At 70.9% G+C, this 113,911-nt stretch carries 105 protein-coding genes and 1 pseudogene (2 of these 106 cut by a window edge); 59 read left to right on the top strand and 47 right to left on the bottom strand.

Translation table 11 applies throughout. The annotated features are described in order from the left end of the window. Positions 1-262 carry the final stretch of an aminotransferase class V-fold PLP-dependent enzyme gene (locus BMY97_RS28620; protein ID WP_091622339.1) on the top strand. It extends 1,466 nt beyond the left edge of the window, so the window shows 262 of its 1,728 coding nt (coding positions 1,467-1,728); the start codon falls outside the window, past its left edge; the stop codon is at positions 260-262. A gap of 423 nt (positions 263-685) precedes the next feature. Here the strand turns inward: BMY97_RS28620 and BMY97_RS28615 are convergent, their stop codons facing one another. Next, entirely contained in the window at positions 686-1,837 is a 1,152-nt protein-coding gene (locus BMY97_RS28615; protein WP_091622557.1) for a macrolide family glycosyltransferase, read from the bottom strand. A gap of 281 nt (positions 1,838-2,118) precedes the next feature. Between BMY97_RS28615 and BMY97_RS28610 the strand changes: the two genes are divergently transcribed. Genes BMY97_RS28610 through BMY97_RS28590 form a run of 5 tightly spaced genes read left to right on the top strand, consistent with a single transcriptional unit; the run spans position 2,119 to position 6,102 of the window. Then, positions 2,119-3,021 (top strand): ABC transporter ATP-binding protein, encoded by a 903-nt coding sequence (locus BMY97_RS28610; RefSeq protein ID WP_091622336.1) that lies wholly within the window; start codon positions 2,119-2,121, stop codon positions 3,019-3,021. Beyond that, complete coding sequence (locus BMY97_RS28605) at positions 3,018-3,752, top strand: ABC transporter permease (protein ID WP_091622333.1); 735 nt, start codon at positions 3,018-3,020, stop codon at positions 3,750-3,752. The genes BMY97_RS28610 and BMY97_RS28605 overlap by 4 nt, the downstream gene beginning before the upstream one ends. Positions 3,753-3,811: 59 nt before the next feature. Beyond that, positions 3,812-4,468, top strand: coding sequence for a hypothetical protein (locus BMY97_RS28600; protein ID WP_091622330.1), 657 nt, complete (start codon positions 3,812-3,814; stop codon positions 4,466-4,468). Continuing rightward, positions 4,465-4,782 (top strand): winged helix-turn-helix domain-containing protein, encoded by a 318-nt coding sequence (locus BMY97_RS28595; RefSeq protein WP_091622328.1) that lies wholly within the window; start codon positions 4,465-4,467, stop codon positions 4,780-4,782. The genes BMY97_RS28600 and BMY97_RS28595 overlap by 4 nt, the downstream gene beginning before the upstream one ends. Before the next feature lie 3 nt (positions 4,783-4,785). Continuing rightward, positions 4,786-6,102, top strand: a complete 1,317-nt coding sequence (locus BMY97_RS28590; RefSeq protein ID WP_091622325.1) for a DNA polymerase IV — start codon at positions 4,786-4,788, stop codon at positions 6,100-6,102. Between the two features lie 4 nt (positions 6,103-6,106). Here the strand turns inward: BMY97_RS28590 and BMY97_RS28585 are convergent, their stop codons facing one another. After that, complete coding sequence (locus BMY97_RS28585; RefSeq protein ID WP_091622322.1) at positions 6,107-6,988, bottom strand: LysR family transcriptional regulator; 882 nt, start codon at positions 6,986-6,988, stop codon at positions 6,107-6,109. Positions 6,989-7,028: 40 nt separating this feature from the next. On the opposite strand from BMY97_RS28585, the gene BMY97_RS28580 reads away from it, so the two are divergent. From BMY97_RS28580 to BMY97_RS28565, 5 genes are all read left to right on the top strand, one after another. Further along, the gene (locus BMY97_RS28580) at positions 7,029-7,376 is read left to right on the top strand and encodes a hypothetical protein (RefSeq protein WP_245787543.1); all 348 of its coding nucleotides are present in this window, start codon (positions 7,029-7,031) and stop codon (positions 7,374-7,376) included. Further along, positions 7,373-8,116 carry an SDR family NAD(P)-dependent oxidoreductase gene (locus BMY97_RS28575; RefSeq protein ID WP_091622317.1) on the top strand — a complete coding sequence of 248 codons (744 nt, stop codon included), beginning with the start codon at positions 7,373-7,375 and terminating at the stop codon, positions 8,114-8,116. The genes BMY97_RS28580 and BMY97_RS28575 overlap by 4 nt, the downstream gene beginning before the upstream one ends. Positions 8,117-8,187: 71 nt before the next feature. Then, complete coding sequence (locus BMY97_RS28570; protein WP_091622314.1) at positions 8,188-9,174, top strand: amidohydrolase family protein; 987 nt, start codon at positions 8,188-8,190, stop codon at positions 9,172-9,174. A gap of 22 nt (positions 9,175-9,196) precedes the next feature. Then, positions 9,197-9,421 (top strand): hypothetical protein, encoded by a 225-nt coding sequence (locus BMY97_RS47875; RefSeq protein WP_218156901.1) that lies wholly within the window; start codon positions 9,197-9,199, stop codon positions 9,419-9,421. A 222-nt stretch (positions 9,422-9,643) separates the two neighbouring features. Then, a complete protein-coding gene (locus BMY97_RS28565) occupies positions 9,644-9,895 on the top strand; it encodes a hypothetical protein (protein ID WP_091622312.1) in 252 nt (83 codons plus the stop codon). A 56-nt stretch (positions 9,896-9,951) separates the two neighbouring features. Here BMY97_RS28565 and BMY97_RS28560 read toward each other — a convergent pair whose 3' ends face one another. The 5 genes from BMY97_RS28560 to BMY97_RS28540 all read right to left on the bottom strand — a co-directional run bounded on the left by BMY97_RS28560 (position 9,952) and on the right by BMY97_RS28540 (position 15,433). Beyond that, positions 9,952-11,055 (bottom strand): glycoside hydrolase family 88 protein, encoded by a 1,104-nt coding sequence (locus BMY97_RS28560; RefSeq protein WP_091622309.1) that lies wholly within the window; start codon positions 11,053-11,055, stop codon positions 9,952-9,954. Between the two features lie 99 nt (positions 11,056-11,154). Beyond that, complete coding sequence (locus BMY97_RS28555; protein WP_245787542.1) at positions 11,155-11,823, bottom strand: FadR/GntR family transcriptional regulator; 669 nt, start codon at positions 11,821-11,823, stop codon at positions 11,155-11,157. 1 nt (position 11,824) lies between these two features. Then, entirely contained in the window at positions 11,825-12,871 is a 1,047-nt protein-coding gene (locus tag BMY97_RS28550; RefSeq protein WP_245787541.1) for an ABC transporter permease, read from the bottom strand. Beyond that, positions 12,868-14,403 carry a sugar ABC transporter ATP-binding protein gene (locus tag BMY97_RS28545; protein ID WP_091622307.1) on the bottom strand — a complete coding sequence of 512 codons (1,536 nt, stop codon included), beginning with the start codon at positions 14,401-14,403 and terminating at the stop codon, positions 12,868-12,870. The genes BMY97_RS28550 and BMY97_RS28545 overlap by 4 nt, the downstream gene beginning before the upstream one ends. A gap of 67 nt (positions 14,404-14,470) precedes the next feature. Next, the gene (locus tag BMY97_RS28540) at positions 14,471-15,433 is read right to left on the bottom strand and encodes a substrate-binding domain-containing protein (protein WP_245787540.1); all 963 of its coding nucleotides are present in this window, start codon (positions 15,431-15,433) and stop codon (positions 14,471-14,473) included. A gap of 408 nt (positions 15,434-15,841) precedes the next feature. Between BMY97_RS28540 and BMY97_RS28535 the strand changes: the two genes are divergently transcribed. Then, positions 15,842-16,978, top strand: coding sequence for a CapA family protein (locus BMY97_RS28535; protein ID WP_091622302.1), 1,137 nt, complete (start codon positions 15,842-15,844; stop codon positions 16,976-16,978). A gap of 1 nt (position 16,979) precedes the next feature. On the opposite strand, the gene BMY97_RS28530 is transcribed toward BMY97_RS28535, so the two are convergent. From BMY97_RS28530 to BMY97_RS28525, 3 genes are all read right to left on the bottom strand, one after another. Next, entirely contained in the window at positions 16,980-18,008 is a 1,029-nt protein-coding gene (locus BMY97_RS28530; RefSeq protein ID WP_091622551.1) for a family 2 encapsulin nanocompartment cargo protein polyprenyl transferase, read from the bottom strand. A gap of 10 nt (positions 18,009-18,018) precedes the next feature. After that, the gene (locus tag BMY97_RS49195; protein WP_281246934.1) at positions 18,019-18,147 is read right to left on the bottom strand and encodes a hypothetical protein; all 129 of its coding nucleotides are present in this window, start codon (positions 18,145-18,147) and stop codon (positions 18,019-18,021) included. Positions 18,148-18,237: 90 nt separating this feature from the next. After that, positions 18,238-19,179: a cyclic nucleotide-binding domain-containing protein gene (locus BMY97_RS28525; protein ID WP_245787539.1), complete on the bottom strand. Its 942-nt coding sequence runs from the start codon at positions 19,177-19,179 to the stop codon at positions 18,238-18,240. A 489-nt stretch (positions 19,180-19,668) separates the two neighbouring features. Here BMY97_RS28525 and BMY97_RS28520 point away from each other — a divergent pair, with 489 nt between their 5' ends. The 3 genes from BMY97_RS28520 to BMY97_RS28510 all read left to right on the top strand — a co-directional run bounded on the left by BMY97_RS28520 (position 19,669) and on the right by BMY97_RS28510 (position 23,460). After that, positions 19,669-20,430, top strand: coding sequence for a bestrophin-like domain (locus BMY97_RS28520; RefSeq protein ID WP_091622296.1), 762 nt, complete (start codon positions 19,669-19,671; stop codon positions 20,428-20,430). 5 nt (positions 20,431-20,435) lie between these two features. Further along, positions 20,436-21,734 (top strand): DUF6923 family protein, encoded by a 1,299-nt coding sequence (locus BMY97_RS28515; RefSeq protein WP_091622294.1) that lies wholly within the window; start codon positions 20,436-20,438, stop codon positions 21,732-21,734. A gap of 91 nt (positions 21,735-21,825) precedes the next feature. Then, entirely contained in the window at positions 21,826-23,460 is a 1,635-nt protein-coding gene (locus tag BMY97_RS28510; RefSeq protein WP_091622291.1) for an esterase-like activity of phytase family protein, read from the top strand. 7 nt (positions 23,461-23,467) lie between these two features. Here the strand turns inward: BMY97_RS28510 and BMY97_RS28505 are convergent, their stop codons facing one another. Further along, positions 23,468-24,484, bottom strand: coding sequence for an autoinducer 2 ABC transporter substrate-binding protein (locus BMY97_RS28505; protein ID WP_091622287.1), 1,017 nt, complete (start codon positions 24,482-24,484; stop codon positions 23,468-23,470). 169 nt (positions 24,485-24,653) lie between these two features. Between BMY97_RS28505 and BMY97_RS28500 the strand changes: the two genes are divergently transcribed. The 4 genes from BMY97_RS28500 to BMY97_RS28480 all read left to right on the top strand — a co-directional run bounded on the left by BMY97_RS28500 (position 24,654) and on the right by BMY97_RS28480 (position 28,447). After that, positions 24,654-25,061, top strand: a complete 408-nt coding sequence (locus BMY97_RS28500) for a DUF6153 family protein (protein ID WP_245787538.1) — start codon at positions 24,654-24,656, stop codon at positions 25,059-25,061. 57 nt (positions 25,062-25,118) lie between these two features. Continuing rightward, the gene (locus BMY97_RS28495; RefSeq protein WP_091622284.1) at positions 25,119-25,667 is read left to right on the top strand and encodes a DUF305 domain-containing protein; all 549 of its coding nucleotides are present in this window, start codon (positions 25,119-25,121) and stop codon (positions 25,665-25,667) included. 945 nt (positions 25,668-26,612) lie between these two features. Then, entirely contained in the window at positions 26,613-27,068 is a 456-nt protein-coding gene (locus tag BMY97_RS28485) for a DUF4396 domain-containing protein (RefSeq protein WP_091622278.1), read from the top strand. 2 nt (positions 27,069-27,070) lie between these two features. Next, positions 27,071-28,447 (top strand): HNH endonuclease signature motif containing protein, encoded by a 1,377-nt coding sequence (locus tag BMY97_RS28480; protein WP_091622275.1) that lies wholly within the window; start codon positions 27,071-27,073, stop codon positions 28,445-28,447. Between the two features lie 14 nt (positions 28,448-28,461). On the opposite strand, the gene BMY97_RS28475 is transcribed toward BMY97_RS28480, so the two are convergent. Then, positions 28,462-29,697: a glycoside hydrolase family protein gene (locus BMY97_RS28475; protein ID WP_091622272.1), complete on the bottom strand. Its 1,236-nt coding sequence runs from the start codon at positions 29,695-29,697 to the stop codon at positions 28,462-28,464. 113 nt (positions 29,698-29,810) lie between these two features. After that, positions 29,811-30,239 (bottom strand): MerR family transcriptional regulator, encoded by a 429-nt coding sequence (locus BMY97_RS28470; RefSeq protein WP_091622269.1) that lies wholly within the window; start codon positions 30,237-30,239, stop codon positions 29,811-29,813. Positions 30,240-30,402: 163 nt separating this feature from the next. Here BMY97_RS28470 and BMY97_RS28465 point away from each other — a divergent pair, with 163 nt between their 5' ends. Then, the gene (locus BMY97_RS28465) at positions 30,403-31,119 is read left to right on the top strand and encodes an SDR family oxidoreductase (protein WP_091622267.1); all 717 of its coding nucleotides are present in this window, start codon (positions 30,403-30,405) and stop codon (positions 31,117-31,119) included. Between the two features lie 74 nt (positions 31,120-31,193). Here the strand turns inward: BMY97_RS28465 and BMY97_RS28460 are convergent, their stop codons facing one another. Continuing rightward, positions 31,194-34,226, bottom strand: a complete 3,033-nt coding sequence (locus tag BMY97_RS28460) for an AfsR/SARP family transcriptional regulator (RefSeq protein ID WP_245787537.1) — start codon at positions 34,224-34,226, stop codon at positions 31,194-31,196. Between the two features lie 143 nt (positions 34,227-34,369). Between BMY97_RS28460 and BMY97_RS28455 the strand changes: the two genes are divergently transcribed. The 3 genes from BMY97_RS28455 to BMY97_RS28445 all read left to right on the top strand — a co-directional run bounded on the left by BMY97_RS28455 (position 34,370) and on the right by BMY97_RS28445 (position 37,849). Further along, the gene (locus BMY97_RS28455) at positions 34,370-35,023 is read left to right on the top strand and encodes a hypothetical protein (protein WP_091622261.1); all 654 of its coding nucleotides are present in this window, start codon (positions 34,370-34,372) and stop codon (positions 35,021-35,023) included. 33 nt (positions 35,024-35,056) lie between these two features. Further along, the gene (locus tag BMY97_RS28450; RefSeq protein ID WP_091622258.1) at positions 35,057-36,613 is read left to right on the top strand and encodes an alkaline phosphatase D family protein; all 1,557 of its coding nucleotides are present in this window, start codon (positions 35,057-35,059) and stop codon (positions 36,611-36,613) included. Between the two features lie 114 nt (positions 36,614-36,727). Further along, entirely contained in the window at positions 36,728-37,849 is a 1,122-nt protein-coding gene (locus tag BMY97_RS28445) for a hypothetical protein (RefSeq protein ID WP_091622255.1), read from the top strand. Here the strand turns inward: BMY97_RS28445 and BMY97_RS28440 are convergent. The 3 genes from BMY97_RS28440 to BMY97_RS28430 form a co-directional block, all read right to left on the bottom strand. After that, positions 37,806-39,260, bottom strand: coding sequence for a sensor histidine kinase (locus BMY97_RS28440; protein WP_245787536.1), 1,455 nt, complete (start codon positions 39,258-39,260; stop codon positions 37,806-37,808). The genes BMY97_RS28445 and BMY97_RS28440 overlap by 44 nt on opposite strands. Beyond that, positions 39,257-39,946, bottom strand: coding sequence for a response regulator transcription factor (locus BMY97_RS28435; RefSeq protein ID WP_091622253.1), 690 nt, complete (start codon positions 39,944-39,946; stop codon positions 39,257-39,259). The genes BMY97_RS28440 and BMY97_RS28435 overlap by 4 nt, the downstream gene beginning before the upstream one ends. Before the next feature lie 110 nt (positions 39,947-40,056). Further along, the gene (locus tag BMY97_RS28430) at positions 40,057-41,346 is read right to left on the bottom strand and encodes an MGH1-like glycoside hydrolase domain-containing protein (RefSeq protein WP_091622250.1); all 1,290 of its coding nucleotides are present in this window, start codon (positions 41,344-41,346) and stop codon (positions 40,057-40,059) included. A gap of 100 nt (positions 41,347-41,446) precedes the next feature. Between BMY97_RS28430 and BMY97_RS28425 the strand changes: the two genes are divergently transcribed. From BMY97_RS28425 to BMY97_RS28410, 4 genes are all read left to right on the top strand, one after another. Next, positions 41,447-42,631 carry an ROK family protein gene (locus BMY97_RS28425; protein WP_245787535.1) on the top strand — a complete coding sequence of 395 codons (1,185 nt, stop codon included), beginning with the start codon at positions 41,447-41,449 and terminating at the stop codon, positions 42,629-42,631. Positions 42,632-42,919: 288 nt separating this feature from the next. After that, positions 42,920-44,890: a S53 family peptidase gene (locus tag BMY97_RS28420; protein ID WP_091622244.1), complete on the top strand. Its 1,971-nt coding sequence runs from the start codon at positions 42,920-42,922 to the stop codon at positions 44,888-44,890. Positions 44,891-45,000: 110 nt separating this feature from the next. Then, positions 45,001-46,386 (top strand): purine-cytosine permease family protein, encoded by a 1,386-nt coding sequence (locus BMY97_RS28415; protein WP_091622242.1) that lies wholly within the window; start codon positions 45,001-45,003, stop codon positions 46,384-46,386. Positions 46,387-46,576: 190 nt separating this feature from the next. Then, entirely contained in the window at positions 46,577-48,130 is a 1,554-nt protein-coding gene (locus tag BMY97_RS28410; protein WP_091622239.1) for a M4 family metallopeptidase, read from the top strand. A 325-nt stretch (positions 48,131-48,455) separates the two neighbouring features. Here BMY97_RS28410 and BMY97_RS28405 read toward each other — a convergent pair whose 3' ends face one another. Continuing rightward, complete coding sequence (locus BMY97_RS28405; RefSeq protein WP_091622237.1) at positions 48,456-48,911, bottom strand: hypothetical protein; 456 nt, start codon at positions 48,909-48,911, stop codon at positions 48,456-48,458. 216 nt (positions 48,912-49,127) lie between these two features. Between BMY97_RS28405 and BMY97_RS28400 the strand changes: the two genes are divergently transcribed. Genes BMY97_RS28400 through BMY97_RS28385 form a run of 4 tightly spaced genes read left to right on the top strand, consistent with a single transcriptional unit; the run spans position 49,128 to position 52,892 of the window. Further along, a complete protein-coding gene (locus BMY97_RS28400) occupies positions 49,128-50,186 on the top strand; it encodes an ABC transporter substrate-binding protein (RefSeq protein ID WP_091622234.1) in 1,059 nt (352 codons plus the stop codon). A gap of 10 nt (positions 50,187-50,196) precedes the next feature. Next, the gene (locus tag BMY97_RS28395) at positions 50,197-50,988 is read left to right on the top strand and encodes an ABC transporter ATP-binding protein (protein WP_091622232.1); all 792 of its coding nucleotides are present in this window, start codon (positions 50,197-50,199) and stop codon (positions 50,986-50,988) included. Continuing rightward, complete coding sequence (locus BMY97_RS28390) at positions 50,975-51,868, top strand: ABC transporter permease (RefSeq protein WP_091622229.1); 894 nt, start codon at positions 50,975-50,977, stop codon at positions 51,866-51,868. Before BMY97_RS28395 ends, BMY97_RS28390 begins: the two co-directional genes overlap by 14 nt. Positions 51,869-51,902: 34 nt before the next feature. Beyond that, positions 51,903-52,892, top strand: a complete 990-nt coding sequence (locus BMY97_RS28385; protein WP_091622226.1) for a YdcF family protein — start codon at positions 51,903-51,905, stop codon at positions 52,890-52,892. 69 nt (positions 52,893-52,961) lie between these two features. Here BMY97_RS28385 and BMY97_RS28380 read toward each other — a convergent pair whose 3' ends face one another. Further along, the gene (locus BMY97_RS28380; RefSeq protein WP_091622224.1) at positions 52,962-54,815 is read right to left on the bottom strand and encodes a DEAD/DEAH box helicase; all 1,854 of its coding nucleotides are present in this window, start codon (positions 54,813-54,815) and stop codon (positions 52,962-52,964) included. A gap of 230 nt (positions 54,816-55,045) precedes the next feature. Between BMY97_RS28380 and BMY97_RS28375 the strand changes: the two genes are divergently transcribed. The 6 genes from BMY97_RS28375 (at position 55,046) to BMY97_RS28355 (ending at position 61,111) form a co-directional block, all read left to right on the top strand. Then, on the top strand, positions 55,046-56,767 hold the full coding sequence (locus tag BMY97_RS28375) for an acyl-CoA dehydrogenase family protein (RefSeq protein ID WP_177231588.1): 1,722 nt from the start codon (positions 55,046-55,048) through the stop codon (positions 56,765-56,767). A gap of 199 nt (positions 56,768-56,966) precedes the next feature. Continuing rightward, the gene (locus tag BMY97_RS48675; protein WP_245787534.1) at positions 56,967-57,146 is read left to right on the top strand and encodes a hypothetical protein; all 180 of its coding nucleotides are present in this window, start codon (positions 56,967-56,969) and stop codon (positions 57,144-57,146) included. 44 nt (positions 57,147-57,190) lie between these two features. Beyond that, complete coding sequence (locus tag BMY97_RS28370; protein ID WP_245787533.1) at positions 57,191-58,627, top strand: purine-cytosine permease family protein; 1,437 nt, start codon at positions 57,191-57,193, stop codon at positions 58,625-58,627. 104 nt (positions 58,628-58,731) lie between these two features. After that, a complete protein-coding gene (locus tag BMY97_RS28365; protein WP_091622221.1) occupies positions 58,732-59,448 on the top strand; it encodes a GntR family transcriptional regulator in 717 nt (238 codons plus the stop codon). Next, positions 59,445-60,866, top strand: coding sequence for an amidase (locus BMY97_RS28360; RefSeq protein ID WP_091622218.1), 1,422 nt, complete (start codon positions 59,445-59,447; stop codon positions 60,864-60,866). Before BMY97_RS28365 ends, BMY97_RS28360 begins: the two co-directional genes overlap by 4 nt. A gap of 26 nt (positions 60,867-60,892) precedes the next feature. Further along, positions 60,893-61,111 (top strand): hypothetical protein, encoded by a 219-nt coding sequence (locus tag BMY97_RS28355; protein WP_091622215.1) that lies wholly within the window; start codon positions 60,893-60,895, stop codon positions 61,109-61,111. 53 nt (positions 61,112-61,164) lie between these two features. Here the strand turns inward: BMY97_RS28355 and BMY97_RS28350 are convergent, their stop codons facing one another. After that, the gene (locus tag BMY97_RS28350; RefSeq protein WP_091622213.1) at positions 61,165-63,570 is read right to left on the bottom strand and encodes a Tex family protein; all 2,406 of its coding nucleotides are present in this window, start codon (positions 63,568-63,570) and stop codon (positions 61,165-61,167) included. 307 nt (positions 63,571-63,877) lie between these two features. Between BMY97_RS28350 and BMY97_RS28345 the strand changes: the two are divergent. Then, positions 63,878-64,768: pseudogene (locus BMY97_RS28345) on the top strand (chitinase); the annotation flags it as partial. 175 nt (positions 64,769-64,943) lie between these two features. Here BMY97_RS28345 and BMY97_RS28340 read toward each other — a convergent pair. Beyond that, the gene (locus tag BMY97_RS28340) at positions 64,944-66,419 is read right to left on the bottom strand and encodes a flavin-containing monooxygenase (RefSeq protein ID WP_091622210.1); all 1,476 of its coding nucleotides are present in this window, start codon (positions 66,417-66,419) and stop codon (positions 64,944-64,946) included. 73 nt (positions 66,420-66,492) lie between these two features. Then, positions 66,493-67,587: a winged helix DNA-binding domain-containing protein gene (locus BMY97_RS28335; RefSeq protein WP_091622207.1), complete on the bottom strand. Its 1,095-nt coding sequence runs from the start codon at positions 67,585-67,587 to the stop codon at positions 66,493-66,495. A gap of 80 nt (positions 67,588-67,667) precedes the next feature. Between BMY97_RS28335 and BMY97_RS28330 the strand changes: the two genes are divergently transcribed. Beyond that, positions 67,668-68,726: an AraC family transcriptional regulator gene (locus BMY97_RS28330; protein WP_091622204.1), complete on the top strand. Its 1,059-nt coding sequence runs from the start codon at positions 67,668-67,670 to the stop codon at positions 68,724-68,726. Here BMY97_RS28330 and BMY97_RS28325 read toward each other — a convergent pair. Then, positions 68,653-69,318: a TetR/AcrR family transcriptional regulator gene (locus BMY97_RS28325; RefSeq protein WP_091622202.1), complete on the bottom strand. Its 666-nt coding sequence runs from the start codon at positions 69,316-69,318 to the stop codon at positions 68,653-68,655. The two genes, BMY97_RS28330 and BMY97_RS28325, sit on opposite strands and share 74 nt — an antisense overlap. 172 nt (positions 69,319-69,490) lie before the next feature. On the opposite strand from BMY97_RS28325, the gene BMY97_RS28320 reads away from it, so the two are divergent. Continuing rightward, positions 69,491-69,826 (top strand): hypothetical protein, encoded by a 336-nt coding sequence (locus tag BMY97_RS28320; protein ID WP_091622199.1) that lies wholly within the window; start codon positions 69,491-69,493, stop codon positions 69,824-69,826. 31 nt (positions 69,827-69,857) lie between these two features. Here the strand turns inward: BMY97_RS28320 and BMY97_RS28315 are convergent, their stop codons facing one another. Genes BMY97_RS28315 through paaI form a run of 3 tightly spaced genes read right to left on the bottom strand, consistent with a single transcriptional unit; the run spans position 69,858 to position 72,123 of the window. Then, positions 69,858-70,451, bottom strand: coding sequence for a TetR/AcrR family transcriptional regulator (locus BMY97_RS28315; protein WP_091622197.1), 594 nt, complete (start codon positions 70,449-70,451; stop codon positions 69,858-69,860). Beyond that, positions 70,448-71,731: a phenylacetate--CoA ligase PaaK gene (gene paaK / locus BMY97_RS28310; RefSeq protein ID WP_091622194.1), complete on the bottom strand. Its 1,284-nt coding sequence runs from the start codon at positions 71,729-71,731 to the stop codon at positions 70,448-70,450. Before paaK ends, BMY97_RS28315 begins: the two co-directional genes overlap by 4 nt. Next, positions 71,728-72,123, bottom strand: a complete 396-nt coding sequence (gene paaI / locus BMY97_RS28305; RefSeq protein WP_091622540.1) for a hydroxyphenylacetyl-CoA thioesterase PaaI — start codon at positions 72,121-72,123, stop codon at positions 71,728-71,730. The genes paaK and paaI overlap by 4 nt, the downstream gene beginning before the upstream one ends. 199 nt (positions 72,124-72,322) lie before the next feature. On the opposite strand from paaI, the gene paaZ reads away from it, so the two are divergent. Genes paaZ through paaE form a run of 6 tightly spaced genes read left to right on the top strand, consistent with a single transcriptional unit; the run spans position 72,323 to position 78,055 of the window. Then, positions 72,323-74,350, top strand: a complete 2,028-nt coding sequence (paaZ, locus tag BMY97_RS28300) for a phenylacetic acid degradation bifunctional protein PaaZ (RefSeq protein WP_091622191.1) — start codon at positions 72,323-72,325, stop codon at positions 74,348-74,350. Beyond that, positions 74,347-75,354: a 1,2-phenylacetyl-CoA epoxidase subunit PaaA gene (gene paaA, locus BMY97_RS28295; protein WP_245787532.1), complete on the top strand. Its 1,008-nt coding sequence runs from the start codon at positions 74,347-74,349 to the stop codon at positions 75,352-75,354. The genes paaZ and paaA overlap by 4 nt, the downstream gene beginning before the upstream one ends. Further along, the gene (gene paaB, locus BMY97_RS28290) at positions 75,354-75,638 is read left to right on the top strand and encodes a 1,2-phenylacetyl-CoA epoxidase subunit PaaB (RefSeq protein WP_091622188.1); all 285 of its coding nucleotides are present in this window, start codon (positions 75,354-75,356) and stop codon (positions 75,636-75,638) included. The genes paaA and paaB overlap by 1 nt, the downstream gene beginning before the upstream one ends. Next, the gene (gene paaC, locus BMY97_RS28285; RefSeq protein WP_091622186.1) at positions 75,635-76,492 is read left to right on the top strand and encodes a 1,2-phenylacetyl-CoA epoxidase subunit PaaC; all 858 of its coding nucleotides are present in this window, start codon (positions 75,635-75,637) and stop codon (positions 76,490-76,492) included. Before paaB ends, paaC begins: the two co-directional genes overlap by 4 nt. Next, positions 76,486-76,977: a 1,2-phenylacetyl-CoA epoxidase subunit PaaD gene (paaD, locus tag BMY97_RS28280; protein WP_091622183.1), complete on the top strand. Its 492-nt coding sequence runs from the start codon at positions 76,486-76,488 to the stop codon at positions 76,975-76,977. The genes paaC and paaD overlap by 7 nt, the downstream gene beginning before the upstream one ends. A gap of 1 nt (position 76,978) precedes the next feature. Beyond that, positions 76,979-78,055 (top strand): 1,2-phenylacetyl-CoA epoxidase subunit PaaE, encoded by a 1,077-nt coding sequence (gene paaE, locus BMY97_RS28275; protein ID WP_091622180.1) that lies wholly within the window; start codon positions 76,979-76,981, stop codon positions 78,053-78,055. Here the strand turns inward: paaE and mptB are convergent. Beyond that, the gene (gene mptB / locus BMY97_RS28270) at positions 78,043-79,500 is read right to left on the bottom strand and encodes a polyprenol phosphomannose-dependent alpha 1,6 mannosyltransferase MptB (RefSeq protein ID WP_091622177.1); all 1,458 of its coding nucleotides are present in this window, start codon (positions 79,498-79,500) and stop codon (positions 78,043-78,045) included. The two genes, paaE and mptB, sit on opposite strands and share 13 nt — an antisense overlap. Before the next feature lie 73 nt (positions 79,501-79,573). On the opposite strand from mptB, the gene BMY97_RS28265 reads away from it, so the two are divergent. Next, entirely contained in the window at positions 79,574-80,248 is a 675-nt protein-coding gene (locus tag BMY97_RS28265) for a response regulator transcription factor (RefSeq protein WP_177231596.1), read from the top strand. Then, the gene (locus BMY97_RS28260) at positions 80,241-81,746 is read left to right on the top strand and encodes a sensor histidine kinase (RefSeq protein WP_245787531.1); all 1,506 of its coding nucleotides are present in this window, start codon (positions 80,241-80,243) and stop codon (positions 81,744-81,746) included. Before BMY97_RS28265 ends, BMY97_RS28260 begins: the two co-directional genes overlap by 8 nt. On the opposite strand, the gene BMY97_RS28255 is transcribed toward BMY97_RS28260, so the two are convergent. The 4 genes from BMY97_RS28255 to ccrA all read right to left on the bottom strand — a co-directional run bounded on the left by BMY97_RS28255 (position 81,743) and on the right by ccrA (position 85,982). Then, positions 81,743-82,858 carry an adenylate/guanylate cyclase domain-containing protein gene (locus BMY97_RS28255; protein ID WP_091622171.1) on the bottom strand — a complete coding sequence of 372 codons (1,116 nt, stop codon included), beginning with the start codon at positions 82,856-82,858 and terminating at the stop codon, positions 81,743-81,745. The two genes, BMY97_RS28260 and BMY97_RS28255, sit on opposite strands and share 4 nt — an antisense overlap. A gap of 3 nt (positions 82,859-82,861) precedes the next feature. After that, positions 82,862-83,311 (bottom strand): universal stress protein, encoded by a 450-nt coding sequence (locus BMY97_RS28250; protein ID WP_091622168.1) that lies wholly within the window; start codon positions 83,309-83,311, stop codon positions 82,862-82,864. A 58-nt stretch (positions 83,312-83,369) separates the two neighbouring features. Then, positions 83,370-84,512, bottom strand: coding sequence for a coiled-coil domain-containing protein (locus BMY97_RS28245; RefSeq protein ID WP_091622165.1), 1,143 nt, complete (start codon positions 84,510-84,512; stop codon positions 83,370-83,372). 129 nt (positions 84,513-84,641) lie between these two features. Further along, entirely contained in the window at positions 84,642-85,982 is a 1,341-nt protein-coding gene (ccrA, locus tag BMY97_RS28240; RefSeq protein WP_091622163.1) for a crotonyl-CoA carboxylase/reductase, read from the bottom strand. A 200-nt stretch (positions 85,983-86,182) separates the two neighbouring features. Between ccrA and BMY97_RS28235 the strand changes: the two genes are divergently transcribed. Beyond that, on the top strand, positions 86,183-86,551 hold the full coding sequence (locus BMY97_RS28235) for an SPW repeat domain-containing protein (protein ID WP_091622160.1): 369 nt from the start codon (positions 86,183-86,185) through the stop codon (positions 86,549-86,551). A gap of 31 nt (positions 86,552-86,582) precedes the next feature. Next, on the top strand, positions 86,583-87,167 hold the full coding sequence (locus BMY97_RS28230; RefSeq protein ID WP_091622157.1) for a TetR/AcrR family transcriptional regulator: 585 nt from the start codon (positions 86,583-86,585) through the stop codon (positions 87,165-87,167). 13 nt (positions 87,168-87,180) lie between these two features. Here the strand turns inward: BMY97_RS28230 and mce are convergent, their stop codons facing one another. Beyond that, the gene (mce, locus tag BMY97_RS28225; RefSeq protein ID WP_091622154.1) at positions 87,181-87,648 is read right to left on the bottom strand and encodes a methylmalonyl-CoA epimerase; all 468 of its coding nucleotides are present in this window, start codon (positions 87,646-87,648) and stop codon (positions 87,181-87,183) included. A 150-nt stretch (positions 87,649-87,798) separates the two neighbouring features. On the opposite strand from mce, the gene BMY97_RS28220 reads away from it, so the two are divergent. Next, positions 87,799-88,986 (top strand): acetyl-CoA C-acetyltransferase, encoded by a 1,188-nt coding sequence (locus BMY97_RS28220; protein WP_091622535.1) that lies wholly within the window; start codon positions 87,799-87,801, stop codon positions 88,984-88,986. A gap of 4 nt (positions 88,987-88,990) precedes the next feature. After that, on the top strand, positions 88,991-89,956 hold the full coding sequence (meaB, locus tag BMY97_RS28215; RefSeq protein WP_091622151.1) for a methylmalonyl Co-A mutase-associated GTPase MeaB: 966 nt from the start codon (positions 88,991-88,993) through the stop codon (positions 89,954-89,956). A 54-nt stretch (positions 89,957-90,010) separates the two neighbouring features. On the opposite strand, the gene BMY97_RS28210 is transcribed toward meaB, so the two are convergent. After that, entirely contained in the window at positions 90,011-91,024 is a 1,014-nt protein-coding gene (locus tag BMY97_RS28210) for a trypsin-like serine peptidase (protein ID WP_245787529.1), read from the bottom strand. A gap of 135 nt (positions 91,025-91,159) precedes the next feature. Here BMY97_RS28210 and BMY97_RS28205 point away from each other — a divergent pair, with 135 nt between their 5' ends. Then, the gene (locus BMY97_RS28205; RefSeq protein ID WP_091622148.1) at positions 91,160-91,903 is read left to right on the top strand and encodes a peptidylprolyl isomerase; all 744 of its coding nucleotides are present in this window, start codon (positions 91,160-91,162) and stop codon (positions 91,901-91,903) included. Between the two features lie 4 nt (positions 91,904-91,907). On the opposite strand, the gene pdxR is transcribed toward BMY97_RS28205, so the two are convergent. Then, positions 91,908-93,293 (bottom strand): MocR-like pyridoxine biosynthesis transcription factor PdxR, encoded by a 1,386-nt coding sequence (gene pdxR / locus BMY97_RS28200; protein WP_091622146.1) that lies wholly within the window; start codon positions 93,291-93,293, stop codon positions 91,908-91,910. 46 nt (positions 93,294-93,339) lie between these two features. On the opposite strand from pdxR, the gene BMY97_RS28195 reads away from it, so the two are divergent. Together BMY97_RS28195 and BMY97_RS28190 are read left to right on the top strand one after the other, a co-directional pair. Further along, positions 93,340-93,804 (top strand): carboxymuconolactone decarboxylase family protein, encoded by a 465-nt coding sequence (locus BMY97_RS28195; RefSeq protein ID WP_091622143.1) that lies wholly within the window; start codon positions 93,340-93,342, stop codon positions 93,802-93,804. Then, on the top strand, positions 93,801-94,541 hold the full coding sequence (locus BMY97_RS28190; protein ID WP_091622140.1) for an isocitrate lyase/PEP mutase family protein: 741 nt from the start codon (positions 93,801-93,803) through the stop codon (positions 94,539-94,541). Before BMY97_RS28195 ends, BMY97_RS28190 begins: the two co-directional genes overlap by 4 nt. Positions 94,542-94,602: 61 nt before the next feature. Here BMY97_RS28190 and BMY97_RS28185 read toward each other — a convergent pair whose 3' ends face one another. The 11 genes from BMY97_RS28185 to BMY97_RS28135 form a co-directional block, all read right to left on the bottom strand. Beyond that, positions 94,603-96,234: a solute symporter family protein gene (locus tag BMY97_RS28185; protein ID WP_091622138.1), complete on the bottom strand. Its 1,632-nt coding sequence runs from the start codon at positions 96,232-96,234 to the stop codon at positions 94,603-94,605. Continuing rightward, entirely contained in the window at positions 96,231-96,590 is a 360-nt protein-coding gene (locus tag BMY97_RS28180) for a DUF485 domain-containing protein (RefSeq protein ID WP_091622135.1), read from the bottom strand. Before BMY97_RS28180 ends, BMY97_RS28185 begins: the two co-directional genes overlap by 4 nt. Positions 96,591-96,662: 72 nt before the next feature. After that, the gene (locus tag BMY97_RS28175; RefSeq protein ID WP_091622132.1) at positions 96,663-98,408 is read right to left on the bottom strand and encodes a sodium/solute symporter; all 1,746 of its coding nucleotides are present in this window, start codon (positions 98,406-98,408) and stop codon (positions 96,663-96,665) included. A 67-nt stretch (positions 98,409-98,475) separates the two neighbouring features. After that, positions 98,476-98,835 carry a DUF485 domain-containing protein gene (locus BMY97_RS28170; RefSeq protein ID WP_091622129.1) on the bottom strand — a complete coding sequence of 120 codons (360 nt, stop codon included), beginning with the start codon at positions 98,833-98,835 and terminating at the stop codon, positions 98,476-98,478. Positions 98,836-98,887: 52 nt separating this feature from the next. After that, on the bottom strand, positions 98,888-99,643 hold the full coding sequence (locus BMY97_RS28165) for a LytR/AlgR family response regulator transcription factor (RefSeq protein WP_091622127.1): 756 nt from the start codon (positions 99,641-99,643) through the stop codon (positions 98,888-98,890). Continuing rightward, positions 99,640-100,701 (bottom strand): sensor histidine kinase, encoded by a 1,062-nt coding sequence (locus BMY97_RS28160; protein ID WP_091622124.1) that lies wholly within the window; start codon positions 100,699-100,701, stop codon positions 99,640-99,642. Before BMY97_RS28160 ends, BMY97_RS28165 begins: the two co-directional genes overlap by 4 nt. Before the next feature lie 140 nt (positions 100,702-100,841). After that, a complete protein-coding gene (locus tag BMY97_RS28155; protein ID WP_091622121.1) occupies positions 100,842-101,840 on the bottom strand; it encodes an ABC transporter substrate-binding protein in 999 nt (332 codons plus the stop codon). Positions 101,841-101,870: 30 nt separating this feature from the next. Beyond that, positions 101,871-102,920 (bottom strand): ABC transporter permease, encoded by a 1,050-nt coding sequence (locus tag BMY97_RS28150; RefSeq protein ID WP_091622120.1) that lies wholly within the window; start codon positions 102,918-102,920, stop codon positions 101,871-101,873. Continuing rightward, a complete protein-coding gene (locus BMY97_RS28145; protein WP_091622117.1) occupies positions 102,917-103,681 on the bottom strand; it encodes an ATP-binding cassette domain-containing protein in 765 nt (254 codons plus the stop codon). Before BMY97_RS28145 ends, BMY97_RS28150 begins: the two co-directional genes overlap by 4 nt. 4 nt (positions 103,682-103,685) lie before the next feature. After that, positions 103,686-104,723 carry a class I mannose-6-phosphate isomerase gene (locus BMY97_RS28140; RefSeq protein ID WP_091622115.1) on the bottom strand — a complete coding sequence of 346 codons (1,038 nt, stop codon included), beginning with the start codon at positions 104,721-104,723 and terminating at the stop codon, positions 103,686-103,688. Continuing rightward, complete coding sequence (locus BMY97_RS28135) at positions 104,720-105,703, bottom strand: LacI family DNA-binding transcriptional regulator (RefSeq protein ID WP_091622112.1); 984 nt, start codon at positions 105,701-105,703, stop codon at positions 104,720-104,722. The genes BMY97_RS28140 and BMY97_RS28135 overlap by 4 nt, the downstream gene beginning before the upstream one ends. A gap of 392 nt (positions 105,704-106,095) precedes the next feature. On the opposite strand from BMY97_RS28135, the gene BMY97_RS28130 reads away from it, so the two are divergent. From BMY97_RS28130 to BMY97_RS28120, 3 genes are all read left to right on the top strand, one after another. After that, complete coding sequence (locus BMY97_RS28130) at positions 106,096-109,275, top strand: GH92 family glycosyl hydrolase (protein ID WP_218156900.1); 3,180 nt, start codon at positions 106,096-106,098, stop codon at positions 109,273-109,275. A gap of 80 nt (positions 109,276-109,355) precedes the next feature. Beyond that, positions 109,356-111,746: a GH92 family glycosyl hydrolase gene (locus BMY97_RS28125; protein ID WP_091622109.1), complete on the top strand. Its 2,391-nt coding sequence runs from the start codon at positions 109,356-109,358 to the stop codon at positions 111,744-111,746. Between the two features lie 303 nt (positions 111,747-112,049). Next, positions 112,050-112,421: a DUF3817 domain-containing protein gene (locus BMY97_RS28120; RefSeq protein ID WP_091622106.1), complete on the top strand. Its 372-nt coding sequence runs from the start codon at positions 112,050-112,052 to the stop codon at positions 112,419-112,421. A 66-nt stretch (positions 112,422-112,487) separates the two neighbouring features. Here the strand turns inward: BMY97_RS28120 and BMY97_RS28115 are convergent, their stop codons facing one another. Next, on the bottom strand, positions 112,488-112,988 hold the full coding sequence (locus tag BMY97_RS28115) for a MarR family winged helix-turn-helix transcriptional regulator (protein ID WP_091622103.1): 501 nt from the start codon (positions 112,986-112,988) through the stop codon (positions 112,488-112,490). 88 nt (positions 112,989-113,076) lie between these two features. Here BMY97_RS28115 and BMY97_RS28110 point away from each other — a divergent pair, with 88 nt between their 5' ends. Then, on the top strand, positions 113,077-113,382 hold the full coding sequence (locus tag BMY97_RS28110) for a thiamine-binding protein (RefSeq protein ID WP_091622100.1): 306 nt from the start codon (positions 113,077-113,079) through the stop codon (positions 113,380-113,382). 323 nt (positions 113,383-113,705) lie between these two features. Here the strand turns inward: BMY97_RS28110 and BMY97_RS28100 are convergent, their stop codons facing one another. After that, positions 113,706-113,911, bottom strand: the 3' portion of a protein-coding gene (locus tag BMY97_RS28100) for a hypothetical protein (protein ID WP_177231586.1). It continues 184 nt past the right edge of the window; 206 of the gene's 390 nt are visible here — the last part of the coding sequence; its start codon lies beyond the right edge, outside the window; it ends in the stop codon at positions 113,706-113,708.

Below are 113,911 nucleotides of genomic sequence, written 5' to 3'. Positions count from 1 at the left end.
GCCGGGCGCCGCGCAGGCCGAGACCCCGCAGGAAACCTTCCCCCCGGACGTCGACAGCCTCCAGCGCTTCCTGGTGACCCGCGCGATCGGCAAGGCGGGGATCCCGGTGGAGCTGATGAAGAAACGCCACAAGGCAGCGGTGGTCCGCGAATTGGACGAGGCGGGTTTCTTCCTGATCAAGGACGCGGTCGACCACCTGGCGGGTCAACTGGACGTCACCCGGTACACGATCTACAACTACCTGAACGAAATCCGCGGCTGAGGGTCCTGAGCTTCGCTCGCTGGTGGTCACGAGTCCTGGACGGCCATCGCAAGAATCCTTACGAATTCTTCGAGTTTCAAACGACCCTGCTCCTCGCGGGAGGCCAGGATGCGAGTCGCCGCTGCCGACTCGACCGTCGTCGCTGTTGCCTGGACGAGAGGAACTTCCATCGCGCTTCTGGTAGTCCTCGGCGAGCCAGTCGACGAGGTCGGCCACGACTGCATCGATACTGGCAGTCTTCTTTGGGCAGCTGATTCGATTTGATGGCTTTTTGCCGACGGTTGCCGCGCGCCAGGACTTGTCGGCCGCCCCAGCACATAGTGCACCCAGGTACTTGGCCGTACCGCTGAGTCAGTGAAATGCGGAGAAGGCTTCGGCGATACCGAAACCAGTACCGCCGAAGCCTCTGCGCAACGAAAACCGCTACTTCAGAAAGGACTCCACCGCGTCCGCGGCAGTGGAGACGCCGCCGTTGGCTCGGGACTCGGCCTTCAGCGCCGCCAGGCGGGCGGCGACCTCCGGGGCCGAAGACACCGCGTCGACAGCCTCACGAAGGGAAGACGCGGTGACCTCGGCGGCCGGCAGGTGACGGCCGACGCCCAGGGAGTCCAGCAGGGCCGCGTTGCCGAACTGGTCGACGGCCTGGGGGATCGCGACCGTCGGCACGCCGAACCACAGTGATTCCGTGCAGCTGCCCATGCCGGCGTGGGTGATGAACGCCGACGCGGTCTCCAGTACCGCCAGTTGCGGCACGCTTTCGTGTGCCTCGAACGAGTCCGGCAGCGGGCCCAGGTCCTCGGCCGACACGTGTTTGCCCACCGAGAGCACCACGTGCCAGCCCGAGTCCGCGAACGCCGTGACGCAGGCCCGGTAGACGTCGAGCTGATCGGTGAACGCCGTGCCGAACGACACCAGCAGCACCGGCTTCCCGTCCGCGGGCGGGGTCCAGCTCCGGTCCGCCAGGCGCAGCGGGTCCAGGCACGGGCCCACGAACCGCACGCTCGACGGCACCCGCTCCGCGTTCGGCTGCATCGCGCGCGGGATCAGCGAGAGGACCTGAGCCGGGTGGGCGATCCAGTCCCAGCCCTCGGCGATGATGCCGTTTTCCTTCAGCCACTGGGTGTACGCGCGGTTGTAGTCCATTCCGGACGGTGACGACCGCAGCGGGCCGAGCACTTCGGCCATGTCCTCCTCATAGCCGTCCCACGCCACCAGCGACGGCGACAGCTGCACGGCCGGGACTCCGTAACGCTCGCCCAGCAGCGGCGCGCCGAGGCCGCCGATGTCGTACAGCAGCAGGTCCGGGCGGTCCTCGTCGAACCGCGAGGTGAGCTGCGGGTGGATGGCGATCGCCTCGTCGAGGAAGACCCGCATCGCTTCGGCCGGGTCTTCGGGCCACGCCGTCTCGCCGAGCGGGAAGATCGTCGGGTGGGCGACGACCTCGGCCCCGGTCGGCTCGACGAGGCCGGCGAGCGGCTCGCCGACGACGTAGCTCACGCGGTGGCCGCGTTCGACCAGCTCCCGGATCAGCGCCAGCGACGGGTAGACGTGGCTGGGCGCACTGCAGCCGACCATGACGATGTGCTTGCGCAATGAACTGTCCTTTCCGGACTCAAACGGAAGGACGGCGCGCAGGAGTGGGGCCGCCCGGTGGGCGGGCGGCCCGGAGAGTCACGCCGTCTCAGTGGCTGCGGAGGCGCATGAAGTAGGTCATGGGCGAGACGCTAGCCCGGCCGCCGGCGGTGATCAACCGGATTTTCCGCACACCGCCCCGCAGCTAGGACTTTCCAAGACAGCGAACTTTGTGTTACAAAGTGCAAGCAAGGTTTGCGACGCAAAGTCCTGGGGGAGAGAAGATGAGCGAGGCGTTCAGCCTACGGGGGCTGACCAAGAGATTCGGCCCGGTGCTGGCGGTGGACAACCTGTCCGTCGAGGTCAGCGGGGGTGAGGTGGTCGCGCTGCTCGGGCCCAACGGCGCGGGCAAGTCGACCACCGTGGACATGCTGCTGGGGCTGACCCGCCCGGACGAGGGGCAGGTGCGGGTCTTCGGGGCCGAGCCGCGGGAGGCGATCGACAGCGGGCGCATCGCGGCGATGGTGCAGAACGGGTTCCTGCTGCGTGACGTCACCCCGGCCGAGCTGGTCGGGCTGCTGCGCTCGATGCACCGCAAACCGCTGCCGGCGAAGGAGGTCTTCGAGCGGGCCGGGATCACCGAGTTCGCGAACCGCCGCTGCGGCAAGCTTTCCGGCGGCGAGCTCCAGCGCGTCCGGTACGCGCTGGCGCTGACCGGCGACCCGGAGCTGCTGGTGCTCGACGAGCCGACCGCGGCCATGGACGTGGACGGACGGCGGGCGTTCTGGGCGTCGATGCGCGAGTTCAGCGCGTCGGGACGGACAGTGCTCTTCGCGACGCACTACCTCGCCGAGGCCGAGGACTTCGCCGACCGCGTCGTGCTGATGCGCCACGGCCGGGTGGTCGCCGACGGGCCGGTCGCGCAGGTCCGCGCCGCCGTGTCCGGGCGGGTGCTGCGGGCCGTGGTGCCGGGTGCGGACGAGGCCACGCTGGCGGCGCTCGAAGGTGTCACCACCGCGCGCGTCCAGGGCGGGCGCGCCGAGCTGGCCTGCGCCGACTCCGACCTGGCGATCCGCGCCCTGCTCACCGCCTTCCCGCTCGCCTCCGACATCGAGATCACCGCCGTCGGCCTCGAAGAAGCTTTCCTGGCCTTGACCGCCGACGAGCCGGAAGGAGCGCTCCGATGAACTTCGTCTACTTGCGACTGGAGATCCTGCGGATCGTCCGGAGCCCGCAGTTCGCGCTCTTCACCATCGCCGTGCCGCTGGGCATGTTCCTGTTGTTCGGCGGCCTGTTCGGGGACCTGGCCGGGCCGGACGGGATCAAGGCGAGCGTCACCACGATGATCAACATGGGCGCGTACGGCGCGATGGGCGGCGCCCTGTTCACCGGCACCCGCGTGGCCACCGAGCGCACCGACGGCTGGCAGCGGCAGCTGCGCCTGACGCCGATGCGCGGGCCGGGCTACCTGTTCGTGAAGATCGCCTCCGCGATGGCGATGGCCCTGCCCGTGCTGCTGGTGATCTTCGTGGCCGGCGCGCTGCGCGGGGTCGACCTGACGGCCGCGCAGTGGGTGCTCAGCGGGCTCGGGCTGTGGCTCGGCGCGCTGCCGTTCGCGGTGCTGGGGCTGCTGCTCGGCCTGTTCGGCAAGGGCGACACGGTCGGCGCGATGACCGGGGCGCTGATGCTGCCGCTCGGCGTCTTCGGCGGGCTGTGGATGCCGCTGTCGATCATGCCGGAGTGGATGTCGACGGTCGCGCACTTCTTCCCGACGTTCTGGCTGGGCCGGGTCGGCACCGTGGCGGTGACCCACGAGACCGGGCTCGGCCTGGCCGCCGCCGTGCTCGCCGCGTGGCTGGTGGTGCCCGCGCTCGTGGTGGTGCGGCGGTTCCGGCTGGACACGGCCAAGGTCGGCTGACGTGGCAGGGTAGCTTCCGTGCTGTATGTGGGGTCAGCACGGTGGGAGGGCGAACCAAGGTGGAAGACGACGAGACACCGCCGCTGTCGGCGGAGGAGTCGCTGAGCCTGATCGCCCGGCAGAACGAGCGGATGCGCCGGGAGCTGGGGGCGAGCCCGGCGCGGCTGCTCGGGGTATGGGCCTTCGCGTGGCTGGTCGGCTGGGGACTCGTGTACCTGTCCGATGCCAGCCACGCGAAGCCGCTCATGCCGGGCTGGGCCGCCTCGGTGGTGGTGGCGGTGCTGTTCGTCGCCTCGATCGTCTACTCCATCTTCTACGGCACCCGGGTCAACCGCGGGATCCGCGGCCCGTCCCAACTCGTCGGCGCGATGTACGGCTGGAGCTGGATGCTTTCGTTCGGCGCGCTGACGCTGATCAACCTCCGCGTGATGGCGCTGGGCAAACTGGACCCGTCCACGATCTCCCTGCTGTGGTCGGGCACCTCGCTGCTGGTCACCGGCGCGCTCTACCTCGCGGGCGGGATGCTCTGGCAGGACAAGCTGCAGTACGGCTTCGGCGTGTGGATCATCGTCTGCAGCGGGGCCAGCGTGCTGGTCGGCGTCCCGGGCAACTTCCTGGTGCTGTGCCTGGCCGGCGGCGGCGGGTTCCTGGTCGCCGCGCTCGTCTACTACGTGCGTGAGCGCCGTGGCCGGCCGCTCGGGACGAGGCGAAGGTGACGGAGTCCGGACTGCCCGAGCTCGACCCGGTCATCCACGCCCAGGCGCGGCTGCGGGTCACGGTCGCGCTGGCCGGCCTGCGCTCGGCCGACCAGATCACCTTCCCGCGGCTGCAGCAGCTGCTGGAGATGACGGCCGGCAACCTCTCCACCCACCTGCGCAAGCTCGAAGACGCCGAGTACGTGCAGATCACCAAGGCCCACGAGCACCGCACCCCGGTCACCCTGGTCCGGCTGACGGCCAAGGGCCGCGCCGCGTTCGAGGCCTACACCCAGGCGCTGCACCGGCTGCTGGACGCCACCGGCGGGAGCTGACGAGTGCCCCGCTGGGTGATCCACCTCGACCTGGACGCCTTCTTCGCTTCAGCCGAGCAGCTCACCCGGCCCACGCTGCGCGGCCGCTCCGTGGTGGTCGGCGGCACCGGCCCGCGTGGCGTGGTGGCCGGGGCGAGTTACGAATCACGTGAGTACGGCGTCCGCTCGGCGATGCCGATGTCGCAGGCCCGGCGGCTGCTGCCCGCGGGCGCGGTGATCCTGCCGCCGCGGTTCCGGCTCTACGAACGGCTGAGCAAACGGGTTTTCGACGTGGTGTCCTCGGTCGCGCCGGTGCTCGAACGGATCTCGCTCGACGAGGCGTTCGCGGAGCCGCCGTCCTTGGCCCACGCCACGATCGACGAGGTCACGGCGTTCGCCGAAGACCTGCGCGCGCGGATCCGCGCGGAGACCGGACTGACCGCGTCGATCGGCGCGGGCATGGGAAAACAGGTCGCGAAGATCGGCTCGGACCGGGCGAAGCCGGACGGCCTGCTGGTGGTGCCGCCGGGCGCGGAGCGGGAGTTCCTGGCGCCGCTGCCGGTGCGGGCGCTGTGGGGGATCGGCCCGGTGGCCGAGGCGAACCTGCGCACCATCGGCGTGAAAACGCTGGGGGAGCTGGCGAATCTGCCGGAGTCCGACGCGGTCGCGACGCTGGGCGGCGCCGTCGGGCGTGAGCTGCGCAAGCTCGCTGGCGGTACGGACGACCGGCCGGTGGCCGAGCGCGGGGAGGCCAAGCAGGTCAGCGCGGAGACGACGTTCGACGTCGACGTGGTCGACCTGGCCCGGCTGCGCGCCGAGGTTCGCCGGATAGCCGTGGGCGCGCATGCTCGGCTGGTCAAGGCCGGCCGTGTCGCCCGCACGGTGGTGATCAAGCTGCGGCACACGGACATGAGCACGGTGACGCGGTCGGAGACCACGGCCTCGCCCACCGACGACCTCGAACAGCTCGCCGCCACTGCGGAGCGTCTCCTGCTGGACCCCGCCCAGTTCGGCGGCGTGCGGCTGGCCGGGGTGGCGTTCAGCGGGCTTTCGGTGCCGCACCAGGACGCGCTGTTCACCCTCACCGTGCCCGCCGCGTCGGAACCAGTGGTCGCCACGGAGCCTTCTCCCGGCGGCGCCGCCCCCGTGTCTTCGAGCGGCTGGCGGCCCGGCGACGACGTGGTGCACGCGGAGTTCGGCACGGGCTGGGTGCAGGGCGCGGGGCACAACCGGGTGACCGTGCGGTTCGAGACGCTGGCGTCGGGGCCGGGCGTGGCGCGGACGTTCGAGCAGTCCGACCCGGCGCTGACCCGCGGCGAGCCGTGGGACTGTCTGGAGTAGACGGTCAACCCCGGGCTTCGAGCGCGGCGGCCACGAACGACGCGACCAGCGGCCGCCGGTCGTGGCTGTTCCAGGCCAGCACCAGACGGCTGGGCGGGGCGTCGGCGATCGGGACGGCGAACAGCCCGGGCGGGACCGGTTCGACCAGCGAGCGGGGCAGCACGCCGATCAGCCGGCTCACCGTGATCAGCTGCAGCAGCTGGACCACGTCGGTGATCTCGGGACCGGCCTCTTCCGGCTTGCCCTTCCGGCGCGGCAGGATCTTCTCGTCGGGACCGTCGCTGGGAACCCCCTTCCAGCGCGGCAGGATCTCACCGTCCAAATCGGACATCCGCACCGAGGAGCGCCCGGCCAGCCGGTGCCCGGACGGCACGATGGCCACGCGGTCTTCGACGTGCAGCGTCTCGTGGTCCAGGCCGTCGAGCTCGTCGAACGGCGCGTACAGCAGGCCGACGTCGGCCCGGCCGTCGCGCAGGAAGTCGGCGCGGTCGGCGGGACCGCTGAACAGGATGTCCACCCGGCGCGCGTCCGGCTGGTGGGCGTACTCGCCGAGGATCCCGGACAACAGCTGCGCGTCGCCTCCGGGTTTGAGCACGAGCCGCAGGTGGGCCTGGGTGTCGCCGGCGCGCCGGGCGTTGCGGACCGCGGCGCCCACCGCGTTCAGCGCGTGCCGCCCGTGCTCCTGCAGCGCCTCGCCGGACGGGGTGAGCGAGACGTGCCGGCTGGAGCGGACGAACAGCCGGACGCCGAGCCGGCTCTCGATCCGCTGGATCGCCTTCGACAGCGCCGGCTGCGCGATCGAGAGCCGGGCGGCGGCCCGGCCGAAGTGCAGCTCGTCCGCGACCGCGATGAAGTACTCCAGCTCTCGCGTCTCCAGTTCGACCATGCCTCCAGGTTATCGCCGGATAGCCAATGGATCTTGGACGATGTGGTCTTTTCGCGCCGATAATTTCCGTATGATCAACCATACGATGATCGTTTCCTTCGATCAGCCCCTCCCGGACAGCGAGCTGGATCAATACCTGGCAGACGTGGAACGGGCCACGCTCGCGACCGGTCTCGCGCAGTCGGTCGTGAGCCGGCGCCACCTCCCGATCCCCGGCGAGGAGGCCATCCCGGCGCTGATCGCGACCGCGATCGTGCAGTTCGCCGTGGCCGACACCGAGACGCTGGCGAAGGCGTTCGCCGACCCCGGCCTGCACGAAGTGATCGAGCGCTGGCAGTCGCGGCACCCGTACAAGGTTGCCTGGGCGAACCACGAATCGCTGTCATGAGCGACGTTCGCAAGAGGGGGCTGGTCACCGGTGCCGGCAGCGGGATCGGCCGCGCGGCGGCGCTGGAGCTGGCCCGGGGCGGCGCCGCGGTGGCCGTGCTCGACATCGACGAGCCCTCGGCGGCGGAAACCGTTGAGCTGATCGGGAAAGAGGGCGGGGAGGCGCTGGCCGTCACCGTCGACATCGCGGACGAAGACTCCGTGAAGGCGGCCATCGAGCGCACCGTCGAGGCGTACGGCGGCCTCGACTTCGCCGTCAACAACGCCGGCCTGGCCTCACACCACCGGCAGCTCGACGAGATGACCCTGGGCGAGTTCGAGCGCGTGCTCGGCGTCAACCTGGCCGGGACCTTCCTGTGCATGAAGTACGAGCTGCCGTGGCTCAAAGGCGGCGGCGCGATCGTGAACGTCGCGTCCAACGGCGGCCTGTACGCGATCCCGCACGCTCCCGCCTACGTGGCCGCCAAGCACGGCGTCGTCGGGCTCACCAAGGTCGCCGCGGTCGACTACGCGGCCGAGGGCATCCGGGTCAACGCCGTCTGCCCCGGACCGACCCGCACCCCGGGCTTCGACGACGTCGCGGCGGGCACCGACATGATCGCGTTCCAGGAGGCGATCACCCCGCTCGGCCGGTTGGCCACGCCCGAGGAGGCCGCCGCGGCCGTCGTCTGGCTCTGCTCGGACGCCGCGGCGTACGTCACCGGGATCGCCATGTCCGTGGACGGCGGGCGACGGGCATGAGTGGGTCAGGCGGGGAGGCGGCAGCGCAGTGTAACCACGAGTCGCCCCCACTCATGCCCCATGGACGCCGCGTGAAGGTCATCGCGGTTGAGGAACACCTTTCCACCGAGGCGTTTCTGCGCACTGCGCACGCGTTGGACGTGATCGCGGGCGACGAGGCCGAAATGGCCTTGATGCGCACGGTGGAGGAGTCCCCGGTGCTCCGCGCCCGGCTCGTCGACGTCGACGCCCGGCTGCGGGAGATGGACGCGGCCGGCCAGGACATGGCCGTGCTGAGCCTGAATCCGCCCGGGGTCCAGCCCTACCCGGCGACGGATGCGGTCCCGCTGGCCCGGGCGTTCAACGACGAGCTGGCGGCGATCGTGCGGCGGTACCCGGGCCGGTTCGGCGGGCTGGGCACGGCGGCGCCGCAGGACCCGGCGGCCGCGGCGGCCGAGATCGAGCGGGTGATGGGCCCGCTCGGCCTCAACGGGATCATGATCAACTCGCACACCGGCGGGCGGTACCTGGACGAGCCGGAGTTCGCGCCGCTGCTGGCGGCGGCCGAGGCGAGCCGGGCGCCGATCTACCTGCACCCGCGGATGCTCGCCGCCTACCGCGATTACGGGATGTCCGGGGCGGTCTGGGGCTACCAGGCCGAGGCCGGGCTGCACGCCATGCGGCTCATCCTCAGCGGCACCCTCGATCGTTACCCGGGTCTGACCTTCGTGCTCGGGCACCTCGGCGAAGGCATCCCGTACTGGCTGCGGCGGATCGACAACCGGCACGCGTTCGCCGCGCGGACGGCCGGGGCCGCCACCTCGATGCCACGCCTTTCGCTCACGCCGAGCGAGTACTTCCGGCGCAACTTCGTGCTCACCACCAGCGGCATGGACGATCCGGACGTGCTCGGGCTGGCCGTGGGCGCGGTCGGCGAGGACAACGTGATGTTCGCGATCGACTTCCCGTACGAGGACCCGGCGGCGGCCGTGGCCTTCCTGCGGAACGCGCCGCTGACCGAAGACCAGCGGACCGCGCTCGGCCACCGCACGGCCGAGCGCGTGTTCCGGCTCACCTGATCTTCGCCGGCAACCTGGCGGGATGCCCCACGACGGACCCGGCCGGCTCGCGGAGTCCCTTCGCGCGCGCCGGTCCGTGATCGTCCCGGCCTCGTCCCCGGGGGCGCCCGCCAGGTTCCCGGTCTCCGGCGCGAAGAGGTCGCGCTGCTGGCCCGCGCCCTTCCCCTCGGCCACGACGCCCACCGGCACCTGGCCGACCTCGCTTTCCTTGCGCAGCGCGGACTTCCGCCGGGAGTGGGCCCGTTAGGACGTCCATCGCAAGCGCAGCGCAGGGAAGGTCTTCCACCATGCGATCGGCCGCCTGGAGCCGACCCAGCTGACCGTGTCGGAGTCCGAGCGGCGGCTGCATTCCCTCGAACCGGGGTAGTGGTCGCGCACCCACCCCGGACGGCCCGGTTGTTCCTAACGTCGAAGGCCTGCTGAAGGCGGGCCGAGAGGTGCCCGCCGTTCGCCGTCCGGCATCGGGCCGGTGGCCGGGCTGTATCACCTGGAGCAGGAGGGCCCGGAGATCCGCGAAGTCCAGGGCCAGCGGGACCTGAGCCTGGCCGACGTGGCCCAGGTGGTCGCCCGCCTGTCCGGACGGCCCGAACTGCAGGTCGCGCACGCCATCAACTCCGGGCACACCCGCGCCCGGCAGCCACGCACCGCGCGCACCACCACGCCCACCAGCATCGAGCAGTTCGTCACGGCCACGCTGCTGCCCGCACTCGGCCGGAGCTGACCCTGGGCTCGTGAGTGTTCATGACGGTCAGAACCGGCACAAACACTCACGAGTCCTCAGGCGGCGGGCGGTGCGCAGCCCGGCGTCAGGTCCGCGACCTGCTGGCCGGCCAGCAGGAACGCGCCCACGCCGTACGCCGCGGTGTCGGTGGCCTTCGCCGCGCCCGGGCCGGATGCCTCCGGCTGGACGTAGCCCACGAAGCCGTCAGACCGCTCCGCCTTGGTGGACAAGGCTTTCCACGCGCGGTCGACCACGGGCTTGAACCAGCGAGTGTCCAGCACGCCCGCGTTGATGCCCCAGGCGATGCCGTAGGTGAACAGCGAGGTGCCGCTGCTCTCCGGGCCGGCGTGGTCGAACGGGTTCAGCAGGTTCGTGTTCCAGAAGCCGTCCGGACGCTGCACCAGGCTCAGCGTCGTCGCCATCTTCTTGAACACCCGCAGGTACTCCGGCCGGCGCGGGTCGTTCGCGGGCAGGGCCTGCAGCACCTTCGTCAGCCCGGCGAGCGCCCAGCCGTTGCCGCGCGACCAGAAGTCCCGCGCGCCTGCGTCGTGGCGCCAGAGGCCGGTCAGCTCGTTGAACAGGCCGGCCTGCTTTTCGGTGTGCTGGAACAGCTTCTGCATCGCGTCGAGCGTCGCTTCGCTCTGGTCCATGACCCCGATGCGGGCGAACGAGGGCATGGCCATGTTCAGCGCGTCCACGGTGTCCCAGTAGCCGGTCTGTCCGGATTGGACACTGGTGACCTCGTCGGCCAGCCGCGAGCGCAGGTCGGCGAGGATCGGCGGCTCGGGGTGGAAGTAGGTGTACAGGTCGAGGTAGGCCTCGCCGGCCGCCTCGTCCCCGGCCGCGAACGGCTGCCCCGGCGTCTTCGGCAGCAGGTACTTGTTCGCCTCGCCCCAGGGCAGGGTCTGGTGGTTGGACACGCCGGTGGTGCGGACCACCGCGAGGTTGCCGACGTGGAAGGTCGCGTTCTGCCAGTCGGCGGGGGCCAGGTCGGTGCCGTTGGCGACCCAGTAGTCACCCGCCTTCACCATCGCGTCGGCCACCGCGCACTGCGCCGACGGAACAGACGGAACAGAAGCGGCCGCCACCGCCGGAACCAGCCCGCCGGCCGCCACCGCCGCGGCGAGCACGGCAAAGCCACGGATTCCCGGGAAACGCATTTCAGCGTCCTCCTCAAGAGCTCACGGCGGCGGAGGCCACCGGGTCCGGCGGCCTCCCGGGAGCATGGTTGTGGCCGGCTGGGCGTGTCAAGGTGCCGTTCAGCGGTACTGGGCCAGGGTTTCCAGCAGCCGGGACGCCGCCTGCTCGGCGCCGTCGGCGTCTTTCGCCAGCACCTTGGTCAGCACGCGGGAATGCGCGAGCAGCGTTTCGCCAGGGGGCTCCGGCACGGCGCGCACCGCGGCCAGCACGGGCACCTGGAGCTGGGCGAACAGCGAGTTGCCCGCCGCCCGCACCAGCGCGGCGTGGAACAGCGGGTCGGCCTGCGCGAAGGCCTCGGCATCGCCCCGTTCGACGGCGTCGGCCATCAGCCCGTACGCCGCCGCCATCGCGGAAAGCTCCTCGGGCAGCCGGTGCCGAGCCGCGAGCCGCGCGGCCTGCGGCTCCACCAGCCCGCGCAGTTCGAACAGGTCGCCGAGGTGCTTCGGCCCGTCCGGGCCGCCGACCCGCCACGCGATCACGTCCGGGTCGATCGCGTCCCACCGCTCGGGCGGCTGCGGCCAGGTGCCGACGCGCGGGCGCGCCGCCACCAGGCCCTTGGATTCCAGCACCCGCAAGGCTTCCCGGACCACCGTCCGGGAAGCCGAGAAGCGGCGGCCCAGGTCTTCCGGCACGATCGGCTCGCCCTGGGGGAGGCCGCCCTCGACGATCAGCCGGCCGAGCGCTTCGACGAGCCGGGCGTGCAGGCCCGCCCCTGGCGCCGCCGCCACCTCAGGCCGGGAGACCGACGCGGCGCTCCCCGCTGCGCAGCTGCTGCAGCACCACGGCGACCACGAGCAGCGCGCCGTGCGCCACGTTCTGCCAGAACTGGTTGATGCCCAGCCCGGACATGCCGTTGTCGAGCACGCCGAGGATGAACACCGCCAGCACGGTGGAGACGATGGATCCCTTGCCGCCCTTGAGCATCGTGCCGCCCAGCGCCGCGCCGGTGACGGCCTGCAGCTCCAGGCCCTCCGAACCGGAGGTCGGCTGGCCCGAGCCGGTGCGCGCGGTGATCAGCACCCCCGCGATCGCCGCGACCACGCCGACCAGCGCGTAGACGCCGATGATGTAGCGGTTGATGTTGATGCCCGCCAGCCGCGCCGCGGTGTCGTTGCCGCCGATGGCGAAGATGTTGCGGCCGATGTCGGTGTACTTGAGCAGGAAGTGCAGGATCGCCGCCACGATCAGGAACACCCAGACCAGCGTCGGCAGCCCGAGCACGGTGCCCTTGGCCAGGAAGATGAACAGGTCGTCGGCGCCGGTGTAGCCCTGCGCCTTGCCGTCGGAGACCACCTGCGCGATGCCCTTGTACGTGGCGAGCGTGGCCAGCGTCGCGACCACCGGGTTGACCCGGCCGAAGATGATGATCAGGCCGTTCACCAGCCCGCACGCGATGCCGGTGCCGACCGCGGCCAGGATGCCGATCGCGGAGCTGCCGGTGGCCGTGAACGCCATCGCCGAGATCACCGACGCCAGCCCGGCCATGGAGCCGACCGAGATGTCCAGCGCGCCGAGGATGATCACCAGCGTCTGGACCAGCGAGAGCAGGCCCATGATGGTGACCGCGCTGCCGATCAGCAGCAGGTTGTTGGTGCGGAAGAAGTTGTCGTTGAGCGTGGACAGCACGATGATCAGCACCACGAGCGTGATGATCAGGCTGCTGTTCTGCACGCCGATCCCGCTCAGCACCCGGCGGACCGGCGAGACGCGGTCCGGGCCGGGCGCGCCGGGGGTCGGCTGCTCCTGTGCGGGGCTGGGACGGGTCGGGGTGCTCACGCGCCCACCTCCTGGATGTCTTCGGCGGCCGGCTCCGTCGCCGGAATGGCCAAGGTGAGTACGGCTTCTTCGGTCGCTTCGTCGCGGTTGAGCTGGCCCGCGACGTGGCCGGCGCGCATCACGACAATGCGGTCGGCCAAGGACAGGACTTCGGGCAGGTCCGACGAGATCACCAGCAGCGCGATGCCCTCGGCGGCCAGCCCGTCGATGATCCGGTAGATCTCGGCCTTCGCGCCGACGTCCACGCCGCGGGTCGGCTCGTCGAGGATCAGCAGCTGCGGGCGCCGCGCGAGCCACCGGGCGAGCACGGCCTTCTGCTGGTTGCCGCCGGAGAGCTTGCGGACCTCCTGCTCCATCGACGGCGTCCGCACGCTCAGCTCGCGGATGTACTCCGCGACGAGCTCGCGTTCCTTCGCCCGCCGGATCACGCGGAAGCGGCGCAACCGGTCGAGCACGGCGATGGAGACGTTGTCGCGCACCGAACGCTGCATCAGCAACGCGTCCGTCTTGCGCTCCTCGGGCGCGAAGCCGATGCCGGCCTTCACCGCGTCTCCCGGGTTTCGGGCCTTGAGCGGTTTTCCGTCCAGCTCAACGGTTCCCGAGCGCACCGGCAGATCGCCGACGATCGCGCGCGCCAGCTCGGAGCGCCCGGCGCCGACCAGCCCGGCCAGGCACACGACCTCGCCCGCGCGGACCTCGAACGAGATGTCGTCGACGTCGTCGGTGGTCACGTTTTCCAGGCGCAGCACCACCGCGCCGGGCTCCGCGCTCTCGCGGCGCTCCAGCGCGGACAGGTCCCGGCCGATCATCATGCGCACCAACTGGTTTTCGTCGGTCTCGCTCGCCTGCTGGACGCCGATCAGCTTGCCGTCGCGCAGCACCGCCACGCGGTCGGCGAGCTGGAAGATCTCCTTCATCCGGTGGGAGACGTAGACGACGGCCACGCCGGAGTCACGCAGCCGGCGGATCAGCCGGAACAGCGCCTCCACCTCGTGCTCGGACAGCGAGGACGTCGGCTCGTCGAACGCGATCACCCGCGGCGGGGTGGCCGCGGTGAGCACCCGCAGGATCTCGACGAGCTGGCGCTGCGCGGCGGAAAGCCGGCTGCCGAGCGTCGCCGGGTCGAGCACGCCCTCGAAGCCGTACTCAGCCAGCGCCTCGTACGTCCGCTGGTTCAGCGTGCGGCGGTTGAACACGCGGGCGCGCGTGGGCAGCTCGCCGACGAACACGTTCTCCGCCACGGAGACGTGCGGGATGATCTCCGGCTCCTGGTAGATCACGCGCACGCCCGCGGCCATCGCGGCGCGCGGCGTGTCGAACGCGACGGGCTCGCCGTCGATGCGCAGCGTGCCGTCGTCGGGGCCCTGATCGCCCGAGAGCACCCGCAGCAGCGTCGACTTGCCGGCGCCGTTCTCGCCCATCAGCGCGAGCACCTCGCCGGAGCGGAACTCCAGCGTGACGTCGTCGAGCGCGGTGACGCCGGAGAAGCGCTTGCCGATGCCTTCCGCGGTCAGCGCGGTGGAACTGGACATGTCCGACCTTCCTCGACTCATGCGTGGTGGCGCCGGCTCGCACCGGCGCCACCACCCACGACGGCTATCAGGTGCAGTTGACGCCGGCCTGCTTGAAGTTGTCCTTGTTCACGATCTGGGTCTTCGCGATGGTCTCCGCCGGCAGTTCCTTGCCGTTCTTCACCTTGTCGAAGAGCACCTGGATCGCGGTGCGGCCAACCTCGGCGCCCGAGATGTAGAGCGAGGACTTGTTGCCGGTGTCCTTGCCCGCGGCCCAGTCCTTGCAGTCGAGGTACGCGCCGAGCCCGACGCCGATGATGTTGTTCGCCGCGACTCCGGAGTTGGCCAGCGCGGTGACCACGCCGGTCTCGTTCTCGTCGTTGCAGCCCCACACCACCCAGTGCTTGACGCCCGGGTTCGAGCTGATCACCGCGCCACTGCGGTTCTGCGCGTCGACGGGGGAGTTGTCGGTGCCGACGTCGATCACCGGGACCTGCGCGCCGGCGTCCTTCTGGAAGGCGGCCTTCGCGCCGTTGACCCGGTCCGTGCAGACGGTGAGGTCCTGCTTGTACGCGCTGATGATCTTGGTGTCGGCGGCGGTCCAGCCGGCGGCCTTGAACAGCTTCGCGGCCTCCTGGCCGACGGAGGTGCCCATCTGGGTGCCGTTGAAGCCGACGAACGCCGCGTTCTTGCCGGAGCCGTCCTTGATCACGTCGTCGGAGGCGACCAGCGGGATGCCGGCGCTCTTCGCCTTGTCGATCACCTCGGGGCCGATCGCCTGGTCCGGCACCACGATCGCGATGCCGTTGGCGCCCTGCGCGACGGCGGCGTCCAGCTCGGTGATGGCCTTGTTGGCGTCCTGGCCGAGGTTCACCACCTTGAGGTCGGCGCCCAGCTCCTTCGCCTTCTCCTGGGCGCCCTGCGCCTGTTCGACGAAGTACTGCTGGTCACCCTGCTTCTGCAGGTAGTACAGCGTGATCTTGCCGTTGGCCGGCGCCTGCTGGGCGGGCGCGGCGGTGTCCTGCCCCGACGAGCACCCGGCCAACACCACACCGGCAATCAAACAACAACCAACAACGCTCCAGGTGCGTGACCTGTGCGGGTATGTGGACATCGAGCGCTCCCAAGGGGGCCGTGGACGAGTGTTGCCTACGCGTAAACTTCGAGTGACTCGTATTACAAGACACCGGATCGGGTGACGTCAACTCCAGGTGGGCCAGCAGTTAGCGGACAGATACCTACGGAGAGTCACCATGATGCTCACGAATGCCAGCGAATTATCGTATTTTTTCCGGGTTGACCAGGGTGGGCGACGAGCTGCGGTTCGGCTGGAGTCTTCGGTCGCTGGTGGGTTTTGTTGTTGACTTAGGTTTGATTACGGTCCGCTATGACAGGCCGGGCTTCCTGTCCGGTGGACATGCGGCAGGATGTGCCGCGCAGCCGGGCAAAGGGGGCGAACATGGCACACGCGCGCCGGAGCGCGGTATTGGCAGGCGTCGCGCTGCTGCTGGCGGCGGCGGGATGCTCAAGCGGTGGCGCGGTGACCGTGCCGGACACCAAGCCGGAGAGCTCGGTGCCCGCGTCGTCCGCGCCGGCCTCGCGGGACTCGTTCACCGTGGTGGCGACCGGTGACGTGCTGATCCACCCGAAGCTCACCGACCAGGCCGAGGCCGACGGCAACGGCACCATCGACTACCGGCCGCTGCTGGCCGGGGTGAAGCCGCTCGTTTCGGGCGCCGACCTCGGGATCTGCCACCTGGAGACGCCGCTGGCGCCGGAGGGCGGGCCGTACAGCGGGTACCCGTCGTTCAGCGCGCCGCCGGAGATCGTGGACGCGCTGAAGGACACCGGTTACGACACCTGCTCCACCGCGTCCAACCACACGCTCGACCAGGGCCAGGCCGGGATCACCCGCACGCTGGACAAACTCGACGCGGCCGGGATGAAGCACACGGGCTCGGCGCGCTCGGAGAAGGAGGCGTACACCCCGCTGATCCTCGACGTGCACGGGGTGAAGGTGGCGCAGCTGTCGTTCGCCTTCGGCTTCAACGGGATCAAGCGCCCGGCCGGGAAACCGTGGCTGGCCAACCAGATCGACGCCGACGCCATCCTGGCCGCGGCCCGCGCGGCCAAGCAGGCCGGCGCCGAGGTGGTCATCGCGAGCCTGCACTGGGGCGTCGAATACCAGCACGAGGTGACCGACGACCAGGAGAAGCTCGCGAAGGAGCTGACCGCCTCCCCGGACATCGACCTGATCGTCGGCCACCACGCGCACGTGGTGCAGCCGTTCGAAAAGATCAACGGCAAGTGGGTCGCGTTCGGGCTGGGCAACGAGATCGCCCGCCACGACGAGCCGCGCGGCTCCACCGAGGAGGGCACCGCCGCCCGGTTTCGCTTCACCCGCGTGAACGGGCACTGGGCCGTCGACAAGGCGGAGTACGTGCCGACCCTGATCGACCTCGGCCCGCCCATCCGCCTGCGCGACCTGACCGTGGGCCCGGTCTCCCCGCGCGGGCAGCAGGCCCTGACCGATACCGACGAGGTGATCCTCTCGCGCGGTGCCGGTGACCAGGGCCTGACCCGCCCGCGCAGCTGACTCAGTGGTCCCGGCGGGTGATCAGGCGGGCCAGCGCCGTGAGTTCCGCGGCGGCGCGCGGGGTGGGCCCGGCGTCGGCCAGCGCAGATAGGCCGACGGCGACCAAGGAGTCGGCCTGGGCGCGGCTCCACTCGCGCCCGCCGGCAGAGTCCACAAGGGACGCTGCGCGCGCCAGTTGCCCTTCGGACAGCGGGGCTTGTTGCTTGTACAGCGAGGCCAGCTCCCGGGCCGCCGGGGTGCCCGACGCCAGCGCCGTCACCACCGGCAGCGACTTCTTCCGGTTCTGCAGGTCGGAGTACACCGGCTTGCCCGTCGCCGCCGGGTCGCCCCAGATGCCGAGCAGGTCGTCGACGTGCTGGAAGGCCAGGCCGAGCGAGTGGCCGAACACGCCGAGCCGCTCCACGTGCTCGCCCCGGCCGCCGACCACCAGCACGCCGAGCGTGCACGCGACGCCGATCAGCGCGCCCGTCTTGCCCTCGGCCATCCGGACGCACTCCTCCGGCGCGACGTCGCCACGCCGTTCGAACGACACGTCCTCGCTCTGTCCCTCGAGCAGGTCGAGGACCGCGCGGCCGAGCAGCCGGGCGGCGTCGGGGCCGTCCGCGGACAGCACGTCGAAGGCCAGCGTCAGCATCGCGTCGCCGGCCAGGATCGCCGGGCCGGTGCCGAAGACCGTCCACGCCGTGGGCCGGTGGTGGCGCGTTTCGTCGCCGTCCATCACGTCGTCGTGCAGCAGTGAGAAGTTGTGCACCAGCTCGACGGCGACCGCGGCGGCGACGGCGTCCGACGGGTCGCCGCCCGCCGCCTCCGCGCACAGCAGCACCAGCGCCGGCCGCAACGCCTTCCCGCTGCGGACGTGCACCGGCTGTCCCGTCTCGTCCCACCAGCCGAAGTGGTAGCCGGCGATCTGGCGCATCGACTCGGGCAGCCGGTCCACCGCCGACCGCATCAGCGGCTCCCACAGCGCCCGGCTCCAGGCCAGCACCTCGGCGACCTCCCGGCCGCCGGTCCGCGCGTCCACAGTTGTCATGTTCGTCCCCTCACCGGTGCCGGGCACTGCGCCCGATCTCCACGTCGCCGAGCACACCCGGCGCATCCGGCATCACCGCCGCCGCCGAGTGGTGGGCCCGTTCGGTGACCGGAATCTCGTCGCACGGCGACAGCGGCACGCCGCGCCAGGCGGTGTCCGGCGTCGGCGGCCCGGTGCGAGTGGTGATCGGTGCTGCTGAGGCTCGCCGTCGTGGTCGGGATGGCCATGGTCAGTCACCCCGGCCGATCTCGGCGTTCTCCAGCACCGCGAGCGCGTCCGGCACCAGCACGGCGGCCGAGTAGTAGGCGCTGACCAGGTACGACATGATCGCCCGCCCGCTGATGCCCATGAACCGCACGTTCAGCCCCGGCTGGTACTCGTCCGGCAGGCCGGTCTGGCCTTCCTTCCACACCAGCGCCGGCAGGTCGTCGAGGTCGTCCGGGGTCGGCGGGCCGGTGCGGGTCCGGATGCGCTGCGAAAAGTCCGCGTTGTGCAGCAAGCCGAAGTCGGTGTTGTTGACCAGCTCGTGCTCCTGGCGCTCGCGCAGCGCCTCCACGGTGAGCCGCAGCTGCTGCTCGATCTGGTTCATCGGCTGGTTGTAGAGGTCCGCGACGCGGCTGTGCACCCGCAGCACGGTCTGCGCGACACTCAGCTCGTACTCGCGCGGCGAGCTGTCGTAGTCCACGAACGTGCCGGGCAGCCAGGGCTCGCCGTCGTGGCCGGAGGCGACGTCGATCACCGCCTCGCCGTGGTCGTTGGCCGTGCCCGCCTCGTCGGCCGCGGCCGTCTCCAGGTGCGCGCGCAGTGTCTCGGACTGGTCCAGCACTCCCCGGAACTCGTTGCGGGGCAAGGAAAGCACCGTGCACGCGGTGATGGCTTTCGCGGTGAACTCCCAGATCCCGTCGTCCGCGGTGAGCGCGCCTTCGCCGAAGTAGCCGCCGTCGGCGAGAGTGCCGAGCACGGTCTGGTCGCCGTACGCCCCGGTGCCGATCTTGCTGATCTTGCCGTGCGCGACGAGGAACACCTGGTCGGCTCGGTGGCCGAACTCGACCAGCGCGTCGCCGGGCGCGCACTCGTGCTGCACGAAGTGGCCGGCCAGCTCAGCGAGCACGTCCTCGTCTTCGAACCCGCGCAGCGGCGCCAGGGTGCTCACGGGGTCCGTGACGGTCACAGCGGAAACCACCTATCGTCGACTTTCGGGCGCGAACGGTCCGGTGCTGAATGAAGATCGTCTTTGTTGTGCGATTACCCCGGCCGGAGTGGCGGAATCAACATATCAAGCCGACTGGCCGGAACAATCACACGATCGGGTTCCGGGAAGTTGTTCACCTGTTTGCCGAACAACAATCGGACATATTCCGGCTAAATGATCTTGCCGGACTCCGGCGTCGGTCACCGACGGTTGGCCGGCGTCACCCGGTCGGGAATCTCTGGGGAAAATCGCTGTATTTTCCCAGGAGGGAAGGGTTCTCCGGCGCGGCCGTGGGCAGGTCCGGCTGCTCCGTTCCAGCGATTCGCGGGGCCGACCGGGGCCACTCGACGGAAAAGGACGGGCTCGTCTTGTCGCCCGCTATTCGCCTGACTAGCTTGAGCGGAGTCCGTCCGGGCCAATTCGCCGAATGGTGGCACGGGGCAGTGGTGTGAGGGTGAAAGGGTGCGGATGAACGTCTACCTGACCGGGATCTTCTGGGTGGTCGGTGCCGCCGTGGTGGCGGCGGTGATCGGCTATCTGGTGAGGCGTTTCGGCTGGGACGAAGGTCGTCGTGACAACAACGACGCGGCCGGGCAGGTGTTCACCATCGTCGGCGGTCTGCACGCCGTGCTCGTCGCCTTTGTGCTCATCTCGCTGTTCGACAACGTCAGCACCGCGCGCGACGGCTCGTACACCGAGGCCGACGGCCTGGTCGCGATGAGCTGGGCCGCTGACGCGCTGCCCGGTGACACCGGCCCGAAGGTCCGGCAGCTGGCTTCGGCGTACGCCACCACGGTGCAGCGCCAGGAGTGGCCGCGGCTCGCCGACGGCGGCACGATGCCCGACACCGGCTGGAACCAGCTCGGCCAGCTCAGCAAGACCATCGCGGGCGCGCAGGCCGACGACGACTGGCTGAACGACCGTAAAAGCGAGGCGGCGAACCAGCTCTGGCAGGTCTACCAGGCTCGTCAGGCCCGGCTCACGGCCTCGGCCGGCAGCCGCGTCAGCTCCGTGGTGTGGTTCGCGCTGATCCTCGGCAGCTTCATCTCCGTGCTGCTGCCCAACCTCTTCGGCGGCACGCGCATGGCCGCGCACCTGGTGATCGTGTCCACTTTGGCCGGTACGATCGCCTTGCTGCTGTACGCGATCTTCCAGTTGCAGAACCCGTTCGCCGGCGGGGCGAACCTCCAGCCGGACGCGTTCGCCTCCGCGCTGGCCCGGCTTTCCTGACCGCCGTGCGCCTCGTCCGCCTCCTGCCCCCGCTGGCCGCCGCTGTCGTCGTTTCGGGACTGCTGGCCGTTTCCGGCCTGCTCGGCCCACCCGGCCGGACGTCCGCCGCGGCGCCGTCCGGCTGCGACATCCTCCAGGTGGAGAACGAACTCCCCGGCGCGTCCTCGGTCGTGCGCCTCACGGCGCCCGACGGGATGCGCCGCGAACTCGGCGAAACCGGCTACGCGCTGAACGCGATCGCCTACTCCGCCGAGCAGGACGTGGTTTACGGCGTCGCCGACGCGCCGCGCCACGGTGTGTTCCGCGACGGCGCCCACGCCGTGGAGATCTCGCGCTCCGGGCAGGTCGCCGACCTCGGCCCGGTCGGCCGCCAGGGCCGCCGCGGCGGGTGGAGCTGGGCCACCGGCGCGACGGCCGGCGCGATCGACGGCAGCACCTGGTACCTCCAGCGCGCCGACGATCTGTACACAGTGGACATCGACCCGGCGAGCCCGGACTACCTCACCGTGACCGGCCGGGTGCAGCTGCGGCCCGTGGTGCTGGCCTCCGGCGTCGACGATTTCGCCTACGACCCGGCGTCCGGAATGCTGTACGGCGTCTCCATGTCGTTCGCGGGGCACGGCCGGGTGGTCACGATCGACCCGCGGACCGGGCGCGTGGAACCGGTGTCAGGCTTGCGTTTTCCGGCGGCCAACGCGTACGGGGCGGTGGTGCTGGGACCGGACCACACGTTGTACGCGACCGCGAACCGGATCGGCTACCGCAGCGTCACGTATCGGCTGCCCCTCGACGGCTCCGGTCCGGCGGTGGAGATCAGCACGGGGCCGCCGTTGGTCAGCTCCGATGCCGCGGGTTGTCTGGTCTCCTCGGCGCCACCGTCCTCTTCGCCACCGTCCTCTTCGCCACCGTCTTCTTCACCGCCGCCGTCGTCTTCGCCCCCTCCGTCGTCCTCGTCGAGCCCGCCGCCGTCCTCGTCGAGTTCGCCGCCGCCGTCGTCCCAGAGCCCCACGCCGTCGCCGTTGCCCCCGCTGCCTCCGCCGCCGGACGCGCCGGTACTCGTGGAACAGCCGTCGCCGCAACCGCGATCGGTCGGCCCGACGCCGTCCGAGTCCCCGGCCCCGACGCCGTCCGCGACACCGACGCCGAGCCCGACGCCGTCCGGGCACCCCAAGCCCCAGCCGAGCGCCGCGCCGGTCGACAACACCGCGGCCCACGTCAAGGAGCAGCGCCGCTGGGGCCTGACCGTGCTGATCCTGGTGCTCGGCGTCGGCGCCGCCGTCGGTCGGGTGAGACGCGGCCGTTAACCGGGGTTTCGCCTCGAAGACGGCCACCGTCCAACTCGGCCGCGAAGACTCCTCCTCCGGCGTCACCGGACGTCGGAGGAGGAGAACACGGATGAAGCGCGTGAGATTCGGGGTTGTCGCGGGGCTGCTGGCCCTGCCGCTGGTGGCGACCGGCACCGCATCGGGGGCAGCGCCGGGCAATGGCCACCAATCCGCCGCCCGCGACGACCACTACCGGGCGCGGTCCGGCCAGACCCTGCAAGTCCGCGGCGACGGCGTGCTCGGCAACGACGCACTCGGCGCCCACGGCCGCACGGTCGCTTCCGGCGGCGCCGTGGTCCGGCACACCGCGCCCGCGCACGGCTCCCTCGCGATCGGCGCCGACGGCACGTTCCGCTACACCCCGGCGCCCGGCTTCCACGGCCAGGACACCTTCACCTACACGGCGACGGACGCCGTCCGGCTGTACCCGACGAACCTGCCGCCGCTCGCGACGGTCGGCGGCGTGCCGCTCACCGGCGGCGCCTTCGGTTCCGCGCTGACGCCGGTGCCCGGGGCGCCCGGCGAGTTCTACGGCCTCACCGACCGCGGCCCCAACGTCGACGCCCCGGACGGGTCCAAAGTGGAGCCGCTGCCCGCGTTCGACCCCGCGATCGGCCGGTTCCGGCTCCGCGACGGGAAAGCGGTGCTGGAGAAGCGGATCCCGCTGCGCGCGGCCGACGGCTCGCCGTACAACGGGCAGGTCAGCACCACCGCCGACACCGGCGAGAAGATCGTGGACCTGAACGGGAAACCGCTGCCCGCGTCCGCGAACGGGTACGACTCCGAGGGCCTGGTGGCCCAGCGCGACGGCACGTTCTGGGTGTCGGACGAGTACGGCCCGTTCATCACGCACTTCCGCGCAGACGGCCGCGCGATCGAGCGGCTCTCGCCGTTCGACGGCTCGCTGCCGAAGGAGCTGAAGTACCGCGTGCCGAACAAGGGCATGGAAGGCCTCGCCCTCACCCCGGACGGGCGGACGCTCGTCGGCATCATGCAGTCCGCGCTGCAGCAGCCGGACCTGACCAAGAAGCCCGGCAACGTCACCACGCTGCGGATCGTCACCGTCGACCTGAAGACCCGCGCGACGCACGAGTACCTCTACCTGCTCGACAACCCCGACGACACGGGAACGGCGGTCAGCGAGATCACCGCGCTGTCGTCGACGAAGTTCCTCGTGGACGAGCGTGACGGCCACGTCGAGCCCGCCGCGTACAAGAAGCTGTTCGAGATCGACCTGTCCGGCGCGACCGACGTCGGGCCGGGGGAGAAGGTGAAGGACGCGCCGTACGACGCGGCGAAGGGCGGCCTGCTCGTCGGCGCCGACCAGAAGAGCATCGACGCCTACGTCGGCAAGGACACCACCGACGAGGCCGTGAACGACCTCGCGAAGGTGGGTGTGCGGGCCGTGTCGAAGAAGCTGTACCTCGACCTCGGCGCGCTGGTCACGAACCTCGACCCGGCCGGCGGCTTCTTCGGCCACGACAAGGTGGAGGGCGTCGCGACCACCGACGGCGGCCGGACCCTGGTGATCAGCAACGACAACGACTTCGGCATCGACGCGGTGGCGAACACGGCCGCCCCGTACACCCTGCACCCGAAGACGCTGCCGGACGGCCGCCAGGACGACGGCGAGTACCTGGCCGTGGACACCACGAAGCTGCCGGCGCGCACCAGCACCGCGACCGTGACGATCGACGTCCGCTGAGGCCCGGTCAGTACTTGTACTGGTCCACATTGTCCTGGGTGATCCGCAGGGGGTCGCCCAGGAGGATGGTCTTCGTGGTCGCGTCGTACTTGACCGTCGGCAGCTCGAGGCTGACGTTGTTGCTGGGGCCGAGCGGCTTGCCCTGCGCGAGCTGCTCGGCCGTCCACGCGGTGAGGTAGCCGAGCGCCTGGACGTCCCACAACACGGACATCGAGGACGAGCCGTCGAGCAGGTACGGCTTCATCGTCTGCGGCGTGCCGACGCCCACTGTGTACACCTGGCCGATCTTCTGCTGGTCGCGCACGGCCTGCGCGACCCCGGGCGCGGCCGTGGTGCACTGCCCGATCAGCCCGGCCAGATCCGGGTGCTGGACGAGGATCTGCTTCGCGAGCGTCGTCGCGGTGGCGGTGTCCTCGCCGGCGTACACGGTGTCGACGATCTGCGCCCGGGGGTAGTGCTCAGCGGTGTACGCCTTCTCGACGGCGGTCCACGCGTTGAGGTTCGCCGCGGTCGCCCCGCACGAGACGATGGCGAACTTGCCGGCGCCGCCGGTCTTGGCCATCAGCGCGTCGACCAGCGCGGTGCCGACCCCGTCGGCGGTGGCCTGGTTGACGAACACCTCGCGCTGCGAGCCCGCCGCGTCGGTGTCGGTGGTGAGCACGTGGATGCCCTGCGCCCGCGCGTCCGCGATCACGGGCGCGAGCGCGGCGGGGTCGTTGGGCGCCACGGCGATCACGTTGAAGTGCTCGGTGATCAGGTCACGCAGGATCGCCGTCTGCGCGGCGGGGTCGACCGTCGCGGGCCCGCGCTCGACCCACTGCGCGCCCAGCTGCTGCGCCGCGTTCAGGCCGCCGGTGTTCATCGCGTCGAAGTAGGGGAGGCCCGCGACCTTCGGCACGAACGCGATCTTGACCGGCGCGTCCGGCGGCGCCTGCCCGAGCCCGCCGGAGCAGCCCACGAGGACGGCCACCACCCCGAGCAGCGCCACGACGCCCAGCACAAGCGTCTTCGTCGGCCCTCGCATCCCCACCATTCCTTCTGTTTAGCGGTCTGCACGGTGGAGACCTGGAGGCAAGGTAGGGGAGACCGCTCACGGGGGTCAACCGGTTGTGTGCAAAGGGTTACTGAAGTGAGTTGATCGTGGCCGTGGCGCGGTTGGTACCCGTTCGGGGTATGGGTTAGGGTGATCGGCGATGACACCCCGTTCGGCTGCTGCCCCGGTCGCGTTCCTGGCGCGCTGGATGCTGCTCGGCGCGGTGATGCTGGGGGTGGTCGCCATGCATCACGTGGCGGCGCCGGACGGTGCTGACATGCCGATGGCCGGTGTCTCGATGACTGCCGTCTCGGTGGCTGGTGTCTCGATGACCCACGGCGTTGAGGCTGCCGCACCGGCCGGGATGGACGGTGCGATGCACTCGATGCTGCACCTCTGCCTGGCCGTCTTGCTGGCCGTCGCGGGATTGCTGCTGGCCGTCCTGCTGATGTGGCGGGCAGGCCGTCCGACGATCGCGCGCCGCCCGGGAACGGCGGGTGACGCGCGCCCACCGCCCTGGCGGAGCGGCAGAGACCTCCTCACTGCCTCCTGTGTGCTGCGGATCTGAGTGGACCGGTTTTCCCGTGTCCCTGGCTTTCGCTGTCCCTCAGTGAGGAAGAAACTCATGAAACGCAAGTTCCTGGCGGGCCTCGTGCTGCCCGTGATCGCCGTGGTGCTGGCCGGCTGCTCGCAGCCTGCCCCCGCCTCACCGCCCGCCCACAACGCCGCGGACGTCACCTTCGCGCAAGGCATGGTCCCGCACCACCGGCAAGCGGTCGAGATGGCCGCGCCCGTGCCGCAGCACACCGCGAACCCCCGGCTGATCGATCTCGCGACCCAGATCCAACAGGCCCAGCAACCGGAGATCGACCAGCTCACCGCCTGGCTGAAGACCTGGGGCGCCCCACCGCCCGCCACGGGCGAGATGGGCGGAATGGACCACGGCACGTCCATGTCCGGCATGGTCGACACCGCGGGCCTGGACCAGTTGCGCGACCAGGCCTACGACCGCAAGTGGCTGGAACTGATGATCCAGCACCACGAGGGCGCCATCACCATGTCCCGCACCGAGCTGGCCCAAGGCCAGGACCCCGGCGCGAAAGCCATGGCCCAGCACATCACCGACACCCAACAAACCGAAATCACCACAATGAAATCCCTGCTCGGCAGCTGATTCCCTGAGCTGCTGGGCCCCTGGATTCCCTGGGACGGTTGGGGCCGGCTTGGCATCTCTTGTCGCCTCCGCGGCCCTTGGCAGGCATCGGCTTCGCGGGGTTCGATCCGGACTCCGCGAAGCCGCTGTGCTGCCGTCACTGCTACGCGCTGCTCTGCGTCGCTGCTGGGCTACTAAGTAGCGGGGCTGCCGCGCGGTCACGCCACTGTGCTGCGCTGCACTGCTGCCACGCCACGCCACTGCTGCCACGCCACGGCACTGCCGCCACGCCGCTGCGCTGCACCGTTTCACTGCCGCTGCGCCATGCCGGGAAGTCGCTGTGTCTTCGCATAGCTAGGCGGCCGCACCGCAGCGCCGTGCCGCCGCACCGCCGCACCGCCGCACCGCCGCACCGCCGCACCGCCGCACCGCCGCGCCGCGCCGTGTCGCCACGCCGCACCGCCGCACCGCCGCACCGCCGCGCCGCGCCGTGTCGCCACGCCGCGCCGCGCCGTGCCGCCGTGCCGCCGTGCCGCCGTGCCGCCGTGCCGCCGTGCCGCCGTGCCGCCGTGCCGCCGTGCGGCGAAACCACCGCACCGCCGTGCGGCGAAACCACCGCACCGCCGTGCGGCGAAACCACCGCACCGCCGTGCGGCGAAACCACCGCACCGCCGTGCGGCGAAACCACTGTGCCGCGAAGCCGCTGCACCGCCGCAGTGCTGCGTCGCCGTGCCGCGTCGCCGCGCCGCGAAACCGCTGCACCGCCGTGCCGCGTAACCGCTGCACCGCCGTGCTGCCTCACTCCGCCGCACCGAAGCCGTCGCGCTGTGGTGTCGCCATGCCGCGAACTCCGCCTCCTGTCCCCACCGCCCCACCGCCCCACCGCCCCACCCCCCCCCGCGACCCAGCCGTGCCCCGTGTCACCAAACCTGGCCACAAATACCCCCATGGGGTATCTTCCACACCATGACCACACATCAACACGGCACGTCCTGGTCCACCGCAGCCCAGGCAACGCTGCACTGCCTCACCGGTTGCGCCATCGGCGAGGTGCTCGGCATGGTTCTCGGCACCGCGTTCGGCCTGCACAACGCGGCCACTGTGGTCCTGTCGATCGTGCTCGCGTTCGTTTTCGGCTATGGCCTGACAATGCGCGGCGTCCTGAAGTCCGGCCTGGCGCTGTCGGCCGCGTTCAAGGTCGCGCTCGCGGCGGACACGGTGTCGATCGTGGTGATGGAGATCGTCGACAACACCGTGGTGGTCGCCATTCCCGGCGCGATGAACGCCGGCCTGGCGAGCGTGTTGTTCTGGCTGTCGCTGGTGATTTCGCTGGCAATCGCCTTCGTGTTCACCGTGCCGGTGAACAAGTGGATGATCGGCCGCGGCCGGGGGCACGCCGTCGTCCACGGCCACCACATGTAGCCATGTGGGTGACGACCATACGTTCGATCAGACAGTATTCTGACGGAGTGAGTACCACCACAGACACCCACGAGGTGTGGCAGCTTTCGGATACGGAGCTGACCACGTTTCTCCTGGCGTGCGAAGAAGAACTCCGGCGCGATCACGCGGAGATGCTCGGCCTCGTCAACGAGGTCGAGCGACGAGGGCTGGGCCGCGCACTGGGGTTCAAGGACACCGCCGCGATGCTGCGGGAGACGCTGCGGGTCTCAGGCCGCGAGGCTGCCACCCGGGTCGCGCACGCACACGCGACGAGGCCGTCCTCTTCGCCGACCGGGGCGCCACAACCGGCATCGCTGGCCGCGACCGGGCAGGCCCTGCTAGAAGGGGTGATCAACCGAGAGCACCTCCAGACCATCGTGAACCTGTTCGCCACCTGCCCGGCAGCGATCGGGCCCGGGAACCGCGCCGCGGACGAAGCCACCCTGATCTCACTGGCCAGGCAGGCGGCGCCGGAAGCCCTGCGGACCGCGGGACGGCGATTGCTGGCTTACTGGGGCGACTACGCCACCCCGCCCGACGACCGGCAACGCCGTGAGCTGCGCCCGTCGCGACGGCTCACCATCACCCACCGCCCCGACGGCAGTGCCCGCTTCGCCGGTGAACTCGACCCGGACGCCACTGCCGTCCTCGACGGCCTGCTCGGGCCGCTGGCCAAACCCCGCCGTGACCCCGATACCGAGGGTCCCGATCCGCGCAGTGCGGCCGAACGCCGCGGCGACGCCCTTGCCGACATCCTCGAACTGGCGGCTCGCTGCGATGACCTGGCTGTGCAGGGCGGCGAGCGGGCGGTAATGATCGTCACGGTCACCCTGGCCGAGCTCGAAGGCCGCCTGACCGACACGCTGTCCACCACTCCCGGCGGCCTCGACGCGCTGCGTCGGCAGGCCTGCGAAGCGAAGGTGGTGCCCGCGGTCTTCGGCGCCGAAGGTCAGCCCTTGCACCTTGGACGCACCACGCGACTGGCGACACCGTCCCAACGACACGCCCTGGCCTTGCGCGACAAGGGATGCGCCCACCCCGGGTGCGACCGCAGCCCGAAATGGTGCATCGTCCACCACGTGATCCCCTGGTCGGAGGGCGGACCCACCGACCTGCCGAATCTCGTCCTGCTCTGCCCTGCCCACCATCGGATCGTCCACCACAGCGCCTGGACGATCCGGATGCGGAACGGTATCCCCGAGTTCCTGCCACCACCGTGGCTCGACCCCGATCGCACGCCGCGGCGCAACCACGTCCACGACGCCGTGCCACCACGGCACCGGCAGACACGACGTCGGAGGTTTCACTATGGACGGACGGCTGCCGCCTCCTGTCGCAAGACTGTGCGGGTGCAGTGATGCCGTCCGGCCGGTCAGACGCTGGAGAGGTCGATCGCCTGGCTCAGCTCGCGTGGCTTGAGCACTCGCAGGATGCCTTCCAGCAGGTAGTAGTCCGCGTACGGCAGGGAAATCTCGATGCCGTCCTCGGACGGCCGGTTGCGGGTGCAGCGGGCGACCACGGCGTCGGCGCGAGCGGAGTTGGTGGTGAGGCAGGTTTTGGCTGTCGCCTCCAGGATTCTCAGGCCGGCATCGCGGTACTTCGGCTGCTTCGAGGCCGCCGCCAGGTCCAGCAGGCCGCAGGCTGTGACGACGCCGGCGGAGGCGTCCTTGATGTCGTTCGGCGCCTGCGGGGCGAGGTAGTCCCAGACCGGCACGCGGTCCGGTGTCAGGGCGCCGAGGGCGTAGTCGGCCAGCCGCTGCGCGGTGGTGAGGAACTGCTTGTCGCCGGTGCGCCGGTAGATCGTGGTGAAACCGTAGACGCCCCAGGCCTGCCCGCGCGACCAGCACGAGGACGGGCTGTAACCCTGCACGGTGTTCGGGCCGATCTCGGCGCCGGTGGCCGGGTCGAAGTCGAACACGTGCGGCGTCGAGCCGTCCGGGCGCAGGAAGACGCGCTGCGCCGTTTTCGCGTGCTCGACGGCGATGTCGAGGTACTTGCCGTCGCCGGTCTGCCGGGTCGCGAAGTCCAGCAGGTCCAGGTTCATGATCGTGTCCATGATGATCCGGCCCGCGTCCTTCGGGTCGGTGAGCGCGCCCCAGGCCCGGATGAAGTGGCCCTTCGGGTTGTAGCGCTGGATCAGCGACGAAGCCGCCGTGACCGCGCCGGCCCGCCACTTCTCGTCGCCGGTGATCCGCCAAGCCGTGACCCACGACGGGTAGAAGAGGAAACCGAGGTCGTGGGTACTGGTGTCGTTCTGCCGCGGCGCGAGCTTTTCCGCCGACGCGAGCGCGAGCGTGCGGAATTGTTCGTCACCGGAGTGCAGCCACGCCATCCAGAGCGTGCCCGGCCAGAATCCGCCGACCCAGTCGCCATTCTGCGAATAAGCCCATTTCTCGAACTTCGTCCCGGTCGGAAAGGCCGTGACGGACGGGGCCACCGCGCGCAGCTTCCGCACTGCGTAGTCCGCCGCCGCGCGGAAAGTCTCCGCCTGGCTCGCCGATCCGGATATCGCCTGGTCGGAGGCTGCTGCCGGGATGGTGCTGCTCGCGGTCACTGCCACCGCGGCACCGGCCGCGGTGGTCAGCAGGGTTCGCCGGGAAACGCTCACGGGTGCCCGCCATTCACAGTGGGGAAATGCATCACGGGAAGGTCGGCAAAGTTTTACACGATCGACACGAGCTTGTACACCCGCCGAATCGGCTATTCACGGTTGTGAATTGTTCACGGATGTGAATTCGCCATTCTTGGCTCGTCGCCGTCAACCAGAGGACCGTCAACCAGAGGACCGACGACTAGAGGACAGAGTGGGTTGGGCGTCTCCGAAACCTCGATCACGGCCTCGAGCCGGTCGCGGGTGTGCTGCAGCTCGGCGATGCGCGCGTCGAGGCGGGCTTTCTCGGCGCGGAGCCGGGCTCGGGACTCCGGGGTGCTCACGCCGGCGTCGACGTGGGGCAGCAGGTCCTTGATGGTGGGGCTGGACAGTCCGGCGGCGTAGAGCTGCTGGATCAGCTCGACCCGGGTCACGGCGTCTTCGGGGTAGCGTCGCTGGCCCCCGTTGGTGCGGGTGGCGGCCAGCAGGCCTTGCTGCTCGTAGTAGCGCAAGGCGCGCACGCTCACCCCGGCCCGCTCGGCGACTTCCCCGATACGCATCAGAACACTCCCTGGCCGGACGGTTGCCGAACCGACTTTAGGCGCGGACCGGCGGGGGCACGGGCGTGTGACCTGCGAGACAACCGGTTGAACCTGACGTTGGCGTCAGGGACCAGGCTCGGCGTCAGCGAACCGAACCGAACCGAACCGACAGGAGACGACCATGCAGATCGCCGGATCGACCGCACTGATCACCGGCGCCGGCCGCGGGCTCGGGCGACACTTCGCCCAGGCCCTGCTCGACCGGGGCGCGGCCAAGGTCTACGCCACGGCCCGCCGGCCGGAAACGATCGACATCGCGGGCGTGACGCCGCTGGCCCTCGACGTCACCGACCCCGGCTCGGTCCGGGCCGCGGCCGCCGCGGCCGCGGACGTCGACCTGCTGATCAACAACGCCGGGCTGGCGGCCTACACCGACCTCGTCACCGGCGACCTCGGCGACATCCGACGGGAGATGGAGACCAACTTCTTCGGCTCGCTCCAGGTCGTCCGCGCCTTCGCGCCCGTACTGGCCGGCAACGGCGGCGGAGCCATCCTGAACGTGCTTTCCGTCCTGTCGTGGATTTCCTACCAGGGCTCGGCCGGCTACGCGGCTTCCAAGGCCGCGGCGTGGAGCCTGACCAACGGGGTCCGCCTCGAGCTGGCGGCCCAGCGCACCCAGGTCGCGGGCCTGGTGATGGCCAGCACCGACACCGACATGATGGCCGGGTTCGACGTGCCGAAAAACGACCCCGCCGACGTGGTGTGCGCGGCCCTCGACGGCATCGAAGCGGGCGAGATCGAGATCATCGCCGACGCCGACAGCGCCGCGACGAAGGCCGCGCTGGCCGCGCACCCGTCCGCCCTCTACCCGGGTGCTTTCACCGGGCAGGCCACGTGAATCGCAGCGGTCGGCGGCGGCATGATCGTGCGTACACCGGATCAGTGATTGCGACACGGCACCGCGCCCGCGCCTCAGGCGGACACGATTCGGTGCTCGGCCGCCCCCTGCATCCGGTTCCGCAGCGCCGATTCCTGGGGCCGCGCGGACAGTTCCCGCCAGATGGCCAGCGCCCGCTCGGAGTAGACGCGGGAGCGCTCGGGCTGGCTCAGCGCCGAGTGCAGCTCGCCGAGCAGTTGTGAGACCTCCGCCTCCGAGCGCCGGTCGCCGTTGCGGCGGTGCACGCTCAGCGAGTTGACCAGCAGCAGCTGCGCGTGCGCGAAGTCCCCGCTGTACAGGCAAAGTTCGCCGAGTGCCTGGTTCGCGTAGCCGACGCAGTGGTCGTCGCCGAGGTCGGTGAAGATCGCGATGGCGCGGGTGACCTGCTCGCGGGCCTGGCCGAGGTTGCCCTCGTGCTGGTGCAGCAGGCCGAGGCGTTGCAGCGCGTGCGCCTCGCGGTGCCGGTCGCCGATCTCGCCGGCCAGCTCCAACGCGTCGGTGAACCAGCGTTTTGCTGACGCGTAACACTTCTGCGCCAGCCAGATCGTGCCGGCGGCGATGCGCACCACGGCCTCGCCGTGCCGGTCTCCGGCTTCGGCGAACAGCTTCAGCGCCTCGTGGCAACGTTCCAGCGCGCGGTCGTTCTCGCCCTCGATGCGCAGGATCGTGCCGAGCCCGGCGAGCGCCGTGCCCATGCCCTGCGCGTCGCCGATTCGCTGGTACAGGGCGAATGAGGCTTCGAACGCCACCAGAGCTTCGGCGTAACTGTCCTGGTAGAGGTGGATCTGGCCCAGGTTGCGCTGGATGATCGCCTCGCCGTGCGCGGACCCGGCGCGCCGGGCCGCTTCGAGGGCCAGCGCGTGCGTGCTGTGCCAATCGTCCTGGTGGCCGCGCAAATCGAAGTACGGCGTGAGGGCGGCGGTCAGCTGCCAGGTCAGATCGTCGAAGCCCAGCTCGGCGGCCAGGGCCACCGCGGCGACGGCGGTGTTCCGCTCCGCGCCGAACCAGGCGGCGGGGTCCGCCAGCAGCCGCTCCGTCTCCGGCGGCAGGTCCGGCAGCTTCGCGGACTCGTCGCGGTACTGGCCGAAGAAGTGGATCGGCATCCGGTCGGCCGCCTCGACCGCCAGCGCGAGGTAACCCTCCAGCACCCGTCGCGCCGCGGCCCGCGTCTTGCCCGGGCCGTCGCGCTCGGCCAGCTCCGCCGCGTACACGCGGAGCAGGTCGTGCAGCCGGTATCGCGGCTGGCCCGTGGCATCGGAAGCGACCAGCTCGACGAGGTGGGCGTCCACCAGCACATCGAGGACTTCGTCGGCCGACCGGCGGCCCAGCGCCGCGGCGACCACCCACGCCGGGAACTGCACGGGGCCGAGCGCGCCGATCCAGCGGAGCGCGGCGGCCGCCGACATCGGCAGCAGGTCGTAGCTCAGGGTCACGCTGGCGCGCACGGCGAGGTCGCCGACGCGCAGCTCGTCGAGCCGCCGCCGTTCGTCGTGCAGCCGGTCGGCCAGCACCCGCAGCGACCAGTTCGGCCGGTTGGTCAGCTTCGCCCCGGCCACGCGGATCGCCAGCGGCAGGTGGCCGCACTGGCGCAGGATCGCGGCGGCGTTGTCCGGCTCGGCGGCGACCCGCTCGGCCCCGACGATGCCCTGCAGCAGCCGGGCCGCTTCGGGTTCGGGCAGCAGGTCGACGTCCACCGGCACGGCGCCGTCGAGGTCCGGCAGGCTCAGGCGGCTGGTGACCAGCACCGCGCACGCCCCGCTGCCCGGCAGCAGCGGCCGCACCTGGGCCGCGCCGCCGGCGTCGTCCAGCACCACGCACATCCGCTTCCCGGCGAGCCGGGAGCGCAGCAGCGCCGCGCGCTCCGGCAGGTCGCGCGGCAGGCCCGCGTCGGGAATTCCCAGCGCCCGCAGCAATTCCGCCAGCACTCCCATCGGCGCCCGCGGAGACGACGACGTGCCGGCCAGGTCGACGTGCAGCTGGCCGTCGGCGAAAGCGTCCCGCACGGCGTGCGCGACGCGGACCGCGATCGCGGACTTGCCGACCCCCGGCGCGCCCGACAGCACGATCACCGAGGGCAGCCCGTTCGCGCCGCGCTCGCGCAGCCGCCCGACGATCCGGTCCACCACCTCCTCGCGGCCGGTGAAGTCCGGCAGGTCGAGGGGCAGCTGGCAGACCGGCAGCTCGGCGGGCCGCCGGACCTGGATCTCGGCAGGCAGCACAGGCAGTTTCGGCTGCTTGGCAGACGGCACAGAAGGTCCTGTTGGCCCTGACAGCGCCGACGACACTGACAGCGCCGACGACACCGACAACGCTGACGGCACCGCCAGAGTGGCCCGCAGCTCGCGCAGCCGTACGCCGGGTTTCGCGCCGAGTTCCTCGTCGAGGGTCCGCTCCGCCAGCTGGTAGGCCTCGACGGCCTCGTCGGTCCGGCCGCTGTCGCGCAGAGCTGTGACGAGCTGCTCCCACAGCTCCTCGCGCAGCGGGTGCTCGGTGACCAGGCCGCGCAGCTCGGCGATCGCCTCGCCGTGGCGGCCCAGCTCGATGCGGGCCTTCAGCCGTTGCTCCTGGACCGACAGCCGCAGCTCGGCCAGCCGGGCGACGGCCGCGCTCCAGCCGTGGTCGTGCGGCAGGCCCTCCAGCACCTCGCCGCGCCACAACGCGTCCGCCTGTTCGAGCAAAGCGAGCGCCGCTTCCGCGTCGCCGCGATCGAATGCTTTCTGCGCTTCGGCGGCGTGCTCGCCGAAAACGACATGATCCAGTTCTTCCGGCGCGGCGCTCAGCTGATATCCCGACGCGCGACTGCTGATCCGGTCGCCCAGCTCGGGCGCGGTTTCGGCCAGCCGGCGGCGGAGTGAATGGACGTAGGTGCGGATATTGGCCGCCGCGGAACGAGGCGCCGTGCCCGGCCAGAGCACCTCGACCAGCACCTCGGTGGACACCACGACGTTCGGCTGCAAAACCAGTGCGGCCAGCAGCAACCTCGGCTTCGGCCCGCCCAGCGGGACGGCCCGGCCTCCAGCGACGACCTCCAACGGCCCGAGAATCCGGAAAGCCAATGAGGTCAGCATTTTTTTACCCGCCTTCGCGGCAAGGTCCCCATGACCGCGCATCGTAGGAGCGTTCGAGTGCCATAGCTAGATCCATTCGGAGGGCAAAGCACCGTAAATCGCTTTTGTACGAGTTGTGTACAGGACCGAGTCACTCTGTGGCCATGAAGCGTTCGAAGCTCCGGCGTTGGGCCGGTTTAGGGGTTGTCCTGGCCTCGGCCGGCGCGTTCGCCCTCGCCACGGCGGTGCCCGCGGCCGCGGCGGTGACCGGGACGGTCCAGACGGCGGGCGACCCGCTCAACGTCCGCCGCGCGCCGAACACGGCGGCGACGGCCGTGAAGACGGTGGCCAACGGGGCGTCGGTGGGCATCGAGTGCCAGACGGCCGGGAACTCCGTGACCGGCCCGCTCGGCACCACCACCATCTGGGACTACGTGCCCGCCCTCGGCGGCTACGTCTCCGACGGCTACGTCAAGACCGGCTCCGACGGCCGGGTCGCGCCCGACTGCGGGACCGGCACCGGCAGCGCCCAGTGCGCGTCGGCGTGCGCCGCGGAGGGTCTGTTCCGCTCGTCGGACGCGCATTTCGTCGTTTACGACACCAACGCGGACGGCAGTTCCGGGGTCGTGCAGTACTGGCTCGCGACCGGCGCCGGCCCGTTCTACGTCTGGGCCTCCGGCGGCAACGGCACGTCGGTGGACAAGGCGGTCCCGGTGCCGAAGGGCTCGTGGGTCTTCTACAAGACCTGCACCGGCCACAACACCTCGCCGCCGACCTTCGCCGGTTGCAGTGCCGGTCTCACCGACTTCGCCGCCTGAAACCCCCACCCCTGTTTTCCGGAAGGACCCCTTATGGGCCAGGTGAACCGACGCTCGGTGCTGCTGGGCGGACTCGCCGCGGTGACCGCGGCCGCGGCTCCGATGACACTCCCCTCGTGGGCGAACGCGCGGACGGCGGCGGCCGTCCCCCCGGCTATCCACGACCCGTTCCAGCTCGGCATCGCCTCGGGCGACCCGCTGCCGGACAGCGTGGTGCTGTGGACGCGGCTCGCGCCGGCGCCGTTGAACGCGGACGGTTTCGGCGGCATGCCGGACGCGACCTACCCCGTGGACTGGGAGCTGGCGACCGACGAGAACTTCGCCTCAGTGGTGAAAAGCGGTTCGGTGAACGCCGTCCGCGCGTCGGCGCACAGCGTGCACGTCGAGCCCGCTGGCCTCGATCCGGCGCGGGAGTACTTCTACCGCTTCAAGACCGCGGGCTACATTTCGCCGGTCGGCCGCACGCGGACCGCGCCCGCCGCCGGCGCCGCGGTGAACCAGCTGAAGTACTGCTTCACTTCCTGTCAGCACTGGGAAGAAGGCTGGTACCACTCGTACAAGGGCGTGGTGCGCGACGACCCGGACCTGGTGCTGTTCCTGGGCGACTACATCTACGAAAAGCCTTCGGGCCGAGTGAAGTCCGAGCTGAACCCCCGCCGGCTGGCCGTCCCGCAGGACACCACCACGCTGGCGCTCTACCGGGCGCGCCACGGCCAGCACAAGACCGACGTCGACCTCAAAGCCGCGCACGCGCTCGCCCCCTGGCTGGTCGTCTTCGACGATCACGAGGTCATGAACAACTGGAACGGCACCACGAGCCCCGCGTCGACGGCGCGCAAGACCGCGGCGTTCCAGGCGTTCTACGAGCACATGCCGATCCGCTCGACCGCGAAGCCGAACGGCGCGTCGATCCAGCTGTACCGCCAGTTCCTGTGGGGTGATCTGGCGCGCTTCCACATGATGGACACCCGGCAGTTCCGCAGCGCGCAGGTGAGCGGCACGGCGTGCGGCCCGTACCGCGACCCCGCGCGCACGCTCACCGGCACGGCGCAGGAGCAGTGGCTGCTCAAGGCGTTCGAGACGCACCCGGCGACGTGGGATTTCCTTGGCCAGCAAGTGTTCTTCGCCCAGCGTGACGGCGACGGCAAGAACACCACCTGCGAGAGCCCCGATTCCTGGGACGGCTACCAGGCTTCACGCGACCGCATCACGCAAGGCTGGATCGACCGCCAGGTGCCGAACCCGGTGGTGCTCACCGGCGACGTGCACCGGCACTGGGCGGCCGACCTGCGCAAGGACTACTACGACCACAGCGACCCGATCGTCGGCTCGGAGCTGGTGACCACGTCGGTCACCTCGAACAGCGACGGGGCCGCGCCGCCGAGCGCCGCGTGGCTGGCGAACAACCCGCATGTCAAGTACTGCAAGGGGGAACGCGGCTACGTCCGGGTGACGGCGACGCCCGCGCAGATGCTGGCGGACTTCGTGGTGGTCTCCGACACGAGCGTGAACGATCCGGCGAAGCTGGTCATCAAGACCGACCAGAGCTTCGTGGTGAACGCGGGTTCGAAGGGCCTGCAGGCGGTCTGACGGCGGTTGTCGCCGGTTCGTCACAAACCGGTGCGGGACTGTGGAAATTCGGTCACGGCCGGCGCATGATCCGTCCCTAGCTTGGATCCCAAGCGATCATGGGAGGACCAAGCGATGACAACCCTGTCCGAAACGCGGCCCGCGCCGGCCCCGATCCCGGCCCCGGCGCGGGCCGGGAAACCGGTCCGGTGGCTCGGCACGGGGCTGTTCGTGATCGCCGTGGGCCTGGCCGGGTACACCGGGTTCCGGCTGCCGGGGACCTGGGTGGCGACGCTGGAGTCCACCTCCCTGACCGACGGTTTCCACCGGCGGTTCCTCGTCGGCACCCTGCTGCACCCGCTCGCGGTCCTCGCCGGCTACGACTACCGCGTCTTCGCGGTCGCGAGCTACGCCGTGCTCGGCGGGTTGCTGGCGGCGCTGGCGATCGCGTTCTTCCGCAGCCCAGACGGCAGCCGGCGGCTGGTGATCATCGGCTTCCTGCTGCTGCCGACCGGCGGTTACCTGTTCCACGAGGTGGGGTACTACGACCAGACCCTCTATCTGCTGCTGGTCGGCGCATTGGCGGCGCTGCGCCGGAACCGGCCGGGAATCGCGAGTGCGCTCATGGTGGCTTCCGTGACCGTGCACGAGATCGCGCTGCTCACCGTGCTCCCGGTGTTCGGTTTCCAGGTGCTCCGCCGGTTCCCGTTCCGGCGGGCCTGCGTTTTCCTGGCCGCGCCCGCGCTCGCCGGGCTGACGGTGCTGGCGGTGCGGCCGGCCGCGCCCGGTGCCGTCAGCCGGCTCGGGCAAACGCTGGCGGGCGCGAACTTCCCGTACCGGACCGACGCGCTGGGGCTGTTCGAGCGCGGCCAGGCCGCGAGCTGGGCCCTGTACTCGATCACCGACGTCCTGCTCTACCTGGTGCCGATCGCGGTGGTGGTGCTCGGCGGATTCCTGGTGCTGCACCGGCCGTCCGGCGCGGCGCTGCTGCCGCTGGCGGCGATCGCGGCCCCGCTGCTGCTCGCCTTCGGCGGCTGGGACGAGGCGCGCTGGGGCTTTCTGCTGATCACCAACTTCCTCGTGGTGCTGTGGCTCTGGCTCGGCGACCGCGGGCGCGAGCTGAAGGTGTCACAGCTGGGGACGCTGAGTGTCGTCCTGCTGATCCTCACGCACCTCCCGATGCCGTACTTCGACCACTACACGCCGCGGGAGATCACGCTGGTGGGTCCGCCGCACGCCGTGGGATTCCGAGGGTGAGCACGGCGCCGCCGTCGTTGCGCGCGGTGATCTCACCGCCGTGGAGCCGGGCGTTCTCCCGCGCGATGGACAGGCCCAGCCCGCTGCCCTCGGTGGCCTGCCGGGCGTGGTCGCCCCGGACGAAGCGGTCGAACAGGATCGGCAGCAGGTCCTCGGGGATGCCCGGGCCGGAGTCGCGGACCTCGATCGTGACGGGGTCGGAGGTGCCGTCGACGGCCACCGAGACCGGGGCCCGGCCGTGCCGGACCGCGTTGACCAGCAGGTTGCCCACGATGGTGTGCACCCGGCGCGGATCGGCGACCACGGCGGTGTCGCCGGTGCTGGTGACCTGGACCGCCGTGTCCGGCACGTTGACCTCGGCCGCGTCCTCCACCAGCGCGGGGAGTTCGACCGGCTCGGTGCGGAAGTCCGTGGAGCCGGCATCGAAGCGGGAGATCTCCATCAGGTCCTCGACGAGTTTCGCGAGCCGGCGGGCCTGGGTGCCGAGCAGCCGGGTCGCCCGGGCGCGGGTGTCGGGGCTGGCGCTGTCGAGACTGTCCACAGTGGCCACGATGGAGGCGAGCGGGGTCCGCAGGTCGTGCGCGACGTCGGCGACGAACCGCTGTTGCTGGCCGTCCTTCTCGCGCAGGTCCTCGATCGACGTGCTGACCCGCTGCGCCATGGTGTTGAACGACATCGCGAGGTCGGCCAGCTCGTCGCGGCCCTTGACCGGGACGCGCACGTCGAAGGCGCCGTCGCCCAGCTGACGGGCGGCGGAGGCGACGCGGCGGATCGGGCGCTGGATGTGCCAGGCGGCGAACAGCGCAGCGACGACCCCCAGCAGGGCCACGGCGATCGCGACGTACACCAGTCTCTGCGGTTGCTCGGCCAGCCCCACTTCGAGCGGGGTGATGTCGAAGAACTCCAGCATCCAGTAGTCGCCGTAGTTCCCGCTGACCACCAGCAGCCTCAGCCCGCTGTCCGGGTCGGTGGTGGTCGCCGTGCGCAGGTCCGACGGGGTGTCGGTGCGCACCAGGACCTGGTCCGCGACCGCGTCCACCACGGCCGGGCGGTCGTTGACGCGGACGGGCGCCGGTTTCGGCAGGTGCAGGGAGCCGGTCGAGGCGTACGTGACCAGCTGGGGTGCGCCCTGGGGGTCCTTGGTGAAGATCATCCACTCTTGCGAGTAGTCGTCGATCAGGCGGTCGACGTTCGCCGTGCCGTCGGTGCCCGCCGCCACCCGCTGGAATCCGGGCAGAGCCCTCGTGAACACGTTGCCGAACGAAGACTGCGCCGCGAACGTGAAACCGCCCAGCACGTCCTCGTCCTGCAGCCGGGCCGCGGCCAGCGCCATCACCGCGGTCGCCGTGGTGGTCACCAGCACCACCGCGGCCGTCACCCGCGCGCGCAGCCCGAAGGCCGGCCGCCTCACGGGTTGACCATCCGGTACCCGAGTCCGCGCACGGTCCGCAGCACCATCGGGTTCGCCGGATCGTCCTCGATCTTCGCCCGCAGCCGGGCCACCGCCGCGTCGACGATCCGGGAATCGCCGAGGTAGCCGTAGTCCCAGACCCGTTTCAGCAGGGTCTGGCGGCTCAGCACCTGGTCCGGATGGCGGGCGAATTCGAGCAGCAGGCGGATTTCGGTGGCGGTGAGCGCCAGTTCGGCGCCGTCGCGCGTCACGCGCATCGCCCCGGCGTCGAGCTCCAGCCCGCCGGCGCGCAGCACGTCCGGCGCCGGCCCGGGCTCGGGCACGGCGCGACGGCCGACCGCCTTGATCCGCGCGTCGAGCACCCGGGGCTCGGCCGGTTTGACCACGTAGTCGTCGGCCCCGCACTCGAGCCCGGCCACCACGTCGATCGGGTCGCCCCGCGAGGTCAGCAGGATCACCGGCAGCCGGCTCCTGGCCCGGATCCGGCGGCAGGCCTCGAAGCCGTCGATCCCCGGCAGCATGACGTCGAGCAACACGAAGTCGGGCTCGGGCCGGCCGTCGAACAGGGTCTCCAGCGCCCGTTCCCCGGTCGGCGCGAGGACGATCTCGTGCCCGAGCGCCTCCAGGGCCAGCGTGAGTGCTTCGGCCAGGGCCTGGTCGTCCTCGACCAGCAGAAGTCGCGGCATGGTGCTCCCAAGATCGAGTTCGTCCCGATCCTAAGGAGGGTGATTACGGCAGCGCGCCTCGCGTGGAGAACCTGTGGCCGAGGCGTGCGGTTCTGTTACACGCGGCTGTCCTACCGGGCTCGTTCGTCGGCGAGCAGGTCGATCGCCAGCGCGGCCGTCCAGCCGAACGAGCGGGCGCCGTGGCCCGCGGCGCTCAGCGGGTCGACGTACTCGGCGAAGTCCGTCCAGCGGGCCAGGTTCAGCAGGTCGAGGCGCAACTGGTGGGCCAGCGCGTCTTCGCCGTGGCGGAGCAGGCCTTCGCGGACCAGCCAGCCGACGTTGGCCCACGCCGGGCCGCGCCAGTACTTCGCCGGGTCGAAGCTCGGCGACGTCAGGTCGTAACTCGGGACGGCGAGCACCTGGCCGAGGCGGAAGCGCGGCCCGGTGGCGGTGCTGAGGAGGGCGGGCGCCACGGCGAGGTCCGGCAGCAGCAACGGCAGCAGGCCGCCGCAGGTGTACTCGCGGCAGGCCTTGCCGGTGCGGACGTCGAGGGGGAAGAAGAACCCGGCGCGGGTGTCCCACAGCCGTTCCGTCATCGCCTTGGCCATCCGGGCCGCGCTCTCGCGGTGGCCCGCCGCGGCGGCGGGCAGGCCCAGCGCCACGGCGATCTCGGCCAGCGCCAGCTCGGCGTCGGCCAGCAGGGCGTTGAAACCCGGGTCCTCGACCGTGAAGCCCTCGCGCTCGGTCGGCCAGTGGACGTCGGAGTAGTCGCTGTCGCGGTAGCCCGCGGCGAGCCGCACGTAACGGCAGTACTCGTCGTCGGTGGGACGGTCCGCGGGCGCGCCGTGCTCGAGGTCGCGGCGGGTGAACTGGCCGGGGTCGGCCGGGGTGACGCGCGAAAGCGGCTCGTCCCAGGCCGGGCTGTTGTCCATTCCGGACTCCCACGGGTGCACGATCGACACCAGCCCGTGGCCGCCGAAGTCGCGGTGCGCCAGCAGATAACGGTGCCACGCCTTGAGTTTCGGGTACAGCGTGGCCAAGAACGTGTCCGTGTCCGAGCCGACCGGATCGGCCTGGTGCACCGCCCACACGGCCCGCGCGTGCACCGGCGGCTGGATCAGCCCGGACGTGCGGCCGGCGCGCCAGAAGCCCGGGCCGGGGAAGTACGCCTCGGCCGGGGTGTCCGGGTTGAACAGGATGTGCGGCACCCGCCCGTCGCGCCATTGCGCGTTGAACAGGGTCACCAGCTCGCGCCGCGCCCGCTCCGGCGCGAGGTGGCGCAGGCCCAGCGCGATGAACGCCGAGTCCCAGCTCCACTGGTGGGGGTAGAGGCCCCGCGACGGGACCGTGGACGAGCCGAGCCAGTTGTCTTCGAGCACGCGGGCGGCGGCGGCGCGCAAGGCGCTCGATGTTTCCAGCATGTGTCCAATTTATCTCCGACTTTTGTCGTGTCAATGGACAGAAGTGGTGACCTGGGATGATGTCCGCTACACCCGAACGGCGGCGGAGGGAGGACCAGGCGTGACCGGCGGAGCGGCCCCCACCACGGCGGGCGAGCTGTTGTACCTGGTCCGGACCGGTCAGGCGACCACCCGCAAGGCGCTGCAGACGGTCACCGGGCTGTCGCGGTCGACGCTGGTCGGACGGCTGGAGCAGCTCCAGGCGGCCGGCCTGCTGACCGAAGGCGGCCAAGAGGGTTCGACCGGCGGGCGGCCCGCGCGGTACCTCCGGTTCGACGACCGGCACGCCGTGGTCCTCGCCGCGAGCGTCGACACGATGCATACCGAAGCCGCCGTCACCGACCTGTCCGGACGACGGCTCGCGCGCCGCGGCGGCGCCCTGCGCGTCGCCGACGGGCCGGAGCCGGTGCTGGACGCCATCGCCGGCTGGTTCGACGCGCTGCTGGCCGAAAGCGGCCGCGGCGCCGGGGAAGTCGCCGGTGTCGGGCTGTCCGTGCCGGGGCCGGTGGAGCCCGGCGTCGCGCGGGTGAGCCGGCCGCCGATCATGCCCGGCTGGGACGGCTATCCGATCGGCGCGCACCTCGGCACCCGCTTCGCCGCGCCCGTGCTGGTGGACAACGACGCGAACCTGATGGCGCTCGGCGAGCACCGCTCGACGTATCCGGACTCGCCGGCGTTCGTGCTCGTCAAGGTGTCCACCGGGATCGGCGCGGGGCTGGTGATCGGCGGCGAGGTCTACCGCGGCATCGACGGCGGGGCCGGCGACATCGGGCACATCCGCCTGGCCGGTTTCCCGGACGCCCGCTGCATGTGCGGCTCTTACGGCTGCCTGGCGGCCGTCGCCAGCGGTGGCGCGCTCGCCGCCCGGCTGACCGAGCAGGGCCTGCCGACGGTGTCCGGCTCCGGCGTGCGCGAGCGGATCGACGCGGGCGAGCCCGCCGCCGTCCGGCTCGCCGAGATCGCCGGCCGCCAGGTGGGGGAGGTGCTGGCGACCGTGGTGTCGGTGGTGAACCCGGAGGTGCTGGTGATCGCGGGGGACCTCGCGGAGCCGTCGTTCGTCGCCGGGGTGCGCGAAGTGCTGTACCGCCACGCCCTGCCGCGCGCGACGCGGAACCTGCGCGTGGAAATCGGCGGCCGCGGGGGCGACGCGGCGGTGAGCGGCGCGGTCGCCACGGTGGTCGAATCGGTGTTCGCGCCCGCCGCCGTGGACCGGAGGCTGGCTGGGGCTCGGCAGAAGAGCTCGTGAGGCCCGACGGAAGTAGGTGGCGCGCGGCGGCCCCGCGTGTTCCGCCATACCGCTGAGCGGCACAGCGGAACCGGACGTACTACCATTTTCACGACATTCCACTCGGGACAGTCGGGACGAACCGGACTCCTCGTAGGGAAAACCCGACGGCGCCGGCGGGTCTGTCCCGTGAGGACAGATAACGGTTCTGAACTCACCAGTGTGAAGCTTCCCTGACGCGGCACCGCCGACATAGTCTCGTGCGGACGTTCTGCGGCCTGGGGGCCGCGCTTCACAAGGGAGTTGCCTGTGCGAAGAAGTCTTACCGTGTTCCTCTCGCTCGCCGTGGTGGGTGGGCTCGCCGCGACCGCGCCGGCCGTCGCGTCGGCGCAGGGGCGCCAGGACATCCCCCAGTCGCACCCGCTGTGGGCCAGCCCGCAGGCCAAGGTGGCCGACACCGCGCCCTCGGCCAAGCTGGACTTCCGCGTGTACCTGAACCTGCGTGACCAGGCCGGGGCGGAGGCCGCGGCGCAGTCCGTGTCCGACCCGGACAGCAAGGGGTACCGCAACTACCTTTCGCCGCAACAGGTTCGTGACCGGTTCTCGGCCTCCGACCAGACCGTCGGCGCGGTGAAGAGCTGGCTGCAGGGCAGCGGCTTCCAGATCGGCGACGTGCCTTCGAACCGCGCGTACGTGGAGGCCGTCGGCACCGCGGACCAGGTGCAGCAGGCGTTCGCCGTCAAGCTCGGCAAGTACTCGGTCAAGGGCCAGACCCTGCGTGCCGCGGACAAGAACCTGTCCGTGCCCGCCCCGCTGGCGAACGACGTGCTCGGCGTGATCGGCGTGGACCAGGCGACCAGCCTGTTCAAGCCCGACCACACCGACGGCTCCGCCACCCCGGCGGCGCAGTCGGCCAAGCCCGGCGTCGTGGCGCCCGGCCCCGGCTTCCGCAACGCGGGCCCCTGCAGCACCTACTACGGCGAGAAGGTGGACACCACCGACCCGGCGTACCAGGGCAAGCAGCTTCCGTACGCGCCGTGCGGCTACACCCCGGCGCAGCTGCGTTCGGCGTACGGCCTGGACACCGCCGCGAAGCTCGGCGCCGACGGCAGGGGCACCACGATCGCCATCGTGGACGCCTTCGGCTCGCCGACGATCTACTCGGACGCGTCCACCTACGCCAAGCGCAACGACCCGTCGCACCCGTTGACCCAGGGGCAGTTCAGCCAGCACGTCTTCCCGCCCACCCCGGGCCAGGAGGCGCCGGACCAGTGTGACGCCGCGGGCTGGTACGGCGAGGAGACCCTCGACGTCGAGGCCGCGCACGCACTGGCGCCGGGCGCGAACCTGCTGTACGTCGGCGGCGCCGACTGCCAGGACCTGTCGCTGGACGCCGCGCTGAACTACGTGATCGCGGGCCACAAGGCCGACATCGTGTCGAACTCCTACGGCGACACCGGTGAGGACATCCCCGCCGACGAGGTCAAGGCGTTCAACCAGATCTCGATCCAGGCCGTGCTCGAGGGCATCGGCGTGTACTTCTCCTCCGGTGACAACGGCGACGAGGTCGCGCGCCTCGGCACGCCGTCGCCGGACTTCTCCGCCTCGGCGCCGTGGATCACCGCGGTCGGCGGCACCTCGCTGGCGGTCGGCAAGAACGGCCAGCGGACGTTCGAAACCGGTTGGGAGACCGGCAAGTCGACGCTGAAGAACGGCGCGTACACCCCGGCGTTCCCGGGCGCGTTCAACGGCGGCGCCGGCGGCGGCACGAGCCGTCTGTTCCCGCAGCCCTTCTACCAGAAGGGCGTCGTGCCGGACGCGTTGTCGACGAAGAACCAGACCGGCAACGCGAAGGGCCGCGTGGTCCCGGACATCTCCGCCGTCGCGGACCCGAACACCGGGTTCCTGATGGGGCAGACGCAGACCTTCCCGGACGGCGCCTACTACGACCAGTACCGGATCGGCGGCACCAGCCTCGCGTCGCCGGTGTTCGCCGGGATCATGGCCGTGGCCGACAGCCTCGACCACTTCCACCACGGCTTCATCAACCCGGTGCTCTACAAGCTGACCTCGCGCACCTCGGCGATCAGCGACGTGAAGCACGTGGACGCGGCGGTGCAGCGGGTGGACTACGCGAACAGCGTGGACGCTTCGGGCGGTCTGCTCACCTCCGCCCGCACGCTCGACTACCCGAACCTGACCATCCACACGACAAAGGGCTACGACGACGTGACCGGCCTCGGCTCGCCGAACGGCTTGGCGTTCCTGTTGCTCGTCTGATGCACTGAGGGTCGGTGAAGGCCTCTTCTCCCGTCGGACGGCGGGGGAGGAGGCCTTCTTCGTCCGCGGCTTAAGGTGTTCGCGGGAAGCAACGAGCACGGGAGCGGCAGATGAGCGGGATCGACGCGGACGTCTTCGGCGGGCGGATGCCCACGGGGGCGGGCGACTTCGCGATCGAGACGCACGGGATCACGCCGATCCCGGAGGCGAACCGGTTCGGCAGGCCGTGGCGGCTGGCCAGCGTGTGGTTCGCGCCGAACCTGACCATGACGGCGGTGTTCACCGGCACCCTCGGCGCCACGCTCGGCCTCGGCTTCGGCACCGGGTTCCTGGTGCTGCTGGCCGGCACGGTGCTCGGCTCGCTGCCGGTGGCGTACCTCTCGACCTGGGGCCCGCGCACGGGCACCGGGCAGTTGCCGCTCGCGCGGCTGCCGTTCCGCCGTGGGGTGGTGCTGCCCGGCCTGGTGCAGTGGCTCGGCTCGATCGCGTGGGACGCGCTGGTCGGGCTGTTCGGTGGGGAGGCGCTGGCCCAGCTGACCGCGCTGCCGTTCTGGGGCGCGGTGCTGATCGTGCTGGTGCTGCAATGCGCGCTGGGGGTGTTCGGTTACGCCGTGATCCACCGCGTGCAGGCCGTGATGAGCGCGGTGCTGGTGGTCGCCTTCGTCGCGCTCGCGGTGAAGGTCGTGCTCGACCACCCGATCACGTACACGAACTCCGCGAGTGGCGGTGACCTCGCCGGCGGCATCGTGCTGTTCTCGACGATCACGCTCAGCCTGGCGATCTCCTGGGCGCCGTACGCGTCGGACTTCAGCCGGTACCTGCCCGCTTCGACGCGGCCGCGAGGGGTCTTCTGGTTCACGATGCTCGGCCTCACCGCGTCGTACGCGATCGGCGAGGGCATCGGGCTCGCACTCGGCACCGCTCTGGGGGACCAGACCGCCGCGGGCGTTTCGGCGCTGCTGGGCGGCGGCCTGCTCGGCGCCCTCGCGTTGCTCGTCATCGCGCTGGCCGCGGTCTCCTCCAACGCGATGAACGACTACAGCGGCTCGCTCGCGCTGCAGACCGTCGGCGTCCGGCTGCGCCGGCCGGTGTCCGCGGTGCTGGTGACCGTGCTCGCGTTCGCGCTCATTCTCTGGATGCACAGCGGTGACCTGGCGTCGAAGTTCCAGAACGTGCTGCTGGTCGTGAGCTACTGGATCCCGCCGTTCCTCGGCGTGGTGGTGCCGGACTGGGTGCGCCGCGCCCGGGCCGGCCGCGCGGTCGACGTTCCCGCGGAGCTGACGCGGCCGGTCCGCTCGTGGGCCGCGCTGGTCGCGTTCGTGGTCGGCTTCGGCGCCGCCGTCCCGTTCATGAACACGACTGTCTACACCGGACCGGTCGCGGCGGCGCTGCACGGCGCGGATTTGGCCTACTACGCGGGTTTCGTGGTTTCGCTCGTCGTGTATCTGCTCCTGCGCGGTCGGCGTACGTCGGAAATGGGCGTTCTGTCAGATTAGTCCGAATCCCTAGAGTGCCGGAATAGGCCGAATGCTGGCCCGGATGTCCGGAAGTTGAAAATTAACTACCTTCGTCGGTTGTTCGAAGTTCACGAAAACCCGAGTCTTGGTGGGGTTCGGTCCCCATCTCACTCCGAATCCGGCCCCCATCCGGGGCCTGATCCGGCCTGCCCGGAGGAGAACTTCGCCGATGACCTTGCGACGATCACTCGTGCTGCTCGCAGCCGGGGTGCTGGCCGCGGCCGTCACCACGACCGCGGCTGCCCAGGCACAGACTTCCGATCCCCGTAGCCCGCAGACCGCCGAGGCGATGGCCGCCACGGCCGCGCAGCAGCTGGTGGCCGCCCGGCCCGCCGCGCTGCATGCCAGCCCGGATGACGTTTTCCAGCCCCACAACGTAATTTCGTCGACCAACGGGCTGAAGTACGTGCCCTACGACCGCACCTACAAGGGCCTGCCGGTCGTCGGCGGCGACTTCGTCGTGGCCACGAACTCCGCGGGCAAGGTGCTCACCACCTCGGTCGCGCAGAGCACCGCGATCAACCTGCCCAGCACCACCCCGAAGCTGACCGCGCAGCAGGCCGAGGCGATCGCCCGCCAGCAGGTGCCCACTGTGGACAGTGTGAGCCCCGCGCAGCTCACCGCCTTCGCGCTCGGCACCGCGCCGAAACTGGCCTGGAAGTCCCAGGTCGCCGGCCGGAACGCGGAGGGGCCGAGCAAGCTGGACGTCATCGTCGACGCCTTGACCGGCAAGGTGCTGCACACGCAGGAGCACGTGGCCTACGGTGACGCGCAGGGCGTGTGGAACGGCCCGGAGCCGCTGCACATCGACACCACGCAGTCCGGCGGCAGCTACTCGATGACCGACCCGAACCTGAAGAACGTCAGCTGCCAGGACGCCGACACCAACAAGACCTTCACCAAGTCCACCGACAGCTGGGGCAACGGCGACGAGACCGCCAAGGAAACCGGGTGCGCCGACGCCCTGTACAGCATCCAGGCCGAGAACAAGATGCTGACGGACTGGCTGGGCCGCAACAGCTTTGACGGCAACGGCGGCGGCTGGCCGATCCGCGTCGGCCTGAACGACGAGAACGCCTACTACGACGGCAGCCAGGTCCAGATCGGCCACAACGCGGCCGGGCAGTGGATCGGCTCGATCGACGTGATCGCGCACGAGCACGGGCACGGCATCGACGACCACACCCCGGGCAGCCTGTCCGGCAACGGCACCCAGGAGTTCGTCGCGGACGTCTTCGGCGCCTCGACCGAGTGGTACGCCAACGAGGCCGCGCCGTACGCCGTGCCGGACTTCCTCGTCGGCAACCAGGTGAACCTCGTCGGCAGCGGGCCGATCCGCAACATGTACGACCCGTCCCAGCTCGGTGACAAGAACTGTTACGACAGCTCGATTCCCGGCACCGAGGTGCACTCCGCGGCGGGCCCCGGCAACCACTGGTTCTACCTGGCCGCCGAGGGCACGAACCCGACCAACGGCCAGCCGGTCAGCCCGACCTGCAACAACTCCACGGTCACCGGGATCGGCGTGCAGGACGCGGTGAAGATCTTCTACAACGCGATGCTGCTCAAGACCAGTGACAGCTCCTACCAGAGCTACCGCACCTGGACGCTGACCGCGGCGAAGAACCTCTTCCCGGGCAGCTGCACCCAGTTCAACAGCATCAAGGCGGCCTGGGACGCGGTGAGCGTGCCGGCCCAGTCGGGCGATCCGTCCTGCGGCTAGGTTCCGGCCCGCTGAACTGATCCACGACTACCCGCGGCGGGTGGGGGAGACGAACTCCCCCACCCGCCGCGGTCGTGTCCGAAGAGGACAGTCGAGCCGGGGCGAGCAGGCCGAGCCGGCGCCGGTCGGCGTCGAACGCGGTGAAGTAGCCGGTCGAGTGCCGCGGCCGGGCGAGAACCGCCTGTGCCGTGCGGAGATCGTGGCAGCCCGGGCGGCGTCGGCCACGGCGGGAGCAGGCCAACGCCCTGTGTCAGTCTGCTCCGATTCGTCACCAAGGCAAAATGGGGCCGGCTGCCGGGGAGGCCCGCCCGGCAGCCGGCGTCGATCAGAACACCAGGCCGGTGCCGTCGCAGAGCTTCGGCCAGGTGTTGATGCCGGTGGTCGCGTTGACCTGGACGGCGGCCTTGCCCTTGGGGATCAGCACGGCCGGGAGCACGTCGGCGGTCAGCGGGATGTCGGCGTTGGCGATGTTCTTGAACTCGTGCGAGGCGACGATCTGGGCGCCCGGCTGCTTGAACACGTTCACGGTGACGATGTTGTCGCCGCTGATCTGCCCGCCGGCGTTGCGGAGGTCGGCGTAGATGTCGACGATCTTCCAGTTGCCCCCGTCGGAAATGGCGTTGACCCAGCCGGTGGCGTAGTTGGCTTCGGTCGGCGAGACGCGGGTGGTGCAGCTGCCGTGCCAGTCCGGGTTGTCGTCGGCCAGCGCGGCCGGGGCCATGGCCAGCGTGGTCGCGGCCACGGCCGCGGTCGCGGTGAAAATCGATACGGAACGTCGCATTTGTCTCTCCCCATAAGCGTTTCCGGTTGATCGAGACGACCGTAACCCCCACTTCGGGGCGCTGTATGGGAATTACCAACACTGGGTGGCGTTAGCCGTACCGGATTTGGTTGTCAAGGGATCTCACCAGGTTTCCCGGGATGCGGATGTCCCTGCACGCGAGTGGGTGACCGTGCGAACCTCGCCGGACATCAACCCCCGAAAGGCGACGCTGACGTGCGCACCCACCACCGCAGCCGCTTCCTGGCCACGGCACTGACCGCCCTGACCGTCCTGGGCGTGCTCGCCGGCTGCTCCCGCGCCGACACCTCCACCGCGCCCGCGGCGAACGAGGGCGCGGCCACCGAGGTCCGGCTCGGGTTCTTCCCGAACGTCACGCACGCGCCCGCGCTGATCGGGGTGAAGAAGGGCTTCTTCGCCCAGAACCTCGGCTCGACCAAGCTCACCACCCAGACCTTCAACGCCGGGCCCGACGAGGTCAACGCGCTGCTGGGCAACTCGCTCGACGTCGCGTTCATCGGCTCCGGCCCGGCGATCAACGCCTTCACCAAGTCCAAGGGCACCATCCAGCTGGTCTCCGGCTCGGTCTCGGGCGGCGCGCAGCTGGTCGTGAAGCCGGACATCACCAGCGTGGACCAGCTCAAGGGCAAGAACCTCACCACCCCGCAGCTGGCCAACACCCAGGACGTCGCGCTCAAGAAGTTCCTCGCCGGCAAGAAGCTGACCGACCAGGTCAAGATCACCACGATGGACAACCCGAAGACGCTCGACGCGTTCAAGAAGGGCGAGGTCGACGGCGGCTGGCTGCCCGAGCCGTGGTCGTCGCGGCTGGTGCTCGACGCCGGTGCCAAGGTGCTGGTCGACGAGAAGTCCCTCTGGCCGGACGGCCGGTTCCCCACCACGGTGGTCATCGTGCGCAGCGAGTTCCTGCAGCAGCACCCGGACACCGTGCGCGCGCTGCTCAAGGGCCAGCTGGCCGCGATCGACTGGGCGAAGGCCAACCCGGCGGAAGCCAAGACCGTGGTCAACGGCGAGCTCAAGGACCTGGCCGGCGCCAGCCTGAGCCCGGCGGTGCTGGACCGCGCGTTCTCCGGCATCGAGCTGACCACCGATCCGATCCCGGCCGAGTTCCCGCAGCTTGCCCAGGACTCGGTGACCGCGGGGGTGGTTAAGTCCGCCGTTTCGCTGAAGGGCTTCGCTGACTTCGGCCCGCTCAACGACGTGCTGAAGGCCGGGAACCAGCCCGCCGTCAACGCCCCCGAACTGACTCAGTGAGGAACCCGCGATGACCACGACCCTCCCCAGTGGACGGACGAGTTTCACCGGCGCGGCGGCGGTGCGGCTCGACGGCGTCGGCAAGGCGTTCGGCCCGGCCGGGCGCGCGGTGGTCGCGCTGGACGGGGTGGACCTGGAGGTCGCGCCGGGCGAGTTCGTCTGCCTGCTCGGCGCGTCCGGCTGCGGCAAGAGCACGCTGCTGAACCTGGTGGCGGGTCTGGACGCGCCGTCGTCGGGGCAGATCACGCTGAACACGTCGCGGCCCGCGGTGATGTTCCAGGAGGCCGCGCTGATGCCGTGGCTGACCGCGAGCCGCAACGTCGAGCTTCCGTTGCGGCTGGCGGGTTTCGGCCGCGCCGAGCGCCGCGCGAAGGCCGCCGAGCTGCTGGACCTGGTCCGGCTCAAGGGCGCCGGGAACAAGCGGCCGCACGAGCTTTCCGGCGGGATGCGCCAACGCGTCGCGCTGGCCCGCGCGCTCGCCGCGACCCACCGCGTCGGCGGGGACCCGGAGCAGGCGCTGCTGCTGATGGACGAGCCGTTCGCCGCGCTCGACGCCATCACCCGCGACGTCCTGCAGGGCGAACTGCTGCGCGTCTACCGCAGCACCGGCACCTCGGTGCTGTTCGTGACCCACGACGTGCGCGAGGCGGTCCGGCTCGGCCAGCGCGTGGTCCTGCTGTCCTCGCGGCCCGGCCGGGTCGTGCGCGAGTGGGGCGACGTGCCGCTGGCCGACGCCGAGGAGCTGACCGAGGAAATCACCGGGCACCTGCGAGAGGTGATCAGTACCCATGGCGCCGCTTGACCGGTCCGCTGCCGCCGACGACGCCGCCGTCGACGCCGTCAGTGCTGGGCTCGACGCCCTCGACGCACCGGCCGGGGAACCGCACCGGGGCTTCTGGAAGCGCTTCGCCTGGGGCTTCCTCCCGCCGGTGCTCGCCCTGGTGCTGCTGGTGGTCATCTGGCAGGTGCTGTGGGCCGCGGCGTTCTGGCCGGAGACCTACCTGCCCGCGCCGCTCGCGGTGTGGGACGAGTTCTGGGAACGGCTCGTCAGCGGCGATGTCTTCGAGTACGTCTGGACCTCGGTGCACCGCGCCGCGCTCGGCTTCGCCGCCGGGGTGGTCATCGGCACGCCGCTCGGCCTGCTCGTGGCCAAGGTGCGGGTGGTGCGGGCGGCGATCGGGCCGTTGCTGACCGGGCTGCAGAGCCTGCCGTCGGTGGCCTGGGTGCCGGCCGCGATCCTCTGGTTCGGCATCAACGACGGCGCCATCTACTTCGTCGTGCTGCTCGGCTCGGTGCCCTCGATCGCGAACGGGCTCGTCTCGGGCATCGACCAGATCCCGCCGATCCTGCCGCGCGTCGGCCAGGTGATGGGGGCCGGGCGGTTTTCGTCCGCGCGCCACATCCTGCTGCCCGCGGCGCTGCCCGGGTTCCTCGCCGGGCTGAAGCAGGGCTGGGCGTTCTCGTGGCGGTCGCTGATGGCGGCCGAGCTGATCGCGCTGTCGCCCCAGCTGGGCATCGGGCTCGGCGCGTACCTGAACCAGGGCTCGTCGCTGAACGCCATCGAAAAGGTGATCGCGGCGATCTTCCTGATCATGCTGGTGGGGGTCGGCATCGAGCTGCTGGTGTTCCGCCCGGCGGAGCGCGCGGTGCTGCGCGCGCGAGGCCTCACGGCGTCACTCTGACGGGTAAGCCCACCCCCTGCGAGAATCCCCGGTCATGTTCTCCGGGGTCCTCGCGCTGATCGCCGTCCTGATCTTCTTGGTGCGGTTCCTGCGCGAGCCGCGGCGGTTGGGCAACGCGGTGTGGTTCGCCGTCGCGCTGGTGCTGACCGGGCTGTGGCTGCTCGGGCAGCTCGGCCGCGTCAGCTGGCTGCAGAGCGTGGTGCTGACCCTGTTCCTGGTGCTGGCGTTGATGTCCGCGCTGGTGCTGCCGTGGGCGCTGGTCGCGAACGGCGTGGTGATGTGGCGGCGCGAGGGCCACCGCGTGGCGAACCTGCTCTCGCTGCTGGCCGGGCTGGGTTTGCTGGCGGTCTTCGCCGTGGCCCTGACGGCGTTGTGGTTCGGGCACCCGCAGTGGCTGGTGGTGGTCGCGCTTTCGGCGCTGCTGGTCGCGGGCTACCTGGCCTTCGTGTTCACCGCGCTGCTGCTGTACTCGGTGCTCTACAGCCGCGTGAAGCGCCGTGCCCGCGCGGACGCCGTGATCGTGCTGGGCTCGGGCCTGCTGGGCGACCGGGTGCCGCCGCTGCTGGCGAGCCGGCTGGACCGGGCCGTGGTCTTCTGGCGCCGGTGCCCGGAGGCGCTGGTGGTGGTCTCCGGCGGCCAGGGCCCGGACGAGCTGAAGTCCGAGGCCGCCGCGATGGCGGGCTACCTGGTGGCCGCGGGGGTGCCCGCGGCGCAGGTCGTGCTGGAGGACCGGGCCACGACCACGGACGAAAACCTGCGCTACAGCGTCGCCTTGCTGGGGGAGCGCGGTTTCACCGGCCGTGTCCTCGCGGTGACGAACAACTACCACGTCTTCCGCACCGCGGTGCTCGCCCGCCGGCTGGGGCTGCGCCTGGACGTCATCGGCGCCAGGACGGCCTCGTACTTCGTGCCGAGCGCCTTCTTGCGCGAGTTCGTCGCCCTGCTGGTGCAGTACCGGAAGACCAATGCGGCGGCCTGTTTCGTGCTCGCGGCGGGCCCGGCGGCGCTGGCTCTGCTCAGCTGAGCGTTCCGCCGGAAAAGAAGCAGGCCCGCGGGGCGAACCCCACGGGCCTGCTTCGTCGAGCGTTTCGGATCAGCGGTCGGAGCGACGGCCACCCGCGCGGGTGCCCGAGGAGAAGGCCGCCGCGCCGCCGCGGGGCTGGCCGCCACCGGAACGGGCCGGGGCCGCGCCACGCTGGGAGCCGCCGGAAGCGGAGCGGGCGGGCGGCTGCTGGGCCCGCTGACCGGACCGGACCGGGGCCTGGCCGTTGCGGGCCGGTGCCGCGCCGCGGCCGCCGGAACCCGAGCGGCCACCGGCCTGACCGGCACCGGACTGGCCGCGCGAACGGCCCTGCCGCGTGTCGTCACGGCGGTCCGAGCCGGTCTCGGTCGTGTACTCCAGGCGCGAGCCGCGGGAGCCCGAACGGCCGCCGGAGCGGCCGGTGTCGGTGGCGAAGTCGCCGGTGCGACCCGACCCACGGCCGCCGGAGCGGGCTGAGTCGGTGGCGAAGTCGCCGGTGCGACCCGACCCGCGGCCCGTGGCCGCACCAGCGGAGCCGCGGCCGCCGGAGCGCTGACGGCCGCCGTCGTCTCGGCGGGCTGAGGCCGCGGCGCGGGCGCCAGCGCCTCCGCGGTTTTCGCCGGTGGGGCCACCAGCGCCACGGCGGCCGCGGCCGCGAGGGGGACGTTCGTCCTCGTCGCGGCGGGAGCCGGGAGCCGCCTGGCCGCCCGCGGTGACCTTCTTGGGCCGGTTGTCCACGATCGGACGGCGCGGGGAGGCGTCGAACGTCCGCTCGCCCGGGGCCAGCTGCGCCAGCAGCGGGTGGCCCGGGCCGATCTGCGTGGTGGTCGGCTTGATGCCGGCCTTGCGGGTGAGATCGCGCACGTCGCGCACCTGCTCGTCGGTCATCAGCGTGATGACGGTGCCCGAGGCGCCGGCCCGCGCGGTGCGGCCCGAGCGGTGCAGGTACGCCTTGTGCTCGACCGGCGGGTCGGCGTGGATGACCAGCGTGACGTCGTCCACGTGGATGCCGCGCGCGGCGATGTCGGTCGCGACCAGCGTCTTCGCCGCGCCCGAGGAGAACGCCTCGAGGTTGCGGGTCCGGGCGTTCTGGCCGAGGTTGCCGTGCAGCTCGACGGCGGGCACGCCGCTGGCCACCAGCTTGCGGGTGAGGGTCTTCGCGCGGTGCTTCGTGCGCGTGAACACCAGCGTGCGCCCGGGCGCCGCGGTGAGGTCGACCAGCACCGGCAGCCGGTGGGTCTCCTCGAGGTGCAGCACGTGGTGGGTCATGGTCGAGACCGGCGACTGGGCCGAGTCGACGCTGTGCGTGACCGGATCGTGCATGAAGCGCTTGACCAGCACGTCGACGCCGCCGTCGAGGGTCGCCGAGAACAGCAGCCGCTGGCCGCGCTCCGGGGTGGCGTCCATGATGCGCCGGACCTCGGGCAGGAAGCCCAGGTCGGCCATGTGGTCGGCCTCGTCGAGCACGGTGATCTCGATCTGGTCGAGCTTCACCTCGCCCTGGCGCATGTGGTCGGCCAGCCGGCCGGGGCAGGCGACGACGATGTCGACGCCATCGCGCAGCCGGGTGATCTGCGGGCCGGCGCTGACGCCGCCGAAGATCGTGGTGGTCTTGAGGCCGAGCACCTTGCCCAGCGGCAGGATCGCGGCCTCGATCTGGGTGGCCAGCTCACGGGTGGGCGCCAGGATCAGCGCGCGCGGACGGCCCGGGCGGCGCCGCGTCGGGCCCTCGGCCAGGCGGCTGAGCAGGGGCAGCACGAAGCCGTACGTCTTGCCGGAGCCGGTGCGGCCGCGGCCGAGCACGTCGCGCCCGGCGAGCGTGTGCGGCAGGGTGGCCGCCTGGATGGGGAACGGTTCGGTGACGCCCTGCGCCGCGAGGGCGTCCACGAGGGTGGCGGGCAGGCCGAGTTCGGTGAAAGTCGTCATAAGCGGTGTGGACGCTCGATGCGCCCTGGTCTCCATACCTGAGAAGGGTTGTCCTGCCCGGCGCAGACCCTTTACGGCCGCGGCGCGTGGTAGTCGACAACACGGCCCGAGGCAGAACTGAGCGGACCGCATGATCAGTTTACCTGGTCCGCCCCGCTCCCGTCGCGTGAGTTTGCCCGCACTTGGCCCGCTTGCTAAGTTACTGATGAGTAATCACCGACAGGAGTGCCATGACCGCGACGTCGCTGTTGCTGAACCCGCCAGCCTACGACCCGCGGCGGTTCGACCCGGAGACCCGGCGCCTGCTGCGCGCCACCATCGACTGGTTCGAGTCGCGGGGGAAGGCGAAGCTCACCGAGGACTACCACGCCCGCGTCTTCTACGCGGACTTCCTCGAGTTCGCGGGGGAGGAGGGCCTGTTCGCCACCTTCCTGACGCCCGCCGCGAACGCCGACGGCAGCCCCGACAAGCGCTGGGACACCAGCCGCGTCGCCGCGCTTTCGGAGATCCTCGGGTTCTACGGGCTCAACTACTGGTACCCGTGGCAGGTCACCATCCTCGGCCTCGGCCCGGTCTGGCAGAGCGGCAACGACGTCGCGCGCAAGCGGGCCGCGGACGCGCTCGCGGCCGGCGGCGTCGGCGCGTTCGGACTGTCCGAAAAGGACCACGGCGCGGACATCTACTCGTCGGACCTGGTGCTGACCAAGGACGGTGACAGCTACCGCGCGAACGGCTCGAAGTACTACATCGGCAACGGCAACTGCGCGCAGACGGTCTCGGTGTTCGGCCGGATCGAGGGCGTCGAGGGACCCGATCAGTACGTGTTCTTCTACGCCGACTCGAACCACCCGAACTACCACGTGGTGAAAAACGTGGTGCCTTCGCAGATGTACGTCGCGGAGTTCCGGCTCGAGGACTACCCGGTGCACGCCGAGGACCTCCTGCACGTCGGCGCGGAGGCCTTCAGCGCCGCGCTCAACACGGTCAACATCGGCAAGTTCAACCTGTGCTTCGGCGGCATCGGCATGGCCACGCACTCGCTGTACGAGGCGATCACGCACGCGCAGAACCGGGTCCTCTACGGCAATCCGGTCACCGACTTCCCGCACGTGCGGCGCGAGTTCGTCGAGGCGTACGCGCGGCTGGTCGCGATGAAGCTGTTCTCCGACCGCGCCGTGGACTACTTCCGCTCCGCCGGCCCCGACGACCGCCGCTATCTGCTGTTCAACCCGATCACCAAGATGAAGGTGACCACGGAGGCACAGAAGGTGATCGGCCTGGTCGCCGACGTCGTCGCCGCGAAGGGCTTCGAGGCCGACACCTACCTGGCGATGGCGAAGAACGACATCGACGGCCTGCCCAAGCTCGAGGGCACGGTCGCGGTGAACCTGGCGCTGATCGCGAAGTTCATGCCCGCGTACCTCTTCGCGCCGCAGGACTACGCCCCGGTGCCGACCCGCGACGACGCCGCGGACGACGAGTTCCTGTTCCGCCAGGGCCCGGCGCGCGGCCTGTCGAAGGTCCGCTTCCACGACTGGAAGACCGCGTACGAGAAGGCGTCCGGCATCCCGAACGTCGCGCTGCTCACCGAGCAGGCCGCGGCGCTGGTCAAGCTGCTCACCGAGGCCACGCCGGACGAGGCGCAGCAGAAGGACCTCGACTTCGGCCTGGCGCTGACCGAGCTGTTCACCCTGGTCGTCTACGGCCAGCTGGTGCTGGAGCAGGCGGAGCTGACCGGCATCGAGGCCGACGTCGTCGACCAGATCTTCGCCGTGCTGGTGCAGGACTTCAGCCTCGCCGCCGTCGACCTCAACGGCAAGGCCGGCTCCACCGAGGCGCAGCAGAAGATCGCGCTGTCGGCGCTGCGCAAGCCGGTGGTCGACGCCGAGCGGTTCGATCGCGTGTGGACGATGGTGCGCGGGCTTTCCGGCGCCTACGCGATGAATCCGTGACGAACCCCTGACGCCCTCGCGGGCCGGTCGGCGCAGAATCGGCCCGCGAACCGGCGTTTCCGTGATCTTCCCGCGGGAATCCCCACGTCAGCGCATGATCGACGCTCTCGCTGTGGCGTAACCGCGCGCAACTCGCGCCGATACACCCCGGCAATACTCCGTTCCTAGCTTTCGGCCCAGCCGGCCGGAAGGAGCGGACATGGGGCTCGCTGACAACCCGCACATGGAAGACTACTCACTGCGTTACACACCGGCGTCGTTCCGGAAATGGTCGCCGTGGATGGTGTTCCTCAGCTGCCTGGTCGGGATCTCGGCCATGGCGGGGTACGCGCTCGACGCGGCGTTCGTGAACGCGGGCTGCTCCTGCCGCTGGCGCTGATCGGGTTTCTCGTCGCCGCGGCGGTCACGCTGCCGCTGACGCTGGTGATCGCGTTCGCCATCACGCGAAGGCACGTCGACATCGACCTGCTCACCCGGGGTTCCGGGTTCGGCTACCTCGGTTCGACGCTGACCTCGCTGGTCTACGCGACGTACACGCTGATCTTCCTCGCCTACGAGGGCGCGATCATGGCGCAGGCGGTGACCGCGCTGACTGGGCTCGGTCTTCGTTTGTCCTATGTGGTCGTTTCCGCGGTGATGATCCCGCTGACGCTGTACGGGATGACGTTCAGCTCGAAGTTCCAGGCCTGGACCTGGCCGCTGTGGATCGCGTTGATCGGGCTCGCCATCGGCACCGCGGCGACCGCGCCGGACGCCGGGCACAACATGGTCCACCCCGCCACGGTCTCGCCCGCCGGGCTCGCGGGGCTGACCGTGCTGGCGGTGTTCACCATCGCCGCCGCGCAGCTCTCGCTGGCCACGCAGGTGGGGGAGCAGGGCGACTACCTGCGGCTGATGCCCGATCCGACACCGAAGAACCGGGGCCGCTGGCGGCTCGCGGTGATCATGGGCGGCCCGGGGTTCGCGCTGTTCGCCGTCGGCATCTTCTTCGCCTCGACGCTGCTGGTCGGCTACGCGGCGACGAAGCTCGGCCCGTCGCAGGTGGCCGTGCCGGTGGACCTGTTCACCGCCGTCTACGAGCGGCTGACCGGCAACCACACGGTCGCGCTGGTGCTCGCCGGGGTCCTCGTGCTGCTGTCGCAGATCAAGATCAACATCATGAACACCTACTCGGGCTCGCTGTCCTGGTCGAACTTCTTCTCCCGGCTGCTGCACCGCCACCCCGGCCGCGCCGCCTGGGTGTTCCTCCAGGTCGGGCTGGCGCTGGTGCTGATGGAGCTGGACATCTTCAGCCACATCGTCGAGGTGCTCGCCTGGTACTCGAACGTCGGCGTCGCGTGGATCGCCGCGATGGTGTCGGACCTGGTGATCAACCGGAAGCTGCTCAAGCTCGCTCCGGCGGACCTCGTCTTCCACCGCGCGCACCTGTACAACGTGAACCCGGTCGGCTTCGGCTCGATGGTCGTGGCCGGCGGTGTGTCGATGGTCGCCTACTACGGCGCGTTCGGGACCGCCATGGCCGCGCTTTCGCCGTTCCTCGCGCTGGTGCTCGCGTTCGTGCTGCCGCCGCTGGTGGCGCTCGCGACGCGCGGCCGCTGGTACGTCGCGCGGGTTTCGGAGCTGCCGGCCGACGCGACGGAGCTGCCGTGCACGGTGTGTGAAGGCAGCTACGACGTCAGCGACATGGCGACCTGCCCGTTCCACGGCGGCACGATCTGCTCGCTGTGCTGTTCCACCGAGGGCAAGTGCAAGGACGCGTGCAAGCCGAGCGCGTGGGTGCCGCGCAAGACGGCCTTGGGAATGCCCGTCGTGCCGCCCCGTGCGCCCGCGCTGACCGCCGTTTCGGAGGTCACGCCGTGAGCGCGCCGGTCCGCTTTAACAGCCGGGTGACGCCGCGGACCCCGGCAGGCAACGCCCGCTGCCTATGGTCCGGCGGTGTGCGAGGTGCGTCGAGAGCGCACGACGTGCGCAGGCTGCGTGACCTGCTGCGTTCGGCGGTGCAGGGCGACCGGTTCACCGGCGGGCAGCTGCCCGGTGAAACGGAGCTGATGGCCGAGCACGGGCTGTCTCGCGCGGCGGTGCGGGAGGCACTCGCCCTGCTCCGGGCCGAGGGGCTGATCGAGCGGACGCAGGGCGTCGGGACCCACGCCGTGGCGCACTCGGTCAGCACCAGGATCACCGAGGCGCACGGCACCAGCTCGCCCTCGCCGACGAGCCTGCTGAACCGCCGCACCCGGCCGCGGGTGCTGGACCGGTCCGTGGTGGCGCTGTCCGCGGTCGCCGCCGAGCGGCTCGGCGCGCCGGCCGGAATCCCGTGCCTGCGCCTGGAATACGTGGCGCTGCACGAGGAAGAGCCGCTCTGGCTCGCCACGAACTACGCGCTGTTCCCCGAGGCGGAGAAGCTGCGCGACTGCCCGTTCGTCACGGACTGGTACGCGCTGCTCGCGGACGCCGGCGTCGAGTTCGGCGCCTCGGAGTTCGTGATCGGCGCGGAAACCGCCGATCCGCACACCGCGGCCGTGCTCGGGGTGCCCGCCGGCGCGCCCGTGCTGGCCATCGAGCAGACCATCGCCGACGTGTCCGGCCGGCTGTTCGACCTCGCTTTCGTCCAGACCCGCGCGGACCGGTTCCGCATCGTTTCGCGCGGAACCCGCAACCCGATGCTCGAGGAGCTGGCATGACGGAGACCCCGCAGACTCTCACCGACGCCGCCGCCGCGTTGCGCGACGGCACTGTCACGGCCGTACAGCTGACCGAAGCCGCCATCGCCCGCGCCGATCTCGCCGACGCCGAGGTGGGCACCTACCTCGCCCGCTTCGACGAGTACGCGCTCGAACGGGCCGCGCTGGCCGACACCGAGCTGGCCCGCGGGGAGGACCGCGGCCCGTTGCACGGAATTCCCTTTGGCGTCAAGGACATCCTCGCGATGGCCGAGGGGCCGACGACCGCGCAGAGCCTGATCCTCGACCGGACCTGGGGCGCGGGCAAGGACGCGCCCGTCGTCGCGCGGCTGAAGGCGGCCGGCGCGGTGATCACCGGCAAGACCACCACGATGGAGTTCGCCTGCGGCATGCCGGACGACACCAAGCCGTTCCCGGTGCCGCGCAACCCGTGGGACACGGCGACCTGGCCCGGCGGGTCCAGCTCGGGCACCGGCAGCGGCGTCGCGGCCGGCATGTTCCTGGCCGGGCTCGGCACGGACACCGGCGGCAGCATCCGCATCCCGGCGGCGTTCTGCGGGGTGAGCGGGCTGATGCCGACGTTCGGCCGGGTGCCGAAGTCCGGCTGCGTGCCGCTGGGCTACAGCCTCGACCACATCGGGCCGCTCGCCCGCAGCGCGCAGGACTGCGCGTCGGTGCTGGAGGTGCTCGCCGGGCCGCATGCGAGCGACCCGGACTGCGTCGACGCGCCGTTCACCGCGCCGGAACTCGGCGGCGACCTGACCGGGCTGCGCGTCGGCGTGGTGCGCGAACACCATTTCCCGGCCGACGGCGATCCCTCGCTGGCGAGCACGTTCGACGCGGCCGTCGCCGTGCTCACCGGGCTGGGCGCGGAGGTGGTGGAGGTGTCGCTGCCGTTGTGGCCGGAGATGATCACGGCGGACATGATCACCATGGGCTGCGAGGCGCTGGCGTATCACCGCGGCGATCTTTCCGGCCGCTGGACCGACTACTTCGTTGGCACCAGGGCGATGCTGGCCACCGGGGCGACCGTCTCCGGCGCCGACTACGTGCAGGCCCAGCGCGTCCGGCGGGTGGCGCAGGACGCGATCGCGAAGCTGTTCCGGACCGTGGACGTGGCCGTGATGCCGACCGCCGCGGCCGGCGCGCCCGCGTTCGACAGCCTGGCCGGCCCGGATGGGGTGCCGGACGTCGGCGCGTTGTTCTCGACGATTTTCACGCCGTACTGGGACAGCCTCGGCAACCCCGTGCTCGCCGTGCCGATGGGCTTCACCGCGGCCGGGTTGCCGCTTTCGATGCAGGTTGCCGGGCCCGCCTTCGGAGAGGCAGCCCTGCTGCGTACGGGGGCGGCGTTCCAGCTCGTCACCGATTGGCACCTGCGTGAGCCCGCGCTGGTTTCGGCTCCCGTCGCCGCCTGATTTGCTTGTCCTGGAAGGGGAAAGCCATGCCTGAACTGACTTCGGAGTCCACAGTGGACGTGATCCGGAAGCTGCTCGACGTCGCCTCGCTGCCCGCGAGCGAGGTCGAGCTGACGGCCTACGCGGCGGCATATCCGGCGCAGCGGGCCGGGGTCGAGGCGCTGTATGCCGTGCCCGAAGCCCGTTACGCCGACCCGGCCCTGCGCTTCCGCGCGGAGGCGGTCATCGAGGACTGGGCGCACTGAAAAGCTCGTGGGTGTTTATGCCGGTTCTAGCCGGCATAAACACCCACGAGTCCTTACTTGCCGAACCCGGCGCGCCGGAGGGCGTCGGCCATGGAGCCGCTGCCGCCGCTGCCGCCACTGCCGCCGGAATTGCCGCCGCGGTCCCGGCCGCCGCCGTTTCCGCCGCGGTTCGGCTGCTGGCCGCCCCGGCGCTGGCCACCGCCGCCTTGGCCGCGGTCACGCCCGCCGCCCTGCTGGGCACCGCCGCCGCCGCGGCGGTCCTGCGACGAGGTGCCCGGCTCGTCGTCCAGGCGCAGCGTCAACGAGATCCGCTTGCGCGGCACGTCGACGTCCAGCACCTTGACCTTCACGATGTCACCGGGCTTCACGACGTCGCGCGGGTCCTTCACGAAGTTCTTCGACAGCGCCGAGACGTGCGCGAGCCCGTCCTGGTGCACGCCGACGTCGATGAACGCGCCGAACGCCGCCACGTTCGTCACCACGCCCTCCAGCCGCATGCCCGGCGTGAGGTCGCCGATCTTCTCGACGCCCTCGGCGAAGGTGGCCGTCTTGAACGCCGGGCGCGGGTCGCGGCCCGGCTTCTCCAGCTCGGCCAGGATGTCGGTGACCGTCGGCAGGCCGAAGGTCTCGTCGACGAACTCGGCCGGCTTCAGCGCCTGCAGCGTGCGCGTGCTGCCGATCAGCGAACGGAGGTCCGTGCTGGTGGCGGTCAGGATCCGCCGGACCACCGGGTAGGCCTCGGGGTGCACCGACGACGCGTCGAGCGGGTCGTCGCCGTCCGGGATGCGCAGGAAGCCCGCGCACTGCTCGAACGCCTTCGGGCCGAGCCGCGCGACCTCCTTGAGCGCGGTGCGCGTCTTGAACGGCCCGTTCGAGTCGCGGTGGGACACGATGTTCTCGGCCAGCCCCGTGGTGATGCCCGAGACGCGGGTGAGCAGCGGCGCGGACGCCGTGTTCACGTCCACGCCCACGGCGTTCACACAGTCCTCCACCACCGCGTCGAGCGAGCGCGACAGCGAGGCCTCGGACAGGTCATGCTGGTACTGCCCGACGCCGATCGACTTCGGGTCGATCTTCACCAGCTCCGCCAGCGGGTCCTGCAGCCGTCGTGCGATCGAGACGGCGCCGCGCAGCGAAACGTCCATGCCCGGCAGCTCCTGCGAAGCGAACGCCGACGCCGAGTACACCGAAGCACCCGCCTCCGAGACCACGGCCTTCGTCAGCTTCAGCTCGGCGTGCTTCTTGATCAGCTCCTGCGCGAGCTTGTCCGTCTCGCGCGAGGCGGTGCCGTTGCCGATCGAGATCAGGTCCACGTTGTGCCGCGCGCACAGGACGGCCAGCTCGGCGATCGACTGGTCCCACTTGTTCGCCGGCTGGTGCGGGTAGATCACGTGGGTGTCGACGACCTTGCCGGTGGCGTCGACGACCGCCACCTTCACCCCGGTGCGGAAGCCGGGGTCGAGGCCCATCGTCGCGCGGGTGCCGGCCGGGGCGGCCAGCAGCAGGTCGCGCAGGTTGGCCGCGAACACGCGCACGGCGTCGTCCTCGGCCGACTGGCGCAGCCGCATCCGCAGGTCGATGCCCAGGTGCAGGAGGATCTTCGTGCGCCAGGCCCAGCGCACCGTGTCGCCGAGCCACTTGTCCGCCGGGCGGCCCTGCTGGGTGATGCCGACCTTGTGCGCGATTCGCTGCTCGTACTGCGTCGGCCCGACCCGCGGCTCTTCGGAAGGCTCCTCCGGCTCCATCGAAAGGTCGAGGACTTCTTCCTTCTCGCCACGCAGCATCGCGAGGATGCGGTGCGAGGGGAGCTTGGTGTACGGCTCGGAGAAGTCGAAGTAGTCGGCGAACTTGGCGCCTTCGGTCTCCTTGCCCGCGCGGACCTTCGACGTGAGGTGGCCTTCGGTCCACATCTTCTCGCGCAGTTCGCCGATCAGGTCGGCGTCCTCCGCGAAGCGCTCGACCAGGATCGAGCGGGCGCCGTCGAGCGCCGCCTGCGCGTCGGCCACGCCCTTGTCGGCGTCGACGAACACCGCGGCGGCCGCGTGCGGGTCGGTCGACGGGTCGTTCATCAGGCCGTCGGCCAGCGGCTCGAGGCCGGCCTCACGCGCGATCTGGGCCTTCGTCCGCCGCTTCGGCTTGTACGGCAGGTAGATGTCCTCGAGCCGCGACTTCGTGTCCGCGGCGAGGATCTGCGCCTCCAGGGCCTCGTCCAGCTTGCCCTGGGTCCGGATGGACTCCAGCACGGCGACGCGGCGCTCGTCGAGCTCACGCAGGTAGCGCAGGCGCTCCTCCAGCGTGCGCAGCTGCGCGTCGTCGAGCATCCCGGTGACCTCCTTGCGGTACCGGGCGATGAACGGCACGGTCGACCCCCCGTCGAGGAGATCGACGGCGGCCTTGACCTGCCCTTCGCGCACCTCCAGCTCTTCAGCGATCCGCTGCTCGACCGACTGCACGCTCACAACCAAGCTCCTGCTCCGTCTCGACGTTCCGTATCGTGCATTCTGCCGTCCGGCGCGGTGCGACTTTCGTATGGGCCTGCCCAAGGGTGCCTTGACATCGGTATTGGTCTAGTCCACTTTGTGGTGACCTGCCTCACTCTCCCGTGGAGGTCTCCCCATGTCCCGTAACCCCAAGAAGGCGCTGACCGCGCTGGTGGCCACGGTGGCCGCCGGCCTCGCGGTGACGTTCGCCGTCAGCGGCAATGCTTCCGCCGCCGCAGTCAGGACCGCCGCCGACCATCCGGGCGCGGTGAAGGCGGCCCCCAACGCCCTGCCCAAGCACCTGCTCACCGGCTACTGGCAGAACTTCGACAACGGCGCGAAGCCGCTGAAGCTCGCAGATGTGCCTTCGCAGTACAACATCATCGCCGTGGCCTTCGCCGACGCCACGAGCACACCGGGCGCGGTGAGCTTCACGCTCGACTCGGGCCTGTCCTCGGCGCTCGGCGGCTACACCGACGACCAGTTCCGCGCCGACATCAAGGCCGTGCAGGCGCGCGGGCAGCAGGTCATCATCTCCGTCGGCGGCCAGAACGGCACCATCAACGTCAGCGACTCGGCGTCCGCGGACAACTTCGCCAACTCGATCAAGTCGCTGATCTCCACCTACGGGTTCGACGGCGTCGACATCGACCTGGAGAACGGCGTCAACGCCACCTACATGGCCCAGGCGCTGCGCAGCATCCACGACGGCGGCGGCCAGGTGATCACGATGGCGCCGCAGACGATCGACATGCAGTCCACGCAAGGCGCCTACTTCCAGCTCGCGCTGAACATCAAGGACATCCTGACGATCGTCAACATGCAGTACTACAACTCCGGCACCATGCTCGGCTGCGACGGCCAGGTCTACGGCCAGTCCACGGTCAACTTCCTGACCGCGCTCGCGTGCATCCAGCTGCAGGGCGGCCTGCGCGACGACCAGGTGGCCCTCGGCCTGCCCGCGTCCGGCTCGGCGGCGGGCGGCGGCTACCAGTCGCCGTCGAACGTGGTCTCGGCGCTGAACTGCCTGGCCAAGGGCTCGGGCTGTGACTCGTACAAGCCCCCGGCGACGTACCCGGCGATCCGCGGCGCCATGACCTGGTCGATCAACTGGGACGCGGCCGCCGGGTACGCGTTCGCGAACACCGTCGGTGCCGGGCTCGCGAACCTGCCGTAGGGGTGGTCCGGACAGACCTGGAGGGGCTCCCGCGACGACAGGGGAGGGAGTCGCCGCGGGAACCCCTCCAGAACACCCCCAGTGCACGCGCGCAGAGGGGGTGAGCGCGTGCGACCGGGTCCAGCCTGCCCGGTCCTGGTAGGCAGATCGGTTGTGCAGCTGTTGAATCGCCTGGTCAGTGGGCTTTACCGGGGAGGGTCACCAGCTGGTAGTCGGCCGGGTCGAGGCGGCGGGTCCGGCGGTCGTATTCGGTCACCAGGCCGGGCCAGTTGGTGCTCACCCGGCCGTCGGCCTGCCGGTACCAGCTGCTGCACGCGCTCCAGACGCTACGCGAGAGCCGCCGCTGCACCTCGGTGTCGTACCGCTCTTCGACTTCCGGTCTGACGTCCAAATAGGACACTCCGGGCCGGGTCAGCTGCTCCACGGCCTGGCGGATGTAGCGCGCCTGCCGTTCGAGCATGTAGATGATGGAGCCCGCGCCGAGGTTGGTGTTGGGGCCGTAGACGCAGAACAGGTTCGGGAAGCCGGGCACCGAAAGGCCCAGGTACGCCCGGGCGCCACCGGCCCAGGCATCGGACAGCGCCCGCCCGCCGAGCCCGTGCACCTTCATGGTGCCGAGGAATTCGGTCGCGCGGAAGCCGGTGCCGTAGACGATCGCGTCCACCTCGTGCTCGACGCCGTCCTCGGTGCGCACGCCGCGCGGGGTGATCTCGCGGATCCGGGTGGTCTCGACCTCGACGTTCGGCTGCGCGACGGCGGGCAGGTAGTTGCTGGTGAACAGGATTCGCTTGCAGCCCAGCGGGAAGCCGGGCGTGAGCTTGCGTCGCAGCTCGGGATCCTTGAGGTACCGGCGCCGCAGCTGCGCGGTGCGGGCCTCGAACACCTTCGCCAGGACCGGGTGGTGCGTCATGGCGTACGTCGCATACTCGGCCAGCAGGAAGATCCGCAGCCGGCCGAACAGCTGGGTGGCCGGGACACGCCGGAACAGCCGCTGCTGCCAGCCGGTGTAACGCGCGTCGTTCTTGGCCATGATGTGCGGCGCGGTGCGCTGGAAGATGGTCAGCTTCGCGACGCGCTTCTGCAGCTCCGGCACGAACTGGATGGCGCTCGCGCCGGTCCCGATCACCGCGACGCGCTTGCCTTCCAACGGCGCCTCGTGGTCCCAGCGCGCGGAATGGAACGCGGGGCCCTCGAAGGTGCCGAGCCCGGGGAGGTCGGGCATCGCCGGTCGCGAGAGCTGGCCGACGGCCGGCACGAACACGTCCGCCTCGTAGGTCTCGCCGCCCGCCGTCTCCACGCGCCAGCGGCCTTCGTCGAAGGTGGCCGCGGTGACCTCTTGCCCGTACCGGATGTGCGGGGCGATCCCGTACTTGCCGATGACCCGCTTGAGGTAGGCGTGGATGTCCGGCTGCAGCGAGAACCGCCGGGGCCAGCGCGGGTTGGGCTCGTAGGAGAAGGAGTAGAGCGGCGAAGCGACGTCGCAAGCCGCGCCCGGGTAGGTGTTTTCACGCCACACGCCGCCGGGCTCGTCCGCCTGCTCCAGGATCGTGATGTCGTGGAACCCGGCGCGCTTGAGCTCGATCGCCGTCGCGATCCCGCCGAACCCGGTGCCGACGATCAGCACCGACGGCGTCCTTGCCGTTTCACCCATGCCCGGCAAGCTACCGAGCGGTCACCGCGTGGGGAAGGACAGCGGCGGACAGCGAATCGAGAATCCCGGCCACTCAAGAGGCGGTCAGGACCCGCACCTCGGACTCGGTGCCGGGGGAGGACCAGGCCAGCAGCTTCCGCCCGGCGCTCTCCGCGGCGGTGACGTCACGCTTGGCCAGCCGTTCGAACGGGGTCACGGTGAGTGTCGTTTTCCCGCCCGCCTTGGCCGTTTCCCAGCTGCCCCGCACCTGGCCGCCGGCCAGCAGGGTGCCCTTCACCAGCCCGTTCTGCGTGATGACGCGCTTGCGGTGCTCGTCGCTGATCACCCGCCGCCGGTCGGCATAGGCCAGCAGGGTCTGGTCGAACGGGCCCAGCAGCCGCAGCGGCATGGGCCCGTCCTCTTCGGGGACCACGGCTTCGGGCAGGTCGTAGAGCACTCGGCCGTCCGGGTCGCGGTAGGCGCGCAGGTCCATCTCCGCGAAGACCTCGCCCAGCCGCGTGACGCCCGCCCAAGCCTGCGCGTCCGCCACCGAAGCCGGGCCGAACGCCTTCAGGTACCGCCGGACCAGCTCGGTCAGCGACGGGGCCACCGGCGCGGGCCCGCCGATCCAGTCGTGGGCGAGCTGGTAGGTCGGCTGCCCGGACGAGCCCCACACGCCCTGCGGCGGGATCTGCACGAGCGGCAGGAGGCCCCGCGCCAGGTGCGTCAGCGCGCCGGCCGGCCGGTCCGGCCACTGCGACGCGAGGGCGGCGCCCAGCTCCGCGCCCGAGTGCGGCCGGGCGGCCAGCAGCTTCCGCGCCACGTCGGTGACGGCCCCGCGGTCCAGCCCGGCGATCTTCGCCGCGAACTGGACGTTCGTGTCCAGGTCACGGTCCATGATCACCTGCACCAGCGGCCGCCACGCGAGCGCGTCCGCGGCGCTCACCAGGTGCACCGTGCCGCGCATCAGCACCAGCCGCACCACCTGCCGGTCGAGCAGCAGCTTCGAAAGGTCCTCGGGCCGGAAGCCGTGCAGCCGCGCGTGGAGCGCGTAATACGGCGGGAACGGCGCCTGCGCCTGCAATCCCGCGAGGTGCTCGACCGCGTCGAAGGCCGGCAGCTTCACCCGCCGCAGCAGCAGCTGACGGTCCAGCGTCGCGCGGCTCAAGGCGCGCCGGCTCAGATTCATAGCCGGACTGTAACCACCAATGCGGACAGTTCCCGCCCTCGACGAGCATGATCGACGGGTCCTGATCCATAATCCCGGCCATGGCCGAGCTCGCCGCGCCCGCGGTCCGCGACTGGGACTTCCCCCGTGGCACGGCCAGCATCCAGCTGATGCTCCGGTTCGCCGAGGACCACGGCGTGCCCGCCCGCGAGCTGCTGCCCGCCGCCGACCTCGACGCCTTGAGCGGCTGGGAGGCGCCGGACCGGCAGGTGGACGCGCGCCAGGAGCTGGCCGTGGTCCGCGCCGTGGCCGCGCGCGCCGGGGGCTCGGACGACCTGGCGCTGGAGCTCGGCCGCCGCTACCGCGTGACGACCTTCGGCATCTTCGGGTTCGCCTGCATCAGCAGCCCGACGATGCGTGACGCGATGCTGTTCGCCCTGCGCTACCTGGACCTGAGCTTCACCTTCTGCATCCCGCACGTGGAGCTGGACGACGACGGGATCAGCGTGGTGCTCGACGACACGCGGGTGCCCGCCGACGTCGCCCGCTTCCTGGTCCTGCGGGACCTCGGCGCGATCCACACGGTGATGCGCGACCTGCTCCCGGAGATCCGCCTGGAGCACCTGGGCTTCCGGCACGACGCGCCGGACGCGGTCCAGTCCTATGTGGATACTTTCGGCCTGGTGCCCGAATTCGGCGCCCCGCGCCACCTCGCGACGATGGACCCCGCGCTGCTCACTTATCCCTTGCCCCAAGCCAATGAGCAGACCGTGGCCCTCTGTGCTGCGCAGTGTGACGCGCTCGTCGCCCGCCGCCGAGAGCGCTCCGGCATCGCCCAGCTGGTGCGGGAGCGCCTGGTACGCCTGGGCGGGGTCGACGCCGGCATGGACGAGATCGCGCGCCAGCTCGCGGTGAGCCCGCGCACGCTGCGCCGCCGGCTGGCCGACGCCGGCACCGGCTACCGCCAGCTCGTGGACGAGGTCCGCCAGACGCTCGCCGAGGAGATGCTGGACACCGGCGCCCTGTCGGTCGAGGATGTCGCGCTGCGGCTGGGTTACGCGGAGGCGTCGAGCTTCATCTACGCGTTCAAACGGTGGACCGGGATGACCCCGGCAGCGTTCGCGCGCCGGTCCGCTCCGCGAGCACGGCCGGGTAGGTGACCTTCAGCAAGCCCAGCACCGACTCGACGAGGAACGTGCGCAGCTCGGTGCGGCCGAGCGTGCCGCGGATCAGCCACTCGCGCGAAGCGGCGCGCAACATCCCGCCGTACGAACGGATCATCGCGCGCAACTGCTCACGGCCCTCGGCGACGTCGGTCATCAACGCGGCGGCGAGCACCCGGTCGGCCGCGATCTCGTCGGCCTCCAGCATGATGCGCTCGATCTCGGGGTCGCGGCCCGCGGACTCCGGCCCGATCACGGTCAGCCAGGCGTCGCGGTTGCGCTCGACGACCTCGATCCAGCGCTCGATGCCGATCTCCAGCCGTCGCTCCATCGGCTCGTCCGGCAGCGATTCCACCACGGGAGCGGGCACGATCATCAGCTGCCGCACCACTTCGAGGTACAGCTCGCGCTTGCCGCCGAAGTAGTGGTTGATCAACGGGCGCGCCACCCCGGCGGCGGCCGCGATGTCCGAAGTGGACACCGACGCGTAGCTGCCGGCGCCGAACAGCCGCCGCGCCGCCGTGAGGATCTCGGCCTTGCGCTCGGCCGGCTCCAGCCTTCGCCGGGTGGGCTGCGCTCCGGTGCTCATCGGGTCAGCCTCGTCGCCCGCCTCCGTGCTGTCAACAAGTTGTTGACCGCGCGTAAAGAGTGTTGCCCGACGTCGGGAAGCGCCGTTACCCAACCGGAACGGCTGCCCGGTAACTTCCCCGGCCACTGGCGCGACGAGACCGGCAGGGGGAAGAGCATTCGGGCAGGAGCTGATGGGCGACGCGGACGGCGGCACGACCGGCCCGGCCGGACGCTGGGTGAGTGTGCGCCTGCAACACCGGCATGTGCGGGTCGACGACCAGGAATGCCCGCCGGAATGCGCCCCCGGCCGCGATGCCGGGGAGTCCGGTGAGACGGGCGAGCTGTCCATGTCCTACCCGGGCATCGTGATCTGCAGTTACGACGAGGGCCGCCTGGTCGGCGAGCGCTGGATCCCGCTGGGCGCCGAACCCTCGGAGGAGGACGACGAGGTGCTGATCGAGCAGCTGCGGGCCGCGATGCTGTGGCAGGCCGGCCGTCCGCCTCAGGAGACCCCGGGCGAATCGTGAAATTCGGCTTACCGCAACGGATTCGCCCGGCTCAGGCGCGCAGGCCGTCGAACGCCATCTTGCACACCGCGTCGGCCAGGTCCGTCGCCGACGAACCGCGGCGCGGCCGGTACCACTCGATCAGCGAGTTCACCGTGCCGAACAGCAGCCGCGCCGCGACGGCCGGATCGACGTCCGGCCGGACGTCGCCTTCCGACTCGGCCAGCTTCACCAGATCGGTCACCACGAGGTCGAACTCGCGCCGCCGCGCCAGCGCCGCCCGCTCCACCTTGGTGTTGCCGCGCACCCGCAACAGCAGGGTGACGAACGGCAGCCGGTCCGCCAGCACCAGTACGCTCCCGCGCACCAGGTGCTCCAGCCGGTCGATCGCGCGCCCCTCGAGCGCCGTGGTCTCCGCGGCGACCTCGAACAGCCCGTCCAGCGCCCGGTCCACCGAAAGCCGCAGCAGCTCTTCCTTGCTCGGCACGTGGTGGTAGATCGCGGACTTCGTGATGCCGAGCTTGCGCGACAGGTCTTCCATGCTGGTGCCGTCGTAACCGCGCTCGTTGAACAGCTTCACCGCGACCTGGAGCAACGACTCCAGGTCGTACCCGGGCCGCCCCCGCCGCACCGGAGGGGTGGTCACGCGGGATCCCGCTGATCCAGCACTCGTCGCATCTTCCCCAGTGAACGTTCCAGCGTGTCCGGTTCCACGATCTCCACCGTAACGCTCACCCCGACCCCGTCCTTCACCCCGACCGCCAGCGCGGACGCGGCGGTCTCGCGCAGCGCGGCTTCGGCGCCGTGGCGGGCCTCCACGCGCACGGTCAGGTGATCGAGGCGCCCGCGCGTGGTACGGACGAGCTGGAAGTGCGGGCTGAGCCCCTCGGTGCGCAGCACGATTTCCTCGATCTGCGTGGGGAAGACGTTGACCCCGCGCAGGATGATCAGGTCGTCGCTGCGGCCGGTCACCTTCTCCATCCGCCGGAACGCCGGGCGCGCGGTGCCCGGCAGCAGCCGGGTGAGGTCGCGGGTGCGGTAGCGGATGATCGGCAGCGCCTGCTTGGTCAGCGAGGTGAACAGCAGCTCGCCCTGCGCGCCGGCCGACTGCACCGCTTCGCTGAACGGGTCGATCACCTCGGGGAAGAAGTGATCCTCCCAGATGTGCAGGCCGTCCTTGGTTTCCACGCACTCCTGCGCGACGCCCGGCCCCATCACCTCGGACAGGCCGTAGATGTCCACCGCGTCGATCGCGAAGCGCTCCTCGATCTCCGCGCGCATCTGCTCGGTCCACGGCTCGGCGCCGAAGATGCCGACCTTCAGCGAGCTGGCCCGCGGGTCCACACCCTGGCGTTCGAACTCGTCCAGCAGCGTGAGCATGTACGACGGCGTCACCATGATGACCTCGGGCTCGAAGTCGGTGATCAGCTGCACCTGCCGGGCGGTCATGCCGCCGGACGCGGGAATCACCGTGCAGCCCAGCTTTTCCGCGCCGTAGTGCGCGCCGAGGCCGCCGGTGAACAGGCCGTAGCCGTAGGCCACGTGCACCTTGTGCCCCGGTCGCCCGCCGGCCGCGTGGATCGAGCGCGCCACCACCGTGGCCCAGGTGTCCAGGTCCTGCTCGGTGTAGCCGACCACCGTCGGCTTGCCGGTGGTGCCGCTGGACGCGTGGATCCGCCGGATGTCCTTCTGCGGCACGGCGAACATGCCGAACGGGTAGTTGTCACGCAGGTCCGCCTTCGTGGTGAAGGGGAACTTCGCCAGGTCGGCCAGCTCGCGGCAGTCGTCCGGGTGCACACCCGCGTCGGCGAACTTCTTGGTGTAGAACGGCACGTTCGCGTACGCGTGGCGCAGCGTCCACTGTAGACGTTCCAGCTGGACTGCGGCCAGCTCGTCGGCGCTGAGCTTCTCTGCGGTGTCGGTCATTGTGCTTCCCGGGTCTGCTGGATGACGCGGCTGCGGCCGCGGAACTCGGCGACGACCTCGGGCCCCGCGGGGGTCTCCCGGTGCACGGTGACGTCATAGATGCCGTTGCGGCCGAAGGTGGTCCGCTCGGCAGCGGTGGCGATGAGGCGGTCGCCCAGCCGGCCGGCCGCGACGAAGGAGATCTCCGCGCCGGCCGCGACGGTGACCGGGCCGTGGGAGTTGCAGGCGAGCGCGAACGTCGAGTCGGCCAGCAGGAACAGGTAGCCGCCGTGGGCGATGTCGTGGCCGTTGACCATCGACTCGGTGATCACCATGGTGGCGACGGCGCGCCCGTCGGCGGCCTCGACGAGTTCGATCCCCAGCGCGCGCGAGGCCTGGTCGGTTTCGAACATCGTGTGCGCGGCGTTGCGTGCCAAGTCCGGCGCCTCCGTCTCTGCTGTTACTGACCGAATGGCCGGTAATGAGCGTCCGGAGCCAGTAAAGGCGGGCGGCGGCTCCGGTGTCAAGCACTCGGGGGTTTCGGTACGGGCCGGGAGCGGCTACCATGCGACTTACTGAACGTCCGGTTGGTAATTCGGCGAGAGGGTCGGCATGGTTCTGCTCCGCAGCTACGTCTCCGGTGGTTGGCACACGGCGCCCGGCGGGGGTGTCCCGCTGCACGACGCGGCCACTGGCGAGGAGGTCGCGCGGGTTTCGTCCGAGGGCGTCGACTTCGCCGCCGCGCTCGGCTACGGCCGCACGGTGGGCGGGCCGGCGCTGCGTGAGCTGACCTTCCACCAGCGCGCGGCCCTGCTCAAGGCGCTCGCCTCGCACCTGCGCGAGCACCGCGAGGAGCTGTACGCGCTGTCGGCGAAGACCGGCGCCACGCTGGGCGACTCGAAGTTCGACATCGACGGCGGCATCGGCGTGCTGTTCAGCTACGGCTCGAAGGGCAAGCGCGAGCTGCCGAACGACACCGTGTACGTCGACGGCGCGGTGGAGCCGCTGAGCAAGGGCGGCACCTTCGTCGCGCAGCACATCGCCACGCCGCTACGCGGGGTCGCGGTCCAGATCAACGCGTTCAACTTCCCGGTGTGGGGGCCGCTGGAGAAGTTCGCGCCCGCGTTCCTGGCCGGCGTGCCGAGCCTGGTCAAGCCCGCGAGCCAGACGGCTTATCTGACCGCGCGGCTGGTGGAGCTGATCATCGAATCGGGCATCCTGCCCGAGGGCTCGCTGCAATTCGTCGCCGGCAGTGTCGGCGACCTGCTGGACCACCTCACGGCGCAGGATCTGGTGTCGTTCACCGGCTCGGCGTCCACCGCGCAGAAGCTGCGGGCGCACCCGGCGATCGTCCGCAACGCCGTGCGGTTCAACGCGGAGGCGGACTCGCTGAACTGCTCGATCCTGGCGCCCGACGCGCGGCCGTCCACCCCGGAGTTCGACCTGTTCGTGAAGCAGCTGGTCACCGAGATGACCGTGAAGGCGGGCCAGAAGTGCACCGCGATCCGGCGCGCGTTCGTACCGGCCGAGCTGCTGGACGACGTCGCGGAGGCCGCCAGCGCGCGGCTCGCGAAGGTGACCGTCGGGAATCCGGCCACGGAAGGCGTCCGCATGGGCGCGCTGGCCAGCCTGGAACAGCGTGAGGAAGTACGGCGTTCGCTCAAGGCCCTGCTCGACGCGGGCAGCGTGGTCTTCGGCGATCCCGAGCAGGTCGACGTGGTGGACGGCGACGCCGCGAAGGGCGCGTTCATGTCGCCGGTGCTGCTGAAGGCCGACCCGGAGCGCTCGGAGCCGCACGAGGTCGAGGCGTTCGGGCCGGTGTCCACGCTGCTGCCCTACACCTCGGTCGAGCAGGTCATCGAGCTGGCCGCGCGCGGCGGCGGCAGCCTGGTCGGGTCGATCGTGACCGGCGACCCGGCCTTCGCGCGGACCGTGGTGCTCGGCGTCGCGCCGTACCACGGCCGGCTGCTGGTGCTGGACAGCGAAGACGCGAAGGAATCGACCGGCCACGGATCGCCGATGCCGCAACTCGTCCACGGCGGTCCCGGCCGCGCCGGTGGCGGTGAGGAGATGGGCGGCATCCGCGGCGTCATGCACCACTTGCAGCGCACCGCCGTGCAGGGCAGCCCGACCGTGCTGAGCACCGTCACCGGCCAGTGGGTCGCCGGCGCCCCTCGGACGGAAGGCGAGCACCCGTTCCGCAAGTCGCTCGCCGAGCTGCGGCTCGGTGACTGCGTGGTGGCCGGCCCGCGCACGGTGACCCGCGCGGACATCGACCACTTCGCCGAGTTCACCGGCGACACCTTCTACGCGCACACCAACCCGGAGGCGGCCGCGGCCAACCCGCTGTTCGGCGGGATCGTCGCGCACGGCTACCTGGTGGTCTCGTTCGCGGCCGGCCTGTTCGTCTCGCCGGAGCCCGGCCCGGTGCTGGCCAACTACGGGCTGGAGAACCTGCGGTTCCTCACCCCGGTCAAGGTCGACGACGCGCTGACGGTGACGTTGACCGCCAAGCAGATCACCCCGCGGATCGACCAGGAGTACGGCGAGGTGCGCTGGGACGCCGACGTCACCAACCAGGACGGCGACTCGGTGGCCAAGTACGACGTGCTCACCCTCGTTTCGAAGGAGCAGCCGTGACCGCAACGCTTCCCGAACCGGACCTCGAAGAACTCTTCGAGCACACCATCGAGCGCGACCAGCGCATCGAGCCGCGCGACTGGGTGCCCGAGGGCTACCGCAAGACGATGATCCGCCAGATCGCGCAGCACGCGCACTCGGAGATCATCGGCATGCAGCCGGAGGGCAACTGGATCACGCGCGCGCCTTCCTTGCGGCGCAAGGCGATCCTGCTCGCCAAGGTGCAGGACGAGGCCGGCCACGGGCTGTACCTGTACTCGGCCGCGGCGACGCTGGGCGCGGACCGCGCGGACCTGACCGACAAGCTGATCACCGGGCGGCAGAAGTACTCGTCGATCTTCAACTACCCGACGCTGACCTTCGCCGACGTCGGCGTGATCGGCTGGCTGGTCGACGGCGCCGCGATCTGCAACCAGGTGCCGCTGTGCCGCAGCTCGTACGGGCCGTACGCGCGGGCGATGATCCGCATCTGCAAGGAGGAGTCGTTCCACCAGCGGCAGGGGTACGAGCTGCTGATGACGATGATGCGGGGCACCGACCAGCAGCGCGAGATGGTCCAGGAAGCGGTGAACCGCTGGTGGTGGCCGTCGCTGATGATGTTCGGCCCGCCGGACGCGGACTCGCCGAACACCGCGCAGTCCATGGCGTGGAAGGTCAAGCGGCACACCAACGACGAGCTGCGGCAGCGGTTCGTCGACATGTCGGTGCCGCAGGCCGAGGCCCTGGGCGTCACCTTCCCGGACCCGGACCTGCGCTGGAGCGCCGAGCGGGGGCACTACGACTTCGGCGCCGTCGACTGGGACGAGTTCAAGAACGTGCTGAAGGGCAACGGGCCCTGTAACACTGCGCGTGTCGCGCACCGCAAGCGCGCGCACGACGAAGGGGCTTGGGTTCGTGAGGCAGCTTCAGCCCACGCCGCCAAACAGCAGTTGGGGGGTCCAGGGGGGCTCGTCCCCCGGCCGGGGTCTGGGGCTAGGCCCCAGGGGACACAGAAGGGTTCGTGATGAAGCACGATTGGCCGTTGTACGAGGTGTTCGTCCGGGGTAAGCGCGGGCTGAACCACGTGCACGTCGGCTCGCTGCACGCGGCCGACGACGACATGGCGCTGCACAACGCGCGTGACCTCTACACCCGCCGTAACGAGGGCGTGTCGATCTGGGTCGTGAAGGCGGCGGACATCACCGCGTCCTCGCCGGATGAGAAGGACCCGTTCTTCGCGCCCAGCGGCGACAAGGTGTACCGGCACCCGACGTTCTACGACATCCCCGAGGATGTGCCGCACATATGAGTTTCGACAACGTCTACGAGTCGCTGACCGAGGAGAACGACGCGCGCTGGGCGTTCGGCACGGGGTTCGAGGACCCACTGTCCGGAATGGACACTTCGGTGCCGGCGGGGCTGGACGCCGCCGCGCTGGGCGCGTACTGCCTCATGCTGGGCGACGACGCGCTGATCTTCTCGCACCGCCTCCAGGAGTGGGTGACGAACGCGCCCGAGCTGGAGGACGAGGTGGCGGTCGCCAACATCGCCCTCGACCTGCTCGGCCAGGCCCGGCTCCTGCTGGCCCGCGCCGGCAAGGCCGACGGCTCGGACCGGACCGAGGACGCGTTCGCCTTCTCGCGGGCGGAGCACGAGTTCCGCAACGTCCGCCTCGCCGAGCTGGGCGGCGGCCACTTCGGTCACCTGATCGCCCGGCTGTTCGTGTTCTCGACCTGGCGGCTCGCCTTGCTGCAGCGGCTTGAAACCAGTGCGGACCCGGTGCTCGCCGCGATCGCCGCCAAGGGGGTCAAGGAGCTGACCTACCACCGCGATTACGCGGCCCAGTGGCTGATCCGGCTCGGCGACGGCACCGAGCTGTCGCACGAGCGCGTGCAGGAAGGCCTGGCCGAGGTCTGGCCGTACGTGGGCGAGCTGTTCACCACCCACCCGCTGGAGCTGGTGGACGCGGCGACGCTGCGGCCCGAGTTCGACGCGGTGGTGGACCAGGTCTTCGCGGCCGCCACGGTCGAACGGCCGGAAACCGGTGCCGTGGCCGGGGTTTCCGGGCGGATGGGCCGCGACGGCGTGCACACCGAGAAGATGGGCTTCCTGGTCGGCGAGCTCCAGAGCGTCGCCCGGGCTATGCCGGGTGCGACGTGGTGACCGCGGGCGCCGTGGCGTCCACCGTCACCGATCCCGAGCTGCCGATGTTGACGCTGGCGGACCTCGGGGTGCTGCGCGAAGTGTCCGAAAAGGACGGCCGGGTGACGGTGGCGATCACACCCACCTACACCGGCTGCCCGGCGATGGACACCATGCGCGACGACCTGGAGCACGCGTTGCTGGGCGCCGGGTTCACCGACGTCGAGATCCGGACGGTGCTCGAGCCCGCCTGGACCTCGGACTGGATTTCGGCCGACGGGCGGCGCAAGCTCGCCGAGGCCGGGATCGCGCCGCCGGGGGCCGCGCCGCGGCGGGCGGCCGGGCCGATCCCGTTGACGCTGGGGCCGCCGGTTTCGCGCGTGGCCTGCCCGCACTGCGGCTCGCTCGACACCGAGGAGCAGTCGCGGTTCAGCGCGACGGCCTGCCGGGCGTTGCGGCGGTGCCGCTCGTGCCTGGAACCGTTCGAACACGTCAAGGAGATCTGAAGTGGCCACCGCGGTTTCCCGGCGCACGGGCTTCCACTCTCTGCGGGTCGCAGAGGTCGAGCGGCTCTGCGACGACGCCGTCGCCGTCACGTTCGAGGTGCCGCCTTCGCTGGCGGAGACGTTCGCGTTCGCGCCCGGACAGTCGTTGACGCTGCGGCGTTCCGTCGACGGCCGCGACGAGCGCCGCTCGTACTCGATCTGCGCCCAGGCGGGCTCGCGGCCGCGCGTCGGCGTGCGGCTGGTGCCCGAAGGCGTCTTTTCGTCCTGGCTGGTCAACGAAGTCCGCGCGGGTGACGAGGTGGAGGTCGCGGCCCCGACGGGGTCGTTCACGCCGGACCTGACCACGGGCGGTCACCACGTGCTGATCGCGGCGGGCTCGGGGATCACGCCCGTGCTGTCGATCGCGTCCTCGTTGCTGGCGACCCCGGACGCGACGGTGACCGTGCTGTACGGCAACCGACGCACGGACACGGTGATGTTCGCGGACGAGCTGGCCGACCTGAAGGACCGCTGGCCGTCGCGGCTGGAGCTGGTGCACGTGCTCTCGCGCGAGCCCCGCGAGGCGGAGCTGTTCACCGGCCGCCTCGACGTGGACAAGCTGCGGGCGCTGTTCGACTCGCTGGTCCCGGTGGACGAGGCGGACCACTTCTGGCTGTGCGGCCCGTTCGGGATGGTGACGGGAGCGCAGGAACTCCTCTCGTCACTCGGCGTGCCCGCTGAGCGTGTGCACCAAGAGCTGTTCTACGTCGACGATGTGCCGCCGGAGCCGGTGAAGCACGTGGACGCCGCCGTCGTCGGCGCGTCCTCGGAGGTCACTCTGGTGCTGGACGGCCGTTCGACGACCATGAGCCTGCCCCGCGAGTCGTCCGTGCTGGACGGCGCGCAGCGCTTCCGCCCGGACCTGCCCTTCGCCTGCAAGGGCGGGGTGTGCGGCACCTGCCGCGCCCGCGTCACGGAGGGATCGGTGGAGATGCGCCGCAACTTCGCCCTGGAGAAGTCCGAAGTGGACGCCGGGTTCGTGCTCACCTGTCAGTCCCACCCGGTCACCGACCGCGTCACCGTCGACTACGACGCCTGAGCGGCCCGGTACCCGGCGAAGGCCACCAGCGGTGCGAGGAGGTAGACCGCGGCGAAGCCCCACCACGGCAGCAGGGTCACGCCGTCCGGATGAGTGGTGAGCAGCAGCCACACCGACAACCCCGCGGCGACGCCGGTCCGCGATGGCCGCCACTTCATCGCGGCGGCCAGCGCCAACGGCCAGCTGACGTACCAGGGGAACGTCACCGCGTTGAACAGCGCGGTGACGAGCAGGGCGAGCGCGGCCCCGCGAATCGCTGCCGGGCCGCCCTCGCGGGAACGCCACCACAGCCAGGCGAGGAGCCCGGCGAGCACGACCCAGCCGGCCGTCCGGGCCGCCGTGAGCACCCCGGCCTGGGTGCCCAGCGGGGTCAGGTAACCGACCAGCTTCCCGGTCGCCGTGGGGATCGAGAGCCAGGTCTCGACCCAGGAGTTGGTGCCCAGCGCGGAAAGCCAGCCGAGATCGACCCCGGCCACGACCGTCCACAGCCCGAAAACGCCGGCCACGGTCGCGATCGCGCCGGCCATCGGGACCAGCACGCGCCGTGAAGCACCAGCGCGGTGCGCCGCCCAGACCCACACCAGGAACGGCAGCGCCACGGCCGCGGGCACCTTCACCGCCGCCGCGGTGGCCACCAGCGCGAAACCGCGGACGTGCTCGTGGTCGAGCACGAACAGCGTGCCGCGGGCGAGCAGCCCGGCCATGAGCAGGTCGTTGTGCGCGCCGGAGACCAGGACCAGCAGCACCAGCGGATTGGCGGCGCCGAGCCACAGCGCGTTCGCCGGCCGTCCGCCGAGGTGATGACACAGCCGGGGGAGCGAGAGGCACAGCAACAGCAGCCCACCGGTGAGCAGCAGCCGGGTCAGGAGCGCGGCGGGCAGGAGTGTCCCGCCCGTCACGCCGATCCCGATCTTGGTGATCAGGACGAACAGCGGCCCGTACGGCGAAGTGACGGTCAGCCATCGGTGGCTGCCCGGGTTGTCGATGATCGGGTGGGACAGCGCGGCGGGCACCGTCGAGTACGGATTCGCGCCGGAGTCAGCGACCACCCCTTGCGCCAGATACGAATATAGATCGGTGCTGAACAACGGCGGCGCCAGCAGCAGCGGCACGGTCCACCACAGGATCGCCCGCGTCACCCCGCGCGTGTCGGTGGTCCCGGCCTGGACCTCCCGGCCCAGCCGTAACCAGGCCAGCACCAGCAGGCCGACGCCGAGGTAGAGCACCGCGGTCGAGAGCGCTTTCCCCGGGCCTTGGCGCAGCGCGCCGAACACGGTGCCGGTGAACAGCGGGTCGTTGGCCATCGTGGCCCCGGCGCCGAGCGCGCCGGCGCACAGCAGGACCGAGCCGAGCAGGCCCAGCCGGAACGCCGGCACCCGGCGTGGCCGGGCCACTGTGGACAGTGGGGGATCGGTCAGCAGGCTCACCCCGGCGAGCGTGGTCAACGGGGGTGAGCTGATCCTGAAGGATCCTGAAGAGGATTTCAGCCCCGGGCGAGGCGTCATGGATCATGGGGTGGTGCGGGTACTGGTGATCGAAGACGAGACGCGGCTCGCCGACGCCCTGGCCTGGGGACTGCGGGCCGACGGGTACGCCGTGGACGTGACCGGCAATGGCGCGGTCGGCCTGGAGCAGGCCATGACCCAGCCCTACGACGCGGTCATCCTCGACATCATGCTGCCGGGCCTGAACGGCTACCGGGTCTGCGCCGAACTGCGCCGGTCCGGCGTGGACACCCCGATCCTGATGCTGACCGCGAAGAACGGCGAGCACGACGAGGCCGAGGCGCTCGACACCGGGGCCGACGACTACCTGAGCAAGCCGTTCGCCTGGGTTGTGCTGACCGCGCGGCTGCGGGCCCTGCTGCGCCGCGCGCCGTCCACCCGGTCCCCGAAGATCGAGGTCGGCGAGCTGGTGATCGACCCGGCCCGGCGCGCCTGTCACCGCGCCGGGCAGGAGATCCGCTTGACGGCCAAGGAGTTCACCGTGCTGGAGTGCCTGGCCCGCCAAGCCGGTTACGTGGTGTCGAAGACCGAGATCCTGGACCGGGTGTGGGACGGCGCCTACCAGGGGGATTCCAACGTGATCGAGGTGTACGTGAGCGCGTTGCGCCGCAAGATCGACGTCCCCTTCGGCTGCCGAACCATCGACACCGTGCGCGGGGTCGGCTACCGGCTGCTGGCCGATGCGTGACTGGTGGCCCCTGCCGACCCGGGCGAGGTCGGCGCTGGTCGCGGGGCTGGCCTGCGCGTTCGCCTTCACCCTCGGCGGCCTGTGGGCCCGGCACTTCGTCGAGGTCCGGACCATGGAACAGTCGCGGTTCCTCACCACCCAGGCGCTGACGGGCTTCCTGTTCACCCGGTTCGAAGGCACTCGTTACGACGGCCCCAACCCACCCGACTCCCCGGTCGCTCACACCAGCCTCGACGGCGCCACCTTCGAGGTGGTGCTGGGCTCGGGCCAGGTGGCGGTCCGCAGCCAGAACCTGGCGACCTACTACCCCGGACAGGCCCCGCTGCCCCCGGCGGCGCCGAACCAGCACGTCCCGGACCGGACGGTGACGTTCGGCCGAGGCGCGGTCGCCGGGGTCGACAACAATCTGGAGGACCGCACGTTCGAGGTCGAGGGCCTGTCGGTGCGGCTGCCGGTCGAGCTGGTGACTCCGCCGGGCCGGTCCGGGCACTTCTTCTTCAGCGGTCTGCCCACCCCGCTCGCGGTGCCCGAGCATCCCGAGTACGTGAACGCCACCGTGTACGTGTTCGTGGAGCCGTACTACACGGAGCGCGCGCTCGGTGGGGTCGATGTGGCGCTGTGGATCGGGATTCCGCTGTCGGTGCTGTTCGTCGCGGCCGCCGCGTGGACGATCGCCGGCCGCGCGCTGCGCCCGGTGGGGGCGATCCGCGCGGAAATGGCCGAGATCGGCGAACACGCTTTGCAACGTCGGGTGCCGGTGCCCGCCGCGCGCGACGAGATCGCCGACCTGGCCACCACCACCAACACCACGCTCGACCGCCTTCAGCTGGCCATGCGCCAGCAACAGCAGTTCGTCGCCGACGCCAGCCACGAGCTGCGCAGCCCGCTGGCCGGCCTGCGCACCTGGCTCGACATCGCCCGCAGCCACCCGGACCAGGCCGACTGGCCTTCGATCACCGGCCGCGCGCTGGGCGACATCGACCGCCTGCAGTCACTGGTCGCCGATCTCCTGCTGCTCGCCGAGCAGGACGGGGAACACCGGCGCCCCACCGGTTTCGTGGACCTCGCCGCGCTGGCCGAGGAGCAGTCCGCCGAACGCCGTTACCTCGGCGGCGACGTGGAGATCCAGTGCCAGGCGGACCCGGATTCCCTTGTGCAGGGCCATTCCGAGCAGCTGGAACGAGTGCTGCGCAACCTGCTCGACAACGCTGTCCGGCACGCTGAATCCACGGTGTCGGTCACCGTCTCGATCGACGCGGCTACCGTCGTCCTCGAGGTCCGCGACGACGGCCCCGGGATCCCCGCGACCGACCGCGAACGCGTCTTCGACCGCTTCACCCGCCTCGACGACGCCCGCGCCCGTGATGCCGGCGGAACCGGGCTGGGCCTCGCCATCGCCCGCACCATCACCCGGCGCCACGGCGGCACGCTCCGCGTTGCCGATAGTCCCGTGAGTGCGCGGTTCGTGGCCACTTTCCCGAGGGCCCCCGAAAGCTAGCGACGCCTGCGACGCCGCCGCGAGCCCACCGTCAAGTCCTCGGCGGCAGATTCCGTTGCCCCCTCGGTGTCCTCGACGGTTTCCGGCAGTCCCATCATCTCCGCGGCCAGTTGCTGCGAAGACGCGAACATCCCCGAGGGCTCATCCTTGGCCCGTCGCAACGCGGACGGCCGCAGCCGGTTGTAACCGCGCACGGCCACCGGGCGCCGGGTGCGGAGCTCGTAGGCCGGCAACGATTCGAGCGAAGCCGCCAGCTCGCGGTCCACCAGGATCGTGTCCGGGCGGGCGACCGAGGTGAGGCGCGCGGCGAGGTTGACCACCGAGCCGTACACGTCGCCGAAGCGGGACAGGATGCGGCCCGACGCCAGGCCCGCGCGCACCGCCGGCAGGTCGGGCGCGGCGCTGGTCCGCTCGGTCAGCGTCAGCGCGATCTCGGCGGCCGCCGCGGGCTCGTCGGCCACGAACAGGACCTCGTCGCCGATCATCTTGACCACGCGGCCGTGGTGCTCGGCGATGACCTCGGTGGCCAGCGACTCGAAGGCGTCCAGCACCTGGCTCAGCTCGTCCTCGTCGATCTGGCGGGTGAGCCGGGTGTAGCCGACCATGTCGACGAAGCCGACGATCTGCGTGCGCGCCTCGAGGTCCTCGTCCGAGGAAGCGAACGCGCGGCCCGCGTACGCGGCCAAATGCCGGCGCCAGACGAAGTTCTGCACCTGCTCCAGCTCGGGCAGCAGCCGCTCCACCAGGCGCGCCACCTGCCGGTCGCTGCGCGCCAGCTCGGGGTTTTCGGTGATGAGCTGCCACAGCATGTGCACCTGCCACTCGGCCAGCCGCGAGAGGTGCTGGCCGAGCGCGCGCGTCACCGCGACTTCGAGGTGCTGCTCCACCAGCCCGGACTGCACGAGCTGGTCGGCCGTGCGCATGGCCGCCACGTCGGCGTCGGTGAACACGGTCTCGTCGTCGTCCACCGTCGCGAACCCGAGGGCCCGCCACAGCCGCCGCGAGCGTTCCTCGGGCACGCCGGCCTTCTGGGCCACGTCCAGGCGCGTGTACTTACGCGGCCCGCCGAGCAGCACCCGCTCGAGGCGTTGCTGGAGATCGTCCTGGGCCACGGCTCAGGTCGTGTGCACGATGAGCACGTCGACGCCCGACTTGCGGGCCACCTCCGACGGCACCGAGCCCAGGATCCGCCCGGCGAGCGTGTTGAGCCCGCGGTTGCCGACCACCAGCAGGTCGGCCGAGCGCTCGTGCACGACCTTGCGCAGCGCCTCGACCGGCTCGCCCTTCAGCGCCACCGTCTCGACGTTCTTCGCGCCGGCCTTGGCCGCGCGGTCACGGGCGCTCTGGAGGGTGTCCTCGGCCGGCGCCGAGCCGACCACCTGGTAGGACTCCTCACCCAGCTCGTCCTGGGCGCGGTCGACGTCGTGCTTGCTCGCCGGGTAGTAGGCGCACACCACGACCAGGGTGGCCCCGGCGTCGGCGGCGACCCCGGCCGCCCGGTCCACCGCGGCGAACGACGAGTCCGACCCGTCGGTGCCCACCACCACAGTCCGATACACAGCCATCCGCGAACCTCCCAGCGACCCGGCGAAAGGGCGGCCTCGCCCCTTGTCGGGACGTAGGTTACTCGCCAGTCGGTTTCCCCGCCGGACGCGGTGACGCCTGGGCCTGGGCCTTCGGCTTCTGGACGTCCGAGGCCCGCAGCCGGACCGTTTCGTGCTCGCCGTTCGAGGGCTTCCCCGCAGCAGCGGCGGCCGGGACGGGCGAGGGCGCCGCCTTGATGTCCGCCGGCACGTTCGTGTCGGTCTCGCCGAGCACGTGGTGTGCTTCGGCCAGCACGGTCCGGGCCTGGCGCACCTGCTCGGCCAGGCTGGACCGGACGTTGCGCAGCGACTCGACCCGCTCGTTCGCCTGGGTGATCCGCCGGTTCGACTCGTCGGTGGCGGTGCGCACCCGGCGGCGGGCCTCGTCGGCCGCCTCGGCGAGCCGGGCGTTGGCCTCGGTGATCGAGTCCTGACGGCGCTTGTTGGCGTCGGCGACCGACTCGCGCTGACGGCGTTCGATGTCCGCCTTCGCGGTGGTCTCCTCTTCGAGCACCTTCGCGCGGATCGCGGCGGCGTCCTCGGTCGCCTCGCGGACCCGGCGCTCGGCCTCGGCCTTGCTCGCGGCCTCCTGCTCGGCCAGCGCGCGCATCGCCTCGGTGCGCCGCGCCGCCATCGCGATCTCGAAGTCCTCTTCGACCTGCGTGCGGCGGGCCTCGGACTCCGCGTCGAGCTTCTTGCGCTCGGCCTCGGCCTTGTCCGTGATCGCCTTGCCCTCGGCGCGGGCGTCCTCGAGCACCTTGCGGTGCTCCGCCTCCATCTCCTTGCGCCGGAGGTCGAGCTCGGTGAGCAGCTGCTCGTAGCGGGCGCGCATGGCGCTCGCGTCCGTCTCCGCCTTCGCCCGGATGTGACCGGCTTCGGCCTCGGCGCGGGCGCGCGTGTCCGCGGCCTCGTCCTGCGCCAGGCGCAGCATCCGCTGAAGCCGCTCGGACAGGCCTTCGACGCTCGTCGGCGGCTGCGCCAGCCGGTCCACCTGGCCACGCAGGTCCGCGATCTCGCCGCGCGCGATCTCCAGCTGCCGCGCCAGGTCGCCCGCCTGGCCGATGGCGGCGTCGCGGTCGCCGGTGAGCATCTTCAGGTCGGCGTCCAGCCGTTCCAGATGTTCGTCGACCTGTGCTCGGCTGTACCCGCGCTTCGCCACGTCGAAGCCGGCTCCCAGCGGCACAAGCTCCCGTTCCTCGCCAAGGCTCATGGGACCACCGTAGTCGCAACGGGGTCTCGGACGGGTGAGCACCCACGGTGTGCGGCCGACACGTGCGCCGAGCGGGCGAACGTGATCGGCCGATGGCCGGGTTCAGGCCCCACGGAACGCGTTGATCGCGTCGAGGTGCTTGGCGCGCAGTTCTCGATCACGCACGCCGAGCCCTTCCTCCGGCGCCAGCGCGAGCACGCCGACCTTGCCCTGATGGGCGTTGCGGTGCACGTCGAGCGCGGCCTGGCCGGTCTCTTCGAGCGGATAGGTCTTGGACAGCGTCGGGTGGATGAGCCCCTTCGAGATCAGCCGGTTGGCCTCCCACGACTCGCGGTAGTTCGCGAAGTGCGAGCCGACGATCCGCTTCAGGTTCATCCACAGGTACCGGTTGTCGTACTGGTGCATGTATCCCGATGTCGACGCGCAGGTCACGATCGTGCCGCCCTTGCGCGCCGCGTAGACGGACGCGCCGAAGGTCTCGCGACCCGGGTGCTCGAAGACGATGTCCGGGTCCTCGCCGCCGGTCAGCTCGCGGATCTTCGCGCCGAAGCGCTGCCACTCCCGCTGGTCCTGTTCGTGCTCGTCCTTCCAGAACCGGTAGTCCTCGGCGTTGCGGTCGATGATCAGCTCGGCGCCGAGCTTCCGGCAGATCTCGGCCTTCTCCGGGCTGGACACCACGCACACCGGGATCGCGCCGCCGTTCAGCGCGTACTGCGTGGCGTACGAGCCGAGGCCGCCCGAGGCGCCCCAGATCAGCACGACGTCGCCCTGCTTCAGGTCCGCGCCGTTGCGCGAGACCAGCTGCCGGTACGCGGTGGAGTTGACCAGCCCGGGGGAGGCGGCCTCCTCCCAGGTCAGGTGCGCCGGCTTCGGCATCAGCTGGTTCGCCTTGACCAGCGCGATCTCGGCCAGCCCGCCGAAGTTGGTCTCGAAGCCCCAGATCCGCTGCTCGGTGTCGAGCATCGTGTCGTTGTGCCCGTCCGGGCTCTCGAGCTCGACGTTCAGGCAGTGCGCGACGACCTCGTCGCCCGGCTTCCAGGTGTGCACGCCGGCCCCGGTGCGCAGCACCACGCCGGACAGGTCGGAGCCGACCACGTGGTACGGCAGGTCGTGCCGCTTGGCCAGCGGCGAGAGCTTGCCGTACTTCTTCAGGAACTTGAACGTGGGGATCGGCTCGAAGATCGAGGTCCACACGGTGTTGTAGTTGATCGCGCTCGCCATCACGGCGACCAGCGCCTCGCCCGGGCCCAGCTCGGGGGTCGGCACCTCGTCGACGTGCAACGACTTGCGCGGGTCCTTGTCCTTGCTCTCGAGGCCGTCGAACATCGCGACCTCGTCCTCGCGCACCGTCACCCCGCGATAGCTCTCGGGCACGGGCAGTGCGGCGACGGCGGTGCTCTCGCCGTTCAGGATGGCCTGCTTGATCTCGTCGAGCTGCGTCATCGGAACCTCCACAAGGAGCGGGTCTCGGCGTGGCGCTCGAAATTACTCGCCAGTAACTCGCGGGCACAACTGTACGAGACGAGGGGCACTCGCACACCCCGAAGTGTGACTCACAGATCTTGACCGGCTGGCCAACCAAGGCGCAGAATCGACGTCAGGAAACTTCCTGAACAGTGAGTTCTCTGCGGAGGTGAGCACGAATGAGTGAAGTCTCGACGCGCGCTTGGACCCGGCCCCACGACTGGGCCGAGGTCGTCATCGGTGTTGTCGCCGCTCTTTCACCCCTTTGGCTGAGCACGAGCAACGCGGCGATGTGGACGATGGTGGTCCTCGGCGCGCTGGTCGCCATCGACGGCCTGGTGTCGCTGGGCGCGCCCGGCGCGGTCTACGGCGAAGGGATCCAGATCGTCCTCGGCGTGTTGCTGTTCATCGCGCCGTGGGTGATCGGGTACACCGAGATGAACGGGGCGTCGTGGACGTCCTGGGTGGCCGGCGCGCTGACGATCATCGCCAGTGTGGCCGCGATGCCGGTCGCACAGGCCGCCCACCGGACCGCCGGGCAGCACTGAAAGACCGCGTATTGGCAGCAAAGGAGCTGGCATGACCGAGGACTCGGCGAAAGAGCGAATCCTGAGCGCCGCTGAGGAGCTGTTCGCCGAGTCCGGCTTCGAGGCCACCCCGACGTCCCGCATCGCGGAGCGCGCCGGGGTGCCGAAGGGCCTGGTGCACTACTACTTCCGCCGCAAGTCCGACCTGCTCGCCGCGCTCGTGGACCGGCTGCCGGACGAGCAGATCGAGCCCGCCACGGTGGTCGTCCCCGGCGATCTGGCGGGCAGCCTGCGCCGGCTGGTGGTCGAACTGGACCGGCGTTTCACGGGCTCGCTCGGGCTTTCGCACCTGCTCTGGCGCGAGGCCGACACTCACCACGTGGTCCGCGAAGCGCTCGCGGACCGGTTCCAGCAGCTCGTGCGGCTCGTCCACTCGGTGATCGTGGGCGCCGCGGGCGGACGGCTGGCGGTCGCCGACGTCGACAACGCCTCCGGCCTGCTGGCCCGCGCGGTCAGCCACCGCCACGCCACGGCCCGGCACTCCCGCGACGACCGCCCGGCCGAATTCGACGGCGAGCTGACCTTCCTCGCGAACGCCCTCTCCTCGAAGGTCCGCAAGGCCGCCCCGGCCGACTGATGTTCGCGGCGGTTCAGTGCGCGGTGCGGGCCGCCGGCTCGACCAGTTCGACCAGCACGCCGCCGGCGTCCTTGGGGTGCACGAAGTTGACCCGGCTGTCCGAGGTGCCGCGCTTGGCCTCGTCGAAGAGCAGGCGCAGTCCCTTGGCCCGCAGTGCCGCGGCGGCAGCGTCCACATCGGACACCCGGAACGCGAGCTGCTGCAGCCCGGGCCCGCTGCGGCCGAGGAACTTCGCGATCGTCGAGTCGTCGCGCAGGGGCGCGAGCAGCTGGATCATCGTCTCGGTGCCCGCGGTGCCGGGGGCCCGCAGCATCGCCTCGCGGACGCCCTGCTCCTCGTTCACCTCCTCGTGCGCGACTTCCAGGCCGAAGTGCTCCGTCTGGAAGGCGATCGCGGCGTCGAGGTCGGGCACCGCGATGCCGACGTGGTCGATGGCCGTCACGAAGGGCTTGAGCACGGCTTGGGCGGACTCTGCGTTCATACCCGGCAGGATAAGCGCCCACCGGCTGGGGAAGCCCCCTGAATCGGCACGTGCGTCCCCTCACACTGGCTCAATCAAGAAGCGCGTCGGCCCTCGCCGCGCGGGTATGGTCACTTGGACTGCCAGTGCACTGATGCTTTGGAGGACGTCGTGTCCGGTTCTGTGATCGTGGGCGCTGCCCGTACTCCGATCGGGCGGCTGCTCGGCTCGCTGAAGGACTTCTCGGGCGCGCAGCTCGGCGGGTTCGCGATCAAGGCGGCGCTGGAGCGCGCCGGCGTCTCCCCGAAGGACGTCGAATACACGATCATGGGCCAGGTCCTCACCGCCGGCGCGGGCCAGATCCCGGCGCGGCAGGCGGCCGTGGCCGCGGGCATCCCGATGGACGTGCCCGCGCTGACCATCAACAAGGTCTGCCTCTCCGGCCTGGACGCGATCGCGCTGGCCGACCAGCTGATCCGCGCCGGCGAGTTCGACCTCGTCGTGGCCGGCGGCCAGGAGTCGATGACGCAGGCGCCGCACCTGCTGCCGAAATCCCGCGCCGGCTTCAAATACGGCGACGTGACGATGCTCGACCACATGGCCTACGACGGCCTGTTCTGCGCCTTCGACCAGGTCGCCATGGGCGCCTCGACGGAGAAGCACAACGTCCGCTACGGCCTCACCCGCGAGCAGCAGGACGAGTTCTCCGCGCGTTCGCACCAGCGCGCCGCGGCGGCCATCGAGGCCGGGTTCTTCCGCGAGGAGATCGCGCCGGTTTCGATCCCGCAGCGCAAGGGCGACCCGGTGCTGTTCAGCGCCGACGAGGGCGTCCGCGCCGACACCACGGTCGAGAGCCTCGCCCGGCTGCGCCCGGCGTTCGCCTCCGACGGCACGATCACGGCCGGCACCTCGTCGCAGATCTCCGACGGCGCGGCCGCGGTGGTGGTCTGCAGCCCGGAGAAGGCCGCGGAGCTGGGCCTCACGCCGCTGGCCGAGATCGGCGCGCACGGCGTGGTCGCCGGCCCGGACGCCTCACTGCACGAGCAGCCGTCCAACGCGATCCGCAAGGCGCTGGCCAAGGCGAAGCTGGACGTGGGCGACCTCGACCTGGTCGAGATCAACGAGGCGTTCGCCGCCGTCGGCGTGGTCTCGTCCGAGAAGCTGGGCCTGGACCCGGCGAAGGTGAACGCGAACGGCGGCGCCATCGCGCTGGGTCACCCGATCGGCGCGTCCGGCGCCCGCCTGGCCGTGCACCTGGTGCACGAGCTGCGCCGCCGCGGTGGCGGTCTCGGCGCGGCCGCGCTGTGCGGAGGCGGCGGCCAAGGAGACGCGCTGCTGCTTCGCGTCCCCTCGGCGTAAAGGGTTGCCTGCAACCGATCTGGACGAACTGGTCGGCCGCGCGCGAGAGGGACAGCCGCGCGCGGTCGCCCGGTTGATCTCGCTGGTCGAGGACTCCTCGCCGCGGGTCGCGGACATCGCCCGCCTGCTGACGCCGTACACCGGCAACGCGCGGGTGATCGGCCTGACCGGCCCGCCCGGTGTCGGCAAGTCGACATCGACGTCCGCGCTGCTCACGGCGCTGCGTTCGGCGGGCCGGCGGGTCGGGGTGCTGGCGATCGACCCGTCCTCGCCGTTTTCCGGCGGCGCCCTGCTGGGCGACCGGATCCGGATGACCGAGCACGCGACCGACCCCGGGGTCTTCATCCGCTCCATGGCCACCCGCGGCCACCTCGGCGGCCTGTCCTGGGCGACGCCGCAGGCGGTGCGGGTGCTCGACGCGGCGAGCTTCGACGTGGTGCTGATCGAGACCGTCGGGGTCGGACAGTCCGAAGTGGACGTTGTGAAGCTGGCCGACACCACCGTGGTCCTGCTCGCGCCCGGCATGGGCGACGGGATCCAGGCGGCGAAGGCGGGGGTGCTGGAGATCGCGGACGTGTTCGTGGTCAACAAGGCCGACCGCGACGGCGCCGAGGCGACCGTGCACGACCTGAAGCAGATGATTTCCCTGGCCCGGCGCGAACTGCGCGGCCCCAGCTGGCGGCAGCCCATCGTGCGGACCATCGCGTCGAAGGGCGAGGGCGCCACCGAGGTCGTCGCGGCGCTGGACTCGCACCACACCTGGCTGACGGCCCACGGCGAACTGGCCCGCCGCCGCTCGGCCCGCGCCCGCGACGAGGTGGAGGCAATCGCCCTGCGCCGCCTGCGCGCCGAACTGGCCGACCTCCGCGACGGCGACCGCCTCACCGACCTCGCCGACCTCGTGGTGGCCCGCGAACTCGACCCGTTCGCCGCGGCGGAGGCCCTGATCACCGATCTGCGGGGTTATTGACGGCCGGAAGTGCTTGCGCCGCCGGGACATTCGCCCCGGCGGCGCAAACGATGGTCACTGCGCCGACTGGGCCCGTTCGTACAGCGGCCGGGTGATCGCCGTGCTGAACTGCGGTCCCACCAAGTACCGGGTGCAGTTCCCGGTGGCGCCCGAGGGGCAGACTTTCCCCGCGGCGTCGAAGAAACCGGCGTGGGTGTTGTCGCCGACGACGGTGCCCAGACCGGTGGCGGGGTCGAAGTCGCGCAGGCGCGGGCCGCCGCTGGAGCCGCCGCCCATTACGCACGCGGTGCCCCACTCGTCGGGGGAGTCGGGGTGGTCCGTGGTGCCCGGGTAGTGCTTCGCCGGGCCGTGGCAGAACGCCAGGCGCTCGCCGATGTACTCGGGCAGGCCCTCGCGCGCCGGGTCGGACGCGGCGCGCGGATAGCCGAACTGGTGGACGTCGGCGTCGCCCGGGGTGTCGAAGCCGATGTTCTGCGCCGCGCCCACGGCGTCTTCGACACGCTGGCCCGCTTCGTTCGGGTTGAGCGCCACGAAAGCCTGGTCGTAGGCGTCGAACTTCGCCGCGTTCTGCTGGTCGTTCGCGAGCCAGGTCGAGTCGGCGACGCCGAGGCGTCCGACGAACTTCCCGTATGGCGCCAGTCCGTCGTGGTAGCCGGGGATGAACAGGGAATTGGCGTTCCAGGCCGGGTTTTCGCCCAGCAGGTCGGTGTTCTCCACGCAATGCCCGGCCGTGACGACCGTGCTGCGGTTGGCGCTGTGGACCACCGTCGCGGTGCAGCTGACGTCCTCGCCGTGGTCGGTGAAGAAAAGCCGGCCGAAGGTGGCGCCCGGGCCGGTCCACGGCGCGCCGTCGGCGGCGGCTTTCGGCGGGTTGTCCGAAGACGGCTGCGTGAGTGCCTTGATCCGCTCCGGGGTCCAGTAATCGAGTACGGCCTGCTGCTGGGCGGGCGTCACGGCGAGGTCGCTGGTGGCGACCTCGGCCGCGTAGGCAGGAGTCACGGCTCCCATCGAAAGCAGAGACAGCGCGGCGCCGGCGAGCAGCACGGCGCGGAGGCGGATGATCGACATACCGGCACGCTAGGGAGGACTTGTCAGGCGCCGGTCAGGGTCCGGTGAGCATCCGCGACTTTCGCGGGCTGCCGCGCCGGCGCGGGCGTTCCTATACTGCGGATCTGCTACTGGGGATCATCGGAAAGGCATCGCATGAAGAGACTCCTCGTCACCGCGCTGGCGGCCGGCGCGCTGTTCGCCGCGGTCACGCCCGCGGCCACCGCGGCGACCGGCACCGCGCCGCCGAAGGTCACGCACGGCCCGTGCCAGTACACCGAGACGCCGGACGACCCCGCGGTCCGGCCCGTCTCGCTGCCGCCGGACCCGCGGCACACCCCGGACCACGGCAAGGTGGACGTGCTGGTCTCCACCAGCCAGGGCTCGCTGCCGCTGCGGCTGGACCGCGCGCAGGCCCCGTGCACCGTGCAGAGCTTCGTGCACCTGGCCACCCAGCGGTTCTACGACTTCACCACCTGCCACCGGCTCACGGCGTACCCGACGCTGAAGGTGCTCCAGTGCGGCGACCCGTCGGCCACCGGCGAGGGCGGGCCCGGCTACAAGTTCGGCGACGAGCTGCCCACCACGCTGCCGCCCGCGCCGAACGACCCGACCGGCCAGCGCCGGATCTACTCGCGCGGCCTGCTGGCCATGGCGAACGCCGGCCCGGACACCAACGGCTCGCAGTTCTTCGTCGTGTACGGCGATTCCACGCTGCTGCCCAACTACACCGTCTTCGGCACGGTCGGCGCACCCGGCCTGCGCACGCTGGACAAGGTCGCCGCGGGCGGCATCAAGCCGGACGCGGACACCCCGCCGGGCACCACCCCCGTCGACGGCACGCCGGTCCTGACCACCGAGCTGAGGCACGTCCTGCCGCTGTGCGTCTTCTGCGGCTGAACGGTCAGGAAGTGACCTCCCACAAGGCCTCGACCAGGGCCTGAGTGGCGCCGGCGAACGCGTGGCCGGCCGGGGCGCCGTACCCGGCGATCACCCCGCCCGGCCCGCGTTCGCCGTGCCACCACTGCGTGAGGCCCTCGATGCCGATCGACCGGCGGCGGCACGCGGCCAGTACGTCGGTCTCGGCCGGGCTCGAGGGGCCGTCCAGCATGAGCAGCAGGTGCAGGCCGGCGGCGATCCCTTGTGGACGGACGGTGCCGGGCAGCGCGGCCAGCAGCCGGTCGCGGCGCGCCCGGTACTCCGTGCGGGCCCGGCGGACGTGCCGGTCGTAGGCGCCCGAGGTGATCAGCTCGGCCAGCGCGAGCTGGTCGATCAGGGGCGGCCGCGCGCCGCTGTCGAACATCGCCGCGCGGACCGGCTCGACCAGCGCCCGCGGCAGCACCAGCCAGGCCAGCCGCAGGGCGGGTGCGAGCGTCTTGCTCGCCGTGCCCGCGTAGACGACGTGCTCGGGCGCCAGCGCTTGAAGCGCGCCGACCTGCTGGCGGTCGTACCGGAACTCGCCGTCGTAGTCGTCCTCGATGACGATCGCGCCGGTCTTCGCCGCCCATCGGGTCAGCGACGCCCGCCGCTCGGGCGCGAGCGCGACGCCCATCGGGTACTGGTGCGCAGCGGTGACCACCACGGCGGGACTGTCCAGTTCGGACACTCGCAGCCCGTGCGCGTCGACGTCCACCGGCCGGATCCGCTGCCCGTTCGCGACGGCGATGTCGCGGTAGATGCCCAGCGAGGGGTTCTCGAAGGCCGTTTCGGTCACTCCGCGTTCTCCCAGGACCCGCGAGAGCAGCGCGACGGCGTGCGAGAAACCGCAGCACACCACGGTCCGCTCGGGGTCGGCGAGCACACCGCGGCTGCGGGAGAGGTAACCCGCCAGCGCGGCTCGCAGCTCGGGCGCGCCCAGCAAAGACGTGTAGCCGAAATCGGCCGCGGCCGCGTGCTGCAACGCTTTGCGGGTGGCGGCTTGCCAGTCGGCGCGGGGGAACATCGTCAGGTCCGGCCGTCCCGGGCGCAGGTCCCAGCGCGGTGCCGGTTCACGCGGGACGGGCCGTGGCGCGGACTGCGGCAGCGCTCCCGCAGTCGCGACGCGGGTGGGCGCGCCCTGAAGGGTGTGCAGGTAGCCCTCGGCGGCGAGGTCGGCGTACACGCGCGTGACGGTCCCCCTCGCGACACCGAGGTCGGCCGCCAGCGCGCGCGTGGACGGGACCGTCGCGCCCGGCTGCCAGCGCCCCGACCGGATGGCCGCGCGGATCGCGTCCGCGAGCCCCGGCCGTCCCGTGTCCGGCCGCCAGCCGAGGTGGACGTCGATGCCCGAACTGGACCACGTTTCCGCCATGACACTGGACCATACTCGTGGACCAGTTCGAGCTAGTGTCGAAGACATGACAACACGCATCGCGATCGGGCGCGGAGTGCCCGGGATCTACCAGGCCATGGCCCACCTGCAGGGCGAGGTCGAGAAAGCGGCCGCGAACGCCGGGGTCGACGGGAAGCTGATGGAGCTGGTGAAGATCCGCGCCTCGCAGATCAACGGCTGCGCCTTCTGCCTCGACATGCACACCCACGACGCCATCGGGATGGGCGAATCGCCCCGCCGGATCTTCGTGCTCGAAGCCTGGCGCGAGGCCGAGCTGTACACCGAGCAGGAGCGCGCGGCGCTGGCGCTGACCGAGTCCATGACGCGGATCGCCGACGCCAAGGACGTGCCCGAGGACGTCTACGCCGAGGCCGTCCGGGTGTTCACCGAAGAGCAGTACCGGGTGATCGCGTGGGCGATCATCACGATCAACGCGTGGAACCGCATCGCCGTCCCCAGCCACTCGCCGTTGCCGGACCGCAGCGCGTGAGCGCCGGCGCACTGCGGGCGCTGCACGTTCCGGGGCGCCCGCTGGTGCTGCCGAACGCCTGGGACGCCGATTCCGCGCGCCTGGTCGTCGAGGCCGGTTTCCCTGTGGTGGCAACGAGTTCCGCGGCGGTCGCGGCGGCGCTCGGCCACCCGGACGGCGAGGGCGCGCCGGTGGACGACATGCTCGCCGCCGCCGCGCGGATCGCCGGCGCGGTGACCGCGGCGGTGACCGTCGACGCCGAGTCCGGGTACGGCCTGGCGCCGGCGGACCTCGCGGGCCGCCTGCTGGGGATCGGCGCGGCCGGGTGCAACTACGAGGACACCGATCACGTCGGCGGTGGCCTTCGGCCGATCGGCGAGCAGGCCGCGCGCATCACGGAACTGCGCAAGGCCGCGGGTGACGACCTGGTGCTGAACGCGCGCGTCGACTCGTTCCTCGGCGCTCCCGACGAAGCGGCGGTGTTCGACGACGCTGTGGCCCGCGGCCGCGCGTACCTCGAGGCGGGCGCGGACTGCGTGTACCCGATCCTGGTGCGCTCACCCGAACTGCTCGGCGAGTTCGTCCGCCAGGTCGGCGGTCCGGTGAATGCGGCCGCTTTGCCCGGTGGGCCTGGGCTTTCCGCGCTCGCGGAGCTGGGGGTGGCGCGGATTTCCCTGGGCACGGGGCTGTGGCGGCATGTGCGTGGGGTGCTGCAGGACGTTCTCGGGGGGATAGCCAAGGGGCGCTTGCCGTACTGACCGACGGCAAACGGCCCGTTCGCGACACCAAGCCGGTGCCGTGAACGGGCCGTTCACCACGTCAGTGCTCGGTGGCCTTCTCGGCGCCCGCGCCGGTCAGGGACCGCACCTCCATCTCCGCGTACTTCGCCGCGTTGTGCTCCTTCGACAGCACAGTCCCGAGCCAGCCGAGGAAAAACGCGATCGGGATCGAGACCAGGCCCGGGTTGTCGAGCGGGAACCAGTGGAAGTCCACGCCCTGGATCATCGACGCGCTCTTGCCCGTCTTCGCGTCGATCGGCTTCCCGGAGACCGCGGGGGAGAAGACGATCAGCACGATGGTGATGATCAGCCCGCCGTAGATGCTCCACAGCGCGCCCTGGGTGTTGAACCGCTTCCAGAACAGCGAATACAGGATCGTCGGCAGGTTCGCCGAGGCGGCGACGGCGAAGGCCAGCGCCACCAGGAAGGCGACGTTCTGCCCGTTGGCGAGGATGCCGCCGAGGATGGCGACGGCACCGATCACCAGCGCGGTGATCCGCGCGACCCGGACCTCCGAACCCGGCGTGGTCTTGCCCTTCTTGAAGACGTTCGCGTACACGTCGTGGGCGAACGACGCCGACGCGGTGATCGTCAGCCCCGCCACCACGGCGAGGATCGTGGCGAACGCGATGGCGGAGATCAGCCCCAGCAGCACCGGGCCGCCGAGGTTGAGCGCCAGCAGCGGCGCCGCCGAGTTGACCCCGCCGGGCGCGGCCTTGATCTCCTCCGGCCCGACCAGCGCGCCGGCGCCGTAGCCGAGCACCAGGGTGAACAGGTAGAACACGCCGATCAGCACGATCGCCCAGACCACCGAGCGGCGGGCCTCGCGGGCCGTCGGCACGGTGTAGAAGCGCATCAGCACGTGGGGCAGGCCCGCGGTGCCGAGCACCAGCGCGATGCCGAGCGAGAAGAAGTCCAGTTTGGACGTTCCGGTGGCGCCGTACTGCTTGCCCGGCCCGAGCAGCGTCTCGCCGGCCTTGCCCGCCTTGTCGACGGCGCCCTGCAACAGGCCGGAGAAGTTGAAGCCGTACTTGCCCAGCACCCACAGCGTCATCACGAGCGCGCCGATGATCAGCAGCGCGGCCTTGATGATCTGCACCCAGGTGGTGCCCTTCATGCCGCCGATCAGCACGTAGGCGATCATGATCACGCCGACCACGGCGATGACCACCGACTGCGCGGCCTTGCCCTCGATGCCCAGCAGCAGCGCGACCAGGCCGCCCGCGCCGGACATCTGCGCCAGCAGGTAGAAGAACGACACCACGAGCGTCGAGATGGCCGCGGCGGCGCGCACCGGGCGTTGTTTCATCCGGAACGCCAGCACGTCGCCCATGGTGAACCGGCCGGTGTTGCGGAGCAGCTCCGCGACGAGCAGCAGCGCGACCAGCCAGGCGACCAGGAAGCCGATCGAATAGAGGAAACCGTCGTAGCCGTAGACCGCGATGGCGCCGGCGATGCCGAGGAACGACGCGGCCGACAGGTAGTCGCCGGAGATCGCGATGCCGTTCTGCGGGCCGGTGAACGCGCGCCCGGCGGCGTAGTAGTCCGAGGCGGTTCGGCTGTTGCGGCTCGCGCGGAACACGATCACGAGCGTGATCAGCACGAACACGGCGAAGATGATGATGTTCAGCGTCGGGTTGCTGCCCTCTACGCCGGCCGCGAGCGTGGTCATTCGGACTCCTTCGCGGCCGGTGCCTCGATGTCCGCGCGGATCCGGTCGGACAGCGGGTCCAGTTTCCGGTTGGCGTAGCGGACATACAGTCCCGTGATGACGAACGTGGAGACGAACTGCAGCAGGCCGAACAGCAGGCCGACGGTGAAGTTCCCGGCCAGCTTGGTGCTCATGAACCCGTGCGCGTAGTCCGCCAGCAGCACGTACAGCAGGTACCAGGCGAGGAACAGCCCGGCCATCGGGAAGACGAAACGGCGCAGGCGCCCGCGCAGCTCGCGGAACTCCGCGCTCTGCTGCACCTGCTCCCAGTCCGCGTCCGGCGGGCCGCCGGTCACGTCGGTTTCGCCTGCGGTCATGGGCTTCTCCCTCGCGACGCTGCGAATGTGGTCCGCGCCACAGTAAGGAAGCGGACGCGGCGGGAGGAACCGTCAGCGGCTCAAACGCCGGGCGACACGACGAACGGTTGACGAGCGGTACGCGGGCGCCGTCGAATGGGGCGGCCCCGGACCGCGCTCGCGCTCGTCGAGGTGCAGGCGGAGCATCGCCGCCCCGGCCCAGGACGGCGGCCGGCCGCGCAGCGAGACCACGGCCATCACGCCGAACGCGAGCGGTACCGACCAGGGTGCCGGTTGCGCCACCAAGATCGCCACCCAGCCGTGCAGCGCCGGCCCGGTGAGCGAGAACAGGATCGAGCCGGACGAGCCGAGCAGCCCGGCGAGCACCCCGGCGATCGCGCCGGCCGCGGTGAGCCGCGGCCACCAGATGCCGAGCACCAGCAGCGGGCAGAACGTCGACGCGGCCACGGTGAAGCCCCACGTCACCAGCACCCCGGCGTCGAGGCCCGCCGAGGGGAGCGCGAGCAGGACCATCGCGACGGCGGCGAACACCACCGTCACGCGCAGCCGGCGAAGGCCGCCGGCCATCAGGTCGTAGGCGAGCGCGCCGGACATCACCAGCAGCAGGCCGAGCGAAGTCGCGAGGAACGCGGCGAACGCGCCCGCGGTGAGCAGCGCGGTGAACAGCTGGCCGGCCCAGCCGTGGTCGACCTGGGCCGGCAGCGCGACGACCACGGTGTCGGTGGCGCCGGAGAGGTAGAGCTCGGGCACGAGCACCCGGCCGAGCACCCCGTAGATGCCGGGGAAGAGGTAGAACACGCCGAGCAGGGCGACGGTGATGGCCGCGGTGCGGCGGGCGGCGCGGCCGTCCGGGCTGGTGTTGAAGCGCATCAGCACGTGGGGCAGGCCCATCGTGCCGAGCATGGTGGCGATGAGCACGGCCCAGGTGCCGAGCAGCGGGTAGCCCTGGTCGTCGAGGTCGAGCAACGGCCGTTGCCAGTCCGGCCCGCCGAGCGCCGCGCCGCCGCGCACGGCCGGGACCGGCGCGCCCGCGGCGAACACCAGCCGTTCCCCGCTGTGGGCGGTCAGTTCCCCGGGCGGGAGGGTGCTGGGCCGGCCGGCGGTGACGAGTGTGGTCGGCTCGCGCAGCTCCAGCGTGACGTCGGCCTGGAACTCCACCGGGGTCTCGCGCCCGAAGTGCGTGAACTCCACCGGGTTGAGCGCGGCTTCGCGGTCCGCCGCGCCGACGTGCAGCACGAGCCAGAGCGCGGGGACGAGGAACAGCAGCAGCTTCAGGAAGAACTGGAACGCCTGCACGTACGTCGCCGCGCGCATCCCGCCGAGCGCGAGGGTGACACTCACGGCCGTGCCCGCGATGACCACGCCGACCCAGTACGGCGTGCCGCCGACCGCGGTGAGCACCAGCCCGGCCGTGCGGAACTGCGGGACCACGTAGATCGTGCCGATCACCAGCACCACCACCGCGGCCAGCCGCCGCAGCGCGGGCGAGGCCAGGCGCGCCTCGGCGAAGTCCGGCACGGTCAGCGCGCCGGAGCGTCGCATGGGCGCCGCGACGAGCACCAGCATCGCGATGTACCCCGCGGTGAACCCGACCGGATACCAGAGCGCGCCGACGCCGTCCTTCACCACCAGCCCGGCCACCCCGAGGAACGACGCGGCGGACAGGTACTCACCGGACACCGCGGCGGAGTTCACGAACGGCGAGATCCGCCTTGACGCGACGAGGAAGTCCGACGTCGTCCGGATCGCCGCCACCCCGCGCACGCCGATGAGCAGCGTCACGAGCACCACGGGCGCCACGGCGAACGCGATGTCCACTACCGCTCCCGGGCCGGGTCGGCGGGACGCGCCCCGATGCGGCACGGGGGCGCGGTGAGCGGGGGCGTCACTGCTCGTCCTCGGGGCGTTCGGCGTCCTCGGCCCGGCGCAGCTGCCAGCGGGCCAGCGCGACCATCACGGGGTACGGCAGCAGCGCGATCATCAACCAGGACAACGGGATTCCCCACAACCGGACGTTGTCGAGGCCCGGCGCCGCCGCGAAGACCGCGGGCAGTCCCAGCACCAGCACGAACATCGCCACCAGCGCGGGGATCCCGCGCCGCCGCTGGGCGCGGTAGAGGACGGCCGCGCGCTCCGCGTCGGCCACCTGCAGGCGGGGCATGCGCCAACGCCCGCGTGCCTGCCGCCGCGACCGGGCCAGTCGCGTCTGCGGGCTCGTGACGGCGACCCGTCGGGTGCGGCTCATCCCGCCACCGGGACTCGTGCGTGTTCAGGCCGGTTGGAACCGGCGTGAACACTCACGAGCCCGATCCCAGCTGGCCGCGTTGCGCCGCTTCCAGCAGCCGGTCGCGCAGATCTCGCGCGTGGCGGCGGCTGACCGGGACGTCACCGGCCTCCGTGTGCGCCAGCAGCCCGCCCGCGGAGTCGCTGCGCAGCTCCTGCACCCCGGCGACGGCGAGCAGGAAACCGCGGTGCACGCGGGTGAAACCGGTGCCCTCCCAGTATTCCGCCAGCCGCGAAATGGGCATGCGCACCAGGTGCACGCCGCCGCGGGTGTGGAGGCGGACGTAGTCGCCGTGGGCCTCGACGAACAGGACGTCGTCGCGGCGGACGTAACGGGTGCGCCCGCCCGAATCGACCGGCAGCGCGGCCATCGCGTCGGGCGCGTGACGGGGACTGCCGCTCGGGACCATCCGCAGCACCTTCGCCAACGCCGCCGCGAGCCGTTCCGTGCGGACCGGCTTCAGCAGGTAGTCCACGGCGCCGATGCCGTACGCCGCCACGGCGTGGCCGTCGTGCGCCGTGACGAACACGATCACCGGCGGCTCGGAGAGCTTCGCCAGCAGCGAAGCCAGCTCCAGCCCGTCGAGCCCGGGCATCGAGATGTCCAGGAACACCGCGTCGAACCGGTCCGCCTGCAACAGTTTCACCGCCTGCAGCGCGTCGCCGGCGCCGACGACCTCCCCGACCTCGGGCGCCTCGCGCAGCATCCGGCACAGCTCGGCCAGCGCCCCCGGCAGGTCGTCGACGGCCAGCACCCGCAGCCCGCTCACGGCAGCACCCCCGGCTGGAAGCGCGGCACCCGCACGATCACCCGGGTGCCGACCGTGAGCCCGGTTTCGACGGTCAGCCCGTACCAGGCGCCGTAGACGTTGCGGAGTCGTCTGTCCACATTGGCCAGTCCGAGCCCGGCGCCGTCGGCCACGCGCCCGGCGAGGATGTCCGCCGCGAGCGCCGGCTCCATGCCGACCCCGTCGTCCTCCACGCTGATCACGCAGTCGTTCCCTTCCGCCTGCCCGTGCACCTGGACCAGCCCGGCGCCGGACCGCGGCTCGATGCCGTGCCGGATCGCGTTCTCCACCAGCGGCTCCAGCACCAGGTACGGCACCGCGACGGCCAGCACCTCCGGCGCCACCCGCACCTGGACCCGCAGCCGTTCGCCGAGCACCGCGCGCTGCAGCGCCAGGTACGTCTCCACCGCGCGGAACTCTTCGGCCACCACGGTGTATTCGCCATGGCGCGCCAAGCTGTAGCGCGTGTAGTCCGCGAAGTCCAGCATCAGGTCGCGCGCGCGGTCCGGCTCGTCGCGGACCAGCGACGCGATCACCGTCAACGCGTTGTACACGAAATGCGGCGACATCTCCGCCCGCAGCGCCCGCAGCTCGGCCTGCGCCGCCTGATCGGCCGAAGCCTCCAGCCGGCCGCGTTCGAGGGCCTGCACCACCAGGTCGGCGGCCTGCCGCAGGACACTGACCGGCGGATCGCCCAGCACCAGCAACGCGCCGGCCAGCTCGTCGTGGACGTGCAGCGGCACGGCGGCCACCCCGCCCGCTGACACCGGCTCCTCGCTGTGCAGCACCTCGTCCAGCACCCGGGCGACGGCCTCGTCCGCGCCCGGCCGCCCGGACCACAGCAGTGAGCCCGACAGGTCCGTGAGGCCGAGCCCGGCGAAGCCGAACAGCCGCCGCAGCCCGTGGGTGGCCCGGCGCGCGCGGACGCCGGTGAGCCCGTCGATCAGCTCGTCGGAGGCCTTCCGGGCAGCGGCCAGCACGGACGCGGTGGCGGTGCCGGCCGGGGCGGGCCGCCAGGGCAGGCGCGCACCCTCGGTCATCGGCGGCCTCCCCTCGGCGACGGTGTCTGGGGGAGTCGATCCTAGCCCCGAATGCGGTGAAGGGGACTTTCACGGCGCCGGACGCGACGAAGGGGACTCTCCCCGGTGGGAAAGTCCCCTTCGCTACCGCTGGTCCGGGGTCAGCACTTCTGCTTGTAGAAGTACTGCGAGTTCGCGTCCATGTCGGCCTTGGTGATGGAGTGCAGGTTCGCGGTCAGGTTGCGGGTGACCGGCTTGCCCTCCAGCGAAGCCACCGCCTGGTCGACGCCCTGCACGCCGATCGAGGCCGGGTCCTGGGCGATCAGGCCCTGGTACTCGCCCTTGCGCAGGCCGTCCACTTCGGACGGGCTGGCGTCGAAGCCGATCAGGTTGACCTGGCCGATCTTGCCCGCGTTGCGCAGGCCGGTGGCCGCGCCCTCACCGGTGTTGAGGTTGGTGGCGAAGATGCCGATCAGGTCCGGGGTCGAGGCCAGCGCCGCGGTCACCTTGGCCGCCGCCTGGTCGGGCTCGTTCTGGGTGAACTGGATGCCCGCCGACTTGAGGTTCGGGGAGTTCTTCAGCTCGTCCTCGAAGCCCTTGGCCCGCGCGGCCGTGGTCGAGGTGCCCGCGATGGTGTCGAGGATCAGCACCGACCCGGACTTGCCGCCGGCCAGCTTCGCCAGCGTCTGCGCGGCCATCTTGCCGCCCTCGGTGTTGTCCGAGGAGATGGACGACACCGCGACGCTCTTGTCCTGCAGCGAGGTGTCCACCTCGACGATCTTCGTGCCGCGGTTCTTCACCTGCTGGATCGGCGCGAGCATCGCCTTGTCGTCGGTCGGGGTGACGAGCAGGGCGGCCGGCGGGTTGGAGCCCAGCGCGTTGACGATCGTGGTCTGCATGGCCGCGTCGAACATCTGCGGCGCCTGCGTGGTCAGGTCGTAGCCCAGCTTCTTCGCCTCGTCCTGCGCGGCGCACTGCATCGAGATGTAGAACGGCTCGGCCTGCACCCCCGGCACCAGCGCGAGCTTCTTGCTGTTGGCCGTGTTCGACGTGCCGCCGGAGCCGCCGCTCTGGCCCACCTGGCCCTGGCCGCACGCGGCCAGCAGCGAGGCGGCCGAGGCGAGCGCGCCGGCGGTGATCAGGGTCTTGCTCAGCTTCATCTTCAAGCACCTCTTCGTACTCGGGGGGAGTCAGCGGGAGTTGCGGTTGCGACGGCGTCGCTGGTCGAACCAGACGGCCGCGATCAGCACCGCGCCGACCGCGATCATCTGCCAGAAGTCCTGGACGTGCGTGATGTTGAAGCCCTTCTTCAGCACGGCCGGGATGAACACGCCGATCACCGTGCCCAGCACCGATCCGACGCCGCCGAAGAGGCTCGTACCGCCCATCACCGTGGCGGCGATGGCGTTCAGGTTGTCCGTGGTGTGCGCCGAGATCGTGGTCGACGCGTAGTAGGCCAGCGAGAGGAAACCGGCGATCCCGGCCAGGAACCCGGTCAGCGTGTACACCTTCAGCAGGTGCGCAGTGACGCCGATGCCGGAGCGCCGCGCGGCTTCGGCGTTGGAGCCGACCGCGAAGGTGTAACGGCCGAACTTGGTGGTGTGCAGCAGCCACGCGCCGATCAGGGTGATCACCACGGCCACCAGCACCAGGTTCGGCACGCCGCCGAACGACGTGCCGTAACCCAGGGTCTTGTTCAGCTGGGTGGGCACACTGCGCACGTCGGACCCGCCGTTGAGCAGGTACGCCGCGCCGAGCGCCGCGCCCATGGTGCCGAGCGTGACGATCAGCGGCGGGATGTTCGCCACCGCGATCAGGAACCCGTTGATCAGGCCCCAGATCGTGCCCGCGACCACGGCCGCGACCAGCCCGACGGTGATCACGCCCCAGCCGGCGTTCGACGCGTCGCCGCCGCTGAGCGCCTCCATCGTCTTGCCCGCGACCATGCCGGCGAAGATCAGCACCGAGCCCACGGACAGGTCGATGCCGGAGGTGATGATCACGAACGTCATGCCGACCGACAGCACCAGCAGCACGGACGTCTCGATCAGCAGCGTCTGGAAGGTGAACAGCGTGGCGAACTCGTTCGGCGCGATCGCGGTGAACACGATGATCAGCGCCACCAGCACCAGCGCGATCCAGAACGTGTTGGCGCCGATCAGCCGCTTGCCCAGCGGCACCTTGCCGAACCCACCGTCCACAGTGGTCTGAATCTCCGGGTCCTTCGGCGGTGCGGTCACGCTGCCTCCTCCTGTACCAAGGCTCCGGTCATCGCCGCGACGAGGTCTTCCAGCTTCGTGTCCGAGCCGACGAACCGGGCGACGCGCTTGCCGAGGCGCAGCACCTCGATCCGGTCGGAGACCGACAGGACCTCGGGCATGTTGTGGCTGATCAGCACCACGGCGATGCCCTTGTCCCGCACCTTCTTGATCACGTCCAGCACGCGCTCGCGCTGCACCACGCCGAGCGCGGCGGTCGGCTCGTCCATGAACACGACCTTCGACGCCCACACCACCGAGCGCGCCACCGCGACACTCTGGCGCTGCCCGCCCGACAGCGAGCCGATCGGCACGTCGGTGCTCTGCAGCGTCACGCCGAGGCGCTTGAACTCCTCGACCGCCTGCCGCCGCATCTCCGGCTTGTCCAGCATGCCGAGCTTGCCCAGGAAACCCTTGCGGTGGATTTCCCGGCCCAGGAACAGGTTCGCGGCCGGGTCGAGCTCCGGCGCCACCGCGAGGTCCTGGTACACCGTCTCGATGCCCAGGCGCCGCGCGGTGGTGGGGGTGTCGAAGTGCACCTCGGCGCCGTCGAGCAGGATCTGGCCCGACGACGGCTGTTCCGCGCCGGACAGGCACTTCACCAGGGTCGACTTCCCGGCGCCGTTGTCGCCGATCAGCGCCGTGACCTCACCCGCGCGGGCCTGGAAGGAGGCGCCGCGCAGCGCCTCGACCGAGCCGTAGTGCTTGGTGAGGTTGACTGCGTCGAGCAGGATCTCGCTCATCGGCCTACCTCTTCTCGGGGAGCGGGGGACGGCAGCGGATCACGGTCAGGTGCCCGGTGACCTCGGCCTGGCCGGCGTCGTACGGGACCACGTAGGTGTCGCCCTTGGCCAGCGGGTGCTCGCCGCCGTGCTCCGTGCGCAGGGTGCCCGCGCCGTCGAGCACCACGAGCACGGCGAACGACGGGTCCAGCGCCACCGGCGCGCCGGTCACCTGGAGCCGGTCCGCGCGGAAGAACTCGTCCGAGCCGGTCGCCAGCAGGTCCACAGTGGACGAGGTGTCCGCCGCGGTGTGCTTGACGATGGACTTCAGCCGCTCTTCGTCCCAGCCGGAGGTGTCCAGCGTTTCGATCGCGGTGTCGAAGCCGATGCCGAGGTGGCCCTTCTCCGGCGAGGCCAGGAAGTCCCGCCACTCCAAGGTCAGCGAGAAGTCCGTGGGCTGCTGGAGCTCGACCACGAACACGCCTTCGCCGATCGCGTGCGGCAGGCCTGACGGGATGTACACCGTGTCGCCGGCCTGCACGCCGACGCTGTTGAGCGCGCCCAGCATGCTCGGCGAGTCCTGCTCGCGGGTCCATTCGGCGACGGTCTCCTTGCTCACCGTCTCCTTGAAACCCGGGTACACGCGCGGGTCTTCGCCGTAGGTGCCGACCACGATCCACGCCTCGGTCTTGCCGAAGTGCGAGTCGAAGTGCTGCTGGGCGAACGCGTCCGACGGGTGGAAGTGCACCGGCAGCCGCTGCCCGGCGTCGAGCAGCTTCACCAGCAGGCCGGTGGAATCGCCGAGCGCCGCCAGGTGCTTGGCGCCGAGCCACGCGGCCGGGTTCTCGCGCACGGCGTCACGCAGCCAGCCGCCGCCGGGCAGCCGGGTCAGGCCGGTGGTGTCCTGGCCGAACATCGTGGTGACGGACCCGACCCAGTCCTCCGGGCCGAACTTGGTTTCGGAGCCGACGCCGCGCAGGGCCGCGATGGCGTCACCGCCGCGGTAGAACTGCGGCGGCTGGTTGGCCGGGAGCCGGATCGGCTCGAGGTGCTGCGTACTCACGGGGCAACCTCACCGGAACCGCGGGCGACAAGATGCACTGGCAGGATTACCTTTCTGGGTGCGGACTGATCCCCCTGGACGCGGGCGAACAGCAGTTCCGCCCCCGCGTGCCCGAGGGCGCTGACGTCGTGTGCGACGACCGTGACCGGCGGGTCCAGCAGATCCGCCAGCTCGAAGTCGTCGAAGCTGACCATGGCGAGCCGGTGCGGCGCGTGGGCCAGCGCGCGCAGCAGGTGGACCGCCACCCGGTTGTTGCCGGCGATCACCGCGGTGGCGGCGCCGGGGCCGGTGAGCAGGCTCCGCACGGCGTGCCCGACGGTCTCCGGCGTGGGCGTGGTCATCACGACCAGGCTCTCGTCATAGGAGATTCCGTTGCGCACACAGCCTTCGCGGAATCCGCGCAGGCGCTCGGCCGCGGTGAAGATGTCCGGGCTGTCGCCGAGGAAGGCGATCCGGCGGTGGCCGTGCGCGGCCAGGTGGGTGACCGCCTCGATGGCGCCGCCGAGGTTGTCCAGCAGCACGGTGTCGGCCACGATGTCGCCGGCCGGCCGGTCGAGGAACACCACGGGCGTGCCCGCGCGCATCTCCGGCACCAGGTAGCCGTGCTGCATGCCGGCGGGGACGACGAGGATGCCGTCCACGCGGCGCGCGCAGAACTCCAGGGCCAGCTCGCGCTCGCGGTCGGAGTTCTCCTCCGACGAGCCGGTGAGCACCTGGCGCCCGAACGAGGTCGCGATCCGCTCGACCGCGCGGTTCAGCTCCGAGTAGAAGGGGTTGCCGACGTCCTCGACGATCAGGCCGATGGTGCCGGTCGTGGACCCGCGGCGCAGGTTGCGCGCGCCGAGGTTGCGCCGGAAGCCGAGCTGCTCGATGGCCGCGACCACCCGCTCCGCGGTGTCCGGATGCACCGCGGGCTCGTCGTTGACGACCCGCGACACCGTTTTGATGCTGACGCCCGCCAGCCGGGCCACGTCGCTCATGGTGGCCCGTCTGCTCGCCGGGCGGGGGAGCCCGTCCGCTTCCCGGCCGTGAGGAGACAACGTTGTCATAGTGGCGCAGATTGCACACCACGCAGCGGGGGTATGTCAATCCCTGTGCCGCGGTGACCGGAATTCACCCGTCGAAGGTCGTGCGGCAGATGGCTGATCAGTCTGTCCTGAACTGGACAGACTCCCACCTCGGACTTGACGTTCTCGTGAGCTGTTGCCCAAGGTTGCCCGCATCGACGGTGTGCGCGACAAGGTTGTCATCCATGCCTGGCACGGTGGTGTGGACGCGAAGTCGCGCCGACAACTGGAGAGGCGATGGCGATATGGCGCGAGCGCGCTGGAGAGCCGGACTTATCTTCCTGACCACGGCGGTGGTGGCGGCGATGGCCCCGGCCGCCCCCGCGATGGCGGCGGCGAACGCCCCGGCCGCGCAAGACCTGGCGAAGTGGGTCAACCCGTTCGTCGGGACCCGGCCCGGTGGTGCGGACCAGGGGACCGGCGGCGGCGCCGGCAACACCTTCCCCGGCGCGGTGGCGCCGTTCGGCATGGTGCAGTGGAGCCCGGACACGGTGAAGTCCCAGCCGGGCGGGTACTTCTACGACGACAACGCCCTCACCGGGTTCAGCCTCACGCACCTTTCCGGCGCGGGCTGCTCGAGTTACGAGGACATCCCGTTCATCCCGTACGTGGGTGAGGTCAGCACCTCCCCGGCGACCGACCCCGGCCACTACACCTCGACGTTCTCGCACGACAACGAGCACGCCACCGCCGGCGAGTACGACGTGAAGCTGGACAGCGGCGCGAAAGTCGAGCTGAGCGCGACCCAGCGCACCGGCTCCGCGCGCCTGACCTACCCGGCCGGCGCCTCGTCCACGCTGCTGGTGAACACCTCCGGCTCGGTGAACGGGACCGACGACGCGTCGATCAGCATCGGCAAGGACACGATCAGCGGCTGGGCGACCAGCGGCCGGTTCTGCGGCGCCAAGAACAGTTACCGGGTCTACTTCTCGGCGAAGTTCGACACCCCGTTCGCCTCGGTCGGCACCTGGAAGAACGGCGCGGTGACGCCGAACAAGACCGCCGAGTCCGGCGGCGCCAAGGCCAAGGTGGCCCAGCCGAACGGCGTGAATGCCGCGATCGCCCGCCCGGCCAAGGAAAAGACCCAGGACACCACGGTCAGCGGTCCCGGCAGCGGCGGTTACGTCACCTTCGCCAACGTCAACGGCGCGCAGGTGAACGCCCAGGTCGGCCTGTCGTTCATGTCGGTCGACGGGGCGAACGCGAACCTCAAGGCCGAGAACAACGGCAAGAAGTCGTTCGACCAGGTGGCCGCGGCGACGCGGCAGGCGTGGAACGACCAGCTCGGCAAGGTCGCGGTGAGCGGCGGCTCGGACGCGGACATGACCACGTTCTACAGCTCGCTGTACCACTCGCTGATCCAGCCGAACGTGTTCTCCGATGTGGACGGTAGTTACCCCGGCTTCGACGGGCGCATCCACAAGGCCGACAAGGGCCACGCGATGTACACGAACTTCTCCGGCTGGGACATCTACCGCTCGGAAATCCCGCTGCTGGCGACGATCGACCCGAAGCAGACCTCGGACATCGTCCGCTCGATGATGGCGTACGCCGAACAGGGCGGCGCTTGGGACCGCTGGACCGTGGCCAACGACTACACCGGCGTGATGAACGGCGACCCGTACCACATCATCGTCTCCAGCGCGTACGCCTTCGGGGCCCGTGACTTCGACACCCAGAAGGCGTTGCTGCTCATGATCAAGGGCGCGACCCAGCCGACGCAGGGCTACACCGAGCGGCCGGGCCTGGACGCGTACCAGAAGCTCGGCTACGTGCCGGGCGCCGGCGCGGACACCCTCGAGTACAGCAGCGCCGACTTCTCCATCGCCCAGTTCGCGAAGCGGCTCGGCGACAGCGCGACGTACACCACGTTCATGAAGCGGGCGCAGAACTGGCAGAACCTCTACAACCCGGGCACCGGGCACCTGCAGCCGCGCAACGCGGACGGCTCGTTCTCCGGCAGCTTCGACCCCGCCAGCTCGCAGGGCTGGGTCGAGGGCAACGGCGCGCAGTACGACTGGATGGTGCCCTACGACCTCGGCGGCCTGGTCACGGCGTTCGGCGGCAACACCGCCGTGCAGTCCCGATTGGACACTTTCTTCACCGAGCTGAACGCGGGCACGCAGAAGCCGTACGCCTTCATGGGCAACGAGCCGAACTCCAACGCGCCGTTCGTCTACTCGTTCGCGGGCGCCCCGGCCAAGACCCAGTCGATCGTGCACCGGTCGATGGACGAGCTGTACAACCCCCGTCCCGAGGGCCTGATCGGCAACGACGACCTCGGGCAGATGTCGGCCTGGTACGTCTGGTCGGCGCTCGGCCTGTACCCGGAGATCCCGGGCCGCGCCGAGACGGTGCTCACCACGCCGCGGTTCACCCACTCCGTGCTCACCACGGGCGCCGGCAAGAAGATCACCGTCAACGCGCCGGGCACCGGTGACTACGTGGGCAGCCTGAAGGTCAACGGGTCGCCCGAGGCCAACGCCTGGCTGCCGGAGGCGCTCATCTCCTCCGGGGGCACGCTGGACTACACGCGTTCGGCCACCGCGACCGCGTGGGGCAGTGCCGCTTCCGAAGCGCCGCCTTCGTTCCGCGACCAGGAGAAGCCGAGCCTGTCCTTTGTGGACCCGGCCCGCGTGGTGACCCCGGCCGGTTCGAGCGTCGCGGCGAGCGCCGGGGTGCAGGACCTCTCCGGCACGGCGAAGACGTGGACCTACACCGCCGGTTCGGTGGACGGGATCACCGTCTCGCCGGCGACCGGCAGCGTCGCGGTTCCGGCGGGTGGCAAGGCGCACGCCGCGTTCACCGTCTCCGTGCCGGCCGGCACCTCGGACGGCTCGCGGAAGATCCCGGTGACCTTCTCGGCGCCGGGCCTGGCCAGCACGCAGGCGGTGCTCACCGTGCTGGTCGCGCAGCCGAACAGCTGGCTCGCCACGGTCGACAACACCGGCATCTCACCGGACTCCGACTCCTCGGCGGCCAACTTCGACGGCGGCGGCTGGAGCTATTCGGCCGACGCGCTGGCCGCGGCCGGCGCCAAGCCGGGCAGCACGGTGACCAGTGACGGCATCAAGTTCGCCTGGCCGTCGTTCGCTACCGGCGAGCCCGACAACGCGGTCGCCAACGGCCAGACGGTGAACGTGACCGGCACCGGCACCCGGCTTTCCCTGCTGGGCGCGGGCGCCGACGGCAACGCGCAGGGCACGCTCACCATGACCTACACCGACGGCAGCAAGTCCACCGCGACCGTCGGGATGTCGGACTGGACGCTGGGCGGTGGCGGCGCGCAGCCGTCGTTCGGCAACCGGATCGTGCTGAACACGCCCTACCGCAACGCTTCGGGCGGCGACCCGCAGCAGATCGCCACGATGGTGTTCGGCACCGCGCCGATCACCCTCGACGCCGGTAAGACGGTGGCCAGCGTGACGCTGCCGTCGAACGTCAGCGGCGGCGTGCTGCACGTGTTCGCCATCGGCATCGGCTGATCTCCCACCATCAGTGCCGTGAAGGCCACCGCGGACGACTCCCGCGGTGGCCTTCACACTGTCCTCGAAAGGAAAGCTCAATGAGGAGCAGAGTCCTGGCGGGCGCCGCCGCGCTCGCCGTCGTCGCGGCCACACTGTCGCCCGCACCCGCGGGCGCGCGCCCGGGCGGTGACCCGCTCGACGCCGTCAACACCTTCATCGGCACGCAGGACGAGGGCAACACGTTCCCCGGTGCGTCCGCTCCATTCGGCATGACGCAGGTCAGCCCGATGACCACGCATTACGCGGGTTACCTCTACACCGACACGGCGATCCGGGGCTTCGGCCACTTCCTGCTGTCCGGCGCGGGCTGCTGGGAGCAGGGCGGCCTGGTCTCGACGCTGCCCACCACCGGCGACGTCGGCCCGGGCGCCGCGTTCGACACGAGCAAGCCCGCCACCTTCGACTACACGAACTACGCCGCGCCGTACACCCACGACGGCGAGGTCGGGAAGCCCGGCTACTACAAGGTGCACCTGACCGGCTACGGCGGCGTCGACGTGGAGACCACGGCCGCCACCCGCAGCGGCGTCGAGCGTTACACCTTCGACAAGTCCGGCCCCGCCAACGTGTTCGTGAACGTCGGGCAGGCGAACGCCAAGGAGCCGGTGACCGGGAGCAGCGTGCGGGTGGTCGACGACCACACCGTCGTGGGCACCGTCGACTCGCAGGCCTTCTGCGGCGGCAAGTCCTACACCACGTACTTCACCACGAAGTACGACCAGCCGTTCACCAGCTACGGCACCTGGTCGCCGACCGGCGGCACGCCGGGCAGCAAGGAGTCCGCGGGCGGCGCGGGCCTGCGCGGCGCGTGGCTGACCTTCCCGAAGGGCGGCCAGATCACCGCCACCACCTCGATCTCGCAGGTGGACGCCCACGGCGCCGACGTGAACCTGGCGGCTTCGCGGGTGCGGCCGTTCGACGCGGTGAAGGCCGACGCGCAGCGCGCGTGGCGGAAGGAACTGTCCAGTGTGGACATCAGCGGCGGCACGACCGACGACCGCACGGTGTTCTACACCTCGCTGTACCACTCGTTCCTGCAGCCTCTCACCGCGAGCGACGCGGACGGGCGGTACTACGGCTTCGACAAGAAGATCCACCGGGCCATCGGCTGGACGTACTACGACTTCTTCTCGCTGTGGGACACCTATCGCTCCCAGAACCAGCTGCTCGCGCTGCTGAAACCCGACCGGGCCCGTGACATCGCGAAGAGCATCCTCGCCATCCACGACCAGGGCGGCTGGCTGCCGCGATGGGCGTACGCGAGCCAGGAGACGAACACGATGACCGGCGACCCGGTCACGCCGTTCCTGGTGGACCTGTGGCGCTTCGGCGCGCTGAGCGGCGAGGAAGTCCAGGCCTACCAAGCACTTCTGCAGAACTCGCGCGAGATCCCGCCCGCGTCCTCGCCGTTCCAGGGCCGCTCGGGCAACGCGAGCTACCAGGCCGACGGATTCGTGCAGTACCAGACCGACTTCCCGAAGAAGGGCCAGGACACCGACCCGAACCACGGCGCTTCGGCGACCCTCGAGTACGCCCTGGGCGACTGCTCGCTGTCGGTGATGGCGGCGGCGCTGGGCAAGAAGCAGGACGCGGCCGCACTGGCCGAGAAGGGGCGCACGTATTCCACGCTCTGGGACCCGAGCGTGACCGACCGCGGCTTCACCGGCTTCTTCCGGCCGAAGGTCGCCGGCGGCGCCTGGTTCACCCCGGCCGACGGCCCGTACAGCCCGCAGAGCCAGGACGGCTTCCACGAAGGCACGGCGTGGCAGTACCAATGGCTGGTGCAGCAGGACGTGCCCGGCCTCGAACAGAAGATGGGCGGGGCGGCGAACGTCGGCAAGCGCCTCGACGACTTCTTCTCCTACGACAACCTGGTGAAGGACCCCGCGGGGACCGTCCGCAAGGACTGGGTGGTGGGCCCGTACAGCTACTACAACCAGTTCCGCTACAACCCGAACAACGAGCCCGACCTGCACTCGCCGTGGATGTACACGCTCACGGGGCAGCCGTGGAAGACCTCCGCGGTGGTGCGGGCGGCGCACACGCTGTTCACCAACGCGCCCAACGGCGTCACCGGGAACGACGACCTCGGCACGATGTCGGCCTGGTACGTCTTCAGCGCGCTGGGCCTTTACCCGGCCGTTCCGGGCACCGGCAATTTCGTGCTGAACGCGCCGCGGTTCGAGAAATCCGTCCTGCATCTTGAGAACGGCCGCTCGGTCACGATCAAGGCCGGCAGCGCGGACGGCGCGAAACTGCAGTACGTGCAGGGGCTGAAGGTGGGCTCCCGCCCGAGCGACAAGTCCTACGTCAGCGTCGAGCAACTCCGCGGTGGCACGACTCTGGACTTCTCGCTGACGACGGACGCGGCGAAGGCGACGTGGGCAACGTCACCATCGTCGGCTCCGGCGTCGCCTTGTGCCGGTTAGTGTCCGGCTGAAGACAATCCGTGAAGGCTCTTTCCCACGATGCAGGATCGGGAAGGGGCCTTCACGGTTTTCCGGGCATTTCACCGGAATGCGCGACAGTGGTCCAGACCACAAAGGACTGCTTTCGTGAGCACGATCACCGCCCCCGGTGTTCCGGTGAGGGCGGTCACGCCTCACACTGGTCTCATACAACGTCCGACAGTGCTGTTGACGCCAAGCGGTTCCGTCCGTCTTGGACAGTGCTTCTCGGACGTTTTTGTGTGTGCAGGCAGCACGCACCCGTGTGACGCACAGGAGGAAGTCGTGTCCAGCAAGGCCGCTCTCGTGTTCCGCGTGGCCGCAGTCGCCGAAGCCCTGTCCTGGGCCGCGTTGCTGATCGGGATGTTTCTCAAGTACGTGGTGCACTCCTCCGGTGAGGGCGGCGTGCCCGTCATCGGCATGGTGCACGGCGTGATCTTCGTCCTGTACCTGCTGGTCTCCCTCTCCGTGGCGAAGCCGCTCGGGTGGCGTCCGAAGATGCTGGTGCTCGCGCTGCTGTCCAGCGTCCCGCCGCTGTTCACCTGGCTGTTCGAGAAGTGGGCGCTGCGCAACGGCCGGCTCGACGGCCCGGAGCGCCTGACCCACGGCGGCGTCGGCCTGTTCGAGCCGCGCGTGCCGGAGACCGTGGCCGCCTGACCTGCTCTTCCTGACTCGTGAGTGTTCGGGACGGTGCTAACCGTCCGGAACACTCACGAGTCTTTTTTATTCGGTGAAGTCGCCCGAGGACTTGCGGACCTTGGTGAGCAGCTCGGTGAGCTGCTCGACCTGGCGCTCGGTGAGGCCGCTGAGCCCGAAATCGATCGAGGTGACGGCTTCGGTCGCGGCTTCACGCCGCCGTCGCCCGTCGTCGGTGATCTCCACCAGCGTGGTGCGGCGGTCGGTGGGGTGCGGCACGCGCTTGACGAGGCCGTCGCGCTCCAGCCGGTCGACTATGTTGGTGACGCTGGTGGGGTGCAGCTGCAGCCGTTCACCCATCACCCGCATCGGCAGGCTGGCGGTGCGGGCGAAGGTGAGCAGCACAAGCGCCTCGTAGCGGGCGAAGGTGAGGCCGTGCGGTTTGAGCGCGCCGTCCACCGCGGACTGGATGATCTGCTGCACCCGCATCACACCGGTGACCGCGGCCATGGTTCCGGCCGGGCCGATCCGGTCCTCCCAGAGCTCGGCCGCGCGGGCGATCGGGTCGAACGGCAACGGACGGTTCATGACACGCGAAATTACCAGCGAGTACTCCGAACGCGACGCTCGACCTGCTCGGCGCTTTGACCGATCCGACAAGTGAAGGGACCCGGACATGATCGTCGCGTTCAGCGTGAGCCCCTCGGGCGGAGACCCGGACGGCGGAGTCAGCGAGGCGGTTTCGCGCGCCGTGAAGGTGGTCCGCGACAGCGGCCTGCCCAATTCGACCAACGCGATGTTCACCAACGTCGAAGGCAGCTGGGACGAGTGCATGGCGGTGGTGAAGCAGGCCGTCGAAGCCGCGGGGGAGGGCTCGGCCCGCGTCGGCCTGGTCCTCAAGGCCGACATCCGCCCCGGCTACGACTCGGGCCAGCTGACCGCGAAGGTCGAGCGCGTCGAGGCACACCTGCAGGAAGACTGAGCGGGCCGCGCCCTTCTGAGGGCTCCCTTCAGTGCCCTTCGCGGAAGACGGGATAGTCGGCTTGCTCGCGGCTCGATGAGGTGTGCGGGTTTGCCGCCGCGGCGCAGCCATTCCTTCAAGGAATGCCACGCGATCGGATGCGCGACCCCTGAGGGGATCGCGACGTCCAGCGCAGCCGGGATCGTGTCGGTCAGATCATGGTGGGCCAGTGCCGAGGTCAGGCACATCGTCGCCTTCGGGCGCCGGATCGCCGGCTCGGTCCGACCCCGGTCCGCCGCGGCAGCGTCCGCCGGCCGGTCCTCATCAGGCAACGGCGGACCAGGTCAGGGCAGCGGCGGCGTGAAGGCCACCGTCCAGCGCCCTTCCTCCGCCGTCACCGCCAGCCGGTAGCTGAACGCCTGGCCTCGCCCGGCCACTCCGGTGACCACGGCGATGGTCGGCGACCGGTCGTCCGGGAGCAGGTGCACGGCGACGTCGTGGACGGCCTGGTCGTTCAGCACCGCGACGTAGTTGTCGGCGAAGTCCGAGG

It is taken from the genome of Amycolatopsis saalfeldensis (assembly GCF_900110575.1).
Lineage (GTDB): Bacteria > Actinomycetota > Actinomycetes > Mycobacteriales > Pseudonocardiaceae > Amycolatopsis > Amycolatopsis saalfeldensis.
The sequence above is the reverse complement of the archived record's forward strand: the minus strand, read 5'-3'. Positions and strand labels throughout refer to the sequence as shown.

Bases quoted from the DNA above. Each gene is read 5' to 3' on its own strand.
- BMY97_RS28130 (WP_218156900.1), top strand. From the start codon at position 106,096: ATGGCCCCGGCCGCCCCCGCGATGGCGGCGGCGAACGCCCCGGCCGCG.
- BMY97_RS28430 (WP_091622250.1), bottom strand. From the start codon at position 41,346: ATGCTGGAAACATCGAGCGCCTTGCGCGCCGCCGCCGCCCGCGTGCTC.
- BMY97_RS28335 (WP_091622207.1), bottom strand. From the start codon at position 67,587: ATGAATCTGAGCCGGCGCGCCTTGAGCCGCGCGACGCTGGACCGTCAG.
- paaB (WP_091622188.1), top strand. From the start codon at position 75,354: ATGAAGCACGATTGGCCGTTGTACGAGGTGTTCGTCCGGGGTAAGCGC.
- BMY97_RS48675 (WP_245787534.1), top strand. From the start codon at position 56,967: ATGGGGCTCGCTGACAACCCGCACATGGAAGACTACTCACTGCGTTAC.
- BMY97_RS47875 (WP_218156901.1), top strand. From the start codon at position 9,197: ATGCCCCACGACGGACCCGGCCGGCTCGCGGAGTCCCTTCGCGCGCGC.
- BMY97_RS28360 (WP_091622218.1), top strand. From the start codon at position 59,445: ATGACGGAGACCCCGCAGACTCTCACCGACGCCGCCGCCGCGTTGCGC.
- BMY97_RS28325 (WP_091622202.1), bottom strand. From the start codon at position 69,318: ATGAGCACCGGAGCGCAGCCCACCCGGCGAAGGCTGGAGCCGGCCGAG.
- BMY97_RS28495 (WP_091622284.1), top strand. From the start codon at position 25,119: ATGAAACGCAAGTTCCTGGCGGGCCTCGTGCTGCCCGTGATCGCCGTG.
- BMY97_RS28460 (WP_245787537.1), bottom strand. From the start codon at position 34,226: ATGCTGACCTCATTGGCTTTCCGGATTCTCGGGCCGTTGGAGGTCGTC.
- BMY97_RS28530 (WP_091622551.1), bottom strand. From the start codon at position 18,008: ATGACAACTGTGGACGCGCGGACCGGCGGCCGGGAGGTCGCCGAGGTG.
- BMY97_RS28155 (WP_091622121.1), bottom strand. From the start codon at position 101,840: ATGAAGCTGAGCAAGACCCTGATCACCGCCGGCGCGCTCGCCTCGGCC.
- BMY97_RS28585 (WP_091622322.1), bottom strand. From the start codon at position 6,988: ATGGTCGAACTGGAGACGCGAGAGCTGGAGTACTTCATCGCGGTCGCG.
- BMY97_RS28405 (WP_091622237.1), bottom strand. From the start codon at position 48,911: ATGCGACGTTCCGTATCGATTTTCACCGCGACCGCGGCCGTGGCCGCG.
- BMY97_RS28535 (WP_091622302.1), top strand. From the start codon at position 15,842: ATGGCACACGCGCGCCGGAGCGCGGTATTGGCAGGCGTCGCGCTGCTG.
- BMY97_RS28260 (WP_245787531.1), top strand. From the start codon at position 80,241: ATGCGTGACTGGTGGCCCCTGCCGACCCGGGCGAGGTCGGCGCTGGTC.
- BMY97_RS28135 (WP_091622112.1), bottom strand. From the start codon at position 105,703: ATGAGCGACGTGGCCCGGCTGGCGGGCGTCAGCATCAAAACGGTGTCG.
- BMY97_RS28385 (WP_091622226.1), top strand. From the start codon at position 51,903: ATGTTCTCCGGGGTCCTCGCGCTGATCGCCGTCCTGATCTTCTTGGTG.
- pdxR (WP_091622146.1), bottom strand. From the start codon at position 93,293: ATGGCGGAAACGTGGTCCAGTTCGGGCATCGACGTCCACCTCGGCTGG.
- BMY97_RS28195 (WP_091622143.1), top strand. From the start codon at position 93,340: ATGACAACACGCATCGCGATCGGGCGCGGAGTGCCCGGGATCTACCAG.
- BMY97_RS28180 (WP_091622135.1), bottom strand. From the start codon at position 96,590: ATGACCGCAGGCGAAACCGACGTGACCGGCGGCCCGCCGGACGCGGAC.
- BMY97_RS28375 (WP_177231588.1), top strand. From the start codon at position 55,046: ATGACCGCGACGTCGCTGTTGCTGAACCCGCCAGCCTACGACCCGCGG.
- BMY97_RS28185 (WP_091622138.1), bottom strand. From the start codon at position 96,234: ATGACCACGCTCGCGGCCGGCGTAGAGGGCAGCAACCCGACGCTGAAC.
- BMY97_RS28465 (WP_091622267.1), top strand. From the start codon at position 30,403: ATGCAGATCGCCGGATCGACCGCACTGATCACCGGCGCCGGCCGCGGG.
- BMY97_RS28485 (WP_091622278.1), top strand. From the start codon at position 26,613: ATGACCACACATCAACACGGCACGTCCTGGTCCACCGCAGCCCAGGCA.
- mce (WP_091622154.1), bottom strand. From the start codon at position 87,648: ATGAACGCAGAGTCCGCCCAAGCCGTGCTCAAGCCCTTCGTGACGGCC.
- BMY97_RS28610 (WP_091622336.1), top strand. From the start codon at position 2,119: ATGAGCGAGGCGTTCAGCCTACGGGGGCTGACCAAGAGATTCGGCCCG.
- BMY97_RS28170 (WP_091622129.1), bottom strand. From the start codon at position 98,835: ATGAGCCGCACCCGACGGGTCGCCGTCACGAGCCCGCAGACGCGACTG.
- BMY97_RS28415 (WP_091622242.1), top strand. From the start codon at position 45,001: ATGAGCGGGATCGACGCGGACGTCTTCGGCGGGCGGATGCCCACGGGG.
- BMY97_RS28145 (WP_091622117.1), bottom strand. From the start codon at position 103,681: ATGAGCGAGATCCTGCTCGACGCAGTCAACCTCACCAAGCACTACGGC.
- BMY97_RS28110 (WP_091622100.1), top strand. From the start codon at position 113,077: ATGATCGTCGCGTTCAGCGTGAGCCCCTCGGGCGGAGACCCGGACGGC.
- BMY97_RS28235 (WP_091622160.1), top strand. From the start codon at position 86,183: ATGAGTGAAGTCTCGACGCGCGCTTGGACCCGGCCCCACGACTGGGCC.
- BMY97_RS28115 (WP_091622103.1), bottom strand. From the start codon at position 112,988: ATGAACCGTCCGTTGCCGTTCGACCCGATCGCCCGCGCGGCCGAGCTC.
- BMY97_RS28605 (WP_091622333.1), top strand. From the start codon at position 3,018: ATGAACTTCGTCTACTTGCGACTGGAGATCCTGCGGATCGTCCGGAGC.
- BMY97_RS28395 (WP_091622232.1), top strand. From the start codon at position 50,197: ATGACCACGACCCTCCCCAGTGGACGGACGAGTTTCACCGGCGCGGCG.
- BMY97_RS28505 (WP_091622287.1), bottom strand. From the start codon at position 24,484: ATGCGAGGGCCGACGAAGACGCTTGTGCTGGGCGTCGTGGCGCTGCTC.
- BMY97_RS28575 (WP_091622317.1), top strand. From the start codon at position 7,373: ATGAGCGACGTTCGCAAGAGGGGGCTGGTCACCGGTGCCGGCAGCGGG.
- paaI (WP_091622540.1), bottom strand. From the start codon at position 72,123: ATGTTCGAAACCGACCAGGCCTCGCGCGCGCTGGGGATCGAACTCGTC.
- BMY97_RS28580 (WP_245787543.1), top strand. From the start codon at position 7,029: ATGTGGTCTTTTCGCGCCGATAATTTCCGTATGATCAACCATACGATG.
- ccrA (WP_091622163.1), bottom strand. From the start codon at position 85,982: ATGACGCAGCTCGACGAGATCAAGCAGGCCATCCTGAACGGCGAGAGC.
- BMY97_RS28320 (WP_091622199.1), top strand. From the start codon at position 69,491: ATGGGCGACGCGGACGGCGGCACGACCGGCCCGGCCGGACGCTGGGTG.
- BMY97_RS28520 (WP_091622296.1), top strand. From the start codon at position 19,669: ATGAACGTCTACCTGACCGGGATCTTCTGGGTGGTCGGTGCCGCCGTG.
- paaK (WP_091622194.1), bottom strand. From the start codon at position 71,731: ATGACCGACACCGCAGAGAAGCTCAGCGCCGACGAGCTGGCCGCAGTC.
- BMY97_RS28450 (WP_091622258.1), top strand. From the start codon at position 35,057: ATGGGCCAGGTGAACCGACGCTCGGTGCTGCTGGGCGGACTCGCCGCG.
- BMY97_RS28480 (WP_091622275.1), top strand. From the start codon at position 27,071: ATGTGGGTGACGACCATACGTTCGATCAGACAGTATTCTGACGGAGTG.
- BMY97_RS28445 (WP_091622255.1), top strand. From the start codon at position 36,728: ATGACAACCCTGTCCGAAACGCGGCCCGCGCCGGCCCCGATCCCGGCC.
- BMY97_RS28230 (WP_091622157.1), top strand. From the start codon at position 86,583: ATGACCGAGGACTCGGCGAAAGAGCGAATCCTGAGCGCCGCTGAGGAG.
- BMY97_RS28470 (WP_091622269.1), bottom strand. From the start codon at position 30,239: ATGCGTATCGGGGAAGTCGCCGAGCGGGCCGGGGTGAGCGTGCGCGCC.
- BMY97_RS28390 (WP_091622229.1), top strand. From the start codon at position 50,975: ATGGCGCCGCTTGACCGGTCCGCTGCCGCCGACGACGCCGCCGTCGAC.
- BMY97_RS28210 (WP_245787529.1), bottom strand. From the start codon at position 91,024: ATGTCGATCATCCGCCTCCGCGCCGTGCTGCTCGCCGGCGCCGCGCTG.
- paaC (WP_091622186.1), top strand. From the start codon at position 75,635: ATGAGTTTCGACAACGTCTACGAGTCGCTGACCGAGGAGAACGACGCG.
- BMY97_RS28615 (WP_091622557.1), bottom strand. From the start codon at position 1,837: ATGGTCGGCTGCAGTGCGCCCAGCCACGTCTACCCGTCGCTGGCGCTG.
- BMY97_RS28545 (WP_091622307.1), bottom strand. From the start codon at position 14,403: ATGTCCAGTTCCACCGCGCTGACCGCGGAAGGCATCGGCAAGCGCTTC.
- BMY97_RS28435 (WP_091622253.1), bottom strand. From the start codon at position 39,946: ATGCCGCGACTTCTGCTGGTCGAGGACGACCAGGCCCTGGCCGAAGCA.
- BMY97_RS28455 (WP_091622261.1), top strand. From the start codon at position 34,370: ATGAAGCGTTCGAAGCTCCGGCGTTGGGCCGGTTTAGGGGTTGTCCTG.
- BMY97_RS28250 (WP_091622168.1), bottom strand. From the start codon at position 83,311: ATGGCTGTGTATCGGACTGTGGTGGTGGGCACCGACGGGTCGGACTCG.
- BMY97_RS28500 (WP_245787538.1), top strand. From the start codon at position 24,654: ATGACACCCCGTTCGGCTGCTGCCCCGGTCGCGTTCCTGGCGCGCTGG.
- BMY97_RS28410 (WP_091622239.1), top strand. From the start codon at position 46,577: ATGACCTTGCGACGATCACTCGTGCTGCTCGCAGCCGGGGTGCTGGCC.
- BMY97_RS28355 (WP_091622215.1), top strand. From the start codon at position 60,893: ATGCCTGAACTGACTTCGGAGTCCACAGTGGACGTGATCCGGAAGCTG.
- paaZ (WP_091622191.1), top strand. From the start codon at position 72,323: ATGGTTCTGCTCCGCAGCTACGTCTCCGGTGGTTGGCACACGGCGCCC.
- BMY97_RS28330 (WP_091622204.1), top strand. From the start codon at position 67,668: ATGGCCGAGCTCGCCGCGCCCGCGGTCCGCGACTGGGACTTCCCCCGT.
- BMY97_RS28510 (WP_091622291.1), top strand. From the start codon at position 21,826: ATGAAGCGCGTGAGATTCGGGGTTGTCGCGGGGCTGCTGGCCCTGCCG.
- BMY97_RS28380 (WP_091622224.1), bottom strand. From the start codon at position 54,815: ATGACGACTTTCACCGAACTCGGCCTGCCCGCCACCCTCGTGGACGCC.
- BMY97_RS28125 (WP_091622109.1), top strand. From the start codon at position 109,356: ATGAGGAGCAGAGTCCTGGCGGGCGCCGCCGCGCTCGCCGTCGTCGCG.
- BMY97_RS28205 (WP_091622148.1), top strand. From the start codon at position 91,160: ATGAAGAGACTCCTCGTCACCGCGCTGGCGGCCGGCGCGCTGTTCGCC.
- BMY97_RS28340 (WP_091622210.1), bottom strand. From the start codon at position 66,419: ATGGGTGAAACGGCAAGGACGCCGTCGGTGCTGATCGTCGGCACCGGG.
- BMY97_RS28560 (WP_091622309.1), bottom strand. From the start codon at position 11,055: ATGCGTTTCCCGGGAATCCGTGGCTTTGCCGTGCTCGCCGCGGCGGTG.
- BMY97_RS28160 (WP_091622124.1), bottom strand. From the start codon at position 100,701: ATGACCGAGGGTGCGCGCCTGCCCTGGCGGCCCGCCCCGGCCGGCACC.